Here is a 115343-nt window from a genome sequence, read left to right as displayed (position 1 = left end):
GGAATTAATTAACAGGTGGCTTATCCAATAGCGATCCAGGCAGCTTAATATAAAATTCGCTTCCGCCACCTGCGGCATCCCGGTAGTGTACTTCTCCACCCAGCTGCTGAGTAATTTCTCTGGTAATGGCCAGTCCAAGCCCTGTCCCGGGGAGCTGACGAGTATCACTGCTGTCGGCTTGAGAAAAACGCTGAAACAGTTGGCTTTGAAAAGCAGGGGCTACACCGGGGCCTCGGTCTCGCACGGTGATTGTAGCTTCACCGCTTTTGTAACCGATAGATACCACAACGGTGTCGCCTTTGGGACTGAACTTAATGGCGTTTGACATTAAGTTGGTGAGTGCCTGTATCAGTCGAGGGCCATCGACTTCGACTTGAATCTCTGGCCAGTCGCCAGAAGGGGAAATGGCTACTTGGTGCTGCTCACCGTAACCTGCTAGTGAATCAATGGCCTCATTTACGAGTGGCGTTAGTGGTTGTGCTGTTAGATTCATCAGCATTTTACCAGCAACGAGTTTTTCCATATCTAGCAGGTCGTTAATCAGTGTGGCTAAGCGTTGTACATTACGCTGAGCAGTATCGAGTAATGTGCTCACCGCTGGCGGAAGCGTGCCTACGGCTCCCCCCGCTATTAAGCCAAGCGAGCCATTAATAGATGTGAGCGGTGTACGCAGTTCGTGGCTGACGGTGGAAATGAACTGGTTTTTCATTTTATCCAACCGGCGGCGCTCAGTAATGTCTTCCACCAGTGACCATATTACTAAGCGGCCGTCGGGGTCTTGGCTTAACATTCCCTGTAAGCGCACGGGGTAGCGACTTCCATCTTTGCGAATATACTCCTTCTCAAAAGGGCCGTATTGCCCGTTTGATTGGAGGCTTGCTAGTGCCTCCTCTTCTTTTGCCTGGTACTCTGCCGGGGTTAAATCCCAATAACTGAGCTTCACAAACTCTTCCCGGCTATAGCCAGAGGGGCGTACAAGGGCGTCGTTTAAATCAATAAACTGCCCAGTCTTTAAGTCATTTAGCGCAATGCCAATGGGCGCAAATTCAAATAAACCTCGTAGGCGGCTTTCGTTACGCTCTAAAGCTTTGCGAGACAGCTCTTGCTCGTGTATATCATGTAGGTAGCCGTGCCAGAGCGTGCTTCCATCGGTTAGCCGCTCAGGCCTTGCCTGTCCGGCAACCCAGCGGTAGGAGCCATCTTGAGTTCTCGCTCGGTAAGCAGCATGCCAATCTTCTAGCGTGTTGGCTGAATGGGTAATAGTGGCGACAACGTAGTCCAAGTCATCTGGGTGAATGAGTTTAAAAACAGGGCTTGCATCTTGGGCAGCCTGATTAGGGAGTAGGCCATACAGTTCTAGAAGTTGAGGTGAACTGAAAGGGAATGTTGAGCGCCCATCTGGAAACTGACGGTATTGATAAATGACGCCTGGTAGCTGCGCCATAAGTTTCGTGATGCGCTCATTACTTAGGCTGTTCGCGAGTGTATCGGATAACCAGCGGGCTAGTAGCCGTAAGAAGAGTGTCTCGCTTTCATCGAAGTCAGCAGGCCGTGCTTGTGTTGAGGAAAAATTGAGTGTGCCAAACACTTGGCCCTCTGCTTCAATAACAATGCCGGCATAAGCCCCTAGCGGAATTGTCTGGTAGCAGGGGTGAGCATGAAATTGACTGCTTGGTACGTCGGCAATAAATAGCTCTGTATTTTGGCCAGTAAACAGCAGCTGACACCAAGTGTGGTCAACGGCAAAGTGCTGTCCGGCATATATACCAGCGTCTGCTTCAGCATCAACCCAGCGTACAGTATAAACACCGCCTTCAATTTGGCTAAGAATGGCAAGGTCTAACCCTAAATATTGCTTCGCTTTAACAAGCGCATATTGAATCTTAGCGTCTAGCGTTTCTAGGGGGTTGAAGGCGATATCGTTAAGTAGTAAGAGCGCATCGTGGTGTTTGCGGAGCTGGGTTCGGGCTTCATACTCGCGTGTGATATCGACGATAAACCCTTCCATGATTTTTGGGTACTGAACATTACCGGCTACCCAGTTACCCCGCTCTTCTACCCAGCGCCAAGAGCCATTTTGATGGCGAATGCGATACTCTAAATGCCAGCCTTCTTTTAAGCGTTGCGCCTTGGCTATGGCGTTATCGATGTAAGGAACATCATGAGAGTGAATCAGCTCAGCGTAGCTAATGTGCTGATTGTCAAGCAAGTCTTCAGCAGGGTAACCACTGATGCGTTCAATTTGGCCACTGATGTAGAGCATTGTCCAACTGTCATTGGGTAGCCGGCGATAGGTCACACCAGGCATATTGCTTAATAGCGAAGCAAGCTCATCCCGGCTAGCTTTAATGGCCTGTTGGGCGGCTACTTCTTCGGTAATGTCGGCATGGGTGCCGTACATTAATAGCGGCTCGCCTGCTGGTGTTCTATCGAATACTTGCCCTCTATCATGCACCCATACCCAGTGCCCTAGCTTGTGGCGCATTCTGGCTTTACAGTCGTAGCTTTCAGTTTCGCCGGCAAAGTGGGCTTTCAGCAATGCCTCTGAGGTGGCTAGGTCATCTGGGTGGGCAAGGCTTAACCAGGTGTCAATCGAGGTGGGTAATAACTCTTCTAAGGTGTAACCTACGATGCTTGCCCAGCGCTCGTTGAATATGGTTTCGCCCGTCTGTATGTTCCACTGCCATGTCCCAACGCCGGTGCCCTCAATAACCAACCGAGCACGGCGTTCACTCTCCTTAAGGGCCGTCGCCAGTTCCGTCTGCGACTCACGGTTGCCAATATCACTTTGAATGAGTTCTTCCACCACTCCTGCCATGTCACAGAGCATGGCAATTTGCGCGTCTGTAAAGCTCCTTGGTTGGGTATCCATCAAGCATAGTACGCCCACCCGATCGCCCGTAGCAGTGTGAAGAGGAACCCCTGCATAAAAGCGTATATAGGGGGCTTCTTGAACCATGGGGAGCGTGGAAAAGCGCTCGTCGTTTAGAGCATCCTCCACAATTAAAGGGGCGCTATCGAGAATGACGCTCCCACAGAATGAGTGCTCTCGCGCCATTTCCTGAATGTCCAAACCTTGGCGAGACTTGAACAGCAGCCTTTCCTGGTCGATAAGCGACACCAGTGCAATAGGAGTATTCAAGGCTTGCTGGGCCAGCCGTGTCATACGGTCAAAGCGTGCATCAAGACTGCCATTGAATAGCGCAGTGCCTGCAAACACGTTTTGTCGCGTGGCATCACTCTCTGTCATCTGGGGCGTTTTCATCGCTGTCGTACTAGCGCTCATTAGTGTGACGAAAGTATGAACAATACAGTGTTTCTAACGCGTCGGATATCAGATTCTTCATCGGATGGCAATACGTATTGGTGATCACTGTATGAACTTAGCACTATTTTTAGCGTGGTTGGCTACAGGTGTCGCTAAGTTGACTATGATAATGACTGCTTTACAGAAGGCTTGCTTGGGGAGCTAATGCAGTGCGGTGATAGCTGGTTAATCTAAGGAGAGCTTGATGAAGTATGGGGTGTGTATGGTGCTGCTAATGTTAGCTGGCTGTGCAAGTAGCCCTGGTGATCACAATGCAGCGCCGAGTATGCAGTCTGCTGCAGCCAATTATTGTGAGAGTGTGGGTGGGGAGAGAATCACTCGAAAAAGTAGCCTGGGAACAGGGCGCTATTGCCGACTCCCCGATGGGAGGGTGGAAAGCGAGTGGCATCTCTACCGCTCTGAACGATTGGATAATCATTAGCGCTTTGCGAGACCGTACCGCTAATGTGCTATTCAAGGGTGTCGGCTAATTTTTATTAAAAATAGACGCGGTAGGACTTTTCGGCCTGTTGACAGCCCACCCTAGGCTCAGGGGTAGCGGTGCCGAGCGTCCAGCCTACCACTTAAGGGCAATCTAGCCGCAAACAGGCTGAGAAAATCACTATGGGGATTCTCAACATCGTTTCGCGTTACCGGCTTGGCTGGGTGGCTGCCTGTATGTTGTGGCTGGCCGCCCCTGGGGATGGGCAGGCAGATGATATACCGCAGCCATTATTTGGCTGGGAGTATCGCTGGGGGGACTCTCCCTTAGATGAAAAGGGAGCACCGATATGGTTGCAGGAGGAGAGCGGGTGGCACTCGGTTACATCGCCTTCTAACCCGCCGGGGAGGGCGGGGCAGCAAACAGTGTGGTTGCGAACTGTACTCCCGGAAGGTAATTGGCACGACCCCGTACTGCATATAACAAGCATCAATTTAGTCGGGCAGATTTATCTAGGCGATACGCTGATTTATGAGCATGGCAGTGTAGATCACCCTCGGTTTATTGGGTGGCCTTGGCACTTGGTAACGCTACCGGCGGGGTTTGCCGGTAAGCAGCTGTCGCTACGTATTTTTTCGGATTACACCAGTATTGGATTATGGGGGAATGTCCAGGTCATTGAGCGTGTTGAGGCGCTGAAACAGATACTTCAGGAGTCGGTACAGGATTTAGCGGTGAGTGCGTTTAGCCTGCTACTGGCAACGCTGGCAGCTATTTTTGCCATAATTGGCCCTGATCGTCGTGGGTTTGGGTCCATCGCCCTGTTTGCCTTTGCAACTGGCACGATGCTGTTAGCAGAAACCCCGGTGCGCCAACTGCTTACCGATGTACCGCTCGCCTGGGATATGCTGCGAGCAGCAAGTTACTTTACGCTGCCCGTTGCGATGGCGCTGTTGCTTAGCCATTGGTTAGAAGGTTCACCGAAAAAGTGGATGGCGCGCCTTTGGCAGATTCACTTGGTCTATATGGTGACCGCGATGGGCTTGGTCTATTTGGAGTTGATGAGCCTTGTGCTGGCCTTCCCCATTTTTGATGCGCTTTTATTGATAACGCTGCCCTGTATGTTGCTGTTGGCGCTAAGCCAGTTACGCCGTTTACAGTTAGAGCAGCGGCTGTTTGTATTTGGCTTTTTACTCTTTGCACCGCTAATTATCGCTGACATGCTGGTAGCCCATGGGTTGATTCCCCAGCGAGATAGAGATATTCCGTTGAGCTATGCCACATTGGGGTTTTTGCTGGTTATTGTTGCTATCTCATTATGGCATTACCGCCATACACAGCAGCAGCTGGCTTCGGTTAACCACACCCTGGAAGCGCAGGTGGCCGCCCGCACTGCTCAGTTAGATTGTTTGGTAGAGCAGCTCAAGGGGTTGGCTATTCAGGACGCACTTACCGGGCTGCATAATCGCCGCCACTTTGACACGTTGCTTAACCAAGAGGTGAGCCGTGCGCAGCGCACAGGGCACCCGCTTTCTCTATTGATGATTGATATTGATCATTTCAAGAAGGTCAATGACTGCTACGGGCATGACGTAGGTGATGCGGTATTAGTTGAGGTGGCAGCTCTATTAAGGCAGCACTTTCGGGGCAGCGATACTGTTTGCCGCCTAGGCGGTGAAGAGTTTGTGGCGCTGTTGCCTGAAACGGAAACGGTAAATGCTGAAGCGAGAGCCCAATCCCTAATGGCGGAATTGCGTGTCAAGCCCCTCTCTTATCATCAAAAACCGTTAGGATTTATTACCCTCTCCTGCGGTGTGGCAACTTATCCCAACCACACTAAGGACCCTAACAAGCTACTGAAGTTGGCAGATGAAGCCCTCTATAAAGCCAAAAATAGCGGGCGTGATCGTTGTATGGTGTGTGAGTGCCACTCTGCCATTCATAGCAGCTAACCAAGAGGCTACGTATCCGTCTGCCAAATGGAATGCCATTGCCAACCATCTTTATGGACATAAGCCGCCAGCACGCGCTGCTGGTCCACCGTGAGTGCCTGCCGAAGATCATGCGGGCTAGCCGTCATGCCTGGAAGCCTGCTATACGCTTCTAGTGAGGGAATATCGGGCATCGTAGTGAAGGGAGTAATAAACGCGTTACCTAGCGTGGCGATAAAATTCTCCAAGGTAGTGATACCTGTGGTGAGCTGCTGTTTGGTGACGTTATCCATATCTGGACAGGCGGTGCGGGCAATCACCAAGGCTTGATAAAGGCGGGCCAGCGCTAGAGGCAGCGATTTTTGGCTATGGGGGTCGTGATAGTAGTGCAGAATGGGGTAAGCAAGGTGCTGTTGGCCTAACTTGCTGATTGACTGCTGGAGAGGTTGCAGTTGCTGGCCTAACCCAGCATATCTTCCATTGCCGTGGGTTGCCTGAAGAATATAGTAGGGGCTCTCTCCGAGTGCATGGATGGAGAGGGCCACATGGCGCTTTTCAGTAACATTGGAAACAATGCTCAGCATATACGTAATAGTGAGCGTGAACAGAAAAAAACCATTCGCGGCCGCCAGGGTAGGTGCCATACGCCAAGCGTCACTGCCTGGTACATAGTCGCCGTAACCCAGTGTGGTTAGTGTGTAGCCGGTATAATATAGGCGCTCGATAAGGTTGGCAGGTACCTTGGTGGTAGTGTTCACCACGGCGTCCGTAGCGCTGCAAAACAGCAGCCACCAGCCGGTTAGGGCGAGTGCTAGCCAGACAATGATCAGCACGACGGTTAACCAAGGTCCCGCGCCGGACAGTAGCCCATGGCACTGTTTGCGTTTATGTATCGCGAGCAGTAATGCCCATATTTGGCTAATTAACCGGTTGGTAATGGGGCCTGAGTGGGAGGCCGATAGCGTGGTTTTTACCGCGTCGTAGTTTGCTAGCGCGATGAGCAGTATGCCGAGCACGCCTATCCATGGGTGACCTATCATTGTGCATTCCTATGCGGGGTGGGCTGCGGGGGCATCGGCTACGCTAACCACCACTTCGTAAATTCTCCAGTCGTAACGGTTCAACATAGCATGGGCGGTGGCTAAATTCTCGGCGAGGTGGTGCGTGTCGCGGGGGGTGATAAAGGCTTCGCCGCTAAAGACATGTCCCTCTTCGCGCAGGCGCACCTCTGCATCCGCTACCCATCCGTACTGTTTGAGCTCTTCTTCTAAGGTTTCCGCTAGGTGCTCGGGTTTGACTTGTGACGTAAAGCGGGGGCGACGGTCCAGTAAGTCGCCAACCGCTTCTTTTAAATTCACCACACCATCTTTTGTGACATCAATAGCGATCAGCGCCGCTGCCAGCGCATCCGCCCACCAAAAACCAGCGCCTATTCCCACAATGCCAATGATCGCGGCTAAGCCGGTCATCCAGTCGGCTTTGCTCATTTTGCCGTCTACATAAACGGTTTTTTCATGTACCCGGATAGCCGCTTTGGTTTGTAAATGGCCAATCACCATCGGCGGTATAACGCTGTAAATCAGCGCTGCAATCATCAGCCAGCCCATCCAAAAGGTATGGTCAAAGAGCGTGATTGCCCCAACGGTCGGGTGCTCTTGGCTGATGAGCTTCATGATGGAGTCGAGCAGCAACAGGCTGCCCATTAGGCTAAGGGCGGTGGCCGCACATAGAAACGCAATCACCGTAGCGCGTTGGTAACCGTAGGGGAATGTTGTGTTTGGTGGGCGGTTGCGAAAGTGCATTGCCACTAAAAAGGCAATGGGCGGGATCAAAGAGAGAATGTCTTCAATCCAAGCGGCCTTCATCGCTTGGCTGCTGCCCAATACCAAGCCCAACACTATAATAATGGATGCTCGGAAACCCAGGTTCCACCACTCTAGCTTCACCAAGTAATCAAGCTGGCGCTTTTTCTCTGCGGGCATACGGTAGGGGTGACGTACCTTCATAGGCCTTCTTCCAAGCGCTGTAGCTGCGTTTCAAGGTTATCGTACCGATGTAAATGGCGCTGCAAAGCGAGCATCAGCGCATTTTCCCCTTTGGGAAGAGCCATTACATGCTCATCCGCCGATAAAACGTGGCTGGTAACCGTAAAACCATGGGCGTCAAGCCACCAGGTAGGGCCTGCTACCCAGCCTTGGGTATGCTCTGGATGGGCACTAATCACGGGATTGGCACCTAGCTCTTCAACTGCTTGATAAATCCTATTGACCCGCGGCAGCGCTACGTCGCTTTGCTGAAGGGGAGGTGGAGAAGTGCGCTGCGTTTGCGCGTTGTCCGCTTTAAAACCAAGTGCGTGCTGGGTGGTGAAAAAGGGGCGGGTAGTGGCAGCTAGCTGGCTGATACGGGTATTGCTGGTTAGCCCGCCGGCCACAATATCTAGCTGATGATGTTTTAATGCCTGTAAAAGCTCGTTCTCGCTGCCCCAGTACCACTCAATGGAGGCATTAAGCGTTTCTGCAAAGGCATGGAGTAGGTCGGCTTCCAAACCCTGAGGCTGTTGGCCTTGCTGGATGATCCAGGGTGGATTCTCAGTAACACCAATATAGAGTGTGCCTCCTTCAATCGTCTCCATATCCCGCTCAACATTGTTCGGGTAGCGACACCCCGCCAACCAAGCTATCGTCAAGCACAGTAATACGGTAAATACGATTGCCCGCTTTAGCTTGGGCTTAAAAACACGTTTTTGCACATGTTGACCTTAGTAGTTTCCACCAATTAAAACAAATAAGGCCATGCACAGAGTGGATAGCATGGCCTCAGTTTATGTTGATTGGATTGGTTAGTACTTGGGTGCTAGTACTTGATTAACTGGTACTTGGTTAAGCGGCGATGGAGGCGCAGGCATTGGCGCACTGCTGGCACGCATTAGCGCACTCTTGGCAATGATCCATATCGTGCTTGGCACACTCGTCGGCGCACTTCTGGCAAATGTCGGCGCAAAGCTGGCAAATATCGTTGGCAAACTCACTGTTTTGGGCCATATATGATGCCGCCAAACGGCAAATTTGGGCGCACTGTATATCTAGGCGTATGCACTCAGCCATTTTCTGTACGTTCTCTTCTTGTAAACAAAGCGTAGCGCATTTGTCACAGTAGGCAGCACAGATATGACAGGCTTCAATTTTCTCTTTAAAGTTTCCAAAATCCATCTTGATACTCCTTTTAAGCAGCCATCTAAATTAATAATAAAATGCACAATGCTTCTTTATTTTTAATCGTAGCCCATGCTGTTGGCGATTGCTTAAAGAGAGCATGGTTTTTAACGTTGTTTAATTTTTTTGGCTGCTATGTTGTATTGCTGTTGTTGCTATTGTAATGGCTGTACAAGATTTTTTTGGTCAGAGGAAGGGGGTAATTGTTAAAAAATGTCACAAGGGCTGCAGGCATAATTACTTTTATACCGCTGTCAACCATAGTAAGCCCTAAAGGCCCAGGGGTGGGCTGCCACGGGCTTGATAAGCAGGTTTACTATGCGCAACAACGGCTATGTATCACAAACCAACTATCCTATTGATCCCGACGATTTTTTGATTTCTCGCACGGATGTCAATGGGTATATCACCTATGCGAACCCTCGGTTTATTGAGGTGAGTGGTTTTCCCATCGAAGAGCTAATGAGCGAGCCCCATAACGTGGTGCGCCACCCTGATATGCCACCTGAGGTCTACCGGGATATGTGGGCGACACTGCGCGAAGGGCGCTCATGGCAAGGGTATGTGAAAAACCGGCGTAAAAATGGCGACCATTACTGGGTGCACGCCAATGTTGTCCCTGTGGTGGATAATGGGGAGCTGCAAGGGTATGCCTCGTTACGTTCTTACGCAAATGGGAAGAAAGTCCAGTACTTTGAGCAAATTTATCGCCAAATGCGCGAAAAAAACTGCCCCTACTATCTGAAACGTGGCCAGTTAAAGCGCCGGGGTGTTTGGGGCAAGCTGCCAACTTTTAATTGGACTGGCGTTAATGCACGCGTTCTATTGGCTACGTTGGCGAGTGTGGTGCTGCTAGGGGTAGGTTTATTGATTAACCAGCGTTTTGCTCTGTCGAATTGGCAGCTAGGAGGGCTGGCTGCAGGGCTGGGCACTTTAATTTGGACAGTGAATATCTTGCTACTGGGCGGACTGGATCGCTCTTTAGCATCGATTAAAGATATTGCGCTGCAGCTCGCCGCTGGCAACCTCAATACAGTTATCCCTTCGTCACGTCGTAAGTCAATGCGTCAGACGTTGGGCGCACTGCAGCTAATGCGCCGATCTTTGCTTTCCACGGCTAGTGATATCCAGCGCAATATGGAAGCCATTGGCCCAGTGGTAAATCAAATTCTTAACAACAAGACCAATATGGCAGAGCGGCTTGAGCAGCAGGCCTCTGCCGTGCAGCAAACAGCTGCCAGTATGGAGGAGATTTCAAGTACGGTGCGACACAGCGCCTCGAACGCGCAGCTGGCAAGCAAAGCGGCGGATACCAACCTAGATGAGGTAAGCACCGCATCGCGTTTAACCGATGAGCTGGTTCAGGCGATGGAGACGCTCACCAAACAGTCGGAGCGTATGCAGCAGATGGTTCAGACGATCGATGCGATTGCGTTCCAAACCAATATCTTAGCGCTGAATGCTTCTGTAGAGGCAGCCCGTGCGGGGGAACATGGGCGGGGCTTTGCCGTTGTCGCTCAAGAAGTGCGTAAACTCTCTAACCAAACGGCAGAGGCTGCGAAAGAAGTGCAGCGCATGATCGTGGATACCAACCAAAGTGTTCTAGCCAGTGTGACGCATACCCGGGAAACGCAGGTGGCTACCCAGCGCATCCGCAGTGCCAGCCAACGCGTGAACGATTTAATGGAAGAGATAAGTCGAGCGGCGAGAGAGCAGAGCGATGGTATTGAGCAAATTGGACTGGCCATTGCCGAAATTGATAACACCACACAGGCCAGTGCTTCCGATATGGAGAGCTACCGACGCGTTGCCGATACGTTAAGCGGTGAAGCCGCCTCGTTAAGCAATAGCGTGAACGCCTTTAGAACATCGCAAAGTGGGCTTCAGCCGCTTCCTATCCCGCGTCGCCCTCAAATGTTGGAGGTTGAAAAGCGAAACGAGAAAGTGCTGTCCAAGCATAAATCATCGAACGAAGAGTGGGAGCAGTTCTGAACCCGCACCAATCGCCACCCACGGCGGTATGAAGGCTGAGTCTTTAGATGCGGTGGGTGCGATTTTTATGCTGATAATGGGTAAACTAGCGCCCCCTCTTTATCGTAATTGCTAGTGGTATGCACCCAACCTACGAATTAACCGACGCGGGCGACCGCTACTTTGATGGCTTGGCAGATAAGTTCTCCCGCTCGCTCTACCAAGCACCCCGGGGCGAGCTGCGCCTCGCGATGCTGGATTATCTTCTGCCGCAAATGCTGCACTTAAAGGCCCAGCCGGTGCTGGATGTCGGCGGTGGGTTGGGGCAGCTCTCCGGTTGGTTCGCGGCACGCGGGCACACTGTCAGCATGGCAGAGCCTTCCCACGATATGCTGGCCCACGCTAAGGCGTGGCACGCTGAGCAGGAAGTCGCTGCGGTGTGGCCACCGGGGCAGCTTCGCTATGTAGAAGCTCCTCTACAGGCACTGACGAGTCAAGCGCCCGGCCCCTGGCCGCTAATCACCTGCCACGCGGTATTGGAGTGGCTGGGCAATCCCGAGCAAGCGCTGCACACTTTGGCAACGCTGCTTGCGCCTGGTGGTCAACTCAGCCTGATGGTGTTTAACCGCGACGCGCTGCGCTTTTCCAACGTGGTGAAGGGCAACTATCAAAAAGCCTTGAGCGACCAGTTAGAAGGCAAGGGCAAGCGTCAGCGCTTAACGCCGATCTCCCCAGTCACCCATGATGAGATTTCCCGGTGGGTGGGTCAGAGCGGCTTATCTATTGAGAGCGTTGCGGGCATCCGTATTTTTCAGGATTACGTGCGCCAGGCCCCAGAGAAGGCAAGCGATCAAGCAACGCTGCTGGCGCTAGAGAAGCAGTACTGCCAGCAAGACCCCCATTGGCGCTTAGGCCGCTATTTACTTTATACCGTTACCAAACCTGAGGCTGATGTATGAGTGCTCAACTGCCCGCCTGCCAACTGCTTGAACGTTACTATGGGGCGGTCGCCCGGCTATGGCCTGTTGCGCCCCCAGAAGATGCATGGCTGTTAACCCACTCCGACGCGATGGTGAGTGACAACGTCGCTCTGCGGCAGCAGTGGAAGGCCAGCGGGCGCCTAGCCGTTAGCCCTTTCGAGCCCTTCGACTACCTACCTGACGGGCAGGTGGTGTTGTTCTGGCCCAAAGCCCATCAGCTAGGTAAGTGGTGGCTTGAGTGGCTCTGCCACGCGCTGCCTGACAATACGCCACTCGATATCGTCGGTGAACACCAAGGGGGCATCAAACGTGTGCCCAAGATACTTGGCGAGCTGGGCATGAGCTGCGACAAGCTCGATAACGCTCGCCGCTGCTCGCTGTTTGCCACCCGCACGGTGAAAATGGAAGCGCCTGATAGCGCTTGGCAAACCTTTGATGCCCTGGATATGCGCTTAGTGAGTCACCCTGGCGTGTTTGGCCACGGCAAAGTCGATGAGGGAACGCAGCTACTGCTGCAAGTTCTGGAGGAAACGCTGCCGAAAAAACCGCTGACAGTGCTGGATATGGGCTGTGGCGACGGCATTATCAGCGCCTGGCTGGCCAAGCGTGGCCATATGGTCACAGCTGTCGATGTCAGCGCCTTCGCCGCCGAAGCCTGCCGCCGTACCCTTTACGACAATGCGCTGGATGGCACGGTGCTGGAGAGCGATGTTTACTCAGCGCTGGAGGGCGAGCGGTTTGATGTCATCGTTAGTAACCCGCCGTTTCACCAGGAGCGTGATATTAGCTATGGCCCTAGCACGCGGTTAATCGACGAGGCGCCGGAGCATCTCAATGCAAAAGGGCAGCTCATTCTGGTGGCCAATGCGTTCCTGCCTTACCCTGAGCGGCTGCAGCGCGCCTTGGGTGGCTTTGAGACGCTATCCGATAACCGCCGTTTTCGGGTGTATCGCGCTACTAAATAGCCGTTACGGATGGCCATAGCGAATCGCCGTCACGGTGTAAAACGTTTCGCCGTTGGGCGTTAGCACCGTGACATCGTCGTCGACCTCTTTGCCCAGCAGCGCCTTCGCCAGGGGGGCGTCGATACTGATCCAGCGCTTTTGGGTATCGAGCTCGTCGTGGCCGACGATACGAATATCCAGCGTTTCTCCCTCTTCATCCTCCAGGCTGACATAGGCGCCAAAAAAGATCTTGTCGGTATTAGCGGGCAGGCGGTCCACCACCTGCAGCTCATCAAGCCGTTTGGTTAAATAGCGGATGCGGGCAATGACCCGGTTTAGCTCCTTTTTGTTATAGGTGTAATCCGCGTTTTCACTGCGGTCCCCAAGCGCGGCGGCTTCGCCTACTTTTGCCGAGAGCTCGGGGCGTTTGACCCGGGAAAGGTGGTCCAGAATGCCGCGCAGCCGAGCGGCGCCTTCGGCAGTAATTAAGTTGCTTTTGGGGGCTTGGCGGGGGTCTTTCGCCGGGTCCCGCCAGCGGGTCATGTTGCGGCCTTTCATGGGCGAATACTCTCCTAAAGGGCTCTTTTGCAAGGGCGTAAAGCTTACGCTAATGAAGCTCTATATAACAAAGTCGCGATTTTCTGGCGAATCATTCAAACGTTCGTTACATTGTTTGGGTGAGTCGATGCCTAGCGTCATCGGCCTTGCGAATACAACCGTTACAATAACAAACCTGGAGTTTTCCATGCGCGCTATTCCTTTTTCCCGTTTGCTGATCGCCGCCGCCCTGGGCAGCACGCTGGTGTTGGCCCCCTTGAGTGCGTCGGCGTTTGAAGGGGAGATTTTCTCACTCAAAAACCGGTGGGAGCATACGGTGACGCAAATGCCCGCGAATCAGCGGGAAGAGACGCTGAAGGCGCTCGCCAGCGAAGCCGAACAGCTTGCGAGCCAGCACCCCAATGAAGCCGACGTGCTGATTTGGCAGGGCATTGTTCTGGCCTCTTACGCCCGCGAGCGTGGTGGCTTGGGTGCCTTAGGTACTGCTGGTGATGCCCGTGATGTGCTGGAGCGCGCCATTGAGATCGACCCCACCGGTGGAAACGGCTCGGCCTATGTCACGCTGGGCGCGCTGTACGACCGTGCGCCAGGCCGACCGCTGGGATTCGGAAACAGCGATACCGCTGAGCGTATGTTCCAACGGGCGCTGGAGCTTCGCCCCGATGGGGTTGATGTGAACTACTACTACGCGGCTTTCTTAAAAGAGGAGGGGGATACCCAGGCTGCCCGAGAGCACGCCCAGCGGGCGGTGAACGGTACCGCACGGGAAAGCCGCCAAGTGTCAGATGAAGCGCTGCGTCGCGATGCGGAGGTGCTGCTGAACCAACTGTAATACGGTTGCGGGTCGGACATATTCGTTAGGCCCGCTATCAAGCTCCGCATTGGCATTCCCGGTGTCCAGCATTGATAATAGGGCGATTGTTATTATCGGGAGTGCCGTATGGGCCCTATGCTTGGCCGAGATGATGTTGATCTCATCAAACGCGATACCCTCTACAAAGGCTTCTTTCGACTAGAAGCACTGGAGTTGCGCCACCGGCTGTTTGAAGGCGGCTGGAGCGCTATTATGCGTCGGGAAGTGCATAACCGCCATGATGCGGTGGGTGTGCTGCTCTACGACCCGCAGCGTGATGCGCTGGTCCTGGTTGAGCAGTTCCGTGCGGGGGCGATTGACGACCCCAAGTCCCCTTGGAAGTTAGAACTCGTGGCGGGCCTAGCCGATAAGGGCGAGCCATTAGAGGAAGTGGCACGCCGGGAAGCGCTGGAGGAGGCTGGCTGCCACGTAGGGGAATTAACGAAACTGCATACTTACTACCCAAGCCCTGGTGCCTGCAACGAGCGCGTAACGCTGTTTTGCGGGCTGGTGGATACCAACGGGTTAGGCGGTGTTTATGGAGTAGAGGATGAGCACGAAGATATTCGTGTGCATATCGTTACGTTTACCACCGCTTGGGAACTCCTTGAGCAGGGCAGACTCGACAACGCCATGTGTTTGATTGGGCTGCACTGGCTGGCCGGGCAGCGGGCATCGCTGCGTGCCGCCGCTAAGCCGGTCGTGCTATCCAATATGGACGCCAAGCGAACCTAGTAAGGAGTCATCATGGCAAGAGCCGCCTACGTCACCGATTTAAAAACCCTGCAAGGCGAATGCAGCGCCAACTACCTGCGCCTGCTGCGCCTGGTAGGGGATATGGAGAGCGGTCAGCGCCGTGATATCGCACTTCGCAGCGATCACCACCACTTTGGAGACCTGCATTTAGCGATTCTGCAGGAAGCGCCCTATACCACCCTGGTAGAAGTAACCCAGAGCGGGCCGCTGGATGCGGTGATTGAAGGCCCCCGTATGCGTGTCCATCTCTATCATGATGTACGGATGGCGGAAGTGATCGACTTCCAACGCGAGCGCCATTTTAGTGGCCGTTACCGCTACCCCAATGCCCGAATGCACCAGCCGGATGAAAAGCTGCAGCTCAACTGCTTTCTGGGTGAGTGGCTAGCCCACGGGCTGGCCCACGGCCATGCCGTTGATACGCCTGAATTGCGCTGATGGAATGCCGCTAATGGAGTTATGCTAATGAGGCTGATACAAATCACCGATTCCCATCTACATGCCGATAAACAGGCGCGCTCCCGGGCGGGTATCCCCTGGCGGCAGTTCCAGCTTGTGTTGGAAGCTGTGATTGCCGAACGGCCTGATATCGTCGTGTTCACCGGTGATATTAGCCAGGATGAAACCGCCGCTTCCTACGCCCAGGCCTGCGAAGCCCTCTCTGCATTGCCGTGCCCGTGGTTTTGGATTGCTGGAAACCACGACCAGCCAGAGCTGATGGCCGCCGAACACCCACTGCTAGATGAAGTCGACCTGGAGCAGTGGCGTTTACTGCTGCTGAATACCCAGGTGAGCGGTAAACCCCACGGGGAGCTTGGCAGCGAAGCCTTACAAGCTTTGGCGGAAAGGCTCGAACAAGACGACCGCCCTACGCTGATTGCCATGCACCACCCGCCGGTGGAGGTAGGTGCCGCCTGGATGGATGCCATTGGCCTGCAAGACCGCGATGCCTTTTGGCAGCTACTAAGCGGCTATCCCCAGGTTAAAGTGATTCTGTTTGGTCATGCCCACCAAGCCTATGCCCAGCAGCACCATGTTGGCGGTGCGGATATCGGTGTCTATGGCTGTCCTGCCACTGCCGACCAATTTTTACCGGGCGCAGCGCATTTTACGGTAGATGAGGCGTCCCGCCCTGGCTACCGGGTGGTCGATTTACACGGCCATGAGTGGCAGACCTGGGTTGAGCGCATTGCCATTTAGGCGATAAGGATCTAAAAAGATAGTTATTAATTCTTTTGGGTTATTATTGGCATAGCGTTACCCTACCCACAAAAGCAAGCATCGTTTTGTGAGGGAGTAGGTAATGAACCAGTTTTCTGCGCCGTCGGCGGCGACGCAAGAGGCGCTCGGAGTGCCTGACGCCGCGCGCCTGACCCACCTTAAGCAGCTTGAGGCTGAATCTATCCATATTATTCGGGAAGTGGCGGCAGAGTTCCGCAACCCGGTGATGATGTACTCCATCGGTAAAGACTCCTCGGTGATGCTGCACCTGGCGCGTAAAGCCTTCTACCCTGGCACGCCGCCATTCCCGTTGATGCACGTGGATACCACCTGGAAGTTCCGCGAAATGATCGCGTTCCGCAACCGCATGGCGGAAGAGGCGGGCATGGAGCTGATCGTACACACCAACGAAGAGGGGCGTGCTGCTAACATCAACCCCTTCGACCACGGCAGCGCCAAGTACACCGACATCATGAAAACCCAGGCCCTCAAGCAAGCCCTGGATAAGTATGGTTTTGATGCCGCTTTCGGTGGTGCGCGCCGCGACGAGGAAGCCTCCCGTGCCAAAGAGCGTGTCTACTCCTTCCGTGATAAGTACCACCGCTGGGACCCCAAAAACCAGCGCCCCGAGCTGTGGAACGTGTATAACGCCAAGGTTAACAAAGGCGAATCTATTCGCGTATTCCCGCTCTCCAACTGGACCGAGCTGGATATCTGGCAGTACATCTACCTTGAGTCGATTCCGATTGTGCCGCTTTACTACTCCGCCAAACGCCCAGTGGTTGAGCGCGACGGCATGCAGATCATGGTGGACGATGACCGCCTGCCGCTGGCGCCTGGCGAGGTGCCGGAGGAGAAGTGGGTGCGCTTCAGAACCCTGGGTTGCTACCCGCTGACCGGTGCGGTGGAGTCCAAAGCCGCCACGCTGCCAGAAATTATCCAAGAGATGCTGCTGACTAAAACCAGCGAGCGCAGCGGCCGCGCCATCGACCACGATCAGGCCGGTTCCATGGAGAAGAAAAAGCGTGAGGGGTACTTCTAATGGCGCACCAATCAACGTTAATTGCCGATAACATTGAGCAATACCTGCACGAGCACGAAAATAAAGACCTGCTGCGTTTCATTACCTGCGGCAGCGTCGATGACGGCAAATCCACGCTCATTGGGCGGATGCTTCACGACTCCAAGATGATCTTTGAAGATCAGCTGGCGGCGATCACCAAGGCCTCTAAAACCAGCGGCACCACGGGTGATACGGTGGATCTCGCCCTGCTGGTGGATGGCCTGCAGTCGGAGCGGGAGCAGGGCATTACCATTGATGTGGCCTACCGTTTCTTCTCTACTGATAAGCGTAAATTTATTATTGCCGATACGCCGGGGCACGAGCAGTACACCCGCAATATGGCCACCGGTGCCTCCACGGCAAGCCTAGCGATTATTCTGATCGACGCGCGCTACGGCGTGCAGACCCAGACGCGCCGCCACAGCTTCATTGCCGACTTGCTCGGTATTCAGCACTTGGTGATTGCCGTCAATAAGATGGACTTGGTGGGCTTCTCGGAAGCGCGCTTTAACGAGATCGTCGACGAGTACCGCGCGTTCGCCACCAACCTGCAGGCGCCGGATATCCGCTTCGTGCCGATGTCGGCGCTCAACGGTGATAACGTGGTCAACCGCAGCGAGCAAACACCTTGGTACTTCGAGGGCGGCCAGCGCTACGAAGGTAAAACGCTCATTGAACTGCTTGAGAGCGTTGAGGTTAGCCGCGACCAGAACCTGACCGACCTGCGTTTGCCGGTACAGTACGTTAACCGCCCGAACCTGGATTTCCGCGGCTACTGCGGTACGCTCTCGGCAGGCGTGTTGCGCACTGGCCAGGCGGTCAAAGCGCTGCCATCGGGTAAAACATCCCGCGTGGCCCGCATCGTCACGTTTGATGGCGATTTAGACGCGGCGTACCCAGGCCAAGCGATTACCGTCACTCTGGAAGATGAGATTGATATCTCCCGTGGCGACTGGATCGTCAGCGCCGATGCTGAAATTCCGCTGTCGAACGTGTTTAACGCCGATATCGTGTGGATGCACGAAGACGCCCTCACGCCCGGCAAGCTCTACGACATCAAGCTGGCCACCCGCGACTTAGCGGGGCAGGTGAGTGCCATCGAGTATCAGATCGACGTTAACACCCTGGAAAAGCACGCTACCGATTCACTGGGCCTGAACGCCATCGCCCGCTGCGAGGTGGAGTTAACGGCGTCTATTCCTGTAGACGACTACCGTACCAGCCCGGGCACCGGCAGCTTTATCGTGATCGACCGTTTGACCAACGTGACGGTAGGTGCCGGTATGATTCGCGGCGTGGCTAACGCCCGTGAACAGGCCGCTACTACCGACTGGGCCGCCTTCGAGCGCGATTTAAATGCGCTGGTACGCAAGCACTTCCCTCATTGGGAAGCGAAGGATGTGCGCGAACTGCTCAATCGCTGAGAATATTCGCGTTCTCTAAATCGTAGTCCCAAAATAAAAGCCTGCTGCTCGTAATGCAGCAGGCTTCAGACTGCTGACAAAGCCCTGGCCCTTCGGCCAGGGTTTTGCTTTTATAAGCGTATCGTTTTTAGTGGTGGCCGATATGCTCAAAGACCCTTCCCCCCAACAGCACGAACTGGAGATGGTCACGCTCGAAGAACTCGTACCCTCCAACCATTTGTTGCGTCAGATTGAGGCCGCCCTCGACTTCAGCTTTATCCGCGAGCGCGTCCGTCATCTTTACTGCGCTGATAATGGTCGACCTGCGCTGGATCCCGTGCTGCTCTTCAAGGCCTTGTTTATCGGCTATCTGTTTGGCATTCGTAGCGAGCGCCAGTTGATGCGCGAGATCCAGGTGAACGTCGCCTACCGCTGGTTCCTCGGCTTGCGCTTGACCGACAAGGTGCCCGATGCCTCAACCATCAGCCAGAACCGACGCCGCCGCTTCTCCGATAGTACGATCCACCAAGAGATCTTCGATACCATTGTCGAGCAAGCCATTGCACAAGGCTTGGTGGGCGGCGAAGTGCTCTACACCGACAGCACGCATCTCAAGGCCAATGCCAACAAGCATCGTTTTGAGCGCCAAGAGGTCGAGACGACGGCACGGGACTATCTGGACGCCCTGGACGTGGCGGTTGAGGAGGACCGCGCTCAACACGGAAAAAAGCCCTGACGCCGCGTGCTGAGGCACCGGCCACTGTCGAAAAGAAAATCAGTCTCACCGACCCGGATAGCGGCTATATGGTGCGCGATGGCAAACCGACCGGCTTCTTCTATCTGGATCACCGCACGGTGGACGGCAAGCACGCCATTATTACCGATACCCATGTTACCCCGGCCAGTGTGCACGATAGCGTGCCTTACTTGGCGCGACTGGACCATCAGTGCCAGCGCTTCGGGCTGGCCCCGGTCGGTGTCGGCCTCGACGCGGGTTACTTTACGGCGGCTATCTGTCATGGACTGGAGGAGCGCGGGCTTTATGGTGTCATCGGCTACCGCCGTCCCAGTAAGCCAAAAGGGTATCTCCCCAAACGTGCCTTTACCTATGACGCGGCGACCAACACCTATCAGTGCCCAGAGGGCCAATCGCTGATCTATGCCACCACGGATCGACATGGCTACCGCCACTATCGCAGTGATCCTAAGATCTGCCGCGGCTGTCCTCGGCTGGCGACCTGTACCCGCAACGCCAAGCAGATAAAAACGGTCACGCGGCACGTCTGGCAGGACGACAAGGATCGGGTGGATGCCCGACGACTGACGGAGCCGGGCAAGAAGCTCTATCAACGACGTAAGGAGACGGTGGAGCGCAGCTTCGCCGACGCCAAGCAGTTGCACGGGCACCGCTATGCGCGAATGCGAGGCCTAGCACGCGTCAAAGAGCAGTGTCTGCTGGCCGCGGCCTGTCAGAACCTCAAGAAAATTGCGCAGGCGCGTTGGCGCCGGCTTTTTGGCACGTTTTTACGTCACCTGAGGGCTGATAGGGCTCTTCAGAGGGCGTTATACCCGACGATGGGCAGAAGCCGTGCGATGAGGGTGGTGAGTCAGGCCGCGAGTGTACGCCTGCTCTAAAAGCAACGAACCCACCAAAATAGGTGGGTTCGTCAGCAGTCTGAAGCCTGCTGCTCGTAATGCAGCAGGCTTTTTGCGTTGGCATAAGCCGCCACAAGACATACTACTTGGCGTTGGGGAAAAACAGCTGCTGGCCGCCTACCTCGAAACCAGTAATTGCCTGCTGGCCCGCCTCGGACACTAGCCACTGGTGCCACTGGGCGGCTAAATCGTGTTTCAAGTGTGAGTGCCGCTCTTCGGAGAGCAGCAGGCTGCCGTACTGATTAAACAGCGCCTCATCGCCTTCAAACAGCAGGGTGAGATCTTGCGGGTTCTCGAAGGCAACCCAAGTAGCGCGGTCGGTGAACGCATAGGCGTTCATACCCGCTGCGGTGTTCAGCGTCGGGCCCATGCCGCTGCCTAGCTCGCGGTACCACTCGCCCTGGGGCGTCACGCCCGCATCTTCCCAGAGCCGCAGCTCGGCGCGGTTCGTGCCGCTGTCGTCGCCCCGTGAGGCAAATGGCGATTCGCTAGCCGCGATTCGTGCCAACGCATCCGTAACGCTGTCGCTTTCACTAATGCCTGCTGGGTCGTCGCTAGGGCCAACGATCACGAAGTCGTTATACATGACGTCTAAACGCTCGGTGGCGTAGCCATCCGCCACGAACTGCTCCTCGCCCGCTTTATCGTGTACCAGCAGGCTATCGGCATCGCCACGGCGGGCAATTTCAAACGCTTGCCCTGTGCCCACCGCGACTACCCGCACCTCAATACCGGTTGCTTCGGTAAACGTAGGGATGATGGCGTCGAACAGGCCGGAGTTTTCGGTGGAGGTGGTCGAAGCCAGCGTGATGAAGTCGTCATCCGCAAAGAGGGAAGCGCTCCAGGCGAGAGTGGCCACGGCAGTGGTGCATACGCTGGCGGTGATAAGTGTGGCTGCTTTCTTCACGGTCTACTCCTTTAGGGGTGGTATCGTGGGGAGTGCTTACCACACAAGCTCGCCGCGGATAAATGCGCTTGCCTGTGGGGAAGCTGGGGTGTCGAAAAAACGCTCGGCGGGGGTGTGCTCCAGCACCTGCCCGCTATATATAAACAGCACCTCATCCGCCAGACGCTTAGCCTGGTGTAGGTCGTGGCTGGTCATCACGATGCGGGTGCCGCTCTGGTGGAACTCATTTACCGCATCCTCGACGGCTTTAATGGCGGCCGGGTCGAGGGCTGAGGTAGGCTCATCCAAAAACAGCACGGCGGGATTTAACAGCCAGGCGCGAGCCAGCGCTAGGCGCTGCTGTTCGCCGCCGGAAAGCACTCTGGCAGGGCGTTTGGCCAGGGGGGCTAGGCCAAACTTCTCCAGCGCCTGCAGGGCTAGCGGCTTGCGCTTCCGGCGGGGAACCCGCTGCACGGCTAGGGCATAGGTGAGATTGTCGATGGCCGAGCGGCGTAGCAGCACCGGCCGCTGAAACACCATCGCTTGTACGGGGACGGCGCCTTCCCAGCTAACCTGGCCGCTGCTGGGGCGCAATAGCCCGTGGGCCAGACGCATCAACAGGCTTTTACCCGCGCCGTTGGGGCCCATCACCAGCGTTCGCTGGCAGCCCGATAGGGTAAGCGTCGTAGGAGCCAGCAGGCGGTGGCCGTGGTGTTCAAAGCTCGCCTGCTGAAAGTGCAGGGCGGGCACGCTGGGTTTGGCAGTGTATGTCGACACTATTGAGGAGGTTAGCGGCGCATTCATCCCAATCGCCTCTTGGCCGCTTCGCTGACCGCATGGGCCAGTGCATTGATCAGCGTGACCAGGGTGAGCAGTATGATGCCCAGCCCCAGTGCTAACGGTAGGTTACCCTTGCTGGTTTCCAGCACGATGCTGGTGGTCATCACGCGGGTCACGCCGTCGATATTGCCGCCGACAATCATCACCGCGCCCACCTCGGCGCTGGCGCGGCCAAAGCCCGCCAGAATCACCGTCAACAGGCCAAAGCGGGCATCCCACAATAGCGTCGGCATCATACGCAGCTGGCTAAGCCCCAGCGAACGCAACTGCTCGGCATACTCATGGTGCAGCGCTTCCACCTGCTGGCGGGTCAGCGCGGCGATGATCGGAAATACCAGAATCACCTGGGCAATCACCATCGCCGTAGGGGTAAAGAGCAGGCCCAACTGGCCCAGCGGCCCCGCTCTGGAGAGCAGCAGATAGACACACAGCCCGGCAACCACCGGCGGTAGTCCCATCAGCGCATTGAGCGCCACGATCAGCGCATTGCGCCCTGGGAAGCGCCACAGCGCCAGTGCCGCCCCCACCGGTAGGGCTAGCGCACTGGCAATCAATACGGCAATGAGCGATACCTGTAGCGAGAGCGCCACGATGGCAACTAGCCCTGGGTCCATGCCCAGTATCAGCGCGAGCGCCGTGTGAAAGGGGTTATCACCTGCTGACATAAATTTCTAAATTGCCCTAGTGCCTAAAGACAGTTGCTCAAACAGCGGTTAACGGCAATACAACATCGCGCTGGAGGGTTGGCAACGGTTTTAACAACATGCATACGTTGGACTGCATAGTGTAGGTAAACTTGAGTTTATGCATTAGCTGCTGAAATATATGCAGTCATACGCAGCTAAATGCAGGGTGCCATGTTGAACGATTACCTGACTACGGCGGAAGTAGCCGAGTATCTGCGCTTAAAAGAGCGCAAAGTGTATGACTTGGTGCGCCAAGGCCATATTCCCTGCAGCCGCGCCACGGGGAAGCTGCTGTTTCCTCGGCAGCATATCGATATGTGGGTACTCAGCCACCTAGAGGGAGACCAGGCGCAGCGGCAGCCGCCACCGCCAGTATTAGCGGGCAGCCAAGACCCACTGTTGGAGTGGGCGGTGCGCGAGAGCGGGAGTGACTTGGCCTCGTTATGTCATGGCAGTGGCGACGGAGTGCGTCGCTTGCTAGAGGGCAAGGCGATGCTGGCGGGTATTCATCTGCTCAATGCCACCTCAGGACGCTACAACGAACCGGCGGCGCTGGGGCTTGGGGGCGTGCGTGATCTTATTGTGTTGCACTGGGCAACGCGCCGTCAGGGGCTGCTGGTAGCGTCCGGTAATCCACTGGGTATTCGCACGCTAGGGGATGTCGCTCGCCAGGGGGCAATACTTGCCCACCGCCAGCCAGGGGCAGGAGCGGCGCAGTTGCTCCACTGCCTGCTCCAGCAGGCCGACTTAGTTCCGAATACCCTCCAGTGGGCCGCCCACCCTTCATTAAGCGAGGATGACTTAGCGCTGGCAATCGCCCAGGGTGAAGCTGACGCAGGGCTTGGCATGGAAGCCGCAGCGCAGCGCCAGCAGTTGGAGTTTATCTCGCTGGTAGAAGAGTCGTTCGATGTGGTGATGCACCGGCGTAGCTACTTCGAACCCTCGGTACAGGCGCTGTTCGAATTTGCCCGCACGTCCCGCTTTGCCCAACGGGCCAATACGCTGAAGGGGTACGATGTCAGCCGGCTAGGCCGCGTGTTGTACAACGCTTAAGCGCGTGGTGACCAGGGCGGTTAGGTATCTACGCTTGACGAGTGTATAAGATGCGCCACACTGGAGAGGCGTTGTAGACGTAACCTCATCCCGAAAAGATCATCACGAAAAGGAGAGCACGATGAATCAAGCACTGAATGGTAAACGTGTGGCTATTTTAGCCACCGACGGTTTTGAAGAGTCCGAGCTGAGCGTACCCCGCGCGGCGCTGCAAAAAGAGGGTGTCGAAGTGCATATCGTCTCGCCGAAAGGCAAGGGCATTCGCGCTTGGGCAGAAACCGACTGGGGCGATACCTACGAGGCCGACAAGGCACTGGCAGACGTTAACGAGTCCGACTACCACGCCTTGGTGCTTCCCGGCGGCCTGTTCAACCCTGACGAGCTGCGTCTGAACGAAGACGCCCTGAGCTTCGTCAGAGCGTTCTTCCAGGCGGGCAAGCCCGTCGCCGCCATTTGCCACGCGCCGTGGATTTTGATTAACGCTGGCGTGGTCGAAGGGCGCAAGATGACCTCCGTGCCGAGTGTCGCCCAAGACCTGCGCAATGCCGGTGTGAACTGGGTTGATGAGCCGGTAGTGGTCGATAGCGGCCTGGTGACCAGCCGCACACCCAAAGACCTGGACGCCTTCAACGCCAAACTGCTGGAAGAGCTGCAGGAAGGGCGCCACTCAGGCCAGCACGCTTAATGGCGTGGTACCACCAGTGGGCAAGCTTTGCCAAAAGGCTTGCCCACGTTGTTGCAAAACCGATGAAGCGGGACAGTGGCCGCAGCGGGATGATGGTGCATCCCTACCGCGGTTACGGTTCCCAGCGAGAAATCTTTGTGATGGGCCGGGTGTTCCTCCAAGCGGCACTCGGCCGCGCCATTCCTAGACGCGGTATGCTGCGCGATACCGCCGACGTCGCGCGGCGGGTGTTCCGACGTGGCCTCGCCAATGCCAAAGTCGATATTCGGGTAGGGGGCAACGAGCTTTGTTTGACCACCGACCGGGACGGCTACTTCGATGCCCACCTGCCGATGAGTACGCCTTTGCCGATGGATGTCTCCTGGCATCGCGCCGATATTTTGGTCCATGCCGATGGGCACCCACCGATTCGCACTAGCGTCGAGGTCTACGTACCGCCTCCGGAGGCGGACCTGCTGGTGATCAGCGATATCGACGATACGGTGATGTTCACCGGCGTGGCGGAAAAGCTCAAAATGCTCTACCGGCTGTTTGTGCGTAAGCCACACCGGCGAACGGCGTTCCCTGGTGTAGCGTCGCTCTATCAGGCACTTTACCGTGGGCAGACCGAAAAGGCCGAGCGGCCGATTCTTTATGTCTCCCGTGGCCCGTGGGCAATTTATGAAATGTTGGAAGCCTTCTTCCAGATGAACCGGATTCCGATAGGCCCGATCCTGTTTTTGCGGGAGTGGGGCATCTCCTGGCGCAAGCCGTGGCCCCGTCGAGCGGAAGACCATAAGCGTGACCTGATTGATCGCATGCTCGCGCTTTATGATGACATGCCCTGCATCTTAATTGGCGACAGCGGCCAGCACGACCCCGAGGTCTACACCGACGTGGTCAAAGCCTATCCGGATCGGATTAAAGCGATTTACATCCGTCGCGTCGATAACAACCCGCAACGTGAAGCGGCCATCCAGCGCCTGCGGGATGAGCTGGCCCATACCGAGTGTGAGCTGGTGTTGGCGGCGGATAGCATCTTGATTGCCGAACATGCCCACGCCCAGGGCGATATTTCCGCCCGCGGGCTGCAAGCGGTGCAGCGCGATGTAGAAGCGCATCGCAACGACCCCGCCTAAGCTGTGTTCCCCTGCCATTCGTGGTAAAACTGAGCGCTGATTTCTCTCTTACTTGGCGTGATCCCGGTGTTGCGATGCTGATTCTCTTAATTGTGCTGGCGCTGGCCATCTTCGTGCTGCCCAACTTATGGGCAAAATGGGTGTTAAAGCGCCATACCCGAGGGCGTGATGATTACCCAGGCACCGGTGCGGAATTGGCTGAACATTTGCTGCGCCGTATGGGCGTGGAGGGGGTGCGGGTGGAGCGTACTGAACACGGCGACCACTACGATCCCGAAGCCCGTTGCGTGCGCTTAACGCCCGATCACTACGATGGCCGTTCGCTCACGGCAGTCACCGTTGCTGCCCATGAGGTGGGCCATGCCATTCAGCACCATGAGGGTTATGCGCCGCTGCTGGCCCGCAGCCGTTTGGTGCAGGTGGCGCAAAAAGCGGAAAAGCTAGGGGCTATTTTGATGATGGCCGCGCCGTTTTTGTTCGTACTCACGCGGCTACCCGGTGGCTTGGCGGTGGTTATTGCCATGGCGGTGATTAGCTTCGGCACGGCGGCGCTGGTGCATCTGGTCACGCTGCCGGTGGAGTTCGATGCCAGCTTTAACCGCGCGCTGCCGCTGTTAAAGGATTACGTGCCACCTTACGATATGGCCGGTGCCCGCCATGTGCTCACCGCCTGCGCCTTTACCTATGTGGCCGCGTCGCTAGCCAGCGTGATGAACCTGGGCCGCTGGCTGGTGATTTTAAGGCGCTGATTTAAAGGTGCTGATTTAAAAGTACTGATTTAAAAGTGCTGGGTGGCCATCACTCACTATTCCGGCTTGTTCGCCAGAATCACCGCGCGGCGTGGGGCGGGGTAGCCTTCAATGGTGCGGGTGCGGTCATTGGGGTCGAGGAAGTCCGCCAGCGACTGATAGGTCATCCATTCGGTGGAGCGCTGCTCATCGAGCGTCGTTACCGCTTCATCCACCACCCGCACATTGGTAAAGCCGCAGCGCTCCAGCCAGTGGCACAGCGCTTTGGAGGAGGGCAGAAAGTAGACGTTGGGCATCGCCGCGTAACGCTCGCCGGGCACGAACACGGTCTGCTCGTCGCCTTCCACCACCAGGGTTTCCAGCACCAGTTCGCCGCCGGGGGCCAGCGCGCCTTTTAACTGCTGCAGGTGCTCAAGGGGCGAGGGGCGGTGGTACAGCACGCCCATGGAGAACACCGTATCGAAGAAGCCCAGGTTCTCCGGTACGTCCTCGATACCCACCGGCAGAAACTGCGTGCGGCCGTCATCGGCGTTGCCGACGAAGTGGCGCACCGCCTGGAACTGCCAGTAAAAGCGTGGCGAAGGGTCAATCACTAACACGAAAGCCGCGCCTGCGCCTGCCATCCGCCAGGCGTGGTAGCCGCTGCCACCGCCTACATCCAGCACCTTGCGGTACTTCAATGGCGCGAGATGCGGAGCGACTCGTTGCCATTTCCAGTCGGAGCGCCACTCGGTATCGATCTCGATACCACCCAGGTTGAATGGCCCTTTGCGCCACGGGGCCAGCTTACGTAGCAGGTTAAAGCACTGGCGCTGCTGGCTGTCGGTGAGCTCTATTTCCACCGTCAGCGTGTCGCTGTTCAAATCCACACGGCGCTCTTCCGGCAGCGGCGGCAGTTTGGCAACGGCTTTTTCCCAGGCGGAGAGGTCGCCGTGGCGCTGGCGGTCCAGCCCGTTGGCGAGCTGCTCGGGCAGTTTGGCAAGCCACGGCGTCAGCGACGCATCCTGGGTGGCTTGATCCAGAAACGCTTGATACAGCACGCGATGATCGTCGGGAAGTAGCGCCACCTTAACCCTCCTTAAAGGCGATCAGCGAGGTGAAGTTCAGGTACTGGAACCAGGTCATGGAGCGGGGAAAGCCCGCCAGCGACAAGCGCTCGTGCAGTGCATCGAGCGTATCGGGAATCAGCACGTTCTCAAGCGCGGTGCGCTTTTGGCTGATCTCCATATCGCTGTAGCCATTGGCACGCTTGAAGTCGTGGTAGCGCTCGACCCGCCAAGCGTTGTCGCGCTCGTCGGCATCGACGGTTTTTTCCGAAAGAATCAGCACGCCGCCGGGCTCAAGCGTGTCGTAAAGCCGTTTGAGCAGCGCATCACGATCTGCCGGGGGCAAAAACTGCAGCGTAAAGTTGAGAATGATCATCCCCGAAGGCGCATACTCGTAGGTACGAATATCGGCTTCCTCCACTTGCATGGCGTGGTCGGGGCACTCATCGAGAAAGGTCTGCTTCGCCCGGGCCGCCATGGCCGGTGAAAGATCAATACCGGTATAGCGGAACGCATCGGCGGGCAGTGCGCCTGCCAGGGCGAGGCCTGATGCGCCCAGCGAGCAGCCCAGGTCGTAAACATGGGCGCCGTGGCGCAGATGGCGTTTGGCAATCAGGCTCAACATACCCAGGATTTGGCCGTAGCCGGGCACCGAGCGGCGGATCATATCGGGGAAGCACGCGACCACCTGCTCATCGAAGGAGAACCTTGCCACCTTGTCGAGGGGTGTTGAAAAGATAGCGTCGCGGTAAGATGCATCACTCATGGGCAAGCCAGGATGGTTAATGAGGCTGCGTAGTTTACGCGCCCTTGTTAATACAGAACAGACCTGATGAACACAGATTCCTGCCTCACGGAACGACGCCACAGGAGAGGGCATATGGCTTCAGCAACAGCAACTCCCGATACGCTACCCGCTTGGCAAACGTTACAGCAGCACGCTCAAGCACTTAAACATGTCCACTTGAAAAACCTGTTTGGGGATGACCCTGGCCGCTGGCAGCACTTTACCCGCCAGGTGGCGGGGCTCACCCTTGACCTTTCCAAGCAGCGCTGGGACGACGATACGCTGGAGCACCTGCTGGCGCTGGCACAAGAGGCGGGAGTGCCTGGGGCCATCGAAGCGCTATTAAGCGGCAAGCGGGTGAACGTGAGCGAAAATCGCCCAGCGTTGCATACTGCTTTGCGCCTACCTGCGGATGCGAGCCTGGAAGTGGAAGGCGAAGATATCGTCGGGGCCGTGCATGACAGCCTGGCGCAAATGGAGCGGCTGGTGCAGCGGCTACACGCCGGCCAGTGGCGCGGAGCCACCGGCAAGCCCATTCGCCATGTGGTGAATTTGGGGGTGGGCGGTTCGGATTTAGGGCCGCTGATGGTTACCCATGCCCTAGCGGACTACCGCCCCAGCGATATTCACCCGGTGGAGGTGCATTTTGCCTCTACGATGGATGGCTCCCAACTGGCGGATTATCTCAGCCGGTTTAACCCCGAAACCACGCTGTTTGTGCTGTCGTCGAAGTCGTTCACCACCATTGATACGCTCTCCAACGCGAACACGGCCCGCGACTGGCTCATCGGGCGGCTCACTAAGCACGCCGACCTGCCGGACGCCAGCCCCCATGCCAAACCGATCAGCGCTGAGCTGATTGTGCGCCAGCACTTTATTGGCGTCTCGGCAAGCCCTGAAAAGATGAGCGAGTGGGGGATTACTCCAGACCACCAGCTGATGTTCTGGGAGTGGGTCGGCGGGCGCTACTCGTTGTGGGGCACCATTGGCCTGCCGATTGCGCTGGTGATTGGCATGAAGAACTTCCGCGAGCTGCTGGCGGGCGCCCATGCCATGGACAGCCACTTCCGCGATGCGCCGCTGGAGGACAACCTGCCGGTGTTATTAGGTTTGGCGGGCATCTGGAACGTCAACTTTCTGGATATTCGTGCCCACTCGATTCTGCCCTATGACGGGCGGCTTGAGTACTTTGCTGCTTATCTTGAACAGCTTGAGATGGAGTCCAACGGTAAATCGGTGACCCGCCAGGGCCAGGTGGTGAACTACTCCACCTGCCCAGTGCTGTGGGGGCAGTTAGGCCCTAATGCCCAGCATGCGTTTTACCAACTGCTGCACCAGGGCACGCAGCCGGTGGTATGCGACTTTATCGCGCCCTTGAAGCGCTACGATGAGGTGGAAGACCCGGATACCCGTCGCCACTTGAAGGCCCAGCATCGTCTGGCGCTGGCTAACTGTTTTGCCCAGTCTCGCGTGCTGATGCTGGGGGATGATGCCCTGGATGACGATGGCCCGCGCCCCGAACACAAGCGCTATCGGGGCAACCAGCCCTCGACCACGGTGCTGCTGGATAAGCTGACGCCCACCACCCTAGGCGCGCTGATTGCGCTATATGAACACAAGGTGTTCGTGCAGGCCGTGATTTGGGACATCAACCCCTTTGACCAGTGGGGCGTCGAGCTGGGCAAGCAAATTGCCACCGATACCCAGGCCATTATCGACGGGGAAGGTGATATTGGCCGCATGGACGCCTCTAGTCGCGGGCTGATTGAGGCGTTTTGGACCGCAGAGCAGGAGTAGGACACCCAACTCATATGGCTGGATATACAGCTTTTTGCTTTTCCGCTATCCTGTGTGCCTTTCTTCGCGGCCTCACTCGGTGAGAGCCCTGGGGGTGCGGGTTTTTTTACGGCACCCCTTGAGGCCGCCAGTACGCTTTTGCTCAGTACGTTTTTTTCAGGAACCGACGTTACATGACCCAGTTTGATGCCTCCCAGTACGGTGCGAGCTCTATCGAGGTCCTATCAGGGCTAGAGCCGGTACGTAAGCGTCCCGGTATGTATACCGATACCTCGCGGCCTAACCACCTCGCCCAAGAGGTCATCGACAACAGTGTCGATGAGGCGCTCGCCGGGCACGCTTCAAACATCAGCGTGGTACTCCATAGCGACGGTGCCATTGAAGTGCAGGATAACGGCCGCGGTATGCCCATCGACCTGCACCCGGAGCACGGCGTGTCAGGGGTTGAACTCATTCTCACCAAGCTCCATGCGGGCGGTAAATTCTCCTCCTCCAGCTACCGTTTCTCGGGCGGTTTGCACGGGGTGGGCGTCTCGGTGGTCAATGCGCTATCACGGCGTTTAGAAGTCGAAGTGACCCGTAACGGTGCCCGCCATGCCATCGCCTTTGAACATGGCGAGAAAGTCGAAGAGCTTCACGAAATCGGTAAAGCCGCCAAGCGCGCCACCGGCACCCTGGTACGCTTCTGGCCGGACGAGAGCTACTTTGACAGCCCGAAACTGGCGCTTTCCAAACTCAAGCACCTGCTGCGTGCCAAAGCGGTACTTTGCCCAGGGCTTGCGGTCACGCTGGTAGAGCCGGATGGCACCAAAACCGAGTGGGCCTACGCCGATGGTCTGCGCGACTACTTGGCCGAAGCCACCGATGGCTACGAAGTGCTGCCCAAAGAGCCGTTTGTAGGCCACTTCAGCGACGACGAACACGGCGTGGACTGGGCCATTCAGTGGCTGCCAGAAGGCGGCGAGGCGCTGCTGGAGAGTTACGTTAACCTTATTCCCACGCCCCAGGGTGGCACCCACGTCAACGGTTTTCGGTCCGGCCTGTTAGACGCCCTGCGGGAATTCTGTGAATACCGCAGCCTGCTGCCCCGCGGCATCAAGCTGACCGCCGACGACCTGTGGGAGCGCGCTTCCTTCGTGCTCTCGGTGAAAATGCTCGACCCTCAGTTTGCTGGCCAAACGAAAGAGCGGCTTTCCTCGCGCACCATTGCTGGATTTGTCTCAGGCGTGGTCAAAGACGCCTTCTCGCTGTGGCTGAACCATCACGTCGAGCAGGCCGAACAGCTTGCCGAACTGGTGATCAGCGCGGCCCAGCAGCGCCAGAAGAAGTCGAAGAAGGTCGCGCGTAAGAAAGTGACCTCCGGTCCGGCGCTGCCGGGCAAGCTGGCGGATTGTTCGGGGCAAGACCCGGCGCTGAGCGAGCTGTTTCTGGTGGAGGGCGACTCGGCAGGCGGCAGCGCCAAGCAGGCGCGTAACCGTGACACCCAGGCCATCCTGCCGCTGCGCGGTAAGATCCTCAATACCTGGGAAGTGGACTCTCACGATATCTACGGCTCTCAGGAAGTCCACGATATTGCCGTGGCGATTGGTGCCGACCCCGGCAGCGCCAACCTTGAGAAGCTGCGTTATCACAAAATCTGCATTCTGGCGGATGCCGACTCCGATGGTCTGCACATCGCCACGCTGCTGTGCGCGCTGTTTGTAAAACACTTCCCCGCCCTGGTTGATGCAGGGCATGTGTTTGTCGCTATGCCGCCGCTCTACCGGATCGATCTTGGCAAAGAGGTGCATTACGCCCTGGATGAGAGCGAGAAAGCCGCGATTTTGAAACAGCTGGCGAAAAAGCGGGGTACTCCCAACGTCCAGCGCTTTAAAGGCCTGGGGGAGATGAGCCCGCTGCAGCTACGCGAAACCACCATGGCCGTGGAAACCCGCCGCCTGGTGCAGCTCACCCTGGAAGAGGGAGATGGCACCTTGGAAATGATGGATATGCTGCTGGCTAAAAAGCGTGCCAGCGACCGCAAAAAGTGGCTGGAAGATTACGGCAACCTCGCAGACATTGAGGTATAACCCCGATGACCATGGATATTCAGGTAGCGGAGGGCGACGTCGAGCGTCTGTCCCTGCGCGACTACACCGAAAAAGCGTATCTCGACTACTCGATGTACGTCATTTTAGACCGCGCGCTGCCCAACATTGGCGATGGCATGAAACCCGTGCAGCGGCGGATCATTTACGCCATGCGCGAGCTGGCGCTGCATGCCAATGCCAAGTACAAAAAGTCGGCGCGTACCGTCGGTGATGTGTTGGGTAAGTTCCACCCCCACGGGGATAGCGCCTGTTACGAAGCCATGGTGCTGATGGCGCAGTCATTCAGCTACCGCTACCCGTTGGTGGATGGCCAGGGTAACTGGGGTAGCCCCGACGACCCGAAATCCTTCGCGGCGATGCGCTACACCGAGGCCAAGCTTTCCAAATTTGCCGAGGTGCTGCTCAGCGAGCTGGGCCAGGGCACCGTGGAGTGGGCGCCCAACTTCGATGGCACCATGCAGGAGCCAGTGGTGCTGCCAGCGCGGTTACCCCACGTGCTGCTTAATGGCGGCACGGGCATTGCCGTGGGCATGGCGACCGATATTCCGCCCCATAATGTCTCGGAAGTGGTGGAAGCCACTTGTCACCTGCTGCGTCACCCTAAGGCCACCACGGCGGATTTGATGGCGTTCGTGCCCGCCCCGGATTTTCCGACGGATGCAGAAATCATCACGCCAAAAGAGGACCTGCGTAAGCTCTACGAGACCGGCCGTGGCTCGGTCAAGTTGCGCGCCCGCTATGTGCGTGAAGACGCCAATATTGTCATTACCGCCGTGCCCTATCAGGTAAGCGGTGCCAAGGTGTTAGAGCAGATCGCCGCGCAAATGCAGGCGAAAAAGCTGCCTATGGTGGCCGACCTGCGCGATGAGTCGACCCATGAAGAGCCGACCCGTTTGGTTATCGAGCCGCGCTCAAGCCGTGTGGATGTCGAGTCGCTGATGGCGCACCTGTTCGCCACCACGGATCTGGAAAAGAACGTGCGAGTGAACATGAACGTGATCGGCCTGGATGGCCGCCCACGGGTGATGCCGCTGACCGATATGCTGGGTGAGTGGCTGCGTTTTCGCCGTGCAACGGTGCGCCGCCGCCTAGAGCACCGTTTAGGTAAAGTGGAGGACCGCCTGCATATTCTGGAAGGCCTGTTAACGGCCTACCTGAATATCGATGAAGTGATTCGTATCATCCGTGAGGAGGATGAGCCCAAGCCTGCCCTGATGGGCGCTTTTGGCCTGACCGAGCGCCAGGCCGAAGCGATCCTTGAGCTGCGTCTGCGCCATCTTGCCAAGCTGGAAGAGATGAAGATTCGCGGCGAGCAGGATGAGCTGGAAAAAGAGCGTAAAACCCTGCAGGGGCTGCTGGGTAGCGAAGCCAAGCTCACCACGCTGATCGAGAAAGAGATCCGCGCAGCGGGTAAAGAGCACGGCGACGAACGCCGTTCGCCGCTGGTGGAGCGCAGCGAGGCGAAAGCGCTTTCCGAGGTGGAACTGCTGGGGGCCGACCCGATTACCGTAGTGCTGTCAGATAAAGGCTGGATTCGTGCTGCCAAAGGCCACGATATTGACCCCGAAGGGCTCTCCTACAAAGCGGGGGATAGTTTCCGCCTTGCAGCCCGGGGGAAAACTAACCAGCCGCTGGTGCTGCTGGATGATACTGGCCGCGCCTATACCCTGGCGGCACACAATTTACCCAGCGCCCGTGGCCAGGGCGAGCCGGTGACCGGTCGGGTGAACGTGGCAGCGGGGGCGCAGATGGCGGGTCTGATGCTAGCACCGCCTAGCAAGCGCTATGTGCTGGCCAGCGACGGCGGTTATGGCTTTGTTGTCCGGCTTGAGGCACTTACCGGTAAGAATAAAGCCGGTAAAGCCGTACTCAGCGTGCCGAAGGGCTGCAGCGTCATGCCCCCTGTTGAGGTGCCGGAGGGTGAAGAACTCTGGGTGGCCTCGGTATCCAACGAGGGTAGGCTGCTGCTATTTCCTCTTGATCAACTGCCGGAAATGGCCAAAGGCAAGGGCAATAAAATGCTCGATATTCCCGGCCCACGGGCCGCACGGCGGGAAGAGTTTGTGCGAGATATTGCCGTGGTGGCCGAAGGTAGCGAGCTGATCATTCATGCAGGCAAGCGCAAACTAACCCTCAAGGCCGATGATCTCGCGTATTATCGCGGGGAGCGTGGCAGAAGGGGCAGCAAGCTGCCGCGTGGTTTCCAAAAAGTTGATCGATTAGAAGCAGGGGAGTAACGGATGGCACGCGGGGATGTTCTGTTAACCGTATTGGCACCGCGCTTAACGGCGGATATTGAGTCGCACATGGCCGCGCTGATGGCGCAGTTTGGCCTGCAGGAAGAGCACCGCCAGCGGCTTGCCGATACGGAAAAAGGCGAGCCTATCGACTGTGTGGAGCTGCATTTGAGCGGCGTATCCAGTGAATTAACCTCCCTTCGCCATGCGGCGCTGGAGCTGAGTGAAACTCTCGGCGTGGATATGGTGGTCCAACGGAACCAGCGGGGCGATGCCGCGCCCCGTTTGGTCTGTTTTGATATGGACTCCACGTTGATTAAAGCGGAAGTGATTGATGAACTGGCGCGCCGTCACGGGGTAGGCGACGAGGTGGCGGAAGTCACCGAGCGCGCCATGCGCGGCGAGCTGGATTTTAAGGCCAGCTTCCGCGAGCGCATGAGCAAGCTGGAAGGCCTGGATGAGTCGGTATTGGCGAATATTGCTACTGAATTGCCGCTGATGGATGGCGTTGAGCGTCTGATGGCGAACCTGAAACGCTTGGGCTTCCGTACGGTTATTTTATCCGGCGGTTTTACCTACTTTGCCCGTTACCTGCAGGAGCGGCTTGGGTTTGATGAAATCCACGCCAACGAGCTGGTGATTGAAAATGGCAAAGTCACCGGTGCGGTCCATGAACCGATTGTCGATGCCGAGCGTAAGGCCGCGCTGCTGGAACAAATTGCCGAGCGGGAAGGGGTGGCCTTAGCGCAAACCGTCGCCGTAGGCGATGGGGCGAACGACCTGAAGATGTTGGCGAAAGCTGGCCTGGGCGTGGCGTTTCGTGCTAAACCCCTCGTGCGTGCCGAAGCGCGTCAGGCGATCTCCGTGGCAGGGCTGGATGGTGTGCTGTATCTGCTGGGCTACGGTGAAGCCGACTTGATTTAACCGCTGGGTACTCACCTAGTACGCAAACGGCGGTGCTTGGCACCGCCGTTTGCTTAATTCGCCGCTGTTTGCGGGTTTACTCCGCCATATTCAGCGCGCAATTCCTCAAGCCGCTTTGCCTCGTTATCGGTTAGCGCGGGGGCATCCCATAGCGGTTTTCCTTCGGTATCATTAACCCCGAGCAGTGTTAGGGTCAGTGCGGCATCACGCGGTATTTGATCATTGCCCCAGGGGCCGAAACGGTTAGGAGCGAGGCTCCAGGTGGCACTTTCACCTGGTGCTAAGCCGCCGGAAATAACGTAGTAGAACGTTTCATCCACCCAGGCCACCTCGCGGTCAGGGCTTTTTAGTACGCCGTGCAGCATTAGCTCTGTCAGCGCTTGGTCTGTGTCATTAGTGACCGTTAGCTCAATCACCGGCTCTAACGCACCATAGGGGCTGGTACTCATATAGTAACGGGCGCTATCAATGTTGACTTTAGCCAGCTGCTCCTGGGCCTGCTGGGCGTCAGCGTATTTTGCCTCTAGCCGGCTGAGGGTGCTTAGCGCCTGCTCCCGCTCACGGGCACGGCGCTGACGCAGCATCTCATCGGCGCGCTCGATAATTTCGTCACCCGTTAGCCCGTGCATATAGGCATTGGCGGATTCGGCAATTTCAGCGGCGTTCATACGCTGTGGGTTAAATAGGTCAATATCGCTAAACGGTGACATGGCGATGATTTTCAGCGCTGTATCGAACTCTTCACGCTTATAGGTGGGCAGCGATTCGCGCACTTTTTCAATCGAGACCACCGCTGCGGGCATCGAACTCGTATCCACTTTCGGGTCCGAGCAACCGGCAAGTAACAGTGCAGATAACGATAGTGCAGATAGCCTGATCAGGCTCCACATAGTAAATGTACCTCAACACAAATATTCAATCGGCAAGAGCTTACCGGAAAGCGCCATTCGCCACTACTTTCTCTTGGGGCGGCTAATAGATACCTACTAGCTCTTGCCTTGTGGGGGGTGCATTGCCGGTGCAATGAAAAAAGCGCTGGCGGCTGCCAGCGCTTCAGACTGCTGACAAAGCCCTGGCCCTTCGGCCAGGGTTTTGCTTTTATAAGCGTATCGTTTTTAGTGGTGGCCGATATGCTCAAAGACCCTTCCCCCCAACAGCACGAACTGGAGATGGTCACGCTCGAAGAACTCGTACCCTCCAACCATTTGTTGCGTCAGATTGAGGCCGCCCTCGACTTCAGCTTTATCCGCGAGCGCGTCCGTCATCTTTACTGCGCTGATAATGGTCGACCTGCGCTGGATCCCGTGCTGCTCTTCAAGGCCTTGTTTATCGGCTATCTGTTTGGCATTCGTAGCGAGCGCCAGTTGATGCGCGAGATCCAGGTGAACGTCGCCTACCGCTGGTTCCTCGGCTTGCGCTTGACCGACAAGGTGCCCGATGCCTCAACCATCAGCCAGAACCGACGCCGCCGCTTCTCCGATAGTACGATCCACCAAGAGATCTTCGATACCATTGTCGAGCAAGCCATTGCACAAGGCTTGGTGGGCGGCGAAGTGCTCTACACCGACAGCACGCATCTCAAGGCCAATGCCAACAAGCATCGTTTTGAGCGCCAAGAGGTCGAGACGACGGCACGGGACTATCTGGACGCCCTGGACGTGGCGGTTGAGGAGGACCGCGCTCAACACGGAAAAAAGCCCTGACGCCGCGTGCTGAGGCACCGGCCACTGTCGAAAAGAAAATCAGTCTCACCGACCCGGATAGCGGCTATATGGTGCGCGATGGCAAACCGACCGGCTTCTTCTATCTGGATCACCGCACGGTGGACGGCAAGCACGCCATTATTACCGATACCCATGTTACCCCGGCCAGTGTGCACGATAGCGTGCCTTACTTGGCGCGACTGGACCATCAGTGCCAGCGCTTCGGGCTGGCCCCGGTCGGTGTCGGCCTCGACGCGGGTTACTTTACGGCGGCTATCTGTCATGGACTGGAGGAGCGCGGGCTTTATGGTGTCATCGGCTACCGCCGTCCCAGTAAGCCAAAAGGGTATCTCCCCAAACGTGCCTTTACCTATGACGCGGCGACCAACACCTATCAGTGCCCAGAGGGCCAATCGCTGATCTATGCCACCACGGATCGACATGGCTACCGCCACTATCGCAGTGATCCTAAGATCTGCCGCGGCTGTCCTCGGCTGGCGACCTGTACCCGCAACGCCAAGCAGATAAAAACGGTCACGCGGCACGTCTGGCAGGACGACAAGGATCGGGTGGATGCCCGACGACTGACGGAGCCGGGCAAGAAGCTCTATCAACGACGTAAGGAGACGGTGGAGCGCAGCTTCGCCGACGCCAAGCAGTTGCACGGGCACCGCTATGCGCGAATGCGAGGCCTAGCACGCGTCAAAGAGCAGTGTCTGCTGGCCGCGGCCTGTCAGAACCTCAAGAAAATTGCGCAGGCGCGTTGGCGCCGGCTTTTTGGCACGTTTTTACGTCACCTGAGGGCTGATAGGGCTCTTCAGAGGGCGTTATACCCGACGATGGGCAGAAGCCGTGCGATGAGGGTGGTGAGTCAGGCCGCGAGTGTACGCCTGCTCTAAAAGCAACGAACCCACCAAAATAGGTGGGTTCGTCAGCAGTCTGAAGCGCTGGCGGCTGCCAGCGCTTTTAGGGGCTTGAACAGTAAAGAGACGATGCTACTTAACCGTGCCCTTTATCTGGATGGGGCACCGGCTTTTCGCCAACCTCTTCGGAGCGCAGCTCGACAGGTTTACCCTGGGTCTTTTCAATATGCTTGAGTTGCATGTGTAACCCTGTTTTCGCCAGCAGGTGGGCGCTGACCGGAGCGGTAATAAACAGGAACAGCGTAATTAGCAGCTCCTGGATATCGGGCTTACCATCCATGCTCCAAAAGTAGCCCATCGAGGCAATCAGCATACAGCCGATACCTAGCGTTGTTGCTTTGGTAGGGCCGTGGAGTCGCATATAGAAATCGCGCAGGTGCGCCATGCCCAACGAGCCGATAAACACAAAGACGCCGCCCGCCAGCAGCAGCAGGGAGATTAGCGCTTCAACTAATAGTGGCATAAACGCACCTCATTACTTACTGGGCTCATTCGATAATATCCCCGCGTAAAATGTACTTGCACACCGCCACCGTACTAATGAAGCCAAGCATGGCAATCAGCAGGGCAGACTCAAAATACGTCTTACTGTTGAGCCATAGCCCGAGCAGCACAATTAAAGCGATGGAGTTCACATACATGGTGTCCAGCGCTAATACCCGGTCAGGCAGGTCGGGGCCAACCGTTAGGCGGTAAAGGTTCATCAGCAGTGCCATCACCACCAATGCTAAGGTGATATAGAGCGCAATACTTAGCATTCGTAAATCTCCTTGAGCGGCCGTTCGTAGCGTTCGCGTATCTGCTCAATCAACGCCTCTTCGTCATCCACGTTCAGCGCATGGATCAGTAGTGATTTGCCATCCATTCGCAGGTTGGCCGAGACGGTGCCTGGGGTCAGGCTGATCGTGCTTGCCAGCAGGGTGATGGTAAAGCGCTCCTCCAGCATTAACGGGTACTCGATGAAGTGGGGTTGCAGTTTGCGCCATGGATTAGCGATAAGGTAGGCCACCTCAAAGTTGGCGGTCACGATATCGCCCAGAACCCGCAGCACAAAACGCAATAGCTTCATCGGCTTGTTAATGCGCGGCCGGGCATCCCAGAAGCGGTGGGTTAATAAAGGAATTAGAATAGCCAGCGCACCACCCAATACAAACTGGCCAAAGGCGTAGCTGCGGACCAGCAGTAGCCACACCAATAGCAGCAGTAGTGAGAGAACCGGGGTGGGCAGCCATTTGCGAGGGGCAATCATGGAGTTTCTCCAGCATCAGGCAGTAGCGTTTCAATCAGCAGCTGGGGGTTGGCAAGCTGCTCACCGGTGGCTTGGGTATAGCTGCTCACCGGCCCGGCAAATGCCACGAGTAAAGGCGCAGCGCTGAGTAGCCAGAGCACACCGAACCACTGATACCGCGATAGGACGCTACCGCTGGGGCTACCCCGGTGGCTGCGCCAGAATAGCGTGGAACCAGCACGGGAGAGCGCGATCAAGGAAGCAAGGCTGGCGAGCAGCAGCAGTGGCCATAGCCACAGCCGTTGGGTGCCTTCCGCCGCTACCAGCACCATGGCTTTGCCCAATGCTCCCGAAAGCGGCGGCATACCGACCACCGCAATGGCACCCACGAAGAAAGTAATCGCCAGGGCGTTGCCCTGTACCAGCGGGCGCCCTTTAACAATGCGTGTGCCTGGTTTGCCACGCTGCAGGCCAATCATCTCGGCCAGCAAGAACAGGCCGCCAGTGATCAGCGTGGTATGAATCAGGTAGTAGAGCAGGCCCGAGGTGGCCTCCACCGAACGCATACCCACGCCTGCCAGCAGCGTGCCGACCGAAATCAGCACCAAATAGGCCACCAGCAAGCGCAGATCCCGGGCTGCTACCACCCCCACGCCAGCCGCCGCCAGAGTAGCGAGGGCCAGCCACCACACCCAGGGCTGCTCCAGCGCCACAAGACCTCCAGCTTGATCACCGAAGATGAGTGAATAAACTCGCAAAATCGCGTAAATACCCACTTTGGTCATGATCGCAAACAGAGCGGCCACCGGCGCGGGGGCTGCAGCGTAGGCGCGGGGCAGCCAAAAGTAGAGCGGCAAAATCGCGGCTTTCAGGCCAAACACCACCAGCAGCATCAGCGCGCCAGCGGTCACTAAACCTTCACGCTCGGCGGGCAGGCTGGCCAGCTTATGGCCCATATCCGCCATATTGAGCGTGCCGGTGGCGCCATACAGAATGCCTACGGCAATCAGGAACAGCGACGAGCCCGCCAGGTTAAGTACCACATAGTGGACGCCTGCCTGGATACGCGCTTTGCCGCCACCGTGCAGCAGCAGCGCATAGGAGGCCAGCAGCAGCACTTCAAAGAAGACGAACAGGTTAAACAGGTCGCCGGTTAAAAACGCGCCGTTAATCCCCAATAGCTGCCACTGGAAAAGCCCGTGAAAGTTACTGCCCTTCTCGTCATCTCCGCCGCAGGCAAACACCACAGCGCCAATGGCGAGAATAGAGGTGAGCAGCACCATCAGCGCAGAGAGGCGGTCCAGCACTAGCACCACACCAAACGGTGGCTGCCAATCGCCCAGCGCGTAGTAGGTGATTTCACCGCTGGCCGCTTGGCGTACCAGCGCAATGGAGACCAGCAGCAGTAGCAGGGTGGCAATAACGCTGACGGCGCGCTTGTAGTGCACCAGTCCTTGGCGTTGGTAAAGCAATAGAATACCCGCGACCAGCGGTAGTACCACGGGTAAAACAATCAGATGCTGAATCATTCGCGGTCTTCCTTTTTACCATCCACGTGGTCGTTACCCACTTCGCTGCGCGCCCGCATGGCAAGAATGACCACGAACGCCGTCATGGCAAAGCCGATGACAATGGCGGTGAGCACCAGCGCCTGAGGGAGTGGGTCGGCGTAGTTGGCGCCTTCATTCACCAGCGCGGCTCCATCGGTGGTTAGCCCGCCCATCGAGAACAGGAACAGGTTGACCGCATAGGAGAGCAGTGTCAGGCCGACAACCACTGGGAATGTTCTTCCGCGCAGCGTCAGGTAGAGCCCGCATGAGGTTAAGACACCCGTAGTAATGGCATAGAGCATTTCCATTAGAGGGACTCCTTTTCATTCGGCGTGTCGTTGGTGTCCGGCGTTTTCGGGTCGGTCACCGGCCGGTGTGGTGTCGTCACCTTACCCAGGTTAGCCAGAATCATCAGCGTGGCACCTACCACGGCTAGGTACACACCCAGGTCAAACAGCAGGGCGGTGGCAAGCTCGAAGGTACCGATCAGCGGTAGGCTGAAATAGCCAAACGACGACGTGAGGAAGGGATAGCCAAAGAGCCAGCTGCCCAGGCCAGTGAGGGTAGCAATGGCGACACCAACAACCGCCACGGGCTGGAAGGGGAAGTTCAGCCGCTCTTGGGCCCATTCAACACCCCGCGCCATGTATAGCAGAATCAGCGCAACGGCGGTGATGAGGCCGGCAATAAAGCCGCCGCCAGGCTGGTTGTGGCCGCGTAGGAAGATAAACGCCGAGACCAGCAGGGCCAAAGGCAAAAGCGCCATAGAGATAGAGGTCAAGATGGCCGGGTAGCGGTCGGGCGACCAGACGCGGCCTTCACCGTCACTATGGGGCATAAACAGGCGCAAGCGGTTAAGCAGCTTGAAGATGGCAAGGCCTGCAATCGCCAGGACGGTAATTTCGCCGAGGGTATCGAAGCCCCGGAAGTCAACCAGAATGACGTTGACCACGTTGTAACCGCCGCCGCCCGGCTTGCTGTTTTCCACAAAGAAGTTGGAGATCGACAGCGTCTCGCGGGTCATGACAGCATAGTTCAAGCTGGCGACTACCAGCCCCAAGGCACTCGCTAGCAGAATGTCGCGCATGTTACGCATGGGGCTAGAGTCTGTGGGGGTCTTTTGGGGCAGGAAGAACAGCGCCAGCATGAGTAGAATCATGGTGACGACTTCCACTGATAGCTGGGTAAGCGCAAGGTCCGGCGCTGAGAAACGGGCAAAGGTAAGCGCCACGAACAGCCCCACCACTGACAGCATGAGCAGCGAAATCAGGCGGAAGCGGTGGGTCGCGGCGGTAGCGATGCCGCCAAAAATCAGCATGCCTGCGCCTAGTAGCACCACTCCATCGATAGGCTGGTTGCCTTTGCTGCCGGTCAGCTCGTGGATACTTGCAAGACCAATTAGCCCCATTACCAGTGCTGCCCCCAAAAGCCAGCCCATATAGCGCTGTAGGGAGTTGCCCTCTAGTTGGGTGATGAGCTGCTCGGCGCGATATCCCAGCGTGATGATCAGCCGCTCAAAGACGCGGCGCGCATCGATGCTGGCAAAAGAGTATACAAAGCGGCGAAGGTCCGCATGACGCCAGTACATGGCAATGCCCACAGCAAAGGCCAGTAGGCTCATGATCAGCGGCAAGTTAACGCCGTGCCAAATGGCTAAATGGAACGACAGCGGCTCATTCAGCACAGCCTGAGTCGCCAAGTCTAAAATGCCGGTCGCGAAAAAGGCGGGGAATAGGCCCACCAGCACGCACAGGGCTACTAGCAGTTCAACAGGCAAGCGCATGAGGTGCGGCGGCTCATGGGGAGATTTCGGTGTTGCTTCCCGGGCAGGCTTGTAAAACACCGCATGAACCAGCCGCAGCGAGTAGGCCACCGAGAGGATGCCACCCAGCGCTGCAAGAGTAGGTAAGAGCCAGCTTAGGCCACCTAGCACCGGCGTGGCTAATGTTTCGGTAAAGAACATCTCTTTCGAGAGAAAGCCGTTGAACAGCGGTACCCCTGCCATAGCAGCGGCGGCCAAGGTAGTGAGCAGCGCCGTGGTAGGCATTGCTTTTCTAAGCCCACCCAGCATTTTAAGCTCCCGGGTGCCGGTTTCATGGTCAATAATGCCCGCGCTCATAAACAGCGCCGCCTTGAAGGTGGCATGGTTCAAGATATGAAACAGCGCGGCTAATACCGCCATGGGGCTGCCAATACCCAGCAGCACGGTGATTAACCCCAGGTGGCTGACGGTTGAAAACGCAAGAATGCCTTTCAGATCCGTTTTAAACAGTGCAAACCAGGCACCGTATAGCAGCGTAATGGTGCCCACAAGCGGTACGACCACGCTCCAGAGCGCGCTATCGGCAATCGCTGGATGTAGCCGAGCCATCAAGAAAATGCCCGCCTTAACCATGGTCGCTGAATGCAGGTAAGCGGAGACTGGGGTGGGGGCTGCCATGGCGTGGGGCAGCCAGAACTGGAACGGGAACTGGGCTGATTTGGTAAATGCACCAAGCAGCACCAACCCCAGCATCAGCGGGTAGCGTGGGTCGGCAACAATGGTTGCGCCGCTTGCCAGCACGTCATCCATGCGGTAGCTGCCTGCCATGTCGCCCAGCAACAGTAGGCCCGCCAGCAGCGCAAGCCCGCCTGCGCCGGTGACGGTTAGCGCCATACGTGCACCTTTACGGGCATCGCTGCGATAGGACCAAAATCCAATGAGTAAAAACGATGAGAGGCTGGTTAATTCCCAAAACAGCCACAGCAAAATGAGATTGTCGGACATCGAAATACCCACCATGGATGCCATAAACAGCATCAGGAAGGCGTAAAAACGTCCAAAAGGCTCATCGCTAGCCAGATAGAAATGGGCATACAATAGAATCAGCAGCCCGATACCCAGAATGAGTAGGTTAAATAGCAGCGACAGGCCATCAAGGCGAAACGCTAACTCTAGGCCAAGCGCCGGCATCCAAGTAGCAGAAAAACGCAGCGCCTCACCCTCCAATAGGGCAGGAACTTGCAGCAGCGTGAGTAGAAGTGCAGTTGCTGGCAGTATGCCCGTCGCACGCGAACACCAAGTTCGGCCGCGTTGGGCAGTCAGTGCCGGCACCAGTACGCCCAATAAAGGCAGTAAGGCTATCAACAGCAGTGTCATGAGGTCACATCCAGCGCAAAAAAATCAAAAAAGTCGCCAGAGCAACGGGGTTACCCTGGAGGCGTAGATACATCAAGTGAAACAACAGGATATCACTTGTATGGAAGGTGTGTGATTTTAGTATAAAGTGTTGGCGTTAACCGTTTAGAGACTCCTTGTTCCATGAGTGAACCCTTCAATACCTGGCAGGCCCGCTTTGAAAAGCTGCGTAGCAACAAGCTTTTCGAGGGGCTGGTGATCTCCATTATCGTACTCTCCGCGCTGGTCATCGGCGCGAAAACCTATGAAGAAACCTCCCGGATAGAGCAGTGGTTGCTCTATCTCGATATTGCAGTGACGGTATTCTTCCTGGTCGAGATTTTGATCAGAATGGCAGCCGAGCGCAACTTAGTCAGCTTTTTTAAGAGAGGCTGGAACGTTTTCGACTTCTTCATCGTCACCGCCAGCTTGATCCCCATGGATGATTCAGAGATGGTGCTGCTGGCGCGGCTGCTGCGGATTTTCCGCGTGCTACGCCTGGTGTCGATGATTCCCGAGCTGCAGATGCTGTTAGTCGCACTGGTTAAATCGATTCCCCGCATGGGCTATGTGGTGCTGCTCATGTTTATTATTTTTTATATCTACGCGGCGCTAGGCAGCTTCCTCTTTAATGATGTTGATGAGTTTCTGTGGGGCAATATTTCCGTTGCCATGCTGACGCTGTTTCGCATCGCTACCTTTGAGGATTGGACGGATGTGATGTACGCCACTCAGGAAATGTATGCCTGGAGCTGGGTTTATTACCTCACATTCATTTTTCTTACGGCGTTTATTTTTCTTAATATGATGATTGGCATCGTGCTGGACGTTATGCAGAAAGAGAGCGCCCAGCTTGATTTTGATAGTGGTGAAGGGGAACCTGCCCAGCTGCAGGCACTGCGTAGCGACGTTCACTCGCTCAAAGCGCAGCTTGATCGCATGGAGGCCGCGTTGGCAGAGCGCAATGCAGCGCCACCTCCCCCCACTAGCCCTACTGACTCACCTAAAACAGATTAACGACAGGAGCGCCGCTATGATGCTGTCCGACCCCTCTAAAAAATATCGCCCCTTCGTGGCTGTTGACTTGCCCGACCGCCAGTGGCCTAGCCAGCGTATCGAAACGCCGCCGATCTGGTGCAGCGTTGACCTGCGGGACGGTAACCAGTCGCTGATTGACCCGATGGATCAAGAGCGCAAGCAGCGCCTGTTCGACATGCTGTTGAAGATTGGTTTTAAAGAGATCGAGGTGGGTTTCCCCTCCGCATCGCAAACCGACTTCGATTTTGTTCGCTCGCTGATCGAGCAGGATAAGATTCCCGAGGACGTGACCATTCAAGTGCTGACCCAAGCGCGTCCGCACCTGATTGAGCGCACCTTTGAAGCATTGAAGGGCGTCAAAAACGCCATCGTTCACGTCTATAACGCCACCGATCCGATGTTCCGTCGGGTGGTGTTTAACGTGGATAAAAATGAATGCATCCAAATTGCTGTGGATGCCACCGCGCAAATTCGCGATTTGATGGCGGCCAACCCGGAAACGAACTGGACCTTCCAGTACTCCCCTGAGCTATTTACCACCACGGAGATGGACTTCGCGGTGGAAATCGTGGAAGCGGTGATGGACACCTTCGGCCCCAGCGTTGACAACAAAATGATCGTCAACCTGCCCGCTACAGTGGAGGTCGCTACCCCCAACAACTATGCCGATCAGATCGAGTGGTTCTGCCGCCATGTGAAAAAGCGCGATACCCTGATTGTGAGCGTTCACCCCCATAATGACCGCGGCACTGGCGTGGCGGCGGCTGAACTCACGCTGATGGCGGGGGCGGACCGTGTTGAGGGTACGCTGTTTGGTAACGGCGAGCGGACCGGTAACGTGGATATCGTCACGCTGGCGATGAATATGTATACCCAAGGCGTTCATCCTCAGCTCGACTTCTCCAATATCACCCCGATCATGCGCGAGGTGGAATACTGCAACCAGTTGCCCGTTCACCCGCGCCACCCCTATGTGGGCGATTTGGTCTTTACCGCCTTTTCAGGCTCCCACCAGGATGCCATCAAAAAAGGCATGGCCGACCGCCGCGCGCACCCAGAAGCGCCGTGGGACGTTCCCTACCTGCCCATCGACCCGCTGGACGTTGGTCGCAGCTATGAAGCGGTCATCCGTGTGAACAGCCAGTCAGGCAAGGGCGGTATTTCCTACCTGCTAGAGCAGGAGCACGGTATTGAACTGCCGCGCAGGCTCTCCATCGAGTTCAGCCAAGTGGTACAGGAAGTGGCGGACCGCACCGGTAAAGAGATCACCTCACAAATGATCTACCAGGCCTTTGCCGACGAGTACTTAGAGCAGCGCTCACCGCTGGCCCTGGTCAACCATCGGCTCTCTTCTGAGCCGGATAGCCCCAAAGTGTCGCTGGAAGCGATTGTCGAAAATAGCGGCCAGCGGCAAACCCTCACCGGCGAGGGCAATGGCCCGCTGGCAGCGTTTATTAAAGCGCTGATGTCCAGCGGCCAGGATGTCGAAATTATCGACTACCACGAACACTCCCGCGGCCAAGGGGCGGATGCCGAAGCTATCGCTTATGTGGAAGTACGTATTGATGGCAAAGCCGTGTTCGGCGTAGGCACTGATGAAAGCATCACCAGCGCCTCCATGAAAGGCGTGCTGAGTGCGATTAACCGCTACTACTCAACGCAGCCTGCGGCGGCCAATGTGACGGCGGAAACCCTAGGCTAAGCAAGCGGTATTCGATTAACAAGGCAGAGAGCGATGCGGCCCTGGCTGCGGCGACCTCACGAGAAATAGGCGCAGCTCTAAGCCCCAGCAGGGGCTTAGAGGCCACTATGCGTGGATCACAAAGGCGTTTTGCTCATCTTACCCGGTACTTCACGCACCAGCCTGGGCATGAGAAAGCCGGGCAGGTGTTCCAGCAGTGCTTGAACGAGCGCTTGCGCCTCCTCGTCGGGCACGTCAAAGTGCGCGGCGCCCTGAACCGGGTCTAGCACGTGCAAGTAGTAGGGCAGTACGCCTGCCTCAAACAGCCGCTCCGAGAGGGTCGCGAGGGCGGGTACGCTGTCATTAATGCCCCTTAACAACACGCTCTGGTTCAGCAGCGTCACGCCTGCCTGTTTTAAGCGCGTGCAGGCATCCACCACGGCTTGGTCAATCTCATTGGCGTGGTTGATATGCAGCACGACGACTTTTTGTAAGCGGGTGCTGCCCAGCCAGCCAAGCAGGCCTTCATCTACACGGTCGGGAATGACCACCGGCAAGCGGGTATGGATACGCAGCCGTTTCAGATGGGGGATGCTTTCCAACTGCTCAACCAGCCAGGCTAGCTGCCGATCGCTGGCTGCCAGAGGGTCGCCGCCGGAAAGGATTGCCTCGTGAATGGAGGCATCGGCATGCAGGTAATTCAACGCTTCCTGCCACTGGGCGCGGGAAGGCGAGTTCTCGCTATAGGGGAAGTGGCGGCGAAAACAGTAGCGGCAGTTGATCGCGCAGGCAGGGCTGGCAATCAGCAACACGCGGTTAGCGTACTTATGGATCAGCCCTTTTACGGGGCGGTGGTCGGCCTCTTCCAGCGGGTCGCTCACATACCCAGGCGGTGTGTCTGTTTCATCTCCAGTAGGCAGTACTTGAAGAAGCAGAGGATCATGTGGGTCATTTGGTACCATTCGTGCCAGGTAAGCGTCGGGGACGCAGATCTCGAATAGCCGATGCCCGGCGTGGGCGCCGGTAAGCCACCGCTGGCTTAAACCAAGGCGTTTGCATAGGGTGGCGGGGTCGCGAATCGCTTGGGAAAGCTGCTGCTGCCAGGTGTTGGATGTCTGGGCAGCGGCCTGCTTAGCAGCGATAATGATGTTCTCCTGCAAAAAGCCCTCCTTCGGGTTATCATGCGCGCACTTGGCAACGACGCTATCGACGGCGAAGCATGGCTTCGCGTGTCACAGACTTAAACAGACCATTGAACCATTGAGAGGCAGTATGGCGAACTATTCTACCAACGAATTTAAAGGCGGTTTGAAAGTAATGCTCGACGGCGACCCCTGTTCGATCGTTGAGAACGAATACGTGAAGCCGGGTAAAGGGCAGGCGTTCAACCGAGTGAAGCTGCGTAACCTAATGACCGGCCGCGTATGGGAGCGCACCTTTAAATCGGGTGAATCGCTGGAAGGTGCCGACATCATGGAACTTGAGATGGAGTACCTCTATACCGACGGCGAAATGTGGCACTTCATGAAGACCGACGGCTCTTTCGAGCAGTACGCGGTTGAGAAGAAAGCCCTGGGCGAGACGGAAAAGTGGTTGAAAGAGCAGGCTGCTTACACCGTCACGCTGTGGAACGATAACGCCATTGCTGTCTCGGCGCCTAACTTTATCGAGCTGGAAGTAGTGGAAACCGACCCGGGCCTCAAAGGCGATACAGCGCAGGGCGGCTCCAAGCCGGCAACGCTGTCGTCTGGTGCCGTGGTGCGCGTACCGCTATTTATCAACCAGGGCGAAGTACTGAAAATCGACACCCGTTCTGGTGAGTACGTATCACGCGCCTAAACGCACGGTGATACCGGCGGTGAGTCAGCCGCTTAAGTATTTTGTTCACAAAGCCACGCACTACTGCTGCGTGGCTTTGTGCTGTTAGGGAGAAGGGAATGACGGTTAACTGGCGGCCAACGGCATCGATTGGCACCCTGCGCGAGCGCGCTCGTTTACTAGCGGAAGTGCGTGCCTTTTTTGCGGCGCGGGACGTACTGGAAGTGGAAACGCCAGTGCTGGGGCAGGGAGGCAGTACCGATGTACAGCTTGTGTCGCTCTCGACCCTGGCCCGCACCGATAAAGGCCAGCGCAAACTGTGGCTGCAAACGTCGCCGGAGTTTCATATGAAGCGGCTACTGGCGGCGGGTAGCGGGCCGATTTTCCAACTGGCGAAAAGCTTTCGTGATGGAGAGGTAGGCGCTCGCCACAACGTAGAGTTCACCATGTTGGAGTGGTATCGCCCCGGTTTTACGTTGGCACGGCTGATCGATGAAACGACGGAGCTGGTTGCACATGTACTGCCGCAACCGCCTGGCCCTGTGGTTCACTACCGTTACCGTGAGCTGTTCCATAGGTATCTGGAGGTGGACCCGTTCACTACATCGCTGGAAACCCTGCGTACACTTGCGGCGCAGCGAGGCAACATGCCTGCCCAGGCGCTGGCTGGCGAGGGCCGCGATACCTGCCTGGATTTGCTGATGGGAATGGTCATTGAGCCTAATCTGGGTCAGCAAGAGATCAGCGTGGTGGTCGATTACCCCGCTAGCCAAGCGGCGTTAGCGCGGCGCCATCAGGATGCCGATGGCGAGTGGGTAGCCTCGCGCTTCGAGCTATACCTTAACGGCATTGAGCTGGCCAACGGCTACGATGAGTTAACTGATGCCGAGGAGCAGCGGCAGCGTTTTGACGATGATAATGCCGAACGCCGCCGCTTGGGGCTGCCTGAAGTGGAGGTTGACGTGCATTTGCTGGCAGCCCTGGAGCAGGGTTTGCCAGCCTCTTCCGGCGTGGCGCTGGGGGTGGACCGCCTTATCCAGCTGGCGCTGGGAAAATCGCGTCTGGAAGAGGTGCTGGCGTTTTCAACACCCAACTGCTAACCGGGTTGCTTCGTTAGCGGAAGGCTGTATCAGGGCGTTTGTGCGCCCAGGGTTTGGCCCATTTGTACTTTCGCCCCCAGCGGGTGGTTGTCAAAATGGACCGGTTTAGCGAAGCACATCACGACGGTGGAGCCGAGTTTAAAGCGGCCCATCTCGGCGCCTTTCTCCAGCACGATCGGCTGCCCGAAGCGCATACGCTGGGGGTGGCCCGAGAGCGGTGTTACCTGGCCGGACCAGACGGTTTCAATGGCAGCCACGATCATTGCGCCTACCAGTACCATCGCCATAGGGCCGTGTTCGGTGTCGAAGATACAGACCAAGCGCTCGTTGCGCGCGAACAAACCGGGCACATAGTTGGCGGTGGCCTGATTAACTGAGAAGAGCCGCCCTGGTACGTAGATCATTTCCCGCAGGGTGCCAGTCACCGGCATGTGCACGCGGTGGTAGTCGCTTGGCGAAAGATAGACCGTCGCAAAACTGCCGTTCAAAAACTCGTCGGCTAACGCTTTATCGCCGCCCAGCAGTGTCTCTGCCGAGTAGGTGTGCCCTTTGGCCTGCACCAGCGTGCCCGCTGTGGTGAGGCGGCCGTACTGGGAGAGGGTGCCATCGGCAGGACTAAGCAGCCCTTCACCCAGCGGGCGTGCGTCGGCTTTGAGCGCGCGGGTAAAAAAGTCGTTAAACGTGGAGTAGGCCGAGGGGTTTGGCTCCAGAGCTTGGCTCATATCCACATTAAAGCGTTTGATGAACGCTTTAATCAGCGTGTTCTTTACCCAGGGGTTATCACATTGGGCAAACTTGCCCGTTAGCCGCGACAGGGCGTGCTGGGGCAGCGGGTATTGAAGTAGCGAAAAGGCTTTTTGGGAAAGAGTCACAGTCGTATCTTCATTTCTCGATAGGTGTATCGTCACGGTTGCCCCACTCACCCCAGGAACCCGCATAGCCGCGCATATTGAAACCTAACGCTTTGCCCACCAGCCAAGTGAAGCTGCTGCGGTGATGGCTTTGGCAGTGGGTGGCGATTTCCATGTCGGGGGTTAGCCCCAGGGCGCCGAGTTCGGTCATAAGTTCGGCATAGTCGCGTATTCTTAGCGCGCGGCTGCGGTCCATGGCGTCTAGCCAATCCATGTTCACTGCACCAGGAATGTGTCCCAGGTGCCTGTTATTGCCGCGCTCGCCATCGTACTCCGCCTTGGAGCGGGCGTCCCAAATGGCAAACTGTTTGTTGCTGAGCTTCTCTTTTATCTCATCACAGGTAATGGCGGCGCTGGGGTTGAGAATCTCGGCATGGTACTCGCTTGGTGTCGGCGCGGTCGGCTCGGTGCTCTCTTCCAGGCCTGAATCACGCCAGGCGTGAATGCCGCCGTTCAGGTAGGAGTAGCGGGTGTGGCCGATCAACTCCAGCGTCCAGAGTAGGCGGGCTGCCCAGCCGCCGCCTTCGTCATCGTAGGCCACTACGTGCGTATCGCGGGTTAACCCCAGGGCGCTGAACAGTTTGGAGAGAAACTCCACCGGCGGCACGTCATTTGGGACAGGGCCTTCGCCGCGCATCAGGTAGCGAAAATCCAGATAGATTGCGCCGGGGACATGGCCTTGGCGGTAACTGTCACCATTGGCCGGTACGTCGATAATCAGTAGTTGGGGGTCGCCCAGGTGCGCATGAAGCTGCTCTGGCTCCACAATTAACGGCAATAGATTGGTTTCTGATGAGTGGCTGGCAGTGCTCATATTCGGCTCCCTGTCTTTAACATTAAGACAACAGCAAATAAGGTAACGGCATTTCAACCGCGGTCATTGCGGATTCAAGCTATCGAGAATCCGTCGATAGCTGGCAAAACGCTCTGGGTGAATCTTGCCTGCCTCGACGGCATCCAGTAAAGCGCAGCCCGGCTCGTTGCGGTGGCGGCAGTCACGGAAGCGGCAGCGGCCCAGGTAGGGGTGGAACTCGATAAAGCCATCGGTCACCTCCTGTTCATCTAAGTGGACCAGGCCAAACTCACGAATCCCTGGGGAGTCGATGAGTTCGCCGTTGCTGACCTCGCCGCTGCACATGGCGTAGAGCCGCGCCGTGGTGGTCGTATGGGTGCCTTTACGCGAATCTTCTGACAGCGCACCGATGCGTAGGGTTTCGTCGGGTAGCAGCAGGTCAATCAGCGATGATTTGCCCACGCCGCTCTGGCCGACAAATACCGAAGTGCGGCCCGCGAGCTGCTGGCGCAACGCATCCAGCCCTTCGGGGTTGGCCGTGGTGGTGCGTACCACCGGATAGCCTAGCTGGCGATAGCGCTCCAGCAATTGACCGAGTTCGCCGCCGTCTTCTGGTAGCAGGTCGGTTTTGTTAAGCACCAGCACGGGCGCGATGCCCGTGGCTTCAGCGGCTACCAGATAGCGGTCAATCAGGTTGGGATGGGGCGCAGGCTCGACGGCGAATACAATCAGCAGCTGGTCGATATTGGCGGCTACTGGCTTAAGCTGGCCGCGTGGGTCGGGGCGCTTCAGAATACTGTCGCGCTCTTCACGGGCAACGACCACGCCAGAGCCATCCTGGCCTGCCCGCCAGATCACTCGGTCGCCGGTCACTAGGCCATCTAGGTTGGCGCGCAGGTGGCAGCGTACGGGCGTGCCGTCGGCGTCACGCACTTCCAGCGTGCGGCCAAAGTGGGCCATCACACGCCCCGGCTGCTCAGGACCGTACTCGCCCGCGGAAAGCTTTTCGGCATCCTTGGCATCGCGCTTTTCAGCGCGCTGGGCGCGTTCGGCTTGGATCTTCTCGACTCGCCACTGCTGCTGGCGGCTTAATTTACGTTTGCTCATGACCACCTGATGATCGTTACAATAGAGGGCATTGTACCCATCTGGGCGGCCCACTGTCCTGTATGGGGTGCGGGTTAGGGCAATATAAGCGACACTTTTACTCAATTCGCCGTTTTAGGGGCGAAACTGGCCAAGGAATATGCAATGAGCGAGCAAAGCGGCACACCGCGCAGCGATCTGTTGGTGTGGATTGATTTAGAGATGACCGGCCTGGAGCCGGATAAAGAGCGCATTATCGAGGTGGCTACCCTGATTACCGATGCCCAGCTGAACGTGGTGGCGGAGGGGCCAGTGATCGCCGTCAAGCAGCCCGATAGCCTGCTGGCCGGGATGGATGAGTGGAACCAGAAAACCCACGGTGAGTCCGGGCTGGTGGCACGGGTAAAGGCAAGCACCATCGAGACTCAAGAAGCCGAGCGTCAAACCCTCGACTTCTTACGTCAATACGTGGTGCCAGGCTCTTCACCGATGTGCGGCAACAGCATTCACCAGGATCGGCGCTTCCTTGAGCGGGAAATGCCCGAACTGTGGGCGTTCTTCCACTATCGCAATTTAGATGTGTCCACGGTTAAAGAGCTGGCGAAGCGCTGGAACCCCGGTGCGCTGGTGGGCTTCAAAAAGCAGAATGCCCACTTGGCGATGGATGATATCAAGGAGTCGATTGCGGAGCTTGCCCATTACCGCAGCACGTTTTTGCGTATTGAAGGGGGCAGTGACGAAGAGGAGTAGCTATCATGGGCGCGTCGCGATACGCGCATTCCTTTTGTGGCGCTGTTCATCGAGTGCCCAGGCAACGTGCTCCCGCACCAGAGCGCTAGGGTAGGCTCGGCGTGCCCATAGCGTGGCCTCGACCGCTTCGCTCCATGTGGCGTTCCCCAGGCCAACGGCGAGGTTACGCAGCCAGCGCTCATAGCCAATGCGGCGGATGGGGCTACCGGCGGTTTTGTCCAAAAACTCCTCCTCGCCCCAGCTAAACAGCGCGATAAGCGAGGCGCGGTCAAGGTCGTGGCGCGGGGCGAAGTCCTCTTCTTGGGTGGTTTTTGTGAAGCGGGTAAACGGGCAAACGAGCTGGCAGTCGTCGCAGCCATACACGCGATTGCCCATGGCACGGCGGTACTCCACGGGAATGGCGTCGTGCAGCTCAATGGTGAGATAGGAGATGCACTTGCGTGAATCGACCACCTTGTCGTCAACAATAGCCCCTGTGGGGCAAGCGGTACGGCAGGCGCTACAGCTGCCGCAATGCTCCTGTTCAAAAGGGGCGTCTACGGGTAGCGGCAGGTCGGTATACAGCTCCCCAAGAAAGAACAGCGAGCCCGCTTTGGGGTTCAGCAGCATGGCATTCTTACCGAACCAGCCTAAGCCCGCCTTCTGGGCGAGCGCACGCTCCATCACCGGGGCGGAGTCCACAAAGGCGCGAAAGCCGAATTTCCCTACTTCCCGCTCGATACGCTTTGCCAATTGCGCCAAGCGTTTACGCATTAATTTATGATAATCGCGGCCCAGAGCATAGCGCGATATATAGGCGCGGTGGGGCTGGCCAAGCACTTTGGCGCTCTCCACCTCGGCCGGTAGATAGTCCATACGCACGCTGATCACCCGCTGGGTGCCAGGCTCCAGCTCTTCGGGGCGGGTGCGCTTAGTGCCATGTTTTGCCATAAAGCCCATATCGCCGTGGTAGCCTTTATCCAGCCAACGGTTTAGGAAGGTCTCATGGTTCGTTAGGTCGATATCGGTAATACCGACCTGCTGAAAGCCCAACTCGCGGCCCCACTGCTTAATCAGCTCGGCAAGGTGGTCAAGGTGTTCGCTGGTAAGGCATTCACGCGAAGGTGAAAAAGTCGTGGAACTTGGCATTGTCAATCAACGGTGATGCGTTAAGCGCGCTATGCTAACGCATTACTCGCTGCCACAACATGCCGCCTAGCATTATGCTGACGCTGGCTGAGTCTAGGCGTTGATTTAGTACCCTATTAAGGAGTGATCGTGTCTACGTTGAGTACCTCTTCGCTACGCCCCCTCTATAAAGCGGCCCAAGTGCGCGAGCTTGACCGGCGCACCATCGCAGGCGGCATAGAAAGCTTCGCGCTGATGCAGCGAGCAGCCTCTAGTGCCTGGCACAGCTTTCGTTCCCGTTGGCCCCAGGCGCGCAGTGTCACGGTGCTGTGCGGCGGTGGTAACAATGGTGGTGATGGGCATGTGTTGGCGGCGCTGGCCATGCAGTCCGGGCTCAAGGTGCAGCGCCTTTCGCTAAAACCGTTGGAGGCACTTACGGGGGATGTAGCCCGCGCCGCTGAGCTGGCAACGGCGGCGGGGGTTGGGTTTGAGGAGTGGCAGTCCGATACCACCCTGGTAGGCGAAGTGGTCGTCGATGCATTGCTAGGAACAGGGCTGTCAGGCGAGGTGGCGGGCAGTATCCAGCAGGCTATCAAGGCAATTAACGCATCGGCCCGTCCTGTACTGGCGCTGGATATACCCTCGGGTATCTCGGCGGATACCGGAGCGGTGCTAGGCATGGCGGTGGCGGCGACCTGCACCGTTACTTTTATTGGCGATAAGATGGGGCTGCACACTGGCGATGCTCCGGCCTATACCGGCGAGATTGATTTCCGGCCGCTGGGTGTCAAAGCCCAGGCGTTCTTTGATATTCCCCCCACCGCGTGGCGGCTGGATGACTCGCTACTTGGCGAAACGTTTACGCCTCGCTCACGCACCAGCCATAAGGGTAGCCTCGGGCATGTGCTGGTGATGGGCGGCGCGCCGGGCTTCGGTGGCGCGGCACTGCTGGCTTCCCAGGCGGCTGCGCGCCTAGGAGCGGGTAAGGTAACCCTAGCCACTGCTTGCGAGCATGTTACGGCAAGCCTAGTGCGCTGCCCTGAAGTAATGGTTCGCGGGGTGCGTGGCGGGGCCGATAGGGCAGCGCTTCCTGCCCAGGCAGATGCGGTTGTGGTGGGGCCTGGGCTGGGGCAGGATGCGTGGGGGCAAGCGATCTTGCAAAGCGCGCTGCACTCCTCATCGCCCTTGGTGGTGGACGCCGACGCGCTTAACCTGCTGGCCAGCCGCTGGCCGGAGCTGCGCCGGGATGACTGGATCCTAACACCCCACCCTGGTGAAGCCGCGAGGCTACTTGGGTGCTCGGTGGCGGATGTCCAAGCCGACCGCCCCGAGGCCGTCCGTGCCTTGCAGCGTGCCCGTGGCGGTATTGTGGTTTTAAAAGGTGCGGGTAGCCTGGTGGCTGGCCCCAGTGGCTTGGTGGTATGCCCTTACGGTAACCCGGGCATGGCAAGCGGCGGTATGGGCGATGTGTTGAGCGGAATGTTGGGGGCATTGGTGGGCCAGTTCGGCAGCTTGGAGCAGAGCGCCTGGCTAGGCGTCATGGTGCACGCCCTGGCAGGGGATGAGGCCGCTAAAACCGAGGGAGAGCGTGGCCTGTTAGCAAGTGATCTGGCATCCTATGCACGAGTGTTAATTAACCCGTGAAGGCAGCCGACATGCAGGTGCAACTCAACAATGAAATGACCCACGTAGCCTTTGGCGAGGCGCTGGGCCAAGCGCTAAAAGGTCACGGGCGCGTCTATTTGGAAGGCGATTTAGGGGCGGGCAAAACGACCCTAACGCGCGGCATTTTGCGGGCCTACGGCTACCAGGGGGCGGTGAAAAGCCCTACCTATACGCTGGTAGAGCCTTATGAACTGGGCGGGCAGCGTATTTACCATCTGGACCTGTACCGTTTGGCGGACCCCGAGGAGCTAGAATTCATGGGCGGGCGCGATGTGCTGGCCGATGATGCGCTATGTCTTATCGAGTGGCCGAGCCGGGGCGAGGGCTGGTTGCCCGCTCCGGATCTGCGTATCCAACTGCGTGTGGCTGAAACCGGACGCATCGCGCAACTGAGCGCCGGCAGTGTACTTGGTGAAGGCGTCATAGAGCAGCTGGCAAGCCTGGGGGCTGGGAAGCAACAGGAGTGTGGTGTGATTCAATGGATATGAAAAGCCCGCTGATCCGTTTCATCGGCCGGTTGGTGACGGGGTGTACGGTTTTATTGGCAGGTACCGCGACCTTGCAGGCGGCCACCGTTGAGAGCATGAGGCTCTGGGCGGCTCCCGATCACGCCCGTTTGGTGTTTGACCTTACGGAGGCAGCCGAGGCCAATGTATTTTCACTGGACAATCCGGCGCGCCTTGTCATTGACCTGGATGATAGCCGGCTGGATACCGATGCTTCGACGTTGCCCTTGGATGGCAGTGCCATTGCCAAGGTAAGAACCGGCATACGGGATGGCGGCGGCCTGCGGGTCGTACTGGAGCTCAATCGCGCTATTGAGCCGCGCCACTTTACGCTGCCGCCCAATGACCAGTACGGCCATCGCTTAGTGGTGGATTTGGAGTACCCAGGCGAAAGTGCGGTGGAGAACCCCATCGACCCTATTGAGGCGATGATTCGTGACCAGGAGATCATGGCCCAGCGTGCGGCCCAGGCGCAGGCGCCAGGCGTGGATGTAGCCGTGCCTACGCCGAGTCCGCAGCAGCCCCCAGCCGAAGTCCAGCCTGCCCAGCCCCACCCGCAGCGGGACATTATTATTGCGGTCGATGCGGGGCACGGCGGCGAGGATCCCGGCGCGATTGGCCCATCGGGCACCCGTGAAAAGGATGTGGTGCTGGAGATCGCCCGACGGCTGGCTGCGGAGGTGAATCGAACCCAAGGCTTCAAAGCCGTGCTGATTCGTGACGGCGACTATTATTTGGGGCTGCGCCAGCGTACTCAGCTTGCCCGCGAACAGAAGGCCGACTTTTTCGTATCGATTCATGCCGATGCGTTTACCAGCCCAAGGCCCCAGGGCAGCTCCGTCTATGCGCTTTCCCAGCGTGGCGCTACCTCGGAAACCGCCCAGTGGCTCGCTGATAGCGAAAACCGCTCCGACCTGATTGGCGGTGTCGATGGCAGCCTGTCGCTGCGTGATAAAGACCAGGTGCTGCGCGGCGTGCTGCTGGATCTCACCATGACGGCTACGCTCAATGACTCGCTTTCCATTGGCGGGCAGGTGCTTGAACAACTTGGGCGGGTGAATCGGTTGCATAAGTCGCGGGTAGAGCAAGCGGGCTTTATGGTGCTGAAATCACCGGATATCCCCTCGCTGCTTATAGAGGTGGGCTTTATCTCTAACCCCGATGAAGAGCGCCGCCTGCGCGACCCCGTGCATCAACAGGGGCTCTCGACGGCGATTTTCAGCGGGCTGCGCGAGCATTTCCAGCGTAATCCGCCTCCGGCGAGCCTGCTGGCGTGGCAGCGTGATAACCAGCGCCGCCCCACCGGCAACGAGTACCGCATCCAGTCGGGCGATACGCTGTCGGCGATTGCGATTCGCCACGGTGTACCGGTGAACCAGCTTAAGCAGGCGAACGACCTGAATGGCGATGTCATTCGGGTAGGTCAAGTGCTGCGTATCCCCAGCTCTTGATAACAGAGCGCTCAAAAAGATCGTTTTTCATGCTTAGCATTCGAGGTGTTGGTTGACTGAAGCGAACTCGCTGCCTGGCCGTATCCATGTGCTCGACCCTCGCCTGGCGAACCAGATTGCTGCCGGTGAGGTGGTCGAGCGCCCTTCGTCAGTGACGAAAGAGCTGATTGAGAATGCCATTGATGCGGGCAGCCAGCGTATTGAAGTGGAGATTGAGCAGGGCGGTGCCCGGTTGATCAAAGTGCGCGATGATGGCATCGGCATTGGTGAACAGGATTTGCCCCTGGCGTTGGCGCGCCATGCCACCAGTAAAATCAGTACTTTGGAGGATCTGGAGGGCGTGAGCTCCTTGGGGTTTCGGGGTGAAGCGCTGGCCTCGATTAGCTCGGTGTCGCGGTTAGAGCTGGTCTCCAATGCGGAAGAGGATCCCCGTCAGGGCTGGCGCGTGGTGGCGGAAGGCCGTGGCATGGAGGCCCGGGTAACGCCGGCTCCGCATCCTCGGGGCACTAGCGTGGCCGTGCGCGACCTGTTTTTCAACACGCCCGCACGGCGCAAGTTCTTACGCACTGAAAAGACCGAATTTGCCCACGTGGAAGAGGCCTTTCGCCGTCAAGCACTGTCGCGTTACGACATTGCCTGGGTGCTGCGCCACAATCAAAAAGTAGTCCATCAGCTGCCCTCGGGTAACACAGCTGCCGCCCGCGAGCGACGTATCGCGTCGCTGCTGGGCAAAAACTTTATCGAACACGCCCGCTATATTGAGCGCGAGGCAGGCGGGCTGCGTCTAAGCGGTTGGGTAGGGCTGCCGACGCACTCTCGCTCGCAGGCGGACCAGCAGTACTTCTTCGTTAATGGACGGGTCGTGCGTGACCGCCTCGTCGCCCATGCAGTGCGCCAGGCCTACCGTGACGTGCTGTATAACGGCCGCCATCCGGTGTTCGTGCTTTATCTCGAGCTTGATCCTGATGTGGTGGATGTCAACGTGCATCCCACCAAGCATGAAGTACGTTTCCGCGATGGACGCATGGTGCACGACTTCCTCTACTCCAGCCTGCACCACTGCCTGGCAGCCTCCAAACCCGCCGAAGAGGAGCGGGATGAGCCGGAGCCTCAGGTGACGAAGGATGCCGAGCCTGCATCGCAAAACGCTGCCGCACCGCCTGCGCCACGTTGGCAGCAGCAGGGCATGGCGCTTTCGGAAGGGCCGGAGCGGCACCCTGGCGCTGAGCGGGTGCGCCGCTTTATGCAAGGGTATCAGGCGCTTCACCCCGACCACGAAGAGACGCTCTTAACCCCGCAGCCGAGTCCACCCAGCCCGTGGCCGGCTGCCTCGGAAGTGCGCGAAGCACCAATGGCAATGCCTGCCCATGATGCAACCGCCGCGCCGCCACTAGGTTTTGCGCTGGGCCAACTGCATGGCGTTTATATCCTAGCGCAGAACGCCCAGGGCTTAGTGCTGGTGGATATGCACGCCGCCCATGAACGGATTGTCTATGAGCGCATGAAAAACCAACTGGCAGCCGCTGAGGGGCTAGATACCCAGCCGCTGCTAGTGCCTGTCTCGCTGGCCGCGAGCCGCACCGAAGTAGCTACCGCGGAAAGCGAGCGAGACGCTATTGCACAGCTAGGCGTTGAGCTGGATATTGCCGGCCCAGAAACCCTGCTGGTACGTCAGTTACCCGCCCTATTAGCCCAGGCGGACCCCGAGGCGCTGGTGCGTAAAATGCTGGAAGAGCTAGCCCGCTTTGGCCGGACGCACCAGGTGGAAGCGCGTATTCATGAGCTACTCTCCACCATGGCGTGCCACGGCAGCGTGCGGGCCAACCGGCGCTTAACGCTCGATGAAATGAACGCGCTACTGCGGGATATGGAGCGCACCGAGCGCAGCGACCAGTGTAACCACGGCCGCCCAACCTGGACGCAAATGAGCATGAAAGCACTCGACCGCCTGTTTTTACGCGGCCAGTAACGATGAAGATAACCAATGGAGTGCGGCAAGCAGATGGCTGACACACGCCCCTGGGCGATATTTTTAATGGGGCCCACCGCTGCAGGTAAAACCGATGCGGCGATAGCGCTTCATGAGCAGCTAGGGCATCAGCTGATTAGCGTTGATTCCGCCATGGTATATCGCGGGATGGATATTGGCAGCGCCAAGCCGAGCGCAGGAGAGCTTGCGCGTGCGCCGCATCGCCTGATTGATATCCGCGACCCTGCCGACCCATACTCGGCGGCGGATTTCCGTGAGGATGCCCTGCAAGAGATGCGGCAAATTAGCGCGGCAGGGCAAGTGCCGCTGCTGGTAGGCGGCACGATGCTCTACTTCAAACGCTTAGTAGAAGGCGTGGCGAACCTACCTGCCGCTGATGCCGCCATTCGTGAACGGCTAGAGGCCAAGCGCCAGGCTGAAGGGTTGACGGGGCTGCACCGCATCCTCGCCGAGGTGGATCCGGCCTCGGCGGCACGTATCCATCCTAACGACCCCCAGCGGCTCATGCGGGCGTTGGAAGTGTTTTACGCCAGCGGCCGTCCCATGAGCGAATTATGGGCGGAACAGCAGCCTGAAACCTTTCCGTGGCGGGTGCTGTCGATAGCGTTGGCCCCTAATGATCGGCAGGTGCTGCATCAACGTATCGCACAACGTTTTGAAACAATGTTGGGCGAGGGCTTGATAGATGAGGTGGCCGCCCTCAGAAAGCGTAATGATATCCATCTTGGCTTGCCATCTATGAAGAGCGTTGGCTACCGTCAAGTATGGGAGTATTTGGACGGCGCTTACGACCAGGGGGAGTTACTCTCCAGGGGAGTCATTGCCACCCGCCAGCTAGCCAAGCGACAGCTCACTTGGCTGCGCAGCTGGCCATCGCTTAACTGGATAGACTCGCAGCAACCGGACGCATTGGATAAGCTTCTGAAATTCGTGCGTGAAAGCGGTGCTTAGCGTAAGATAGTGATTTCGTAAGCAAGTGTTTTCGAGTGGCCGGCTAGCTCTTTTGACACACCAGGCCTTTCGGGCAACAAGATTGCGGCGTAGCACCAGTAGGGCACGCCATTTGATAACCAACCCCAACGACAGTTTTAGGGAGAGCAACATGTCCAAAGGGCAGTCCCTTCAAGACCCGTACCTGAACATTTTGCGCAAGGAGCGCATTCCGGTCTCTATTTTCCTGGTAAACGGCATTAAGCTGCAGGGCCAGATCGAATCGTTTGACCAGTTTGTCATCCTGTTGCGTAATACCGTCAGTCAGATGGTTTATAAACACGCTATTTCCACGGTGGTGCCCTCACGCAATGTGCGTCTGCCGGCACAGGACCCTTCAGCCCCCGACGCTGAACTCTAACACCGCTGGATAGCAAAAGAGTCCACGAGGTATTGATTGTTTTTTGAACGCCCAGACGCCGGTGAAACGGCAGTACTTGTTCACGTAGATTTCTATGATGAACAAGCACGTGAAGACCCGGGTGAGTTCTTGGAGCTCGTGCGCTCTGCTGGCGCAGAGCCCGCGACATTGCTCACAGCAAGCCGACAGCGGCCTGACTCCCGTACGTTTGTCGGGTCAGGAAAGCTGGAGGAGCTGCGGGCAATGCTCGCAGCTCATCACGCTGAACTGGTCATCTTCAACCACAGTTTAAGCCCCTCCCAGCAGCGCAACCTTGAGCAGGAGCTCAAGTGCCGCGTATTAGATCGTACCGGTCTAATACTCGATATTTTCGCGCAACGGGCACGAACCCATGAGGGCAAGCTGCAGGTAGAGCTTGCCCAGCTTGAGTATATGTCTACCCGGCTAGTCCGCGGCTGGACGCACCTTGAGCGCCAAAAAGGCGGCATCGGCCTACGTGGTCCTGGCGAAACGCAGCTGGAAACCGACCGGCGGCTGCTGCGCGGCCGAATTAAGTCGATTCATAAGCGGTTGGATAAAGTTCGCAGCCAGCGTGAACAGAACCGCCGTGCCCGAGCACGGGCGGAAATCCACAGCGTTTCGCTGGTGGGGTACACCAACGCGGGTAAGTCGACGCTGTTCAATGCGCTGACCAGTGCCGAGGTTTATGCGGCCGACCAGCTGTTTGCTACCCTTGACCCAACGCTTCGACGGTTTGAGATCGAAGACGTTGGCCCGGTGGTAATGGCCGATACGGTCGGTTTTATCCGCCACTTGCCCCACAAGCTTGTCGAGGCGTTTCAAGCAACGCTGCAAGAAGCGGCGGAAGCGACGCTATTGGTGCATGTGATTGATGCCGCCGACCCTGATCGTGAGCTAAACGTTGAGCAAGTCGATCATGTACTCAAAGAGATCGGTGCCGACAGCGTGCCGGTGCTCAAGGTCATGAATAAAATAGACAAGCTGGATAGCGCGCCGCGCATTGAGCGTGACGCTCACGGCGTTCCAGAGGTGGTCTGGCTATCTGCCCAGAAGGGGCAAGGGTTGGAACTGCTGCATGAAGCGCTGACCGAACGTCTGGCCGGTGATGTCATTGGCTTCTCGCTTACGCTGTCGCCAGAGCAGGGTAGGCTGCGCGCAGGCTTGCATGAGCTTAACGCCGTGCGCGAAGAGAGTTTTGATGAGCAAGGGCGCTCCGTTTTGGATGTGCGTTTGCCACGGCGCGACTTTAACCAGCTGATGGCCCAGTTAGGTGAGCGTGCCAATACCTATTTACCAGAAGCATTACGCGAATCTGACGAATGGTAGCCCATCAAGTACCTAAGCCGTGTACTTAAGCCGTAGTGCGTGGCTGTAAAAGCATGGTACAACATTGATATAGTAACAATATCAAAAGCACCTGGCCCTGTATAAGCACAAGGCAAAGTGCAGGTGAACACCTTAGTGGAGACGAAGTATGGCCTGGAATGAGCCCGGTGGTGGCAACCAGCACGACCCCTGGAGCGGTGGCGGCCGACGCGGCGGCGACCGTGGTGGGAATGGTGGTGGAAACAACGGCGGTAATAATGGCGGCAATAACCAAGGGCCGCCTGACCTTGATGAAGCGCTGAAAAAGTTCCAAGACAAGCTGAACAACATGCTTGGCGGCAGCGGTAAAAAGAGCGGCGGTGGCAGCGGTAAAAGCGGAGGAGGCAAGCCCCGTAACTCCTTTGCGTTGCCTGGCCTTCTGGTTATCGTTGCCTTGGCTATTTGGGCGGCCTCAGGCTTCTATCTGGTTGACCAGTCCGAGCGCGGCGTTGTGCTACGTTTCGGTGAGTACCAGGGCATCGTTGATCCAGGCTTGCAGTGGAATCCTCCGCTGATTGACGATGTGCGGATGGTCAACGTGACCCGCGTTCGCTCGGTTTCCCAAACGCAGTCCATGCTGACCCGCGACGAAAACATCGTTGAGGTAGAGATCTCGGCCCAGTACCAGGTCGCTAACCCACGCGACTTCGTGCTGAACGTACGCGACCCGGCCCTCTCTATCGAGAACGCACTGGACTCCGCGCTGCGCCATGTGGTCGGCGGTACGGACATGATTGATATCCTGACCTCCGGGCGTGAGATTTTAGGCAGCTCGGTAGCGAGCCGTCTGCAAAGTTATCTGGATGCTTATGGTGCAGGTATCCGCCTTCAAACCATTAACATCGAATCCACCTCGGCGCCTGCGCCGGTTATCGATGCCTTCGACGATGTTATCCGTGCCCGCGAAGATCGCCAGCGGACCATTAACGAAGGTATGGCCTACGCTAACGCGATTATTCCTGCCGCGCAGGGTCAGGCGCAGCGTGTGGTTGAGCAGGGCCAGGGTTACCGTGAATCGGTAGTGGCGGAAGCGCAAGGTCAGGTAAACCGCTTTAACGCTCTGCTAGCTGAATACCGTAACGCACCGGAGATCATGCGCGAGCGGATGTACCTGGATGCCATTGAGGAAGTCTTCGGTAACACGCCCAAAGTGCTGCTGGATGTAAGCGAAAATGCACCGTTGATGTATCTGCCGCTGGATCAGCTGCGCGGTGGTAATAACAGCAATAGCAGTGATGAGTCCTCAAATAACAGCGGGGATAGCAGCGAGGCGATTGATCCGCGCTTGTTGGAGTCACTGCGGAGTGGCAGCCAAAGCAGTTCCTCATCGTCAACCAGTAATAACCCCATTCGCAGGGAGGGCCGCTAAATGATTAATAATCGATCCCTGCTTATCGTAGGTGGCATTGCTGCCGTGGCGTGGCTGGCAAGCAACAGCCTGTATGTAGTGGATGAAACCGAGCGCGCGGTAAAACTGCGCTTTGGTGAGGTCATTGAAGAGAATATCCAGCCGGGACTGCACGTAAAAATCCCGATTGCCCAGACCATTCGCAAGTTTGACGTGCGTCTGCTTACGCTGGATACGGACACCAGCCGCTATCTCACCCTTGAGCAGAAAGCGGTGATCGTCGACTCCTACGTGAAGTGGCAGGTGGTAAACCCCACGCGCTACTACGAGGCCACCGCAGGCGATGAGATGATGGCTATTCGCCTGATTCAGCCGCGGGTCGATGAGAGCCTGCGTAACGAGTTTGGTCGTCTGAATCTGCAGGAAATTATCGCCGAGCGTCGCGATGACCTGATGACGGGTCCCACCGAGGAGCTTGACGCGCTGATGCGCGAAGAGCTAGGGGTGGCGATTCGTGACATCCGGATTAAGCGTATCGACCTGCCAGAAGATGTTTCCGCTGCCGTCTTCGAGCGTATGCGTTCGGAGCGTGAGCGTGAAGCCCGTGAGTGGCGCGCCCAGGGGCAGGAAGAAGCAGAGCGGATTCGCGCCAACGCCGACCGCCGCCGCCAGGTGCTGCTGGCCCAGGCTAACGAGCGTGCCGAAACGCTACGCGGTGAAGGTGATGCGGAAGCGGCTGCTATCTTCTCTCAGGCCTACAGCCAGGACCAAGAGTTCTTCGCTTTCTGGCGTAGCCTGAACGCCTACCGTGAGAGCTTCTCCGGCGACGGCAATTTGCTGGTACTCGAGCCAGATAGTGACTTCTTCCGCTATCTGCGTAGCGCAGTACCTAGTAGCGCTGAGTAGTAGTAATGAACCCCGTCAAGCGGTGCGCCTGGCGGGGTTCATCTAGCGCATAAACGTGATAGACTTTACCTACCGGGCGTCGCCCGGTTTTTTTGTGGCCCTCGTTTCGTGAACGTTTCCACACAGTGCCCGGAGGGGCTGTTGGTGGTGTCGTCAGGAAGGGCCTTCATCGTCTCGCAGGATTGTTCACATGACCATCGCTGACCGCTGGCTATTGCCCGACGGCATGGATGAGGTGCTGCCGCCTCAGGCAAGCCGCATGGAAGAGCTGCGCCGTGCGCTGCTTGATCTTTACCATTGCTGGGGCTACGACCAAGTAATGCCGCCGCCGGTGGAGTTTTTGGACTCCTTGCTGACAGGTACCGGCACGGATCTCGATCTTCAAACTTTCAAACTGACCGACCAGCTGACTGGCCGCATGATGGGCGCATCCGCCGATGTCACGCCGCAGGTAGCTCGAATGGATGCCCATTCGCTCAAGCGCCAAGGTCCGGTACGGCTCTGTTACTGCACCAATGTGCTGCGCGCAAAAGCCGACCAGCACCAGGGCGGCCGCAGCCCGGTACAGGTAGGTGTTGAGCTGTTTGGTCATGCGGGTTTGGAAGCCGATAGCGAAATTATTCATTTGGCGCTTGCCAGCCTCCATGCGGCAGGCGCTGACGAGATTCACTTGGCGCTGGGCCATATCGGCATTTATCGTAGCTTGGTGGAAGCCGCTGCGCTGAGCGGTGAGCAGGAGCGTGCGCTGTTTGAAGCGCTGGCGCTAAAATCGCCGGGACAGTTGGCAGAGCAGGTGAACGCCAGCGTCAGTGACCCCGTGTTAGCGGAGATGCTGACGGCGCTGGGCGAACTGCACGGCGATGCCAGCGTATTGGTTGAGGCAAGGGAGCGCTTTGCAGGTGCGCCTGCGCCGGTAACGGCAGCCCTTGACCAGCTAGAGGCGCTTTATAAGGGCGTTCTGGCACGTTTTGATGTCTCGCTCTATTTTGATTTAGCTGAGCTACGTGGCTATCAGTACCATACTGGTATGATGTTTGCCGCCTATGTACCTGGCTATGGCCAGGCCTTGGCAAAGGGCGGTCGCTACGATGATACCGGACGTGCGTTTGGTCGCGCACGGCCCGCCACCGGCTTCTCGATGGACCTGAAACAACTGGCATCGCTGGCGCTGGCATCGCCCAGCCGGGGTGCGGTTTGGGCGCCTGCCCAAGCGGACGAGTCGCTTAACGCTGCCATTGCGGCGCTGCGTGAGCAGGGTGAACGCGTAATTCAAGCGCTGCCTGGGCAGCGTACTGGGCCGGCGGAGCACAACTGTGACCGCCGTCTTGAGTTTATCGATGGTCGTTGGCAGACAACGGCCCTGACACAAGAGACGAGTGCATAATGGGTAAGAATGTCGTAGTCCTGGGCACCCAGTGGGGTGATGAAGGCAAAGGTAAAATCGTTGACTTGCTCACCGAATCAGCCTCTGCCGTGGTGCGCTTCCAAGGCGGTCATAATGCGGGCCACACGCTGGTGATCGACGGTGAGAAAACCGTTCTTCACCTGATTCCTTCCGGCGTGCTGCGCCCTGGCAAGACCTGCGTGATTGGTAATGGGGTAGTGCTGTCGCCGGAAGCGCTGATCAAGGAGATCCGTGAACTGGAAGCCAAAGGGGTTCCCGTTCGTGAGCGTCTGCGCCTCTCTCCGGCGTGCCCGCTGATCCTGCCGTATCACGTGCGCTTAGACCAAGCGCGTGAGAAAGCCCGTGGTGTTGCTAAAATCGGTACTACCGGCCGCGGCATTGGGCCGGCGTATGAAGACAAGGTCGCCCGCCGCGGCCTGCGCCTGGGCGATATGCTGCACCGCGAGCGGTTCGCCTCCAAACTGGGTGAAGTGCTCGACTACCACAACTTTGTGTTGGTGAACTACCACGGCGAGCAGGCGGTAGACTTCCAGGAAGTGCTGGATAGCGCCATGCAAATGGCGGAAGAGCTGCGCCCCATGGTCAGCGATACGGTTAGCATGGTGCATGACCTGCGTAAAGCCGGTGAGAATATCCTGTTTGAGGGGGCCCAAGGCTCACTACTGGATATCGACCACGGTACCTACCCCTATGTCACCAGCTCTAATACCACGGCAGGCGGTACAGCGACTGGCTCTGGCGTTGGCCCGCTGTATCTGGACTACGTGCTGGGTATCACTAAAGCCTATACCACCCGTGTAGGTTCTGGTCCGTTCCCCACCGAACTGTTTGATGACCACGGCCGCCACTTGGCCGAGCGTGGCCATGAGTTTGGTGCTACCACCGGACGCCCGCGCCGCTGTGGCTGGTTTGATGCCGTTGCGCTTCGCCATGCGGTGCAGATCAACTCGGTGTCGGGTATCTGCCTGACCAAGCTGGACGTACTGGACGGTTTGGAAAATATCCGTGTATGCGTCGGCTACCGCAGTAAGGATGGCGAGGTGCTAGATAACCCAGTAGACTCAGAGGGTTACGAAGCTGTTGAGCCGCTTTACCATGACCTGCCAGGCTGGAAAGAGTCCACCCTCGGAGCGAAGAAGGTAGAAGATCTGCCTGCCAACGCTCGTTCTTACATCAGCTTCCTGGAAGAGCAGGTGGGTACCAGCATTGATATCATCTCAACCGGCCCCGACCGTGTAGAAACCATCGTGCTGCGCAATCCGTTCGACAGTAAATAATACGGTGGAAATGTAGCCGCCATTGCGCACGCAGTTGTGGCTGGCATGAAAGGGGCGTTCCGGCGCCCCTTTTGCATGGTCGCATCGAATGGATAGCTAAGCGTTAAAAGTCGATGCCGCGACGAGCCTGTAGACCGTTATTAAACGCGTGTCGTACTTCTTGCATCTCAGTAACTGTATCCGCCATGGCGATCAGCTCACGATGGGCATTGCGTCCAGTGATAATGACTGTTTGCTCTCTGGGGCGGTCGAGCAGCGCCTGTTTGACGGTCGCAATGTCTAAATAGCCAAACTTCAGCATATAAGTGATTTCATCCAGCACGACCAGGTAGGTCTCAGGGTCGGCCAGCATTTTTTCGGCCTCTTTCCATACTTCTTGGCAGGCGGCGGTGTCTGCCTCGCGGTTCTGGGTATCCCAGGTAAAGCCGGTCGCCATAATGGCAACACTCAGGTTGGGGTCCTCTGCTAGCCGGTTGCGCTCGCCGCACTCCCATAAGCCCTTAATAAACTGCACCACACCCACCTTATAGCCATAGCCCAGTGCCCGAGTAACGGTTCCCCAGGCAGCGGTGGTTTTACCTTTGCCGTTACCGGTGTTGACGAGCAGCAGGCCACGTTGTTCGGTGGCGTTGGCCACTTTTTCGTCTACCCGTGCCTTTAGCTTCTCCATTGACGCTTTATGGCGGGCATCACGATCGCTCATTGTCTCTCCTCGTTTTAGGCCTTCGGGTAATGTAGCAGCAGACTACGTTAACCCGGCACACTTTAACATCGCTAAAAAGCGTGTTTGTACAATTTTCTCTCCTGTTTGTAATTGAATTGCAGAGCTTTTGTTTAGCTTTTATCAAGAGAAATTGGCCGGTTGGGTGCTTGCTGCTCTAGAATGGTGGGTCATGTCTTGTCAGGAACGTTGCCATGCCCTCATTTGATATTGTGTCGGAATTTGATCAGCACGAAGCCGCCAACGCGGTGGACCAGGCAAACCGTGAAGTGCAGTCACGGTTTGACTTCAAAGGCGTTGATGCCAGCTTCGCCCTGGAGGGCGATAAAGTACAGCTCGAAGCCGAAGTAGATTTCCAGCTCAAGCAGATGCTGGATGTGTTGCGTAATCGCCTTATTGCCCGGGGCATCGATGCCCGCTGCATGGATATTAAGGATGCGGTGCTATCAGGCGTTAAGGCGCGCCAAGAAGTGCTGCTCAAGCAAGGGCTTGACCAGGCGGAAGCTAAAAATGTGGTAAAGCGTATCAAAGACAGTAAATTAAAAGTGCAGGCCCAGATCCAGGGCGAAAAGGTACGCGTGACAGGCAAAAAGCGTGATGATTTGCAGAGTGTCATGGCCCTGCTGCGCGGCGAGGAGGGGCCTGATTTACCGCTACAGTTCAATAATTTCCGCGATTAATTAGTACAAGAAATGCTCATCGGGTAGCGCACTGCCCGCGCTGCCCGGCTACTTTAAAGCTTACAGGAGTTTCGCACTATGTCTGATCCGCAGCCGGTTTATTTAAGCGACTATCAGCCGCCCGCCTATCAAGTGACCCATACCGAGCTGACGTTTGATCTTGACCCCACCGCGACCCGCGTTAAAGCACGACTTACCATAACGCGTCATGCCAATGCTGACCAAGATGCGCCGCTGGTGCTTAACGGCGAGCACCTGATGCTGCACTCCCTCGCCATCGACGGCCAGCCGCTCGCTAGCGCTGATTACCGGCTTACCGATGAAACGCTCACGATTGAGCGTGTTCCGGCAGCGTTTACGCTGGAGAGTGACGTAGAAATTTCCCCCAGCAGTAATACCGCGCTGGAAGGGCTTTACCAATCCAACGGTATGTACTGCACCCAATGCGAAGCGGAAGGGTTTCGCCGCATTACCTATTACCCGGATCGCCCCGATGTCATGGCCACCTTTAAGGTCACCGTGATAGGTGATCAGAAGCACGAGCCGGTACTGCTGGCGAACGGTAACCCTGTTGAACAGGGCAACTTGGAGGGCGGTCGGCACTTTGTGACCTGGGAAGACCCCCATCCCAAGCCCTGCTACCTCTTTGCGTTGGTGGCAGGCGATTTAACTAAGGTTGAAGATCACTTCACCACCATGAGCGGCCGTAACGTCACGCTGCAGCTCTGGGTGGAGCAAGAGAATCTCGATAAAACTGAACACGCCGTGGCTTCGCTAAAGCGGGCGATGCGGTGGGACGAAGAGACCTACGGCCGCGAGTACGACCTGGACCTGTTCATGATTGTCGCGGTCAATGACTTTAATATGGGGGCTATGGAGAATAAGGGGTTGAATATCTTTAACTCCGCCGCCGTGCTTACCCACCCCAACACGGCCACCGATGCCGCTTTCCAGAATGTTGAAGGCATCGTTGCCCACGAGTATTTCCATAACTGGTCGGGTAACCGCGTGACTTGCCGCGACTGGTTCCAGCTCTCTCTAAAAGAGGGCTTCACGGTATTCCGTGATCAGTGCTTCTCTGCCGACACTAACTCCGCGCCGGTAAAGCGTATCCAGGACGTATCGTTTTTCCGTACCGCCCAGTTTGCGGAAGATGCGGGCCCCACCGCGCACCCCATCCGCCCGGATCACTACATCGAAATTACCAACTTCTATACGCTGACGATTTATGAAAAAGGCGCGGAAGTGGTGCGCATGCTGCGCAATTTGCTGGGTTGGGAAGCGTTTCGTCGTGGCTCGGACCTCTACTTCGAGCGCTTTGACGGCCAAGCCGTAACCATTGAAGATTTTGTGGGCTGCATGGCAGAGGTCTCCGGCATCGATTTAGGCCAGTTTATGCGCTGGTACTCCCAGGCCGGTACACCGGAGATTGATGCCCACGGCGAGTACGACTACGCCAATGCCGAGTACCATTTGACGCTGCGCCAGCGTACTCCCGCCACCCCCGGCCAGCCCGACAAGCAGCCGCTGCATATTCCCGTCCGCATGGGCTTGGTAGGCACCAAATCCGGCCAGGACCTTACCCTCACCCTGGAGGGGGAAAAGCTGGGCAAGGATGCAGTGATTCACCTCATCGACGATGAGCAAACCTTTGTCTTCACCGAGGTGGCAGAGGCACCGGTGCCGTCGCTACTGCGCGATTTCTCGGCGCCAGTAAAGCTACACTTCCCATACTCTCGTGAGGATTTAGCTTTCCTGCTAACCCACGACAGCGATGGCTTCAACCGCTGGGATGCAGGACAGCGGCTGGCTATGCTCGCCCTTGATGATCTGATCGCCGCCCACCGCAATGGCGTTGAGAAGGTGATGGATAGCCGTGTAGTAGAGGCATTCAGAGCGCTGATGACCTCGCCTATGGATGATAAGGCGGTGCTGGCTGAGATGTTAACGTTGCCTTCGGAAGCCTATATTGCCGAGCAACAGCCGATTGTCGATGTCGATGCCATTCATGCCGCACGTGAGTTTGTGCGCCAGTCGCTGGCTCAGGAGCTACGCGATGAGTTTATCGCCGTGTATAAAGACAATGCCAGCGATGCACCTTATGCGCCGACGCCTGAACAAATCGCCCAGCGCAGTCTCAAAAACGTAGCGCTGGCCTATCTGATGGCGATTGAGGATGACGAGGGCATTTCGCTTTGCGAAGCGCAGTTTGCTGCGGATCACAATATGACGGACGTGCGTCAAGCGCTGACGCTGTTAGTGCATAGTGACCGCGATGATTTAGCGGCACCGGCGCTTAAAGCGTTCGGTGAAAAGTGGGCGCATGACCCGCTGGTGATGGACCAGTGGTTTACGATCCAGGTATCGCGTCCCCAGCCGGACGTGCTGGAGCGCGTGCACTACTTAATGCGGCATCCGGCTTTCTCTATCAAGAACCCCAACAAGGTACGCGCGCTGATAGGTGCTTTTGCACAAAACCGGATCAACTTCCACCGCTTGGATGGTAGAGGTTACGCGCTGTTGGCTGATGTGGTGATCGAGCTAAACCGTCTGAATCCGGAGATTGCAGCACGGCTGATTACCCCCTTAACCCGCTGGCAGCGTTTTGATGAAACCCGCCAGCAGCTCATGCGTGGGGAACTGGAACGGATCAAACAAGAGCCGTTGTCATCAAACGTGTTCGAGGTCGTCGAGAAAGCGCTGGCATAAGGTGAAGCCAGCGAATTAACCATGGAGAGGGAAAGCGTCGGTGACAGATTCACAGCAGCGTTATTTACTGATTATCAACGGTAAGTCTGCCGGAAACCCGGCATTACGTGAGGCCGTTGAGGCGCAACGCAAGGCAGGGACGCCGATTATCGTGCGCTCAACCTGGGAGGGTGGCGATGCCGCCGAGTTTGCTGCCCAGGCGGTGGAACTAGGCGCCACTAGCGTGGTCGCTTGCGGTGGTGACGGAACGGTGAATGAAGTCGTTAACGGGCTAATGCGTATTCCCCACGACCATCGCCCCTCGCTAGGCGTGGTGCCACTGGGTAGTGCCAATGACTTTGCTACCTCGGTGGGGCTCCCCCTTGAGCCAGGGCCTGCCCTTGCCGCTGCGGTCAGCCTCACTGCGGCACCTATTGATGTGATTAGGATGACCGCTGATGAGGAGGGGCAGCAGGCGGTTAGCTACTATATCAATATGACGACCGGCGGCTTTGGGGCGGAAATTACCTCCTCCACCCCTAAAACGCTAAAGCGTATGTTGGGTGGTGGAGCCTATTCGCTCATGGGGGCATTAAAAGCCTGGCGGCACCGCAGCTATCGCGGCACGCTGCATTGGGGCGACCACGAGCAGGCGGCCTCACTGCTGCTGCTTGCTTTGGGGAACGGGCGACAGTCCGGTGGCGGGCAGGTACTGGCACCACGGGCCAAGCTGGATGATGGCCGGCTGGATGTGCTACTGGTGAAGGATTTTCACTCTGTCATGGAGCTACCCACCTTACTGGGTGAGTTGCAGCAGTTCCCTGCGGAGGGTCGCTATGTTCGCTACTTCACCGCGAGCCAGCTAACCGTTACTACCCGAAAAGATGATGAGCCTTGGCCGCTCACTCTGGACGGGGAAGCAAAACGCTACGAGCGCTTTAGCGTTGAAGTGGTGCCTCTTGCCCTTAAAGTGCTGCTACCCGCCGACTGCACGCTGCTGTCTGCCAACGACCGCCATTGATTACTTATTTATCCGCCAAGGAGCATCACCCAATGACGAACCGTTTCTGGATACCCGCACTGGCCGGCATGGCGCTATTGCTCAGTGCGTGTGGCGATAGCCAGGAAGAGGCTGGCGTCGCTCCTGAAGAGCGCTCGGCATCAGCGGGCCAGGCTAGCGATACTCCGGCAGCCAGCGAGCCGCCGGCCGACGCGCCCGCAGAGAACGACATCAACGGGAGCGACGGTGCAGAGACAGAGGTTCCTTCGCCTGAACAGGTAGAGGATGAGATTGAGGCGCGTCAGGCGTCCGAGGAGTTAGAGCAAGCCGAAGCGATCCGCGAAACCGGCTCGGATGCCAGTGCTTCAACATCAAACGAGTCACTGCAAGCCGATGAAGAGACCCTGGCCGCCGACCCGGATGAAGCGTTGGATGAAGCCAGCGCGATGCCTGGTGAAACCACCCGCTCGGATGTAGACGACGTAATTGCGGAAACCGAACGGCGCTTTGAAGAGGCGCAGCGCCGGTTGGAGGAGCAGTTCCAGGAGATTGAGCAGCAGTCTCCCGGGCTAGCCCCGATGGAGAGCGACCCCATTGAACCGAGCTGGGAACAGGAAAGCCGTCTGCCGGACAGCCCCCCGCTCGATGAAGCGCTGGAATCGACAGACGTCGAGGCCGTAATTGAAGACACCGAGCGCCAGTTTGAAGAGGCGCAACAGCGTCTTGAAGAGCAGTATAAGGCGCTTGAGAGCGAGCGCCCGGACAGCGGTGCCGCGTTGCAGAGTGATGGCGGCCCTGACGTGGATGAAAACGCTGAGCAGTCGCCATAAAAAAGGCCCGCGATGGCGGGCCTTTATGCATTCAGCGCTGTTTAGGCAACGCGAATGTTGGAAGCCTGAAGGCCTTTTTTACCCTGGGTCACCTCGAAGCTGACTTTCTGACCATCTTGCAGGGTCTTAAAACCTTCAGCTTGAATTTCGGAGAAGTGGGCAAAGAGATCGTCACCGCCGTCATCGGGAGAGATGAAGCCGTAACCTTTGGTGTCGTTAAACCACTTGACAGTGCCAGTTGCCATCGTTCATATCCTTAACATGCTTAGTGATTGAGCGGGTGGCTTACTGCCTGCCCGCCAAATTCACTTTAGAAGCAAATAATCCGCACGTCCAGTGACGTTGTGAGGATTCTTTACCACTCAGCGAGCCTTACCTATGACGGAACTCAATTTTATTGACGCGCAGTTTATCCCTTTTGTTGTGGCGATTACGCTGCTGTCGATAAGCCCAGGAGTGGACACGCTTTTGGTGATTCGCAACACGGCGAGGGGCGGAGTACGTGACGGCATTGCGACCAGTGTGGCTATTTGCTGTGGGCTATTTGTACACGCGACCGTTTCAGCGTTGGGGATTTCGCTGATCCTACTGCAATCGGCCTGGGCGTTTAATATGCTGAAACTGGCCGGAGCGGCGTACTTAATTTGGCTGGGGGTTACTAGCCTCTTGGCGGCTCGTCGGGGAACGCCGCTGCCGGTGAAGGGCGTAATGAAAGAGGCCGCCCCCGTACCGCTTTGGCAGCCCATTAAAGAGGGGCTACTTTCCAACGTGCTGAACCCTAAAACCGTGGTGTTCTATATGGCGTTTCTGCCGCAGTTTATCGCCCCTACCGACCCGGCACTGCTGAAATCGCTATGGCTGGCGGGGGTGCATTTTGTGATTGCCAATCTCTGGCAGATTAGCGTGGTGCTAATGGTGGGGGGCGCCAGCAAATGGCTAGCCAGCGCCCGCTTTGCACAGACCTTGAACGCCGCCACCGGCGCGGTGCTCGTTATGTTTGGCGTGCGTCTCGCGCTAGAGCAACGCCCAGTGTAGTTTGCACTATCGTAACCGGGCGCACTATCAGCGTTGTACCAGTGCCCGGTCGTAGCGTACCGCCTGCTCGTTTTCATTGAGCAGCGAGACACCCTCACTGCTGCCGCCGTTGGCTAGGCTCTTGAAGATAACGCGGTAGCTTAGCACGGCCTGAACGTAGTCACGGGTCTCGCGAAACGGAATGCTCTCCACAAAGAGGTCGAACGACTCCATGCTATGGGTGCCCAGCCACTGGTCCACACGGCCAGGGCCGGCATTATAGGCAGCGGTGGCCGCTAAGCGGTTGCCTTGGTAACGCTCCAGTTTGTCGCCTAGGTAGGTGCTACCCAGGCGGATATTCAGCTCGGGTTCCAGTACGCCGTATGGGCCTGGGTCGTTCAGCCCTAATTGGCGGCTCACTTGCGTGGCGGTGCCCGGCATTAACTGCATCAATCCGCGGGCGCCCGCAGGGGAGAGCGCGACCGGGTTGTAGGCACTCTCACGGCGGGTGATAGCCATCAATAGGTAGGGGTCAACGCCAGTTTGGCGGCCCCAGTGCAAAAAGCTATCGCGGTAGGCGGGCGGAAAGCGCCACTCCAGGGCGTCCCACATTCCGCCGGCAATGGTGGTCTGTACCAAGCGTGCGTGCCACTGCTGGTGGGCGGCGTAATCGGCCAATGCCCGTGCCTGTTGGGGTGTGGCGTTCTGTACGGCATGGAGCCATTCACTGTTCGCCAGGCCGTCTTCGCCAATACGTAGCAGTGCCTCGGTACGCTGCACCACCGGTAGCTGGGCGGTCTGCTCGCGGGTGGCATCATCGAAGTGGTGACGCTCCTGGTTCAGCCGGTAGGGCTGATCGATTTTGTCGGCAGCGGCAAAGCCGTAAAAGCTGCGGTCGGCGGCTGCCTGCTGGTAACGCGCAAGCGCTGCTTCGCGGTTGCCAAGCTGCTCGTTGGCACGCCCTAGCCAGTACTGCCAGCGGCTGCTCTCTTGCTGGCTGGCAGGCATTTCAGCTATCCAGTGGATAACATCAGCCCATTGGCGTTCCGCCAGCGCACGACGCACCCGTAGCTCTAAAACCCGCTCACTGTGTAGTGAAGGTAGTACCGCATCGACCCAACCCAAGGTGCCGGGTACCTCGCGTACCAGCGCGTAAAAGGCCAGCTCCTCTTCGATAGCCTGGCGGTCTTGCGGCGTGAGGTTTAAGCGCGGTGCGATTTGCTGCCAGGCGGCAAACGCGGCGGGGGTGTCCTCCCTGGTGAAGCGCTGCATCGCCGCCTGGTAAAAAGCAGCGGTAGCCGCGCACTCAGGCCCTAGGCACACGGGTGCCGAGGTGATGACCCCCGGGTTAGCGTTGACCCTCTCTACCGTATCCAAAGCGGTTTTCCATTGGCCGCTTAGTAGGCCACCTAAATAGCTGCTTAGGCGTGCTTCCCCAGCCTGCCAGGCCAGCATTTTGCGCTCCCAAATAGCGCTGGCGTTGATGGTGCCATCGGCACGTAGGCGATTAAACAGCGTATCGCAGGCATCGGGTTGGGAGCTGCCTACTCGCCACAGCGCCAAGCCTGCACGACGCGCTTGCTCCGGCGCGCGGTCCAACAGGGCCGTGTAGTAATAGCACTGGCGCGCCGTACCGGAAGGTTCGCCATCGGCAACCGAGAGCAGCTCACCATAACGTCCGGCATGGCCATACTTGGCAATCGCCTGACCGCGCATCCAGTCCGATAAGGGGGAGTCGGCATACCGGTTAATAAACTGGAGTACCTGGCTGGCGGCAACGTTGGGTAGTTGGTTGCGTAAGCGGTGATACTCAACGTAGCCGCTAAGTACATGTCCTTCAATGGCGCGCTCGTCGATGCGTTCCCACTGCTGCTGGCGCGCGGCGTCAAGCGCATCGCGCATGGCGTCATCGGACGCCGCCCACGAGCCAGTGGGTAGGCCGATAATTACCGCTGTGCACAGGGTGCGAAGGGCGGAACGGAATGGCGTAGCCTGCATGGCACTCCCCTTACTCGCTAGTCGGGTGAAAGGCACTATGGTGAACTATATGCACAGTAGTTGAACTATATACACAGGAGATGTTCTGACAATCGTGACACTTGGAGGATTCAATTACGATGGCACGATTATCCACTTGGGGATTATTTCGTCGACTGAAAACGCGTGCATGGGCGGTGAAACGTATTGCCCGCGCGCTGAAACTCTTTCTACCCATGACTCGGGATGTGCTGCGGGGAGATTTCAGGCCCATTCCTTGGTCCGCATTTGGCACCATGGCGCTTGCCCTGGCGTACTTGGTGATGCCGTTTGATTTAATTCCAGACTTTCTAGTGCTGCTTGGCGTTGTAGATGACGTATTGATTGTCGGTTGGTTACTCAATCGCGTCGACGCACATTTGGCAGGCTATCGCGCATGGAAGTTCGCTAACGAAGCCGCCACCGCTTCTTCGCACACACCTTCTTGAAATCCCTTCGCTTATCCCCATATTGAGTTCACTATCTTTTCTGCTCCTGCCCACAGGCAGGGGCGCTAAGCAACACGTGATCAATGAGGGCTAAGCGCATGACCACTGCGACCCACGAAGAAACCCTTGGCTTTCAGACGGAAGTTAAGCAGCTCCTGAACCTAATGATCCACTCCCTGTACTCCAACCGGGAGATTTTCCTACGCGAGCTGATTTCCAACGCTGCCGATGCCTGCGATAAGCTGCGCTACGCAGCACTCGACAACGACGCCTTGTATGAAGGCGACAGCGAGCTGAGGATTGAAATCGAGCATGACCGCGACGCCAATACCATTACCCTACGTGATAACGGCATTGGCATGAACCGCGAAGACGTGATCGCCAACCTGGGCACTATTGCCCGTTCAGGCACGGCTGAATTCTTGAAGCAGCTCTCCGGTGAGCAGCAAAAGGATGCCAAGCTGATTGGCCAGTTTGGTGTCGGCTTCTATTCCGGCTTTATCGTGGCCGATGAAGTCGCGGTACGTACCCGTAAAGCGGGCACGGCGGCTTCGGAAGGCGTGGAGTGGCGCTCCAAAGGTGAAGGCGAGTTCACCGTCGCTGATATCGAGCGCGACGTCCACGGCACCGAAATCATCCTGCATCTGAAAGACGATGCGAAGGAGTTTGCCGACGATTACCGCCTGCAGAGCTTGGTACGCAAGTACTCCGACCATATCGAAGTGCCGGTGCGTATGCCGAAAGTCGAAACGGCTAAGGATGACGACGGTAACGGGATCGAAGGTAGCGAAGTGACTACCTGGGAAACCGTTAACGAAGCCACCGCGCTGTGGGCACGCCCGAAGAGCGAGGTGTCCGACGATGAGTACAAAGCGTTCTACAAGCATGTTGCCCACGACTTCAGCGACCCGCTCACCTGGAGCCACAACAAAGTTGAAGGCAAGCTAGAGTACACCAGCCTGCTGTATGTGCCCGGCCGTGCGCCGTTCGATATGTTCGACCGTGACGGTGCCCGTGGTGTGAAGCTCTACGTGCAGCGTGTCTTTATCATGGATGACGCCGAACAGTTCCTGCCGCTCTACCTGCGCTTTATCAAAGGCGTGCTGGATACCCGTGACCTGTCGCTGAACGTCTCCCGCGAGCTGCTGCAGCAGGATCCCAAGGTCGATAAGATCAAAGGGGCGCTGACCAAGCGTGCCCTGGATATGCTCAAGAAGCTCTCTAAAGACAGCGAGCAGTACCAAACCTTCTGGAACACCTTCGGCAGCGTGCTGAAAGAGGGACCGGGTGAAGACTTCGCTAATCGCGAAAAGGTCGCTGGACTCTTGCGCTTTGCCTCCACGCATACCGATACCGCTGCCCAGGAGCACTCCCTGGCGGATTATGTCGAGCGCATGAAAGAGGGCCAGAAGAAGATCTACTACGTGGTGGCGGATAGCTTCAACGCAGCGAAAAATAGCCCGCACCTGGAGATTTTCCGTAAGAAAGGCATTGAAGTGCTGCTGCTCTCCGACCGTATCGATGAGTGGCTGATGAGCCACCTGACGGAGTTTGACGGCAAGTCGTTTGCCGACGTGGCGAAAGGCGAGCTGGACCTGGGCGATGTCGAGGACGAAGCCGAGAAAAAAGCCCAGGAAGAGACCGCCAAGGCGAAAGAGGATCTCGTGAAGCGCGTTAAAGAAGCGCTGAGCGACGGCGTTCAAGAGGTGAAAATCACCCACCGCCTGACCGATTCACCCGCCTGTGTGGTACTGCCCGAGCACGAGATGGGCTACCAAATGCGCCGCATTATGGAAGCCGCAGGCCAGAAGCTGCCGGAGGTGAAGCCCATTCTGGAGCTTAACCCCAACCATGCGCTGGTAGCGCGTTTGGAAAATGCAGAGGGTGACCTGTTTAGCCAGCTAGCCCATATTTTGCTGGATCAAGCGATTATCGCGGAAGGCGGCCACTTGGACGACCCTGCAGCCTACGTGAAACGCCTCAATAGCGTATTAACGGCGTAATGGTGTTCATCCGTTAATGGCGGCCCGCTTGGTTTACCAAGCGGGCCGCTTGTTTTGTTAAGGTAGTACTTATCAAAATGGGTGGTGTGCAGGTCCACCGTTACGCAGAAGAATTTCAGGACATGGCTATGGCAGAGCAGCAAAGTAATGTCGCGGTGCTGGGGGGCGGGAGTTTTGGCACCGCACTGGCCAGTATCGCTGCCGACAACGGCGCTAACGTGCGTCAATGGATGCGCGATGAAGCGCTGGTCGCGCAGATCAATCAGGAGCATCGCAACGGGCGCTACCTTCCCGACTATGCGATCAATCCAGCTGTTACGGCATCGACCGATTTGAAAACGGTGCTGACGGGCGCTGAATTAGTGCTGATTGCCATCCCGTCGAAAGCGTTTCGCAGCGTGGTGCAAGCGGCCAAACCCTGGCTGACGCCCGAGCAAATTCTGGTCAGCACCACCAAAGGCATCGAGCAAGATAGCTTTATGCTCATGAGCCAGGTGCTGGAGCAAGAGACCGGCTTTCCGCATATTGGGGTGATTGCTGGGCCTAATTTGGCCTCGGAAATTGCTGACAAGCAGCTGACCGCCACGGTGATCGCCAGTGCCGATGCCCTCACGCGCACGCGTGTCCAGCAGGCGCTGGGCTGCCGCTATTTCCGTGTTTACGCCAGTAATGACCGCCACGGTGTCGAGCTGGGCGGGGCGCTGAAAAATATCTACGCTATCGCCGCTGGCATGGCCGCGGCGCTGGGGATGGGCGAGAACACCCGCAGTATGCTGATGACCCGCGCCCTGGCTGAGATGAGCCGCTTTGCGGTTGCCCAAGGGGCCAACCCAATGACGTTTCTTGGCTTGGCTGGCGTGGGCGATCTCATCGTCACTTGCTCGTCTAACCTGTCGCGTAACTATCGGGTGGGTTACGCGCTGGGTGAGGGGCGCAACCTGGAGGAAGCGGTAGCTGCGCTCGGGCAGGTGGCGGAAGGGGTCAATACCGTGAAGCTGGTATGTGCCAAGGCCCGCGAGATGGGCGTTTATATGCCGTTAGCTGAAGGTTTGAACCGCGTGCTCTTCGATGGCGTACCCGCCCAGGAGATGGCGGGCACGCTGATGATGGGGGAGCAGAGCAGCGACGTAGAGTTTATCCTGCCCCGTGAGGCGGTTCAGCAGGCGCATCGCGAGCAGGCTCACCAGGATCAACACAACAGCGGAGGTTGCGATGAATAGCGGTATGAATAGCGTACTGATTATGCGCCATGGCGAAGCTGCCCCCGGCTTTCCTGACCAAGCTCGGCGGCTAACATCGCGCGGCGAGCAAGAGGCGGATACCATGGCCCGCTGGCTGGCATCGCGTATCGAGCAGGGCGAGCTGGCGCGGCCAACACTCTACGCCAGCCCCTATGTGCGCGCTCAGCAAACCGCCCAGCGGATTAGTGATGCCCTTGGTGCGCCGCTCACTACGCTGGCATTTATTACCCCGGATGACTCACCTAGCGGGGTTAGCGAGTGGCTACTCACCCAACGCGACGACACGCCGATCATGCTGGTCAGCCATATGCCGTTAGTAGGCGACTTGGCCGGCCTATTGGTCGAAGGTGCGCCGAGCCAAGGGGTCGGTTTTCCCACCGCTGCCATCGCCGAGCTAGAGGCGGAGGTATGGGCGGCAGGCTGCGCCCAGCTCAAGCGTTTTACGCAGCCCAGTCAGCTCACGTAGTGTTAGCCAAAAAAAGCGGCTGCCGAAGCAGCCGCTGTTGGACGATGGCCGTGTCATTTAGAGCAGCGCATCCAGCTTCTCTTTCAGCAAGCCGTTGACCTGCTGGGGGTTGGCGGTGCCGCGTGATGCCTTCATCACTTGGCCCACAAAGTAGCCAATCATCTTACCGCGCTTCTCAGGTTCGGAGTCACGGTACTGGGCCACCTGGGCTGGGCTTTCCGCGATGACTTGATCGATCATCGCTTCAATGGCGCCGGTGTCGGTCACCTGTTTCAAGCCTTTGGCTTCGATGACTGCATCCGCGCTTTCACCCTGGCCATTCCACAGCGCCTGGAAGACCTGCTTCGCGGCTTTGCCGTTGATGGTGTCGTCCAGTACGCGGCTGACCAGTTCGCCAAGCTGCTGCGCCGACACTGGGCTGTTTTGAATGCTCAGGTTTTCGCGGTTGAGCGCGCCGGAAAGCTCGCCCTGTACCCAGTTGGCCGCCTGCTTGGCGTCACCACAGACCCGGTGCACTTCCTCGAAGAATTCCGCCATTTCGCGACTGGCCGACAGCACATTGGCATCGTACGCCGACAGGCCCAGCTCGTTTTGGTAGCGGGCGCGCTTATCAGCGGGCAGCTCCGGTAGCTGGCTACGCAGGTGATCCAGGTAGGCTTGATCCAGCACCACCGGCAGCAGGTCGGGGCAGGGGAAGTAGCGGTAGTCGTTGGCCTCTTCCTTGGTACGCATACTGCGGGTTTCGTCGCGCTCTGGATCGTACAGGCGAGTCTCTTGGACCACCTTGCCGCCATCTTCGATGAGCTCGATCTGACGCTCGACCTCAAACGCGATAGCGCGCTCCACAAAGCGGAACGAGTTAACGTTTTTAATCTCCGCCCGGGTGCCGAACGCCTCTTGCCCTTTGGGGCGAACCGACACGTTGACGTCGCAACGCATCGAGCCTTCGGCCATGTTGCCGTCGGAAATGCCCAGATAGGTCACGATGGAGTGGATCGCCTTTAGGTAGGCGGCCGCTTCTTTAGCACTCCGCATATCCGGCTCGGAGACAATCTCCAGCAGCGGCGTGCCCGCCCGGTTCAGGTCGATGCCGGTCATACCGTGGAAGTCTTCGTGCAGTGACTTACCGGCGTCCTCTTCCAGGTGGGCATGGTGGATGCGAATTCGCTTGGTGGTATCGTCATCCAGGGTGATTTCCACTTCCCCAGCGCCCACGATGGGGTGGTACATCTGGCTGGTTTGGTAACCCTTGGGAAGGTCTGGATAGAAGTAGTTTTTACGGTCAAATACCGAGACTTCGGGGATGTCTGCTTGGACGGCGAGGCCAAATTGCACCGCCATCGCTACGGCCTGCTCATTGAGTACCGGCAAAACGCCCGGCAGGCCCAGGTCAACGGCACAGGCCTGGGTGTTCGGCTCGGCGCCAAACGCGGTGGAGGCGCCGGAAAAAATCTTAGAGCGCGTTGCGAGCTGAACGTGGACTTCCAGCCCGATCACGGTTTCCCATTGCATTAGGCGTTCTCCTCGGCAAAGGCGGGCAGTTGAAGGTGCCAGTCGGTGGCTTGCTGAAACTGGTGCGCGACGTTAAGCAGCTGCGCTTCGGCAAAGTGGGTACCCAGAATCTGCAGGCCCACTGGGCGGCCACCGGCAAAGCCTGCGGGTACGCTAATGCCGGGAATTCCCGCCAGGTTGACGGCGATGGTGTAGATGTCTTGCAGGTACATGGAGACTGGGTCTTTCTTCGCGCCGAGGTCGAAGGCGGGCGTGGGGGAGGCGGGGCCCATCAGCACATCGACATCTTCAAAGGCGTCGAGGAAGTCCTGGCGAATCAGGCGGCGAACCTTTTGCGCCTTGGTGTAGTAGGCGTCGAAGAAGCCTTCCGATAGCGTGTGCGTACCGATCAGAATACGGCGCTTCACCTCTTCACCGAAGCCTTCCGCCCGCGAGCGGGTATAGAGATCGATCAGGTCTGCAGGGGCGTCGCAGCGATGGCCAAAACGCACGCCGTCAAAGCGCGACAGGTTGGAGGAGGCCTCGGCGGGGGCGATGACGTAGTAAGCCGGGATGGCGTAGTGGGTATGCGGCAGGCTCACCTCGCGCACCGTGGCACCTAGCGACTCATACACTTTCACCGCTTCACGAACGGCTTTCTCTACCTCGGGGTCCAAACCGTCGCCAAAGTACTCTTTAGGCAGGCCGATTTTGAGGCCAGAGAGCGGGGCGTTCAGGGTCTCGGTATAGTCAGGCACGCCGCGTGCCACGCTGGTGGAGTCGCGCACATCGTGTCCGGCAATCACGTTCAGCAGGTGTGCGCAGTCTTCAGCGGTGCGCGCCATGGGGCCTGCTTGGTCGAGGCTGGAGGCGTAGGCGATCATGCCGTAACGGGAGACGCGCCCGTAGGTGGGCTTCAGGCCGGTAATACCGCAAAACGCCGCTGGCTGGCGAATAGAGCCGCCGGTATCAGTACCCATGGCCGCAGGCACAAGCCCCGCTGCCACCGCTGCCGCGCTGCCGCCGGAGCTGCCGCCGGGAACGGCAGCGAGATCCCACGGGTTTTTGACCGCGCCGTAGTGGCTGCTTTCATTGGAGGAGCCCATGGCGAACTCATCCATATTGGTTTTACCCAGACTGATGGTGCCCGCAGCGCTTAGCTTCTCCACCACGGTGGCATCATAAGGCGCGACAAAGTTATCGAGCATCTTGGAGCCGCAGCTGGTTTTCACGCCTTGGGTGCAGAAAATATCTTTCAGCGCCAGGGGGATGCCGGTGAGTTTACCGGCGTTGCCATCGGCGCGGGCTTTGTCGGCGGCCTCTGCTTGGCTAAGTGCCTGCTCGGCGGTCACGGTGATAAAGCTATTGAGTTCACCGTCGGTTTTCTCAATGCGCTGCAAAAAGTGGGAGGTCAGCTCTCGGCTGGAGAGCTCGCCGCTGGCTAGGGCGGCGGCGAGCTGCGTTACGGTTTTATCATGCATGACCCGGAAGCTCCGTTCAGGGGCGAATAAAATAAGCAGAAACGAGCGGTAGGCGCGGGTTACTCAACCACACGCGGGACGAGGTAAAGGCCATTTTCCACTGCTGGGGCACAGCGCTGAAACAGGTCGCGCTGGTTCGTTTCCGTGACTTCATCGGCACGTAGGCGCTGGGTGGCGTCCAGCGGGTGGGCAAGCGGCGCGACGCCTTCGGTGTCCAAGCTCTGGAGCTGGTCGACCATGTCCAGAATGCGGCTTAGATCGTCGACAAAGCCACGGGCTTGGTCGTCGCTAACGGCGAGTCGGGCCAGGTGTGCGGCCCGGCGCACATGGGATTCTTCAAGCGCCATGATCGAGGTTTCCTCGCAATCGTGATGGAACATATTCCGCTTTGAGCGGTATACATACGGTCATCTTAAATTCGTCTGACGGAGCAGACGTGGAAAATAGCCGCAAAAGGTACCACATTTTGCTCCTAACGGGCAGTGCTGGGCACGACTCGTGCTTGCTGCCAAGGGGTTGCGGTGATACCGTTTGCATCCGCACAGGGTTCCCGGTCTGCACTAGGTAACAACATCCATGTTCAAACGTTTGAGGGGGCTGTTTTCCAGCGATCTATCGATCGACTTGGGTACGGCCAACACACTGATTTATGTACGCGGACGCGGCATTGTCCTTGATGAACCGTCCGTAGTCGCCATCCGCCAGTCTGGCAATATGCGTAGCGTGGCATCGGTGGGTGCCGATGCAAAACGTATGCTCGGCCGCACGCCTGGCAATATTACCGCTATCCGCCCGATGAAAGACGGTGTCATCGCTGACTTCACCGTTACCGAGCAGATGCTCCAGCACTTTATCCGTAAAGTGCATCAAAGCACCTTCCTGACCCCGAGCCCTCGCGTTCTGGTTTGCGTTCCCTGCATGTCGACCCAGGTCGAGCGTCGGGCGATTCGTGAATCGGCGGAAGGCGCAGGCGCCCGTGAAGTCTTCCTGATCGAAGAGCCAATGGCCGCTGCGATTGGCGCCGGCCTGCCGGTGGAGGAAGCTCAGGGTTCGATGGTCGTGGATATTGGTGGCGGTACCACGGAGATTGCGATTATTTCGCTAAACGGCGTGGTCTATTCAGAATCGATCCGCGTAGGCGGTGACCGTTTTGATGAGGCGATCACCGCGTACGTGCGTCGCCACTACGGCAGCCTGATTGGTGAAGCCACCGCCGAGCGCATCAAGGAAGAGATTGGCTGCGCCTACCCGGGGGGCGAGCTGCGCGAGATTGACGTGCGTGGCCGTAACCTCGCAGAAGGCATTCCGCGCAGCTTCACACTGAACTCCCACGAGATTCTAGAAGCACTGCAGGAAACGCTGGGCTCTATCGTGGCCGCTGTGAAAAGCGCCCTTGAGCAGTCACCTCCCGAGCTTGCATCCGATATCGCCGAGCGCGGTTTAGTGCTGACGGGTGGTGGCGCGCTGCTGCGTGACCTGGATAAGCTGATTGCCGAAGAGACCGGCCTGCCGGTAATTGTGGCGGAAGATCCGCTTACCTGTGTAGCCCGTGGCGGCGGCAAGGCGCTGGAGATGATTGACCAGCACACCTTTGAGTTGCTGTCGAGCGACTAGGCGCAGCGGTTTATCGCGGGGGATTGCCTATTAAACCGCTGTTCTCACACGGGCCGCTACCCGGTTACCGGCTACTCTTCTGTGTGCTGTTGGCAAGCGCGTTAATGTTTGCCGACCATCGCTTTACCCGTATGGAAGAGGTGCGCGCCCAAATGACTATGGTTGTCGCACCCATCCAATGGGTGGTCAGTGTGCCTAGTGATGTGCTGAATTGGGGGGCGCTGGCGCTCTCCGATCAGCAGGCGCTGGTGGACGAAAACCGCCGGCTGCGCGAGCAAATCTTAACGCTTTCCCATCGTGGCCAACGCTTGGCTAACTTAACGGCTGAGAATGCTGAGTTGCGCAATCTACTTGGCGCAGCCGAGCGCCGTGAGATTCCCTATATCACAGCGGAGCTACTCTCGCTGGATAATGATCCTTTTAGCCACCAAATGGTGGTGGATCGTGGGCACCGCAACGGTGCTTATGTGGGTCAGCCGGTTATCGATGCCTCCGGTTTGGTGGGGCAGGTAACCGCCGTGTCTGCCTACTCCAGCCGTGTGCTGCTACTAGCCGATGCCAGCCACGCGCTGCCTGTGCAGGTTAACCGCAATGGGCTGCGTTTTATTGTCCAGGGCACCGGCCGTTACGGCAGCGTGCATGTGCTGCATGTGCCCGATACGGCGGATATACGCGAAGGTGACCTGCTGACCACGTCCGGCTTGGCAGGCCGTTTTCCGCCCGGCTATCCGGTGGCCCGCGTGACCGAGGTGTATCACGACCCTGGCCAGCCATTTGCCCGAGTAGTCGCTGAACCCTCTGCCCAGCTGCAGCGTTCGCGCCACTTTCTGCTGCTCTTTCCGCCCCCCCGTGAAGAGTTGGATGCTTCTATTTGGGATGAGTCCATGGATATCTCAGCCGACGCGCTCCATGCCGCCCAGCGACTTGGGCAACCAGCGTCCCCCATTGTGCAGGAGGACCGCTAATGGCGCGTGCGCCGGTAGTGCCCCTGGTGGTGGTCTGGCTGAGCTTGGTGTTTGCGCTCTGCCTGCAAGTGATGCCGCTGGCCGACGGGTGGCAGGTTTTTCGCCCGGAGTGGATCGGGTTAATGCTGATTTACTGGTGCATGCAGGCACCGGATAGGGTCGGGGTTTTCCACGGGTTTGTATTCGGCCTCTTGATGGATCTTATCGAGGGCACGGCGCTTGGCCAACATGCGCTGATTTTCTCGCTTCTGACCTTCCTGGCCGCGCTGGTATATCCGCGTTTTCGGGCCTACTCCCTTGTCCAGCAATCGGTGCTGGTGCTGGTGCTGCTGGGGTTGGTGCAATTGGTGGAGCAGTGGCTGCGAACGCTGACCGGTGTTTTTTCTATCCATCTCTCTTTCTTGATCCCGTCACTGATGAGCGCACTCCTGTGGCCGTGGCTCGCTACAATGTTTAAGGCCATTGAGCGTCGGTTGGCCAGTGCGTGAAGCATAATCGAGGATGACGATGACACACGATGCCCCCGTACTCTGTTTGGCCTCGGCGTCTCCACGCCGCCAAGCGCTGCTTGCCTCGATCGGTGTGCCGGTCTGCGTCATGCCAAGCGATATCGATGAAACACCGCATGAGGCTGAAGCACCGGCGGCCTATGTTGAGCGGTTGGCGGTGGCAAAAGCCCAAGCGGCAGTGGGTAAGACTCCGCTGCCTGTGCTGGGGTCAGACACTGCGGTGGTGATCGATGGTACGATCTTAGGGAAGCCTAACAATCAGCAGCACGCGGCCGCTATGCTGGAAATGCTCTCTGGCCGCACGCATCAGGTGTTAACGGCGGTAGCGGTGAGCGGGCCCCAGGGTATACTCTCCTGCAGTGTGACTACGGACGTCACCATGCGCGAGTTAACGCCGGAAGAGATCGCTTGCTATTGGCTGACGGGTGAACCTGCCGATAAAGCCGGTGGGTATGCTATTCAAGGCTTAGCAGCCATCTTTATTGAACAAATTCAGGGTAGCCACTCTGCTGTGGTGGGGTTGCCACTATTTGAAACAACGCGCTTGCTACGCCAGCAAGGGGTTCCCGTTTGGGCGGGCCGTTATCCTGCGTAACCACCGACTCATCGCCCGCTGCGCTGGCAAGGAATAGGACATCCAATAAGGAATTTTGCATGAGCGGTGAAGTCCTCATCAATTTAACGCCAATGGAGACCCGCGTCGCGCTGGTGGAAAACGGCGTATTGCAAGAGGCGCTCATTGAGCGCTCTCGCCGGCGCGGTATCGTAGGCAATATCTACAAAGGCAAAGTGGTGCGTGTTCTGCCTGGTATGCAGGCTGCCTTTGTTGATATTGGCTTAGAGCGCGCAGCGTTTATTCATGCCCACGAGGTCACGCCCCCCGGTACGCCCAACGATGAGCAGCAGACCATTGGGCAGCTGTTGCACGAAGGGCAGGCGCTAGTGGTCCAGGTCACCAAAGACCCGATTGGTAGCAAAGGGGCGCGGTTGACGACCCACCTTTCAATTCCCTCCCGTTATCTGGTGTATATGCCGGATTCACCCCACCATGGGGTGTCGCAGCGTATCGAAGACGAGCAGGAGCGTGAGCGCTTAAAGGCGCTGCTGGATAAAAGTATCGAAGAGCAAACCATTGAGGTGACAGGGGGCTTTATCGTCCGCACCGCGGCGGAGGGCGTTGGCGAAGAGGAGCTGGCCAGCGATATGTACTTCCTGCTGCGTATCTGGCGCAAGGTGAGCGAGCGTAAAATCACCGCCGCGCCCCCCAGCGTGATTTATGACGACTTGCCGCTGTTTATGCGTACGCTGCGGGATGTCATGCGGGACGATATCGAGAAAGTACGCATCGACTCCCGGGAAAACTTCGTCAAGCTGGTCGAGTTTGCCGAAGAGTTTATGCCGGATGCCGTTGACCGTATCGAATACTATCCCGGCGAACGGCCCATTTTTGACCTTTATAGCGTCGAAGATGAGATTCAAAAGGCCTTGGGGCGCAAGGTCCAGCTAAAGTCTGGCGGCTATTTGGTCATCGACCCCACCGAGGCCATGACCACCATCGATGTGAATACCGGTGGGTATGTGGGGCATCGCAATCTTGAAGAGACCATCTTCAAAACGAATTTGGAAGCCGCCACCGCCATTGCCCGCCAGCTTAGGCTGCGTAATTTAGGCGGCATTATCATTATCGACTTTATCGATATGGTAGACGTGGAGCACCAGCGGCAAGTGCTGCGCGTGCTGGAAAAAGCGCTAGAGCGGGACCATGCTAAAACTAAATGCACCGGGGTCACTGAGCTGGGCTTGGTGCAGCTTACCCGTAAACGCACGCGGGAAAGCCTTGAACAAACGCTATGCGAAGCGTGCCCGACCTGTAGTGGGCGCGGCACGTTGAAAACGCCTGAAACAGTCTGCTACGAAATCTTCCGTGAAATCCTGCGTGAAGAGCGTGCTTATAGTGCGGAAACGTATATGGTGCTGGCATCTCAACCGGTGGTAGACAGGCTGCTTGATGAGGAGTCTGCCGCGGTTGCTGACTTGGAAATGTTTATCAATAAAACGATCCGTTTCCAGGTAGAGCAGCACTATTCTCAAGAGCAGTACGACATTGTACTGATGTAATGATGGCGCCACGCTCTCTCTTTCGCGGCTGTCTCGTCGGGGTAGCCGTACTACTTGGCACGCTGGCGATGCTGCTGCTAGCGTTGCGCCTTTTTGCTAGCCAAGTGGATGTGTTAACCCCGCGGCTGGAAGCACTGTTGGAAGCGCGTATCGGCGTGCCGGTAACAATCGAGCACCTAGCGCTCTCTCTAGAGCGCAATAATCTGCATCTAGAGTTAGAAAACCTTCACGCACAACTGCCTGATGGTCAAGCCCTACTGACGCTTGACCGGCTGTCGTTGCGCCTGGATAGCTGGGCAACGCTGCGGCAACTGGCACCTATTTTTAGCGATGCCCGGATGGTGGGGCTTGAGTTTCACCTCTATCAGCAGCCTGATACTGCCTGGGGGTGGCCAGCACCGGCGTCCCTGCCGCTAGGGGTGGCACCCCAGCCGGAAGTAGACCTAAACACCTTGGATGCTTGGGCAGGGCTGCTGCTGCGGCAGCGGCTGTGGGCGGATAACAGCCGGATCATGCTGCATGGCCAACAGCAAACCGTCATGCTCCATGCGCCTTCGCTGCTGTTAAACGGCGACAACCGTCGCACACGATTAGAGGGCGCTCTAAATATTGTCGAAACCCCCGAGGTGCTGGGTTCAGAGCTGCCTGCTATTACAATGCACGCCGAAATGCAGCCCGGCCAGCGGGGTTTTAGCGACTTCTCTGCTGCCCTCCAGCTGGATATGCAGTTGGATCACCTAGTCGTGCTGGCAGCGCTGTTTCGCCCCGAGCAGATGCCTTTTCTGGAGCAGATGGGCGGTCAGGTGCAGCTATGGGGCCGCTGGCGGGCGGGGGCGCTAGAAGATGCACGGCTAGCACTGGATGTTCCCGAGCTAACGCTACGTAAGGATGTCGAGTACGCCGTATTGCGTAATATTCAGGCCAGCGGACAGTGGCGGCGCAACGGTGACGGCGGTGAGGCATGGCTCAGCGGCAATGCCGAAACCGTGGAGTGGGCGCAACCCGAAGGGGTCAGCGACGGCCCGGCACTGCCGCGCCACTGGTACCTAGCGCATCAGCCGGGGCGGTGGGAGCTGCGAACCAGTGCCTTTGAACTCTCGTCATTGGCGGCTTGGCGTGAGTACGCGTTGCTGCCGGAGTCACTCACCCGCGTACTGCAAACGCTCTCGCCGCGAGGCCAGGTGCAAGGCCTGCGCCTGGGGCAGCGAGAGGGGCGCTGGGGCGTCGATGCTGCGCTAACGAACGTTGCCGTGCTGCCCTGGCAGCAGGCCCCCGGGGGAGGGCCGCTGGATGCCTGGGTGCAGGCCCGCGACCTGCGTGGCCGGGTGACCTTTAACAGCGCCGGCGACAGTACGCTCTACTTTCCCAAGCTGTTTGAAGTGCCCATGCAGCTAAGCCATGCCGAAGGGGTGGTGGAGTGGGTGTACGATGGCCCCAACACTATGATTAGCGGCCGCGATCTAAATGTTGATTGGGACGGTGCCCGAATCAGTGGTGGTTTTGGCCTGATCACGGGGCAGCAGAATGGGCAGTTCGGTTTGGATATTGCGTTTGCTGATGTGGATGCGCTTAGTAAACCGCTCTCCCAGTGGCTGCCCATGAAGGCATTTGAGCCAGAACTTAGAGAATGGCTCAAGAACGATATCGGGGGCGTGGTGCCGCAAGGCTCGCTGAAGTTGAGTCAGCCACTGGGGCCAGCGGCCTCGACGGAGCAGCTATCAGCAACCCTTGCGCTGGCGATCACCCAGGGGCATCTGCCGATTGCACCGGAGTGGCCGCAGCTAGAAGACATTGAGGGGCGCTTGCTGTGGCAGGGTGGCGTACTGCAAGCGCAGGTAGAGCGCGCCCAAAGCCACGGCGTTGAGGTATCCCAGGCTGCAATACGCATGGAGGAAGAGGAGCCGCTGCAGCTATCCGGCAGCCTGCAGAGTGATGGTGCGTCCCTGCTAAGCTTTGTTCAAGCCATTCCAGAGACTAACACGCTACCGCTGAGCGAGCTGACGGTCGAAGGTAATATCGTGGGGGAGCTGGCCCTGGAGCTGCCGCTGGATAACTTTGAGGCGCTCCAGTTGGAGATTAATGCACGGCCAGCCTTGTCGGCTGTGCGCTACGCGTCACAACCGGTAACTCTGCGTGATCTGGGTGGTGAACTCAGCTGGCAGCAGGTGGGCGAGAGGCATGCGCTGCTAGGGGAGCTAAGCGGCCGTTGGCAGGGCGGTGATATTCGCGCAGAGTTGATGGCTGATGAGCGTGTTGCCTTGCAGGGCAGCGTGGAGACGACTGCGCTTTGGGCGCTGGTAGGGTTGCCTGCTGAGCAGGCTCGCCAAGTGATCAGTGGCCGCACCCAGTGGCAGGGCGAGGTCTCTCTTACTGCTAGCCCAGTGTTAACCTTAGAGAGCCGCCTGCTTGGCATCACCAGCGCGCTACCAGAGCCGTTTGCCAAGGCCAGTGACCAGCCGTGGCCTTGGCAGCTACGCGCGGAGCTTGAAAGTGGGCGAGTATCGATGCAGCTAGCCGATAAGGCAGCTGCGAGATTCCAAACGCTGGATAGTGGTGCGCTAGCAGCGGAAGCGGTGCTAGGTAGCGCAGCGCAGCGTCCGAACTGGCCTCAACAACCAGGGTGGCGGCTCGAGGCTGGGCTTGAGACGCTCGACCCCCTGGCCTGGCACGCTGCCTTGTCGCCGCTATTGTCGGGGGGCGTTGCGCCTGCACCTGACAGCGGTAGGAGTGCACCGCTGGAAGTGCTGTTGCGCGCCGACTGCTTGCGTTTTCGGAATGAGTGCTTTGGTGATATTAACGCCTCGGGGACGCTCGCCGGCCAGCGCGCTTCCCTACGGCTTAGCGGTGATATGTTTTCGGGTCGTATCGATTATCAGCCTATCAGCGAGCGTCCGCTTGATATTGCGATCACCTCGCTGGCGCTGGATAGGCTAGTTAATCTTCCCGCTAAGGCCCACGACACTACGGAAGCTGCCCCGGGTTCCTGGGTCAATGCGGTCGAAACAGAGCATGAGGCTTCGGTTGCCATTCCCGATTGGCTCGCTGAGCTACCCAACGGCAGGCTACGACTGGCGGATATTAGCGTTGGTGAAAGCCGCTTCGGTCCACTAACCGCCTATTGGCAGACCGATGAGCGCCGCTTTACGCTCTCGCCAGTTGGCTTAACCCTCGGGCAGCTTTCCGCCCGTGGTGAGCTAGTCTGGGAAGGTAATGCAGTGAATAGCCGTACACGGGCGGATATTTCCATACAGGGTGGCGATGTGGGGACAGCGCTGGAGCGGCTTAACCAACCGGTAGCCATGCGCAGCCGCACCACCGACCTGGCTGCTGAGCTTACTTGGCCGGGAGCCCCCTGGCAGCTTGATTTAAGCCGGGCCGGTGGTGAAATGAGTGCCGATATACGCGATGGCCGTTTTGTAACCCTTGAATCGACTCCCGCCCGTTTAGTGGGGCTGCTCAATTTTGATAACATTCTGCGCCGTCTACGGTTCGACTTCTCCGATCTAACCGGCCAGGGAACCGCCTTTGATCGGGTGCATGGCACCGCCGATGTGGCACAGGGCCAGCTGTTGCTGCGTGGCCCCTTACAAATTGATGCTCCTGCCACCACGCTGACGCTGACTGGAAGTGTTAACCTCTTACAGCGTGAACTTGATCAGCGCCTGGGCGTCACACTGCCTGTTAGCCAAAGTTTACCCATCGCCGCCATTGCTGTCGGCGCGCCCATTGTAGGTGGCGCACTGTTTATCGCCGACAAGATTTTTGGTGAGGTGCTGGATCAAGCAACCACTATTTATTATCGCGTGCGAGGCCCTTGGACCTCGCCGCAGGTGACTTTAGAAGGCCCCCAATGACCGCACATAAAAGCGATATAGAGTCTGCTGTTTCCATTTTGCTAACGCCAGGTGGCCTCGACTTGAATGCTCTGGATGCTGGCCTTGGCTACGCCATGGGAGCGGGCATTGATTATGCTGACCTCTATTTTCAACGTACCTGGCAAGAGGGCTGGGTGCTGGAAGATGGCGAAGTCAAAGAGGCTAGCTATAACATCGATGGCGGCGTCGGTGTACGCTCGCTGGCCGGTGAAAAGACCGGATTTGCCTACTCCAATCAGATCACCGCAGACGCGCTGATGGATACCGGCCGCACCGCCTCCGGCATCGTACGCAGCGGTAAACAGTTGCCGGGGCAGAAAGTGACCCCTGTCAGCGCGGCATCATACTACGCCGGTATCGACCCTCTTGCGGGCCTCTCGGCGGAAGAGAAAGTCGCCATGCTTAAGGAGGCGGACCGCGTGGCCAGGGCGGCCGACCCAAGCATTAGCCAGGTAAGCGCTTCGTTATCGGGTACTTACGAGGTAGTGCTGGTGTGTGCCAGCGATGGCACCCTAGCCGCCGATATTCGTCCCCTGGTGCGTTTTAACGTCAGCGTTATTGCCGCTAAGAATGGTCGCCGTGAGCGTGGTAGCGCGGGCGGCGGCGGCCGTTACTCCATGTCGCGCCTGCGCGATGAAGGCGTTGCCGAACGCTACGCCAAAGAGGCTGTGCGCCAAGCGCTGGTTAACCTTGAAGCCATTGACGCCCCCGCAGGGCAGATGCCGGTAGTGTTGGGCGCGGGTTGGCCGGGAATTTTGCTGCACGAGGCCGTGGGGCATGGTTTGGAAGGCGATTTTAACCGTAAAGGCAGCTCAGCGTTTGCCGGTAGGATGGGCCAGCAAGTGGCCGCCAAGGGTGTCACGGTAGTCGATGATGCCACCGTGACTGACAGCCGCGGTGCGCTGAGTGTGGACGACGAAGGCACGCCAGGCCAGTACACGCCACTAATCGAAGACGGTATTTTGACGGGCTATATGCAGGATAAGCTAAACGCGCGCTTGATGAAGATGGCGCCTACCGGCAATGCCCGCCGTGAGTCGTTTGCCCATTTGCCCATGCCGCGTATGACCAACACGGTGATGCTGGCAGGGCAGGATGACCCTGTCGATATTATCAAAAGCGTTAAGCAGGGAATCTACGCGGTCAGTTTTGGTGGCGGTCAGGTGGATATCACTTCGGGTAAATTCGTCTTTTCGGCCAGCGAAGCCTACATGATCGAAGACGGAAAGATCACCGCGCCGGTAAAAGGTGCCACGCTGATTGGTAACGGGCCTGAGGCCATGGGCAGGGTATCAATGATTGGCCACGACATGGCGATGGATACCGGGATTGGCGTGTGCGGTAAAGAGGGGCAAGGCGTGCCGGTGGGGGTAGGCCAGCCCACCCTGAAACTGGATGAGCTGACCGTAGGCGGCACGCAATCCTCTTAAGTGGCTGTGGTTTACAGCGCTAGCGTATCGCGCAGGTGCTTAAACAGTTTGCGCGAGCTGGTGGGGGGCTTGCCCTGTTCGCGCTCTTTGCGGGCGTTGCGTACTAGCTGGCGCAACGCCTGGCGATCCGCGTTGGGGTAGTCGGCCATAAATAGGTCAACGGCGTCGTCGCCCTCATCCACCATGCGGTCACGCCACTTTTCCAGTCGGTGAAAAGCATGGTCGCGCTGCGTTTTTTCCTGCTCGATGGCGTCGAAAACACCCTGGATGGCCGTCAGATCCTCTTTACGGATCAGTTTGCCAACGTACTGCATATGGCGACGGCGGCCTTCATGGGAGCGAATGCGGGAGGTTTCTTCGATCGCCCGCAGCATATCGTCCGACAGGGGGAAGCGAGCCCGTTCGGCCGGCTTCATGGCAATCAACGTTTCGCCAAGTGCCTGTAGGGCATGCATTTCACGTTTTAGCTGGGACTTACTTGGGCGCTCTTCCTGCTCGTCGATATCGAAAGGCTCTGGGCGTTGCTTAGGCATATAAGAACTCACTGATTAGATTCGTTTGCAGCATTATATCAGGCTGCGACCACAACATTGATTCGCCAATGCGATTCAGGCGAAAAGGAGGCCATATGGCACAGGCATTTGATGCATCGGCGCAGCAGGCGCTGTTGGCGGAGCGCGCCGAAGAGGCGCTGGCTTTGGCAAAGCAGCTGGGAGCGGATGCCGCCGAGGTTGGGGCAAGCGTTGACCAGGGGTTGAGCGTTAGCGTACGCCTCGGTGAAGTGGAGACCGTTGAGCTGTCCCGTGACCAGGGCATTGCGGTAACGCTCTATGTAGGTAAACGTAAAGGTAGCGCCTCCTCAACCGATGCCAGCAGTGCTTCTATCCGCGCCACGGTAGAAAAAGCGCTGGCCATTGCGCGCTATACCGGCGAAGACCCCGCCGCCGGTTTGGCGGATGCCGCGCTGATGGCTACCGATTTACCCGACTTAAACGTCCATCATCCGTGGGCACTCTCTACCGACGAAGCGATTGATCTAGCCCTGCGCTGTGAAGAGACGGGCCGTGGGGTCGCTGGCATCCATCAATCGGAAGGTGCATCGCTCTCCAGCGGAGAAGGCGTGCGCGTATACGCCAATAGCCACGGCTTCCTTGGCACTCAGAAAGGTAGCAATCACTCACTCTCCTGCATGTTGATTGCCCAGGATGAGCAGGGCATGCAGCGGGATTATGACTACACTGCTGCTCGCAACCCACAACATTTGCGTGATCCTGAAGAAGTCGGGCGTGAGGCTGCGGCCCGCACCTTGCGGCGGCTGGGTGCGCGTCGCCCCCCGACCGGTACGTTTCCTGTGCTGTTTGACCCGACGCTGGCTAGTGGCCTAATCGGACATCTTATGGGGGCCTTGGCAGGTGGGGCGCTTTATCGGGAGGCGTCGTTTTTATGCGATCGCTTAGGCAGCCCGCTATTTCCCGATTGGTTCGGGCTGGAAGAGCGCCCAATGGAAGTAGGGGCAACGGCTAGCTCGCCGTTTGATGCCGAAGGTGTGCAAACCCGTAATAACCGGTTTATTGAGCAGGGGCAGGTGGCGAGCTATATGCTCTCTGCCTATAGCGCACGTCGGTTGGGAATGCAGTCAACCGGCAATGCGGGCGGTGCGCGCAACCTGCGTTTAACGGCACCGTTAACCCCCCGTGCCGAGCTGCTGAAACAGATGGGGCGCGGTATTTGGGTGACCGAGCTGATGGGGCAAGGTGTGAACGGCGTGACCGGTGACTACTCCCGTGGCGCGGCGGGTTTTTGGGTGGAAAATGGTGAGGTGCAGTACCCAATTGAAGAGTTCACTATTGCCAGCAACTTGAACAAGATGTTCGCTGGATTGATGGGAGTGGGAAGTGATACGGATACCCGTGGCAGTATTCACACGGGCAGCTGGCTAATTGATGCGATGACCGTAGCGGGAAGCTAGCCGGCTTTCGTCGTTGTAGCTATTTGCTGTAGAACGGCGCCTACTGCTCTTCATCGAAACGGGCGTCGAACAGTGCCTCAATGGCGTCTAGCGCTTGTTCGGCGTCGTCCCCTTCGGTGACCACGGTAAGCTCGGTGCCGCAGGGAGCGGCCAGCATTAACAGCGACATAATGTTGGCAGCATCGGCTTTCTGCTGCTGTTTATAGACATAAATATTAGCGGAAAACTGCTGGCCGCATTTCACCAGTTTAGTAGCCGCGCGGGCATGAAGGCCGCGCTGGTTGGTAAGCGTTAACGTTCTTTCGGGCACTCTGGTTCCTTTTTGCCGAGTGGGTCTTGAAACTGAGGGCTTAAAACTCAGGTCTTAAACTTGATCCTTGAAACAGCTTAGGTTTTGCAACTTAGGTCTTTTAACTGAGGCCTTGAGACTCAAGGCGTACTGGCTGCAGGGGAGGTGCCGCATGGTGCGGCAACGTCTTCGCTCAGTGTGTACTGCAGCCCTAACTCGCGATGCCTTATCTGGACTTCGCCTGTCTGTTTGACCAGCTGCTGGGCGAGCTGCTCAACCATATAGACAGAGCGGTGTTGCCCTCCCGTGCAGCCAATGGCTACGGTCATATAGCTGCGCTGACTATTTTGGTATGCAGGCAGCCACTTTTCCAGCCATGCTTGGATGTCATCTGCCATTGCTTCGACCACGGGGTAGCTGTTTAAAAAAGTAATGATACTATCATCGCGCCCGGTATATTGGCGTAGCGTTGGGTCCCAGTAGGGGTTGGGTAGGCAGCGCACGTCGAAGACTAGGTCGGCATCCATGGGAACGCCGCGCTTATAGCCAAACGACTCAAAGGTTAGTGTTAGCTGGTCTTTCCGCTGGTGGGCAACTTGATCGGTAATGCGGCGGCGCAGGTCATGCACAGATAAGCGTGAGGTATCGATCAACAAGTCGGCAAGATCGCGGATCTCAAACAGCGTCTCTTCCTCTTTGTTGATTGCCTCTTCTAGTGTCATGTCGCTATCCCGGGTGAGCGGATGGCGACGACGGGTAGCCGAGTAGCGCTCTAGGAGAATGCGTGCATCCGTGGTCAGGTAGATCACCTGAAAGCGGATCTCCCGTTGGCGCAGTTCCTCCAGAAGCGCTGGTAAACGCTCAAGCGCCGTTGGCAGGTTGCGTGCGTCAATACTGACAGCAAGGTGAGTGCGCTCACCTTGCTCGCGCAGTTCATCAACCAGTGAGCCAAGCAGCATGGCGGGTAGGTTGTCGATAGCGTAGTAGCCAAGATCCTCTAGCGCTTGTAAGGCGATAGATTTGCCGGACCCTGAGCGGCCGCTAATGATCACCAATTGCATAGTGTCTCTCTTGGATGACTGGCATAAGGGAAGTGAGCGCTGCACGTAATGGGTGCCACCATCGGTTAGGCGGCTTGTTCGCGAATCTTGGCCGTAATAAGGGCTAGTAGCTCACGTTGACTGTCGGCTTTGCGCAGCTGTTGGCGCGTATTGGCGTCGTTCATAATGGTGGCCACTTGGCCGAGCAGCGCAAGGTGCGTGTCATCTGCCTCTTCTGGCACTAGTAGGACGAATACAAGATCTACTGGATCGCCATCAATGGCATCGAAATCGACCGGCTCGGCCAGTTTCAAGAAGCCAGCAATGGGCGCGCTACAGTGAGGGCTGCGGGCATGGGGGATGGCAACCCCGTTGCCAATCCCCGTGCTGCCTAGTCGCTCGCGGCCAATGAGGCGGCTAAACACCTCTTGGCTATCTAGGCTGGGTGTGTTTTGGGCGATAAAGGTGCTGAAGAACTCCAGCACCCGTTTTTTACTGCCCCCGGGAACGTCATAAAGCACGCGTTCCGGGGGGAGGATGGTTTCCAACGTCATTGATTTAACGCACGCCAGCGCCTTGGGCGCGAGCTTGTGCTTTTTCCTTATGTTTAACAAGTTGGCGGTCGATTTTGTCCGCTAAAGCATCAATGGCGGCATACATATCGTTATCCAACGCTTCGGCGTGAAGGTCGGCTCCTGACGCATGTAACGTACAGGCGGCTTGTTGGCGCTCCTTCTCAACAGATAAGGTGACTTGGACGGTAGTAATATTGTCGTAGTGGCGTTCGACGCGTTCCAATTTTTCATTGACGTAGTCACGCAAGGCGTCAGTCAGTTCAACGTGATGACCAGTGATGTTTACTTGCATTGACGTGCTCCTTATCCATCGGGCTGTACTTCGATTGTAACCCTTTTTGCGCTATTGCAAAGCCCCTGCGTTGAGTTTGTTCCTATCTACCGTTTAACTAGCGTAAACGACGGCGTTCACTCGACGAGGGAATGCCCATTGACTCTCGGTATTTAGCAATAGTCCGTCTTGCGACACTAATACCTCCCTCTTCTAAAAGGGTGACTAGGCGACTGTCAGACAGCGGCTTGCCGGGTGGTTCATCTTGTATGAGCTTTTTAATGCGGGCACGAATAGCGGTGCTAGAGTGGCTGTCGCCGCCATCCTGGCCGCTCACCTGGCTTGAGAAGAAGTATTTAAGCTCGAAGACTCCCCGTGGCGTGTGAATATATTTTTGTGTCGTAACGCGCGATATTGTCGATTCGTGCATCTCAACGGCTTCGGCAATATCCGCTAGGATCAGTGGCTTCATCGCCTCTTCGCCGTGCTCCAGAAAGCCAATTTGGCGAGCAATAATTTCACGGCCAACCCTCAGCAGTGTGTCATTGCGGCTTGAGAGGCTTTTGATCAGCCAGCGCGCTTCTTGCAAATGCTCTTTGAGGAACTGGTTATCCTGGCTCTTATCGGCGCGCTTGATCAGGCTAGCGTAGTCGGGTTGAATGCGTAGACGCGGTAGCGCTTCGGGGTTTAGCTCCAGGTGCCAGCCTTCATTATCGTGACGAACCACCAAATCTGGGGTGATGTAGCCATCGTCGGTAACGCCGTAGACACTGCCGGGGCGAGGGTCAAGGCTGCGAATTAAACGAATGACATCGTCGAGCTGCTCGTCCGTGAGGCTTAAGCGACGCTTTAGTAATCGCATATCATCCTTGCCCAATGCTTCTAAAAACTGACGCACCAGCCGTTTTGCGGGCATCAATAGCGGCGTATCTTCGGGTAGTGTCGCAAGCTGAAGCATTAGGCACTCGCGCAGATCGCGGGCAAAAACACCGGTAGGTTCAAACTGCTGCAAGCGCAGCAGCGTATTTTCCACTTCCCGCTGGCTGAGGCTTTCATGACCTTGAGCTTTTAAGCCCTCACGGATGTCATTGAGCGGCTGGGTGAGATAACCGTTGGCATCCAACGCGTCAATCAGGCTTTCCGCAATCGCGTAATCTCGCGGGCTAAAGTCTGTCATAGCCAGCTGCCACAGCAGGTGACCTTGAAGGGACTGCCCGGCGGCTTGGCGCTCGAAATCGGGTCCTTCACTGCTGCCACCCAGGCTTCCTATGTCTTGGTAGGTATCTGACCAGTCGCTGTCGACAGAGAGTTCGGTAGGGATGCTCTCAGACCACTCTGCTTCTTGAGCCTCGCTGACGGCTTGCTCGCCGAACTCATCCTCCTGCTCAAGCATGGGGTTGGCATCGAGCGCTTGCTGAATTTCTTGACGAAGGTCCAGCGTCGATAGCTGAAGCAGGGCAATGGCCTGCTGCAGCTGAGGTGTCATGGTTAGCTGTGTGCCGATACGCAGTTGAAGAGAAGCTTTCATGACCATCTGAGAACCACTCGCTAATCAGAAAGCTCCACCCTAGAGCGAGTTATCGCTTGGTGCAAGTGCAATAAACATGCCACTAAGATAAGTGTTGGCACAGGGCGTTGTTTAGAGGCGGAAATCTTCGCCTAAGTAAACTTCTCTGACTTTCTGGTTATTGAGGATTTCCTGGGCATTTCCACTGGCAATAATGTGACCATCGCCAACAATGTAGGCAATATCACAAATGTCCAGAGTTTCACGCACGTTATGGTCGGTGATTAAAACGCCAATATGGCGTTTTTTCAGCGCTCGAATGATCGTTTTAATTTCTCCCACGGAAATAGGGTCTACCCCCGCGAAAGGCTCATCGAGCAAGATAAAGGCCGGTTCAGTGGCCAGCGAGCGGGCAATCTCCACTCGGCGCCTTTCACCCCCGGAGAGGCTCATACCTAGGTTGTCGCGTATGTGGGTGATGTGAAAATCTTCGAGTAGCGCCTCAAGATGTGCTTCCCGGGCGTTGCGGTCAAGTTCCTTGCGGGTCTCTAAAATAGCCATAATGTTATCGGCCACCGAGAGCTTGCGGAAAATGGAGGCCTCCTGGGGGAGGTAGCCAATCCCTGCAAGTGCACGTTCATGCATAGGGGCATGAGTAAGGTCTAAGTCATCAATACGTACGTTGCCTGCATCGGATTTGACCAGGCCTACGATCATATAAAACGAGGTGGTTTTGCCTGCCCCGTTAGGTCCTAGTAGTCCGACTACACTACCTTGAGTGATTTCTAGATTGATATCTTTGACGACGCGGCGGCGTTTATAGCTCTTTGCCAAGTGATGGGCATAGAGGGTTTTGACCGGCGTGGATTCCAGCGCTATGCCGGAGGTTGATACTGCCACGTGGTTTCTCCCTATTGCTCGGGCTGAAGAGTCATGCGAATACGCTGCGGCTCGCTGCCGCTAACGTCAGAGCGCGCTTGCACTATTTCTTGGTCGATAAAGTACTCTAAGCGCCCGCCTTCGAAGTGGTCCCCCTGTTGGGTAAGCTCCGCTTGGTCGATGAGTTCAACGCGACGTTCGGAAACGTGATAAATAATTCGGCGTGCCCAGCCTTCTATGGGAGTTTCTTGATCTTCAAGCTGGTTCCGTAAGTAGGCGCGTTCCCCCGTGGCGATAGCGCGAGACAGTTCTCCAGCGTCGTTACGCTGAATCTCTACCCGCTCGCCGCGTAGTTGCATATTGCCTTGGCGAATATCAACGTTACCGGTATACACGGCTGTTCCCGCCCGTTGATCAAGGTCTAATCGGTCGGCCTCCACGTGAATGGGCGCTTGACTTTGTGCTGAAACGGGCATCGCAACTGTGGCAATTGGAATGGCAAGGGCAAAGAGTGCAGTGCGGATTAAAGCATTCATCACGACTCCTATGGGGACTGGGTGGCAGGCGGATGGACGCCGCGCACATTGTTGGTTAAGCGGACTTGGCTGTCATCCAGCCATACATCCATCCGTGATGCTTCCATATGCTGGGGAGGCTGCTGTAACACCACATGAGTATCACTCCAGGCGTGGCGGGTAATCCCGTCGTAGTTTAATAGTTCAGTATCAAGCTGCCATCCTTCTTCTGGGGCTAGCAGTCGTGCAGAACCTGCTAAGGTTAACGCCTGAGTCTCAGTATTTAGGGTGCCGGTATTGGCCGTAGCGAGCCACTCGCGCTGCTCACTATCAAACAGTGTGACATGGGGAGACAACACCTCCGTCATCGCTGTTTGGGGAGTATGCACCAGCTGAGGCGTCGCTAGTGACTGCTGGATGGCGCCTGATTCACCGAAGAGGGTAATTTCGGCATTTTCTAAGACGTGTCCAGGCTCCTGGGCACGGGCCTCTGGATCTAAAACACGATCTTGAGGCCCGCGTGGATCTAACCAAACTAGCAGGCCTCCAAGAGCAATCACCATGCCCGTTAACCAAACGCGCTTTTTCACCCTAACTTGCATTATGAGTGCCCGTGTAAATACGTATCGAGCACGGCGTCCCAATGCCCTTGTGACATCAGCAGGGTATCGCAAATTTCGCGCACAGCGCCGTGGCCTCCAAGGCGTTCGGTGATCCAGTCAGCGTGGGTGTGCATATAGTCTGGCGCATTAGGTACTGTAATGCCGACGCCAGCGCGCTTGATGGGGGCAAGGTCGGGGAGATCGTCCCCACAGTAGGCGACTTGTTCTAGGGTGATGCCAAGGCGCTGACAGAGCTCTCGCAGAGTGGTTAGCTTATCTTCACAGCCCTGATGCACATGGCTGATACCCAAGGCAGCAGCACGTTGGCTCACCATGGGAGAATCACGGCCAGTAATCAGTGCCACATGGATGCCGACGCGCTTAAGTAGCTTCAGGCCATGGCCGTCCTGGGTGTGAAACGCTTTGATTTCGATTCCATCGGCCTGAAAATAGAGGCGGCCATCGGTGAGCACGCCGTCCACATCAATCGCCAGCAGTTTTACGCGGCGCAGCCGGTCAAGTAGAGCATCGGGTAGGGCCATAAAGCCTCCATTATCCATTTACCATAAAGGCAGTATAAAAAGTTATTAAATGACGCCGCTAGCAAGCAGGTCGTGCATGTGCAGTGCGCCGATGGGGCGCTGCTGCTCATCAACTACCGCTAGGGCCGTGATGCGGTTATCTTCCATAATGCGTACCGCTTCGGCGGCCAAGATATCCGGGCCAATGCGTTTGCCGGGGCGTGTCATCACGTCATCGACCAGCACATCGCGCAGGTCGTGGTATTGGTCTAGCGTGCGGCGCAGGTCGCCATCGGTATAGACACCGGCAAGCCGACCCTCGCTATCCACCACGCAGGTGAACCCTAGCCCTTGGCGGGTAATTTCCAAAAGCGCATCGCGCAGCTGGCTGCCCAATGCCACTTGGGGGAGGCGCGAGCCGTCGTGCATTAAGTCGCTAACACGCAGCAGGAGGCGCTTGCCCAAACTGCCGCCCGGGTGGGAGAGGGCAAAGTCTTCGGCGGTAAAGCCGCGTGCTTCCAAAAGCGCAACGGCAAGGGCATCGCCCAGGGCTAGTGCAGCGGTAGTAGAGCTGGTGGGAGCAAGATCAAGCGGGCAGGCTTCTCGCTCCACGCCGCTATCCAAGTGGGCGTCTGCGTGGCGGGCCAGAGTGGAGCCGGGGCGCCCTGTCATGCTGACTAAAGGAGTGCCTAGCCGCTTGAGCAGTGGAAGCAGCGCGGTGACTTCAGCGGTTTCACCGGAGTTGGAAAGCGCTAGCACGACATCGGCGCGGGTAATCATGCCCAAGTCGCCGTGGCTGGCTTCGCCTGGATGAACAAAAAACGCTGGAGTGCCGGTGCTGGCCAGGGTAGCGGCGATTTTGCCGGCGATATGGCCTGATTTTCCCATGCCAGTGACCACCACGCGCCCCTGGCAGGCAAGCATAAGCTGGCAGGCATGGTCGAAACCTTCATCCAACTTGGCCTGCAACCCGCCAATGGCTGCTTGCTCAATTTGCAGGGTACGCAGCGCACTTTCACGTAGTTGGCTGGGTGTATGAGAAGGCTGACGCATGGTGTGTCTCATGTACATAGTCATTATGAGTGGTCGGTAAGAATAACATCTTGGAGCGGTTTATAGCTAAAGCGCATCGAGGAATAGACGGAATGGCACCGCTGTGGGCGATGATTGTTTTAAGCGCTGATGCTTTACGCGACTGTTACTGTGAATAGCGTTAGGATACGATGTTCGATAATATTTCGAAAACACTGTTTTTTAAATTTCCAGATGCACTGCCCGTTATATACTCGCGTGTGCTGGCAAGAGGATGAAGGCCAATCAGCCCATGACAGATGTTCCCTTCATAAAGATTGAAGATGTGTATTTTTCGCGGGGCGACCACGATATTTTTCGCGGGATCAACATGACCATCTCTCGCGGTCAGGTAACAGCTATCATGGGGCCGAGCGGAACGGGGAAAACGACATTACTGAAGCTAATAGGTGGTCAGTTAACACCAGACCGTGGGCGGGTTTTAATCGATGGCCAGGATGTGCACCGCCTATCCCGCAAGGCGCTGTTTGCGCTGCGTAAGCGGATGGGGATGCTATTCCAAAGTGGTGCGCTGTTTTCGGATTTGGATGTGTTTGAAAACGTTGCCTTCCCGCTGCGGGTGCATACCGACTTGCCTGATACAATGATTCGTGACCTGGTGCTATTAAAGCTGCAGGCGGTGGGGCTACGCGGGGCAAGACATCTCACTCCTGCCGAGCTGTCGGGAGGGATGGCAAGACGGGTCGCGCTGGCTCGCGCGGTGGCGCTCGACCCCGAGCTGATTCTCTATGACGAACCCTTCGTAGGCCAGGACCCTATTTCTATGGGCGTGTTGGTGCAGTTGATTAAGCGGCTTAACCAAGCATTGTCATTAACCTCGGTTGTGGTCTCCCATGATATTAAAGAGACGCTGAGCATTGCTGATTACCTTTATCTCATCGCGGATGGCCAAGTCGTGGCCCACGGCACACCGAGTACGCTCGATGCGAACCAGGACCCGCGTGTCAGCCAGTTTATGCACGGCGAGCCGGATGGGCCGGTGCCGTTCCACTATCCCGCAGAAATGCTTTACCGGGATATCCTCGGTCACGATTTAGCTATTAAGGCAGGGTAGATGCAGTCAAAATTTTCACACTATGCGGCGCGGGTGACCCGGCTAGGCCGTAAAGGGTGCGATGTAGTCGAGGCCCTGGGGCGCGCCACAGTGTTTCTCGCTCAGTCGGCAGTTGGTGTGCCGTCTAGGGAGGGGTGGTCGCTTTGGCTGCGCCAGATGCACTTTGTCGGTGTGCTCTCACTGGCCATTGTACTGGTGTCGGGGCTTTTTATTGGCATGGTGCTGGCGCTGCAGGGATATACCATTTTGGTGGATTTCGGCGCTGAACAGGCGTTAGGCCAAATGGTGGCGCTTTCGTTGCTGCGTGAGCTGGCGCCGGTGGTGGCTGCACTGCTATTTGCCGGGCGGGCTGGGTCTGCATTAACGGCTGAAATTGGCTTAATGAAAGCTACCGAGCAGCTGACCAGTATGGAAATGATCGGCGTGGACCCGCTGCGCCGTGTGGTGGCGCCAAGACTCTGGGCAGGGTTTGTGGCGTTACCTATTCTCACCGTTGGTTTCAGCGTTGTCGGGATCTGGGGCGGCTATTTGGTAGGTGTCGAGTGGCTAGGAGTGTTTGAAGGCTCTTACTGGAGCAATATGCAGGCCAGCGTTTCATTTATTGATGATATCGGCAATGGCATGATTAAAAGTGTGGTGTTTGCGCTTGTGGTCACTTGGATTGCGGTATTTCAAGGGTATGACTTAGTGCCCACATCGGAAGGGATCTCCCGCGCCACCACACGTACGGTGGTGTACTCCTCGTTGGCGGTGCTAGGGCTAGATTTTGTTTTAACTGCCGTCATGTTCGGCGGCCTTTAAGGGTGGGGTAGTGCCATGAAGCGCAGTAAAACCATGGAGTTTGGTGTTGGCTTGTTTATGCTGGCGGGGATTGTAGGACTGGTATTTCTTGGCCTGCGTGTCAGCGGCTTAACGCTCTCAGCGCCCTCAGATACGTTCCGCCTTGAGGCAAACTTTGCCAACATCGGAGGGTTAAAGCCGCGCGCACGCGTCACCATGGCAGGTGTCACAGTAGGGCGCGTCGAAGCCATTGAGCTAGATACAGAGTGGTATGATGCTCGCGTGATTTTAAGCCTTGATAGCGAGCTTGAAGGGCAGCTCTCTCAGGATACGACCGCTGCGATTTTAACGGCCGGGTTGCTAGGCGAGCAGTATATCGGCCTCAGCGTTGGCGGTTCACCCGACGTGCTGGAAGAGGGTGATGTCATTCGCGACACTCAGTCCGCCTTGGTGCTAGAAGAGCTTATTCAGCAATTCGTATCCAACATGGTTAGTAACTAAATGCGTTCAATTATCCATAGTAAAGAGGTCGATGTGATGCAATACGTTCTTTCTACTTTTGTTCATCGGATAGCTTTTGTCCAACGGGTAGTGCTGGCGCTTATGCTGCTATTAACCCCGCTACTAGCCCAAGCGCAAACGCAGTCGCCTGAAGCAATGATTCGTGACAATATCGAATCATTTATGAACCAGATCAATGGTAAAGAGGATTACTACGCCAACAATTTGGATGAGCTGAAAGCCCTAGTGAACGATAGTCTCAATGACGTCGCCGATTTCCGCTATATCGGTGCCAGCGTGATGGGCAGTTATTTCCGTAACGCAACCCCTGAGCAGCGTAGCCAGTTTGCCGACGTGTTTCGCCAAACGCTGATTGATACTTATACCCGCGGTTTGGTGACGTTTGATTATGATGAGTTGCGTGTGCTGAATAATCAGCGCAGTCAGCGCTATGAAGACCAAGCGAGCGTCGATATGGAAATTGTCGCTACCAACGGCCAGGTCTACCCCGTGAGTTACAGCCTCCGCCTCTCTGACGGTCAATGGCGTGTTGTCAACGTGATTGTCAATGGTATTAATCTTGGCCTGACGTTCCGCAACCAGTTTGACCAGGCCATGCGTGACAATAACCGTGATTACGATGCGGTTATTCGTGGCTGGGCGCCGGAGATCGGTGTCGACGAGTTGGAGCAGGGAGGCGACGCGTGACGTCGCTGCTTGCTCGACCGGAAGTATCACTCAACGCTCGGTCTGACAGCCTTGAGGTAGCGGGTGATGTGACCATGAATGCAGCGGCGGAGGTGGCTGCTGCGGGGGTGAAATGGCTGCGCAGTGCGGGCTGCCAGGAAGTTGGCTTCGACTTTCGCCAAGTCAGTAAGGCCAGCAGCGTTGCTATCAGCGTGTTATTCGAGTGGCTTCGTGCATGCCAAGCGCTGGATATTTCCGTGCGAGCGGTCACTTTATCGCCGCCCCTTCAGCGGCTTGCCTCTCTGGCAGAGCTGGGGGCGCTGACGGACATGTCGGGCGGCACTGCCTAATATGACGCTTTGTTTAGGGCAGCCTTCTGGCTGCCCTATTAATTGATAGGGCGGCTCAGCATCGCCAAGCGTGCTGCTTTTCTTTATCATGTTCACCTATTTCTTACTATTTCAATGACCCCAAAGGAGTTTCCTGTCTCATGCAACCCAACGAGGTAAAAGCACTGCTTGAATCCCGCATCGATGGGTGTGAGTTTCACATCCAGGGTGAAGGCTGCAATTTTCAGGTAATTGCGGTTGGCGAAGCCTTTGAAGGTCTTTCTCCGGTGAAGCGTCAGCAGCTTGTATACGCAGCGTTAAGTGATGAAATCGCCTCAGGCGCGCTACACGCTATCAGCATCAAAACGTTTACACCGACGCAGTGGCAAACCGCGTCGGAAAACGCTGAGTAACGGCTGCTTCATGGATAAACTAATTATCACCGGCAACGGCTCGGTGGATGGCGAAGTCTGGGCGAGTGGTGCTAAGAATGCGGCTCTGCCCATTCTATGCGCGAGCCTATTGGCAGATGGCCCAGTGGTGATCGGTAACTTGCCTCATTTGCAGGATATTACCACCACGTTGGAGCTGCTGGGGCGTATGGGCGTTGAGCCCGTGATGGGTGAAAAGTTGAGCATCCAGCTGGATGGCTCTCAGGTGACCCAGTGCCACGCGCCCTATGAGCTGGTTAAAAAAATGCGCGCCTCTATTCTGGTGCTGGGGCCGCTGCTGGCGCATTTTGGCAAAGCGGATGTGTCGTTGCCGGGTGGCTGCGCTATCGGCTCGCGTCCGGTGGATTTGCACCTGCGTGGCCTAGAGGCCATGGGGGCTGAGATTCACGTTGAAGCAGGCTATATTCGCGCCCGTGTTGATGGCCGCTTGAAAGGTGCGACGATCTTTTTTGACACAGTGACTGTCACCGGCACGGAAAACCTGCTGATGGCAGCGACCTTGGCAGAAGGCCGGACCATTCTCGAAAACGCCGCCCGCGAACCTGAGGTGGTTGATCTGGCCGAGTGCTTGATCAAAATGGGCGCACAGATTCGTGGCCACGGTACCGATACCATCACCATTGACGGTGTTGCCTCACTACATGGCTGTGAGCATGACGTCATGCCTGACCGTATTGAGACCGGTACCTTCCTGGTTGCAGCGGCGATGACTGGCGGGCGTGTAAAAGTGAAGCGCACCCGTGCCGATATCTTAGAGGCGGTACTCGCCAAGCTGGAAGAGGCGGGCGCCGAGATTACCAGCGGTGAGGATTGGATTGCGCTGGATATGCACGGCAAGCGCCCGAAAGCGGTCAATATTCGCACTGCTCCTTATCCAGCATTTCCTACCGATATGCAGGCGCAGTTCGTAGCAATGAATGCAGTGGCAGAAGGGCATTCACGAGTGGTTGAAACGATTTTCGAAAACCGCTTTATGCACGTTCAAGAGCTGAACCGTATGGGCGCGAACATCGTACTAGAGGGTAACGCCGCGTTAATTAAGGGCGTTGATAAACTCTCTGGTGCCCCCGTGATGGCAACCGACCTACGCGCATCAGCGTCGCTAGTGATTGCTGCCATGATGGCCGAGGGGGAGACCTTGGTCGATCGTATCTACCATATTGATCGTGGCTACGAGTGTATCGAGGAAAAATTACAGCTGCTGGGGGCGAAAATTCGCCGTATCCCCGGCTAAGCCACGCGGACAACCACTGGCCTTACACCATGAGTAAGCAATTAATTCTAGCCCTTTCAAAAGGGCGTATTCTTGAAGAAACTCTGCCGTTGCTGGCGGACGCAGGCATTACGCCTGCCGAGGATTTAAGTAAAAGTCGTAAGCTGCTGTTTGACACCAACCTGCCTGACGTCAAGCTGGTGATTATCCGGGCAACGGACGTGCCGACCTACGTACAACTGGGCGCGGCAGATGTGGGTATCGCTGGAAAAGACGTGTTGCTTGAGCACGGTGCTGAAGGGCTTTACGAGCCTCTGGACTTGGATATTGCCCGCTGCAAGCTGATGACGGCCGGTGTGACCGGACAGCCCCCTGCTAAAGCGCGTCGTCGTGTTGCTACCAAGTTTGTGAATGTGGCGCGTCGTTACTACGCCGAGCAGGGTATTCAAGCGGAAGTGATCAAGCTCTATGGCGCTATGGAACTTGCTCCATTGATGAACTTGGCCGATGAGATCGTGGATATTGTCGATACCGGTAATACATTGCGTGCCAACGGTATGGAGCCTCGTGAACTTATTGCCCATATCAGCACTCGTTTGGTGGTGAACAAGGCGGCCATGACCATGAAGCATGACCGTATCAAGCCGCTGCTAGCCCGTTTGGAAAATGCCGTTAAAAAGCGCCAGGCGCAGCCTACTGAATGACGCGAGGTTCATCATGAGCGATACAACCACAGCCACCATTGCCCGTCTCTCTACACGAGAGCCTGCATTCCATCAGCAACTCGATGCGTTGCTGGATTGGGAGGGCGTGTCTGATAAAGCGGTCCAGGCTCGTGTTGAGGAAATCTTGGCCGATGTTAAGCAGCGTGGCGACCAGGCGGTGATTGAGGCAACGAACCGCTTTGATCGTCTATCGGTTGAGTCGATGGAGCAACTGCGCTTAACGCCGGAGCAGCTAAAAAAGTCGTTTGACGGCTTGCCAGCGGAACAGCGTGATGCACTGGCCACCGCCGCTGAGCGTATTAAGCGCTACCACGAGCGGCAAAAGCCGACTTCTTGGCAGTATGAAGAAGCTGACGGTACGGTGTTGGGGCAAAAAGTCACGCCACTTGATCGGGCTGGTATTTATGTGCCGGGTGGGAAGGCGGCTTATCCCTCCTCGGTGTTAATGAATGCGATCCCTGCTCATGTGGCTGGCGTGCGTGAAATCGTCATGGTGGTGCCAACTCCTGATGGTGTGCTGAACGACCTGGTGCTGGCTGCGGCCCATCTGGCGGGCGTCGATTATGTGTTTACCATTGGCGGTGCCCAGGCTGTTGCTGCGCTGGCCTATGGTACGCAAAGCGTTCCTCGGGTCGACAAAATTGTTGGGCCGGGCAATATCTATGTGGCCACTGCGAAACGGGCCGTATTTGGGCAAGTGGGGATCGATATGATCGCCGGGCCTTCCGAGATCATGGTGGTCTCCGATGGTCAAACCGACCCGGACTGGTTAGCGATGGACCTCTTCTCCCAAGCAGAGCATGACGAGGATGCCCAGGCAATCTTGGTGAGCTGGGATGCGGCGCATCTGGATGCGGTGGCGGCTTCTATTGAGCGGCTACTGCCAACGCTTGAGCGCGAAGAGATTGCACGTGCGTCGTTGAACCGTCGCGGTGCGTTGATCCTGTGTAAAGATCAGGCAGAAGCGGTTGAGATGATTAATCGTATCGCGCCCGAGCACCTTGAGTTGTCGGTCGCAGAGCCTGAGACATGGCTAGACGATATCCGCCATGCGGGCGCTATCTTTATGGGGCGCCACACCTCGGAAGCATTGGGGGATTACTGTGCGGGGCCAAACCATGTGCTGCCAACGTCCGGCACGGCGCGGTTCTCCTCACCGCTCGGGGTGTACGACTTCCAGAAGCGCTCTTCTATCATCTACTGCTCCCCAGAAGGGGCGTCAGAGCTTGGTAAAGTTGCCTCTGTCCTTGCTCGCGGTGAGTATCTCACTGCCCATGCTCGCTCCGCCGAATATCGCATCCGCGATTGACAGGCAGTGAGTTCGGTTCGGCAGGGTGGAGCTAAGAGCCGCTCTGCCGGTCGGCTGACGTCGCGTTGGTCGGCACCGGTCGTTCCCCCACCTCAAGCGTCATCTCCATGCGCTCGCCACCCCGTACAATAGTAAGCGGTAGCGATGTGCCAGGAGGAATAGAGGCAATGTCGCTCATGGTAGCGCGAGCATCTAGAATGACCTGGCCATCAATAGAGAGCAGTACATCTCCTGGTTGTAAGCCTGCCTGGGCAGCCGGACCGCCGCTTACTACACCTGCCACAATAACTCCCTGGGGTGTGCGTAGCCCAAACGAGGCGGCAAGCTCCCGTGAAAGGGCCTGGGCTTCAATACCCAGCCAACCGCGAATTACACGACCACGAGTTACCAGCTCATCAAGGATGCTGTGAGCGAGGTTGGCAGGAATCGCAAAGCCGATGCCTTGAGAGCCGCCAGAACGTGAGAAAATCGCCGTGTTAATACCTACTAGAGCGCCTTCTGGATTGACCAACGCGCCGCCGGAGTTGCCGGGGTTAATGGCTGCGTCGGTCTGAATGAAATCCTCATACGCATTAAGCCCTAAGTGGCTGCGCCCTGTGGCGCTAATAATTCCCATGGTCACGGTTTGTCCCACGCCAAAGGGGTTACCAATCGCCAGGGCTACATCGCCGACGGCAACCTCCTCTGAGTCAGCTAGCTCAATCACGGGCAAATTATCGAGCGTAATGCGCAGCACAGCCAGGTCGCTCTCTGGGTCAGTACCAACCACTTCAGCCAGGGTTTCCCGCCCATCTCGCAGAGCAACCTGGATCTGATCTGCGCCATTAATCACATGATGATTAGTTAGTACATAGCCGTCATCACTGACAATAACGCCTGAGCCTAAGCTGGAGAGCATTCGTTGATGAGTGGTGGCGTCGTCTCCACTAAAAAATTGTTGAAAAAAAGGGTCGGACATCAGCGGGTGCTGGTCTCGTGCAACGATACGTGACGAATAAATATTGACAACGGCTGGAGCAGCTTTGTTAACCGCTTCTGAGTAACTGGCAGGACCTTGATTGCGTGTAAGAGAGGGCGCTTGGCGCACATCTGGTGCAGGCCGGTTGGCTGACTGTTCACTGCTAGTGGGCACTAGGGCGGGGGGCGCCTCAACAGAGGTAGGCGGGCTTTGACGAAATGGGTTGGGCAACTGCTCGGGAAAGACGAGCAAGAGTACAGTGGCAAGTAGAAGCCCTGTGGTAATTGGCCATAAGTAGGGCAGCACAAAGCGGTGCATGCGAGGATTCCTCAGCGGGTGGCAGTCTAAATAGTCGCGAGGTTCGCGATAATGCGGAGCGAGTCTTACAATACCGTTATGGTAACACTGAATGCCGCTGTGCCTCACGGTGGCGGTTTAAACTGTTAAGGAGTGAGTGTGAATCATCGGGATCAACTTGTCGCCGCTTGTGACCACCAGCTACGCGCCAGTCAATTTAAGGACTTCACGGTTAATGGATTGCAGGTTGAAGGGCGTGACACTGTCAATCGAGTGATGACAGGGGTGACGGCTTGCCAGGCGCTACTGGATGAGGCAGTGGCATGGCAGGCGGATATGGTGCTTGTCCATCACGGCTATTTTTGGAAAAACGAGCCGGTACCGGTGACTGGGATGAAGCAGCGTCGCATTAAAACACTGCTTGCTAATGATATTAGCTTGCTTGCTTACCACTTGCCGTTGGATGCCCATGCGGAGATGGGGAACAATGCCCAGTTAGCTAAACGGCTTGGTTGGAAAGTGGAGGGTTGCCTAGATGGAGAGTTGGGCGAAGGGCTGCTCTGGTCGGGGCGTTTGGTTGCGCCGCACAGTATAGGCGAGCTTGCTGGGCAAATCAGTGCCGCGCTACAGCGTCCGCCCCTTGTTGTGGAAGCGCCGCTTACCGAGCCCATAGAGCGCATCGCGTGGTGCACGGGCGGGGCCCAAGACATGATTACCGCAGCCTACGAGGTAGGAGCACAAGTTTTTGTTTCTGGTGAGATTTCTGAGCGCACCACACATTTGGCGCGTGAGATGGGTATTCACTATATTGCGGCAGGGCATCACGCCACTGAGCGTTATGGTGTTCAAGCCCTAGGTGAATGGTTGGGTAGTGAGTTCGATGTAGAGCATCGCTTTGTAGATATTGATAACCCTGCCTAACTTAGTGGGCTGAGGCACCTGTCGATTGCTGGCAGGTGCCCTTTGTTCAGTGGTTGCGATACCAGCAGTAAAGGCGTATTCCTTAGTGCTGGAAGATCTTGGTGCTGTAAAGCCGGCGCTGGAAAGTGAGTGCTGAGGAGAAAGCTAGTACCGAGGAGGTTGTGCTGCTGCACTATCGGTGGGCTGGTGACTCTCCTTTAAGCCAAAATCCTCTGAAAGCGTGCCGTTTTTACCCGCTGCGTAGTCTCTGGGCATGGCGACGCCGCTGTCATTTTCATCGTTGCCAGTAATAGGGCTAGATGAGGGTTTTATGCTGGGTAGTTTCCATTGCGCTGCTTCGCTTTCTACCAGCTGTTCAAGCTGGCTGGTTTCAAAGCGGATATTGTCCAAGCGTTGTTGGAAACTTGTTAAGTGGCTGCCCATACTTTTCTTTAGTTCCGCGATCTGGTGTTCCCTTTCAAGCAATGCTTGCTTGAGGGTAGCGATATCCCGAGCGCTCTTGCTGAAAAGCCGGTAGCACCCCAAGCCGATGGCAAAACCAATGGCCAGGCCAATTAACGTAAAAGTGAATGGCGAGCTTGCTTCCACAGTGTTCTCCCTAATAGTGATGCGCGCCATCTCGTGGCGGTGCTCTTAAAACAGGCCCCATTATAGGCGCGTCTCAGTCGGTTGGGTCAATCCACTCATGCGCTTAGCGTTTAGGCGGCGTATAATTAGCCCCATTTATTTGAGCAAGCTTTGTCTGGCGTGCTGCAGCGCGTCGACGATATGGCTTGGACTATGCGTTGCGGGAGCACATTAATGCCATCAGTATCTGCACGTCAGGCGTCCGATCAAGCGCGTCGGCCAACGCCGCTTGAGCGCTATCAAGAAGATCTCAAACGTAGCGATTTTCAATACGACCCTGCCCAGGAGCAGGCGGTGAAGCATCTTCAGCGCCTCTACGATGATCTTCTGTCAGCGCCTACTACCGTGCCCAAAACGGTGGTGGCCAATAAAGGTCTTAAGGCCAAAATGGCGGGGCTGTTGGGTAAGAAAAGCGATCCGGCCAAGCCACCCGTTCCTCAAGTAAAAGGTCTCTACTTTTGGGGCGGCGTAGGCCGAGGAAAAACGTACCTAGTGGATACCTTTTATGAGGCACTGCCGTTTCCGGAGAAGATGCGTACGCATTTCCACCGCTTTATGCAGCGGGTGCATAATGAGCTAACGCACTATAAGGGCGAGAAAAACCCGCTGACGCTCATCGCCGGTAAATTTGCGGCAGAGGCACGCGTGATCTGTTTTGATGAATTTTTTGTCAAAGACATTACCGACGCCATGATTCTGGCCAACTTGCTGGAAGCGCTATTCGAACGCGGCGTGATATTGGTGGCAACCTCTAATATCGTGCCCGACGATCTTTATAAAGATGGCCTGCAGCGTGCGCGGTTTATGCCTGCGATTGAGCTGGTGAACCGCCATTGCGAGGTGGTTAACGTCGACTCGGGCATTGACTACCGTCTGCGGGCGTTGGAGCGTGCGGAGATATTTCATGCGCCTTTAGATGCTGCTGCCGAGCAGGAATTGGCGCGCAGCTTTAGAGAAATTGCCGGGCAGCCGGGTGAGGAGGGGGCGCCGCTGGAGGTGAATCACCGAGTGCTGAAAACCCGCCGCTTGCATGAAGATGTGGTCTGGTTTGAGTTTGCCGAGCTATGCGATGGCCCTCGTAGCCAAAATGATTACATTGAAATTGCCCGGGAATTCCATACGGTGTTGGTTGCCAATGTGCCCCGTATGGATGCCAAAAAAGATGACCAGGCGCGCCGCTTTATTAATATGGTTGACGAGTTTTACGATCGCGGCGTGAAGCTATTGATGTCTGCCGAAGTGCCGGTTGAGTCGCTGTATAGCGACGGCAAACTAACCTTTGAGTTCCAGCGCACCCTGTCGCGGCTGCAAGAGATGCAGTCCCGGGAGTATTTGGCGCTCCCTCATAAACCCTAGTTTTTAGGCGTCCATGCAAAAAAATACAGACGGCACTTAACTTGCCGAAGGGCTTGCTGTAGAATGCCGCCTCGCTACATGTTGCTGGCTCATGCTTGCAACCAAAAAAAATAGGGATGGTGCTTCGCCGCCTAGCGGTGTGAGTCACCCAACACACTTAATCTGGTGATTTCATCCATGAAGACGTTCAGTGCTAAGCCGCAGTCCGTCCAGCGCGACTGGTATATTGTCGACGCTACGGACAAAACGCTCGGTCGTCTGGCAACCGAGATTGCTCGCCGCCTGCGTGGCAAGCATAAGCCCGAATTTACCCCTCACGTTGACACTGGCGACTACATCGTCGTGATCAATGCCGAGAAAGTCCAAGTAACCGGCAACAAGGCGAAGGCTAAGACCTACTACCGCCACACAGGTTACCCGGGCGGTCTGCGCTCCATGACATTCGACAAAATGCTCGACCACGCTCCCGAGCGTATCATCGAGTCTGCCGTTAAAGGCATGCTGCCGAAAGGTCCGTTGGGTCGCGCCATGTACTCCAAGTTGAAAGTGTACGCTGGTGCCGAGCATCCGCATGCTGCCCAGCAGCCGCTTGAACTGAACATCTGAGGAAATCTTCGCCATGACACAGCAGTATTACGGTACCGGGCGCCGCAAGACTTCCACCGCTCGCGTGTTCCTGAAGCCGGGCTCCGGCAAAATTACCGTCAACAACCGCGAACTTGACCAGTACTTCGGTCGTGTTACTGGTCGCATGGTTGTTCGTCAGCCGCTAGAGCTGACTGAGACCCTAAACCAGTTCGACGTTTACGTTACCGTTGAAGGCGGCGGCGGCTCTTCACAGGCTGGCGCTATTCGTCACGGCATCACTCGTGCCTTGATGAACTACAACGAAGACCTGCGTCCTGCGCTGCGTGCTGCGGGCTATGTTACCCGTGATGCCCGTCAGGTCGAACGTAAG

At 57.2% G+C, this 115343-nt stretch carries 109 protein-coding genes (1 of these 109 only partly in view); 67 read left to right on the top strand and 42 right to left on the bottom strand.

What is annotated here, in order from left to right; translation table 11 throughout:
• Positions 1-4: 4 nt before the first annotated feature.
• The gene (locus LG300_RS10000; RefSeq protein ID WP_404375048.1) at positions 5-3265 is read right to left on the bottom strand and encodes a PAS domain-containing protein; all 3261 of its coding nucleotides are present in this window, start codon (positions 3263-3265) and stop codon (positions 5-7) included.
• A gap of 247 nt (positions 3266-3512) precedes the next feature.
• Between LG300_RS10000 and LG300_RS09995 the strand changes: the two genes are divergently transcribed.
• On the top strand, positions 3513-3749 hold the full coding sequence (locus tag LG300_RS09995; protein ID WP_404375046.1) for a DUF333 domain-containing protein: 237 nt from the start codon (positions 3513-3515) through the stop codon (positions 3747-3749).
• Positions 3750-3931: 182 nt separating this feature from the next.
• The gene (locus LG300_RS09990; protein ID WP_404375044.1) at positions 3932-5701 is read left to right on the top strand and encodes a diguanylate cyclase; all 1770 of its coding nucleotides are present in this window, start codon (positions 3932-3934) and stop codon (positions 5699-5701) included.
• A gap of 8 nt (positions 5702-5709) precedes the next feature.
• Here LG300_RS09990 and LG300_RS09985 read toward each other — a convergent pair whose 3' ends face one another.
• The 4 genes from LG300_RS09985 to LG300_RS09970 form a co-directional block, all read right to left on the bottom strand.
• Complete coding sequence (locus tag LG300_RS09985; RefSeq protein WP_404375042.1) at positions 5710-6720, bottom strand: potassium channel family protein; 1011 nt, start codon at positions 6718-6720, stop codon at positions 5710-5712.
• Positions 6721-6729: 9 nt separating this feature from the next.
• Complete coding sequence (locus LG300_RS09980; protein ID WP_404375040.1) at positions 6730-7686, bottom strand: cation transporter; 957 nt, start codon at positions 7684-7686, stop codon at positions 6730-6732.
• Positions 7683-8429, bottom strand: coding sequence for a transporter substrate-binding domain-containing protein (locus tag LG300_RS09975; RefSeq protein WP_404375038.1), 747 nt, complete (start codon positions 8427-8429; stop codon positions 7683-7685). The genes LG300_RS09980 and LG300_RS09975 overlap by 4 nt, the downstream gene beginning before the upstream one ends.
• 130 nt (positions 8430-8559) lie before the next feature.
• Complete coding sequence (locus LG300_RS09970) at positions 8560-8889, bottom strand: four-helix bundle copper-binding protein (RefSeq protein WP_404375036.1); 330 nt, start codon at positions 8887-8889, stop codon at positions 8560-8562.
• A 321-nt stretch (positions 8890-9210) separates the two neighbouring features.
• On the opposite strand from LG300_RS09970, the gene LG300_RS09965 reads away from it, so the two are divergent.
• From LG300_RS09965 to LG300_RS09955, 3 genes are all read left to right on the top strand, one after another.
• Positions 9211-10884 carry a methyl-accepting chemotaxis protein gene (locus tag LG300_RS09965; protein ID WP_404375034.1) on the top strand — a complete coding sequence of 558 codons (1674 nt, stop codon included), beginning with the start codon at positions 9211-9213 and terminating at the stop codon, positions 10882-10884.
• A 119-nt stretch (positions 10885-11003) separates the two neighbouring features.
• Positions 11004-11822: a methyltransferase domain-containing protein gene (locus LG300_RS09960; protein ID WP_404375032.1), complete on the top strand. Its 819-nt coding sequence runs from the start codon at positions 11004-11006 to the stop codon at positions 11820-11822.
• Positions 11819-12808 (top strand): methyltransferase, encoded by a 990-nt coding sequence (locus LG300_RS09955; protein ID WP_404375030.1) that lies wholly within the window; start codon positions 11819-11821, stop codon positions 12806-12808. The genes LG300_RS09960 and LG300_RS09955 overlap by 4 nt, the downstream gene beginning before the upstream one ends.
• A gap of 3 nt (positions 12809-12811) precedes the next feature.
• On the opposite strand, the gene greB is transcribed toward LG300_RS09955, so the two are convergent.
• Complete coding sequence (greB, locus tag LG300_RS09950) at positions 12812-13345, bottom strand: transcription elongation factor GreB (protein WP_284453701.1); 534 nt, start codon at positions 13343-13345, stop codon at positions 12812-12814.
• 187 nt (positions 13346-13532) lie between these two features.
• On the opposite strand from greB, the gene LG300_RS09945 reads away from it, so the two are divergent.
• The 7 genes from LG300_RS09945 to LG300_RS09915 all read left to right on the top strand — a co-directional run bounded on the left by LG300_RS09945 (position 13533) and on the right by LG300_RS09915 (position 20276).
• On the top strand, positions 13533-14177 hold the full coding sequence (locus tag LG300_RS09945) for a TRAP transporter TatT component family protein (protein WP_404375028.1): 645 nt from the start codon (positions 13533-13535) through the stop codon (positions 14175-14177).
• 108 nt (positions 14178-14285) lie between these two features.
• Positions 14286-14933 (top strand): NUDIX domain-containing protein, encoded by a 648-nt coding sequence (locus LG300_RS09940; protein WP_404375026.1) that lies wholly within the window; start codon positions 14286-14288, stop codon positions 14931-14933.
• 12 nt (positions 14934-14945) lie between these two features.
• Positions 14946-15392, top strand: a complete 447-nt coding sequence (locus LG300_RS09935) for a DUF1249 domain-containing protein (RefSeq protein ID WP_404375024.1) — start codon at positions 14946-14948, stop codon at positions 15390-15392.
• Positions 15393-15419: 27 nt separating this feature from the next.
• A complete protein-coding gene (locus tag LG300_RS09930; RefSeq protein WP_404375022.1) occupies positions 15420-16154 on the top strand; it encodes a phosphodiesterase in 735 nt (244 codons plus the stop codon).
• Positions 16155-16257: 103 nt separating this feature from the next.
• Positions 16258-17217 (top strand): sulfate adenylyltransferase subunit CysD, encoded by a 960-nt coding sequence (gene cysD, locus LG300_RS09925; RefSeq protein WP_404375020.1) that lies wholly within the window; start codon positions 16258-16260, stop codon positions 17215-17217.
• Complete coding sequence (cysN, locus tag LG300_RS09920) at positions 17217-18662, top strand: sulfate adenylyltransferase subunit CysN (protein WP_404375018.1); 1446 nt, start codon at positions 17217-17219, stop codon at positions 18660-18662. Before cysD ends, cysN begins: the two co-directional genes overlap by 1 nt.
• Before the next feature lie 142 nt (positions 18663-18804).
• Positions 18805-20276 (top strand): IS1182 family transposase gene (locus LG300_RS09915; RefSeq protein WP_404375016.1). Its coding sequence is split into 2 segments (ribosomal slippage): positions 18805-19375 and positions 19375-20276, totalling 1473 coding nucleotides; the frame shifts between segments, so codons are not numbered across the junction.
• Between the two features lie 103 nt (positions 20277-20379).
• On the opposite strand, the gene LG300_RS09910 is transcribed toward LG300_RS09915, so the two are convergent.
• From LG300_RS09910 to LG300_RS09900, 3 genes are read right to left on the bottom strand one after another with little or no spacing between them, the layout of a single operon-like run.
• Positions 20380-21204, bottom strand: coding sequence for a substrate-binding domain-containing protein (locus LG300_RS09910; protein ID WP_404375014.1), 825 nt, complete (start codon positions 21202-21204; stop codon positions 20380-20382).
• A gap of 36 nt (positions 21205-21240) precedes the next feature.
• Entirely contained in the window at positions 21241-21987 is a 747-nt protein-coding gene (locus LG300_RS09905) for an ATP-binding cassette domain-containing protein (protein ID WP_404375012.1), read from the bottom strand.
• Positions 21984-22688 carry an ABC transporter permease gene (locus LG300_RS09900; RefSeq protein WP_404375009.1) on the bottom strand — a complete coding sequence of 235 codons (705 nt, stop codon included), beginning with the start codon at positions 22686-22688 and terminating at the stop codon, positions 21984-21986. Before LG300_RS09900 ends, LG300_RS09905 begins: the two co-directional genes overlap by 4 nt.
• 192 nt (positions 22689-22880) lie before the next feature.
• On the opposite strand from LG300_RS09900, the gene LG300_RS09895 reads away from it, so the two are divergent.
• The 4 genes from LG300_RS09895 (at position 22881) to LG300_RS09880 (ending at position 26314) form a co-directional block, all read left to right on the top strand.
• The gene (locus LG300_RS09895) at positions 22881-23762 is read left to right on the top strand and encodes a substrate-binding domain-containing protein (RefSeq protein ID WP_404375007.1); all 882 of its coding nucleotides are present in this window, start codon (positions 22881-22883) and stop codon (positions 23760-23762) included.
• A 121-nt stretch (positions 23763-23883) separates the two neighbouring features.
• Positions 23884-24447: a type 1 glutamine amidotransferase domain-containing protein gene (locus tag LG300_RS09890; protein WP_404375005.1), complete on the top strand. Its 564-nt coding sequence runs from the start codon at positions 23884-23886 to the stop codon at positions 24445-24447.
• On the top strand, positions 24447-25565 hold the full coding sequence (locus tag LG300_RS09885; protein ID WP_404375003.1) for an App1 family protein: 1119 nt from the start codon (positions 24447-24449) through the stop codon (positions 25563-25565). Before LG300_RS09890 ends, LG300_RS09885 begins: the two co-directional genes overlap by 1 nt.
• A gap of 74 nt (positions 25566-25639) precedes the next feature.
• Positions 25640-26314, top strand: coding sequence for a zinc metallopeptidase (locus LG300_RS09880; protein WP_404375001.1), 675 nt, complete (start codon positions 25640-25642; stop codon positions 26312-26314).
• A gap of 56 nt (positions 26315-26370) precedes the next feature.
• Here LG300_RS09880 and cmoB read toward each other — a convergent pair whose 3' ends face one another.
• Together cmoB and cmoA are read right to left on the bottom strand one after the other, a co-directional pair.
• Complete coding sequence (gene cmoB / locus LG300_RS09875) at positions 26371-27381, bottom strand: tRNA 5-methoxyuridine(34)/uridine 5-oxyacetic acid(34) synthase CmoB (RefSeq protein ID WP_404374999.1); 1011 nt, start codon at positions 27379-27381, stop codon at positions 26371-26373.
• A gap of 1 nt (position 27382) precedes the next feature.
• Positions 27383-28126 (bottom strand): carboxy-S-adenosyl-L-methionine synthase CmoA, encoded by a 744-nt coding sequence (gene cmoA / locus LG300_RS09870; RefSeq protein WP_404374997.1) that lies wholly within the window; start codon positions 28124-28126, stop codon positions 27383-27385.
• Positions 28127-28240: 114 nt separating this feature from the next.
• On the opposite strand from cmoA, the gene pgi reads away from it, so the two are divergent.
• From pgi to serB, 4 genes are all read left to right on the top strand, one after another.
• On the top strand, positions 28241-29944 hold the full coding sequence (pgi, locus tag LG300_RS09865; protein WP_404374995.1) for a glucose-6-phosphate isomerase: 1704 nt from the start codon (positions 28241-28243) through the stop codon (positions 29942-29944).
• Positions 29945-30117: 173 nt separating this feature from the next.
• Positions 30118-32013 (top strand): DNA topoisomerase IV subunit B, encoded by a 1896-nt coding sequence (parE, locus tag LG300_RS09860; RefSeq protein ID WP_404374993.1) that lies wholly within the window; start codon positions 30118-30120, stop codon positions 32011-32013.
• Positions 32014-32018: 5 nt separating this feature from the next.
• Entirely contained in the window at positions 32019-34271 is a 2253-nt protein-coding gene (gene parC / locus LG300_RS09855; RefSeq protein ID WP_404374991.1) for a DNA topoisomerase IV subunit A, read from the top strand.
• Positions 34272-34274: 3 nt separating this feature from the next.
• The gene (serB, locus tag LG300_RS09850; protein WP_404374988.1) at positions 34275-35195 is read left to right on the top strand and encodes a phosphoserine phosphatase SerB; all 921 of its coding nucleotides are present in this window, start codon (positions 34275-34277) and stop codon (positions 35193-35195) included.
• Between the two features lie 53 nt (positions 35196-35248).
• Here the strand turns inward: serB and LG300_RS09845 are convergent, their stop codons facing one another.
• Positions 35249-36085 (bottom strand): DUF6694 family lipoprotein, encoded by an 837-nt coding sequence (locus LG300_RS09845; protein ID WP_404374986.1) that lies wholly within the window; start codon positions 36083-36085, stop codon positions 35249-35251.
• A gap of 240 nt (positions 36086-36325) precedes the next feature.
• Between LG300_RS09845 and LG300_RS09840 the strand changes: the two genes are divergently transcribed.
• Positions 36326-37797 (top strand): IS1182 family transposase gene (locus tag LG300_RS09840; protein ID WP_404375016.1). Its coding sequence is split into 2 segments (ribosomal slippage): positions 36326-36896 and positions 36896-37797, totalling 1473 coding nucleotides; the frame shifts between segments, so codons are not numbered across the junction.
• Between the two features lie 100 nt (positions 37798-37897).
• Here LG300_RS09840 and LG300_RS09835 read toward each other — a convergent pair.
• From LG300_RS09835 to LG300_RS09810, 6 genes are read right to left on the bottom strand one after another with little or no spacing between them, the layout of a single operon-like run.
• Positions 37898-38284: a Na+/H+ antiporter subunit G gene (locus LG300_RS09835; protein ID WP_404374984.1), complete on the bottom strand. Its 387-nt coding sequence runs from the start codon at positions 38282-38284 to the stop codon at positions 37898-37900.
• A 25-nt stretch (positions 38285-38309) separates the two neighbouring features.
• On the bottom strand, positions 38310-38579 hold the full coding sequence (locus LG300_RS09830) for a K+/H+ antiporter subunit F (protein ID WP_044629074.1): 270 nt from the start codon (positions 38577-38579) through the stop codon (positions 38310-38312).
• Complete coding sequence (locus tag LG300_RS09825) at positions 38573-39070, bottom strand: Na+/H+ antiporter subunit E (protein ID WP_404374981.1); 498 nt, start codon at positions 39068-39070, stop codon at positions 38573-38575. The genes LG300_RS09830 and LG300_RS09825 overlap by 7 nt, the downstream gene beginning before the upstream one ends.
• Positions 39067-40578, bottom strand: a complete 1512-nt coding sequence (locus tag LG300_RS09820; RefSeq protein WP_404374979.1) for a monovalent cation/H+ antiporter subunit D — start codon at positions 40576-40578, stop codon at positions 39067-39069. The genes LG300_RS09825 and LG300_RS09820 overlap by 4 nt, the downstream gene beginning before the upstream one ends.
• The gene (locus LG300_RS09815; protein ID WP_404374977.1) at positions 40575-40907 is read right to left on the bottom strand and encodes a Na+/H+ antiporter subunit C; all 333 of its coding nucleotides are present in this window, start codon (positions 40905-40907) and stop codon (positions 40575-40577) included. Before LG300_RS09815 ends, LG300_RS09820 begins: the two co-directional genes overlap by 4 nt.
• A complete protein-coding gene (locus tag LG300_RS09810) occupies positions 40907-43738 on the bottom strand; it encodes a monovalent cation/H+ antiporter subunit A (protein WP_404374975.1) in 2832 nt (943 codons plus the stop codon). Before LG300_RS09810 ends, LG300_RS09815 begins: the two co-directional genes overlap by 1 nt.
• A 162-nt stretch (positions 43739-43900) precedes the next feature.
• Here LG300_RS09810 and LG300_RS09805 point away from each other — a divergent pair, with 162 nt between their 5' ends.
• Together LG300_RS09805 and leuA are read left to right on the top strand one after the other, a co-directional pair.
• Positions 43901-44773 carry an ion transporter gene (locus LG300_RS09805; RefSeq protein WP_404374973.1) on the top strand — a complete coding sequence of 291 codons (873 nt, stop codon included), beginning with the start codon at positions 43901-43903 and terminating at the stop codon, positions 44771-44773.
• A 16-nt stretch (positions 44774-44789) separates the two neighbouring features.
• Positions 44790-46496, top strand: coding sequence for a 2-isopropylmalate synthase (gene leuA / locus LG300_RS09800; RefSeq protein WP_404374972.1), 1707 nt, complete (start codon positions 44790-44792; stop codon positions 46494-46496).
• Positions 46497-46612: 116 nt separating this feature from the next.
• On the opposite strand, the gene epmB is transcribed toward leuA, so the two are convergent.
• Positions 46613-47635 (bottom strand): EF-P beta-lysylation protein EpmB, encoded by a 1023-nt coding sequence (gene epmB / locus LG300_RS09795; protein WP_404374970.1) that lies wholly within the window; start codon positions 47633-47635, stop codon positions 46613-46615.
• Between the two features lie 112 nt (positions 47636-47747).
• On the opposite strand from epmB, the gene efp reads away from it, so the two are divergent.
• Both efp and epmA read left to right on the top strand, forming a co-directional pair.
• Positions 47748-48314, top strand: coding sequence for an elongation factor P (efp, locus tag LG300_RS09790; RefSeq protein WP_404374968.1), 567 nt, complete (start codon positions 47748-47750; stop codon positions 48312-48314).
• Between the two features lie 98 nt (positions 48315-48412).
• Positions 48413-49393, top strand: coding sequence for an EF-P lysine aminoacylase EpmA (gene epmA, locus LG300_RS09785; RefSeq protein ID WP_404374966.1), 981 nt, complete (start codon positions 48413-48415; stop codon positions 49391-49393).
• 29 nt (positions 49394-49422) lie between these two features.
• Here the strand turns inward: epmA and asd are convergent, their stop codons facing one another.
• The 3 genes from asd to rsgA all read right to left on the bottom strand — a co-directional run bounded on the left by asd (position 49423) and on the right by rsgA (position 52204).
• Positions 49423-50265, bottom strand: coding sequence for an archaetidylserine decarboxylase (gene asd, locus LG300_RS09780; protein ID WP_404374964.1), 843 nt, complete (start codon positions 50263-50265; stop codon positions 49423-49425).
• Positions 50266-50275: 10 nt separating this feature from the next.
• A complete protein-coding gene (locus LG300_RS09775) occupies positions 50276-51118 on the bottom strand; it encodes a sulfurtransferase (RefSeq protein WP_404374963.1) in 843 nt (280 codons plus the stop codon).
• A gap of 63 nt (positions 51119-51181) precedes the next feature.
• Positions 51182-52204, bottom strand: a complete 1023-nt coding sequence (gene rsgA / locus LG300_RS09770; RefSeq protein WP_404374961.1) for a small ribosomal subunit biogenesis GTPase RsgA — start codon at positions 52202-52204, stop codon at positions 51182-51184.
• Positions 52205-52348: 144 nt separating this feature from the next.
• Here rsgA and orn point away from each other — a divergent pair, with 144 nt between their 5' ends.
• On the top strand, positions 52349-52933 hold the full coding sequence (orn, locus tag LG300_RS09765; protein ID WP_404374959.1) for an oligoribonuclease: 585 nt from the start codon (positions 52349-52351) through the stop codon (positions 52931-52933).
• Between the two features lie 3 nt (positions 52934-52936).
• Here the strand turns inward: orn and queG are convergent, their stop codons facing one another.
• Complete coding sequence (gene queG / locus LG300_RS09760) at positions 52937-54061, bottom strand: tRNA epoxyqueuosine(34) reductase QueG (protein ID WP_404374958.1); 1125 nt, start codon at positions 54059-54061, stop codon at positions 52937-52939.
• Positions 54062-54190: 129 nt separating this feature from the next.
• On the opposite strand from queG, the gene LG300_RS09755 reads away from it, so the two are divergent.
• The 11 genes from LG300_RS09755 (at position 54191) to LG300_RS09705 (ending at position 67325) form a co-directional block, all read left to right on the top strand.
• On the top strand, positions 54191-55684 hold the full coding sequence (locus tag LG300_RS09755) for an NAD(P)H-hydrate dehydratase (protein ID WP_404374956.1): 1494 nt from the start codon (positions 54191-54193) through the stop codon (positions 55682-55684).
• Positions 55685-55695: 11 nt separating this feature from the next.
• On the top strand, positions 55696-56193 hold the full coding sequence (tsaE, locus tag LG300_RS09750; protein ID WP_404374954.1) for a tRNA (adenosine(37)-N6)-threonylcarbamoyltransferase complex ATPase subunit type 1 TsaE: 498 nt from the start codon (positions 55696-55698) through the stop codon (positions 56191-56193).
• Positions 56184-57662 (top strand): N-acetylmuramoyl-L-alanine amidase, encoded by a 1479-nt coding sequence (locus LG300_RS09745; protein ID WP_404374952.1) that lies wholly within the window; start codon positions 56184-56186, stop codon positions 57660-57662. The genes tsaE and LG300_RS09745 overlap by 10 nt, the downstream gene beginning before the upstream one ends.
• Before the next feature lie 52 nt (positions 57663-57714).
• On the top strand, positions 57715-59631 hold the full coding sequence (gene mutL, locus LG300_RS09740) for a DNA mismatch repair endonuclease MutL (protein WP_404374950.1): 1917 nt from the start codon (positions 57715-57717) through the stop codon (positions 59629-59631).
• A 33-nt stretch (positions 59632-59664) separates the two neighbouring features.
• Positions 59665-60603 (top strand): tRNA (adenosine(37)-N6)-dimethylallyltransferase MiaA, encoded by a 939-nt coding sequence (gene miaA / locus LG300_RS09735; protein ID WP_404374948.1) that lies wholly within the window; start codon positions 59665-59667, stop codon positions 60601-60603.
• A 151-nt stretch (positions 60604-60754) separates the two neighbouring features.
• Positions 60755-61003: an RNA chaperone Hfq gene (hfq, locus tag LG300_RS09730; RefSeq protein ID WP_253502675.1), complete on the top strand. Its 249-nt coding sequence runs from the start codon at positions 60755-60757 to the stop codon at positions 61001-61003.
• A 36-nt stretch (positions 61004-61039) separates the two neighbouring features.
• Positions 61040-62350, top strand: coding sequence for a ribosome rescue GTPase HflX (gene hflX, locus LG300_RS09725; protein WP_404374946.1), 1311 nt, complete (start codon positions 61040-61042; stop codon positions 62348-62350).
• A 148-nt stretch (positions 62351-62498) separates the two neighbouring features.
• A complete protein-coding gene (gene hflK, locus LG300_RS09720; RefSeq protein WP_404374944.1) occupies positions 62499-63758 on the top strand; it encodes an FtsH protease activity modulator HflK in 1260 nt (419 codons plus the stop codon).
• On the top strand, positions 63759-64643 hold the full coding sequence (hflC, locus tag LG300_RS09715; RefSeq protein ID WP_404374942.1) for a protease modulator HflC: 885 nt from the start codon (positions 63759-63761) through the stop codon (positions 64641-64643).
• Between the two features lie 190 nt (positions 64644-64833).
• On the top strand, positions 64834-66027 hold the full coding sequence (locus tag LG300_RS09710; RefSeq protein ID WP_404374940.1) for an ATP phosphoribosyltransferase regulatory subunit: 1194 nt from the start codon (positions 64834-64836) through the stop codon (positions 66025-66027).
• A complete protein-coding gene (locus tag LG300_RS09705; protein ID WP_404374938.1) occupies positions 66027-67325 on the top strand; it encodes an adenylosuccinate synthase in 1299 nt (432 codons plus the stop codon). The genes LG300_RS09710 and LG300_RS09705 overlap by 1 nt, the downstream gene beginning before the upstream one ends.
• A 103-nt stretch (positions 67326-67428) precedes the next feature.
• On the opposite strand, the gene cobO is transcribed toward LG300_RS09705, so the two are convergent.
• Positions 67429-68028 carry a cob(I)yrinic acid a,c-diamide adenosyltransferase gene (gene cobO, locus LG300_RS09700; protein WP_404374936.1) on the bottom strand — a complete coding sequence of 200 codons (600 nt, stop codon included), beginning with the start codon at positions 68026-68028 and terminating at the stop codon, positions 67429-67431.
• Positions 68029-68240: 212 nt separating this feature from the next.
• On the opposite strand from cobO, the gene LG300_RS09695 reads away from it, so the two are divergent.
• The 4 genes from LG300_RS09695 (at position 68241) to LG300_RS09680 (ending at position 73244) form a co-directional block, all read left to right on the top strand.
• Positions 68241-68726 carry a YajQ family cyclic di-GMP-binding protein gene (locus LG300_RS09695; RefSeq protein WP_404374934.1) on the top strand — a complete coding sequence of 162 codons (486 nt, stop codon included), beginning with the start codon at positions 68241-68243 and terminating at the stop codon, positions 68724-68726.
• A gap of 78 nt (positions 68727-68804) precedes the next feature.
• Complete coding sequence (gene pepN / locus LG300_RS09690) at positions 68805-71435, top strand: aminopeptidase N (RefSeq protein ID WP_404374932.1); 2631 nt, start codon at positions 68805-68807, stop codon at positions 71433-71435.
• 40 nt (positions 71436-71475) lie between these two features.
• Positions 71476-72435, top strand: a complete 960-nt coding sequence (yegS, locus tag LG300_RS09685) for a lipid kinase YegS (protein ID WP_404374930.1) — start codon at positions 71476-71478, stop codon at positions 72433-72435.
• A gap of 32 nt (positions 72436-72467) precedes the next feature.
• The gene (locus LG300_RS09680) at positions 72468-73244 is read left to right on the top strand and encodes a hypothetical protein (protein ID WP_404374928.1); all 777 of its coding nucleotides are present in this window, start codon (positions 72468-72470) and stop codon (positions 73242-73244) included.
• Between the two features lie 41 nt (positions 73245-73285).
• Here LG300_RS09680 and LG300_RS09675 read toward each other — a convergent pair whose 3' ends face one another.
• Entirely contained in the window at positions 73286-73489 is a 204-nt protein-coding gene (locus tag LG300_RS09675; protein WP_044630763.1) for a cold-shock protein, read from the bottom strand.
• Positions 73490-73622: 133 nt separating this feature from the next.
• On the opposite strand from LG300_RS09675, the gene LG300_RS09670 reads away from it, so the two are divergent.
• Complete coding sequence (locus LG300_RS09670) at positions 73623-74279, top strand: LysE family translocator (RefSeq protein ID WP_404374926.1); 657 nt, start codon at positions 73623-73625, stop codon at positions 74277-74279.
• A 27-nt stretch (positions 74280-74306) separates the two neighbouring features.
• On the opposite strand, the gene LG300_RS09665 is transcribed toward LG300_RS09670, so the two are convergent.
• Entirely contained in the window at positions 74307-76256 is a 1950-nt protein-coding gene (locus LG300_RS09665; protein WP_404374924.1) for a transglycosylase SLT domain-containing protein, read from the bottom strand.
• Positions 76257-76375: 119 nt separating this feature from the next.
• Between LG300_RS09665 and LG300_RS09660 the strand changes: the two genes are divergently transcribed.
• The 4 genes from LG300_RS09660 (at position 76376) to sixA (ending at position 80433) form a co-directional block, all read left to right on the top strand.
• Positions 76376-76723 carry a YkvA family protein gene (locus LG300_RS09660; RefSeq protein ID WP_404374922.1) on the top strand — a complete coding sequence of 116 codons (348 nt, stop codon included), beginning with the start codon at positions 76376-76378 and terminating at the stop codon, positions 76721-76723.
• 98 nt (positions 76724-76821) lie between these two features.
• Positions 76822-78726: a molecular chaperone HtpG gene (htpG, locus tag LG300_RS09655; RefSeq protein ID WP_404374920.1), complete on the top strand. Its 1905-nt coding sequence runs from the start codon at positions 76822-76824 to the stop codon at positions 78724-78726.
• Between the two features lie 128 nt (positions 78727-78854).
• A complete protein-coding gene (locus LG300_RS09650) occupies positions 78855-79946 on the top strand; it encodes an NAD(P)H-dependent glycerol-3-phosphate dehydrogenase (RefSeq protein WP_404374918.1) in 1092 nt (363 codons plus the stop codon).
• A complete protein-coding gene (gene sixA, locus LG300_RS09645) occupies positions 79939-80433 on the top strand; it encodes a phosphohistidine phosphatase SixA (protein WP_404374916.1) in 495 nt (164 codons plus the stop codon). Before LG300_RS09650 ends, sixA begins: the two co-directional genes overlap by 8 nt.
• A 57-nt stretch (positions 80434-80490) precedes the next feature.
• Here sixA and gatB read toward each other — a convergent pair whose 3' ends face one another.
• Genes gatB through gatC form a run of 3 tightly spaced genes read right to left on the bottom strand, consistent with a single transcriptional unit; the run spans position 80491 to position 83752 of the window.
• Positions 80491-81945: an Asp-tRNA(Asn)/Glu-tRNA(Gln) amidotransferase subunit GatB gene (gene gatB, locus LG300_RS09640; RefSeq protein ID WP_404374914.1), complete on the bottom strand. Its 1455-nt coding sequence runs from the start codon at positions 81943-81945 to the stop codon at positions 80491-80493.
• On the bottom strand, positions 81945-83405 hold the full coding sequence (gatA, locus tag LG300_RS09635; RefSeq protein ID WP_404374912.1) for an Asp-tRNA(Asn)/Glu-tRNA(Gln) amidotransferase subunit GatA: 1461 nt from the start codon (positions 83403-83405) through the stop codon (positions 81945-81947). The genes gatB and gatA overlap by 1 nt, the downstream gene beginning before the upstream one ends.
• Positions 83406-83464: 59 nt before the next feature.
• Positions 83465-83752 carry an Asp-tRNA(Asn)/Glu-tRNA(Gln) amidotransferase subunit GatC gene (gatC, locus tag LG300_RS09630; protein ID WP_404374910.1) on the bottom strand — a complete coding sequence of 96 codons (288 nt, stop codon included), beginning with the start codon at positions 83750-83752 and terminating at the stop codon, positions 83465-83467.
• 229 nt (positions 83753-83981) lie between these two features.
• On the opposite strand from gatC, the gene LG300_RS09625 reads away from it, so the two are divergent.
• The 7 genes from LG300_RS09625 to tldD are packed head-to-tail and all read left to right on the top strand — an operon-like array spanning position 83982 to position 93916.
• On the top strand, positions 83982-85019 hold the full coding sequence (locus LG300_RS09625; protein ID WP_018915723.1) for a rod shape-determining protein: 1038 nt from the start codon (positions 83982-83984) through the stop codon (positions 85017-85019).
• Between the two features lie 23 nt (positions 85020-85042).
• Entirely contained in the window at positions 85043-85984 is a 942-nt protein-coding gene (gene mreC / locus LG300_RS09620; RefSeq protein ID WP_404374907.1) for a rod shape-determining protein MreC, read from the top strand.
• The gene (gene mreD, locus LG300_RS09615; protein ID WP_404374904.1) at positions 85984-86472 is read left to right on the top strand and encodes a rod shape-determining protein MreD; all 489 of its coding nucleotides are present in this window, start codon (positions 85984-85986) and stop codon (positions 86470-86472) included. Before mreC ends, mreD begins: the two co-directional genes overlap by 1 nt.
• A 19-nt stretch (positions 86473-86491) precedes the next feature.
• Positions 86492-87088 (top strand): Maf family protein, encoded by a 597-nt coding sequence (locus LG300_RS09610; RefSeq protein WP_404374902.1) that lies wholly within the window; start codon positions 86492-86494, stop codon positions 87086-87088.
• Between the two features lie 59 nt (positions 87089-87147).
• Positions 87148-88611 carry a ribonuclease G gene (gene rng, locus LG300_RS09605; RefSeq protein WP_404374900.1) on the top strand — a complete coding sequence of 488 codons (1464 nt, stop codon included), beginning with the start codon at positions 87148-87150 and terminating at the stop codon, positions 88609-88611.
• 2 nt (positions 88612-88613) lie between these two features.
• Positions 88614-92465 (top strand): YhdP family protein, encoded by a 3852-nt coding sequence (locus LG300_RS09600; RefSeq protein WP_404374898.1) that lies wholly within the window; start codon positions 88614-88616, stop codon positions 92463-92465.
• Complete coding sequence (gene tldD / locus LG300_RS09595) at positions 92462-93916, top strand: metalloprotease TldD (protein ID WP_404374896.1); 1455 nt, start codon at positions 92462-92464, stop codon at positions 93914-93916. The genes LG300_RS09600 and tldD overlap by 4 nt, the downstream gene beginning before the upstream one ends.
• Positions 93917-93927: 11 nt before the next feature.
• Here tldD and yjgA read toward each other — a convergent pair whose 3' ends face one another.
• Entirely contained in the window at positions 93928-94449 is a 522-nt protein-coding gene (gene yjgA / locus LG300_RS09590) for a ribosome biogenesis factor YjgA (RefSeq protein ID WP_404374894.1), read from the bottom strand.
• A 95-nt stretch (positions 94450-94544) separates the two neighbouring features.
• Here yjgA and pmbA point away from each other — a divergent pair, with 95 nt between their 5' ends.
• On the top strand, positions 94545-95885 hold the full coding sequence (pmbA, locus tag LG300_RS09585; protein WP_404374892.1) for a metalloprotease PmbA: 1341 nt from the start codon (positions 94545-94547) through the stop codon (positions 95883-95885).
• 40 nt (positions 95886-95925) lie between these two features.
• Here pmbA and LG300_RS09580 read toward each other — a convergent pair whose 3' ends face one another.
• The 10 genes from LG300_RS09580 to LG300_RS09535 all read right to left on the bottom strand — a co-directional run bounded on the left by LG300_RS09580 (position 95926) and on the right by LG300_RS09535 (position 103137).
• Entirely contained in the window at positions 95926-96195 is a 270-nt protein-coding gene (locus tag LG300_RS09580) for an HPr family phosphocarrier protein (protein ID WP_404374890.1), read from the bottom strand.
• Between the two features lie 119 nt (positions 96196-96314).
• A complete protein-coding gene (gene rapZ / locus LG300_RS09575; protein ID WP_404374888.1) occupies positions 96315-97235 on the bottom strand; it encodes an RNase adapter RapZ in 921 nt (306 codons plus the stop codon).
• A gap of 65 nt (positions 97236-97300) precedes the next feature.
• Positions 97301-97768: a PTS IIA-like nitrogen regulatory protein PtsN gene (ptsN, locus tag LG300_RS09570; protein WP_404374885.1), complete on the bottom strand. Its 468-nt coding sequence runs from the start codon at positions 97766-97768 to the stop codon at positions 97301-97303.
• A 4-nt stretch (positions 97769-97772) separates the two neighbouring features.
• Entirely contained in the window at positions 97773-98081 is a 309-nt protein-coding gene (gene hpf, locus LG300_RS09565; protein WP_404374883.1) for a ribosome hibernation-promoting factor, HPF/YfiA family, read from the bottom strand.
• Positions 98082-98178: 97 nt separating this feature from the next.
• Positions 98179-99594 carry an RNA polymerase factor sigma-54 gene (locus tag LG300_RS09560; RefSeq protein ID WP_404374880.1) on the bottom strand — a complete coding sequence of 472 codons (1416 nt, stop codon included), beginning with the start codon at positions 99592-99594 and terminating at the stop codon, positions 98179-98181.
• Between the two features lie 105 nt (positions 99595-99699).
• A complete protein-coding gene (gene lptB, locus LG300_RS09555; RefSeq protein WP_404374878.1) occupies positions 99700-100467 on the bottom strand; it encodes an LPS export ABC transporter ATP-binding protein in 768 nt (255 codons plus the stop codon).
• A gap of 11 nt (positions 100468-100478) precedes the next feature.
• Positions 100479-100982 (bottom strand): lipopolysaccharide transport periplasmic protein LptA, encoded by a 504-nt coding sequence (gene lptA, locus LG300_RS09550; protein WP_404374876.1) that lies wholly within the window; start codon positions 100980-100982, stop codon positions 100479-100481.
• Between the two features lie 8 nt (positions 100983-100990).
• Positions 100991-101563, bottom strand: a complete 573-nt coding sequence (gene lptC / locus LG300_RS09545) for an LPS export ABC transporter periplasmic protein LptC (protein ID WP_404374874.1) — start codon at positions 101561-101563, stop codon at positions 100991-100993.
• Entirely contained in the window at positions 101563-102105 is a 543-nt protein-coding gene (locus tag LG300_RS09540) for a KdsC family phosphatase (RefSeq protein ID WP_404374871.1), read from the bottom strand. The genes lptC and LG300_RS09540 overlap by 1 nt, the downstream gene beginning before the upstream one ends.
• A 45-nt stretch (positions 102106-102150) precedes the next feature.
• Positions 102151-103137, bottom strand: a complete 987-nt coding sequence (locus LG300_RS09535) for a KpsF/GutQ family sugar-phosphate isomerase (RefSeq protein WP_404374869.1) — start codon at positions 103135-103137, stop codon at positions 102151-102153.
• A 271-nt stretch (positions 103138-103408) separates the two neighbouring features.
• Here LG300_RS09535 and LG300_RS09530 point away from each other — a divergent pair, with 271 nt between their 5' ends.
• The 9 genes from LG300_RS09530 to hisD all read left to right on the top strand — a co-directional run bounded on the left by LG300_RS09530 (position 103409) and on the right by hisD (position 110226).
• The gene (locus LG300_RS09530) at positions 103409-104230 is read left to right on the top strand and encodes an ABC transporter ATP-binding protein (protein ID WP_404374867.1); all 822 of its coding nucleotides are present in this window, start codon (positions 103409-103411) and stop codon (positions 104228-104230) included.
• Entirely contained in the window at positions 104231-105031 is an 801-nt protein-coding gene (gene mlaE, locus LG300_RS09525) for a lipid asymmetry maintenance ABC transporter permease subunit MlaE (RefSeq protein WP_404374865.1), read from the top strand. It begins immediately after the preceding gene.
• Between the two features lie 15 nt (positions 105032-105046).
• Positions 105047-105511: an outer membrane lipid asymmetry maintenance protein MlaD gene (gene mlaD, locus LG300_RS09520; protein ID WP_404374862.1), complete on the top strand. Its 465-nt coding sequence runs from the start codon at positions 105047-105049 to the stop codon at positions 105509-105511.
• 102 nt (positions 105512-105613) lie between these two features.
• Complete coding sequence (locus LG300_RS09515) at positions 105614-106219, top strand: phospholipid-binding protein MlaC (protein ID WP_404378019.1); 606 nt, start codon at positions 105614-105616, stop codon at positions 106217-106219.
• On the top strand, positions 106216-106548 hold the full coding sequence (locus LG300_RS09510; RefSeq protein WP_404374860.1) for an STAS domain-containing protein: 333 nt from the start codon (positions 106216-106218) through the stop codon (positions 106546-106548). Before LG300_RS09515 ends, LG300_RS09510 begins: the two co-directional genes overlap by 4 nt.
• 140 nt (positions 106549-106688) lie before the next feature.
• On the top strand, positions 106689-106940 hold the full coding sequence (locus LG300_RS09505; RefSeq protein WP_404374857.1) for a BolA family protein: 252 nt from the start codon (positions 106689-106691) through the stop codon (positions 106938-106940).
• Positions 106941-106950: 10 nt separating this feature from the next.
• On the top strand, positions 106951-108213 hold the full coding sequence (gene murA / locus LG300_RS09500; RefSeq protein WP_404374855.1) for a UDP-N-acetylglucosamine 1-carboxyvinyltransferase: 1263 nt from the start codon (positions 106951-106953) through the stop codon (positions 108211-108213).
• A 29-nt stretch (positions 108214-108242) separates the two neighbouring features.
• Positions 108243-108896, top strand: coding sequence for an ATP phosphoribosyltransferase (gene hisG, locus LG300_RS09495; protein ID WP_404374853.1), 654 nt, complete (start codon positions 108243-108245; stop codon positions 108894-108896).
• A gap of 13 nt (positions 108897-108909) precedes the next feature.
• The gene (hisD, locus tag LG300_RS09490; RefSeq protein WP_404374850.1) at positions 108910-110226 is read left to right on the top strand and encodes a histidinol dehydrogenase; all 1317 of its coding nucleotides are present in this window, start codon (positions 108910-108912) and stop codon (positions 110224-110226) included.
• 31 nt (positions 110227-110257) lie between these two features.
• On the opposite strand, the gene LG300_RS09485 is transcribed toward hisD, so the two are convergent.
• Complete coding sequence (locus LG300_RS09485; protein WP_404374848.1) at positions 110258-111502, bottom strand: Do family serine endopeptidase; 1245 nt, start codon at positions 111500-111502, stop codon at positions 110258-110260.
• A 138-nt stretch (positions 111503-111640) separates the two neighbouring features.
• Here LG300_RS09485 and LG300_RS09480 point away from each other — a divergent pair, with 138 nt between their 5' ends.
• A complete protein-coding gene (locus LG300_RS09480; protein WP_404374845.1) occupies positions 111641-112402 on the top strand; it encodes a Nif3-like dinuclear metal center hexameric protein in 762 nt (253 codons plus the stop codon).
• Between the two features lie 144 nt (positions 112403-112546).
• Here the strand turns inward: LG300_RS09480 and LG300_RS09475 are convergent, their stop codons facing one another.
• Positions 112547-112990, bottom strand: coding sequence for a ZapG family protein (locus LG300_RS09475; protein WP_404374841.1), 444 nt, complete (start codon positions 112988-112990; stop codon positions 112547-112549).
• A gap of 213 nt (positions 112991-113203) precedes the next feature.
• Here LG300_RS09475 and zapE point away from each other — a divergent pair, with 213 nt between their 5' ends.
• From zapE to rpsI, 3 genes are all read left to right on the top strand, one after another.
• Complete coding sequence (zapE, locus tag LG300_RS09470) at positions 113204-114385, top strand: cell division protein ZapE (RefSeq protein WP_404374838.1); 1182 nt, start codon at positions 113204-113206, stop codon at positions 114383-114385.
• A gap of 177 nt (positions 114386-114562) precedes the next feature.
• Complete coding sequence (gene rplM, locus LG300_RS09465) at positions 114563-114991, top strand: 50S ribosomal protein L13 (RefSeq protein ID WP_044629965.1); 429 nt, start codon at positions 114563-114565, stop codon at positions 114989-114991.
• Positions 114992-115004: 13 nt separating this feature from the next.
• Positions 115005-115343: the 5' portion of a 30S ribosomal protein S9 gene (gene rpsI, locus LG300_RS09460; RefSeq protein WP_404374835.1), read on the top strand. It continues 51 nt past the right edge of the window; the window shows 339 of its 390 coding nt (coding positions 1-339); the start codon lies at positions 115005-115007; the stop codon falls past the right edge of the window.

Source organism: Vreelandella aquamarina (assembly GCF_044805175.1).
Classification (GTDB): domain Bacteria; phylum Pseudomonadota; class Gammaproteobacteria; order Pseudomonadales; family Halomonadaceae; genus Vreelandella; species Vreelandella aquamarina_B.
The sequence above is the reverse complement of the archived record's forward strand: the minus strand, read 5'-3'. Positions and strand labels throughout refer to the sequence as shown.

Coding starts and splice junctions, on each gene's coding strand:
- zapE (WP_404374838.1), top strand. CDS start 113,204: ATGCCATCAGTATCTGCACGTCAGGCGTCCGATCAAGCGCGTCGGCCA.
- LG300_RS09810 (WP_404374975.1), bottom strand. CDS start 43,738: ATGACACTGCTGTTGATAGCCTTACTGCCTTTATTGGGCGTACTGGTG.
- leuA (WP_404374972.1), top strand. CDS start 44,790: ATGATGCTGTCCGACCCCTCTAAAAAATATCGCCCCTTCGTGGCTGTT.
- mlaD (WP_404374862.1), top strand. CDS start 105,047: ATGAAGCGCAGTAAAACCATGGAGTTTGGTGTTGGCTTGTTTATGCTG.
- cmoA (WP_404374997.1), bottom strand. CDS start 28,126: ATGAGTGATGCATCTTACCGCGACGCTATCTTTTCAACACCCCTCGAC.
- mreD (WP_404374904.1), top strand. CDS start 85,984: ATGGCGCGTGCGCCGGTAGTGCCCCTGGTGGTGGTCTGGCTGAGCTTG.
- miaA (WP_404374948.1), top strand. CDS start 59,665: ATGGCTGACACACGCCCCTGGGCGATATTTTTAATGGGGCCCACCGCT.
- LG300_RS09625 (WP_018915723.1), top strand. CDS start 83,982: ATGTTCAAACGTTTGAGGGGGCTGTTTTCCAGCGATCTATCGATCGAC.
- LG300_RS09980 (WP_404375040.1), bottom strand. CDS start 7,686: ATGAAGGTACGTCACCCCTACCGTATGCCCGCAGAGAAAAAGCGCCAG.
- LG300_RS09820 (WP_404374979.1), bottom strand. CDS start 40,578: ATGATTCAGCATCTGATTGTTTTACCCGTGGTACTACCGCTGGTCGCG.
- greB (WP_284453701.1), bottom strand. CDS start 13,345: ATGAAAGGCCGCAACATGACCCGCTGGCGGGACCCGGCGAAAGACCCC.
- tsaE (WP_404374954.1), top strand. CDS start 55,696: ATGCAGGTGCAACTCAACAATGAAATGACCCACGTAGCCTTTGGCGAG.
- rapZ (WP_404374888.1), bottom strand. CDS start 97,235: ATGCAATTGGTGATCATTAGCGGCCGCTCAGGGTCCGGCAAATCTATC.
- LG300_RS09960 (WP_404375032.1), top strand. CDS start 11,004: ATGCACCCAACCTACGAATTAACCGACGCGGGCGACCGCTACTTTGAT.
- cysN (WP_404375018.1), top strand. CDS start 17,217: ATGGCGCACCAATCAACGTTAATTGCCGATAACATTGAGCAATACCTG.
- LG300_RS09695 (WP_404374934.1), top strand. CDS start 68,241: ATGCCCTCATTTGATATTGTGTCGGAATTTGATCAGCACGAAGCCGCC.
- pmbA (WP_404374892.1), top strand. CDS start 94,545: ATGGCACAGGCATTTGATGCATCGGCGCAGCAGGCGCTGTTGGCGGAG.
- LG300_RS09880 (WP_404375001.1), top strand. CDS start 25,640: ATGCTGATTCTCTTAATTGTGCTGGCGCTGGCCATCTTCGTGCTGCCC.
- LG300_RS09930 (WP_404375022.1), top strand. CDS start 15,420: ATGAGGCTGATACAAATCACCGATTCCCATCTACATGCCGATAAACAG.
- pepN (WP_404374932.1), top strand. CDS start 68,805: ATGTCTGATCCGCAGCCGGTTTATTTAAGCGACTATCAGCCGCCCGCC.
- LG300_RS09825 (WP_404374981.1), bottom strand. CDS start 39,070: ATGATTGCCCCTCGCAAATGGCTGCCCACCCCGGTTCTCTCACTACTG.
- epmA (WP_404374966.1), top strand. CDS start 48,413: ATGACGGTTAACTGGCGGCCAACGGCATCGATTGGCACCCTGCGCGAG.
- LG300_RS09990 (WP_404375044.1), top strand. CDS start 3,932: ATGGGGATTCTCAACATCGTTTCGCGTTACCGGCTTGGCTGGGTGGCT.
- hpf (WP_404374883.1), bottom strand. CDS start 98,081: ATGCAAGTAAACATCACTGGTCATCACGTTGAACTGACTGACGCCTTG.
- LG300_RS09650 (WP_404374918.1), top strand. CDS start 78,855: ATGGCAGAGCAGCAAAGTAATGTCGCGGTGCTGGGGGGCGGGAGTTTT.
- orn (WP_404374959.1), top strand. CDS start 52,349: ATGAGCGAGCAAAGCGGCACACCGCGCAGCGATCTGTTGGTGTGGATT.
- sixA (WP_404374916.1), top strand. CDS start 79,939: ATGAATAGCGGTATGAATAGCGTACTGATTATGCGCCATGGCGAAGCT.
- rng (WP_404374900.1), top strand. CDS start 87,148: ATGAGCGGTGAAGTCCTCATCAATTTAACGCCAATGGAGACCCGCGTC.
- LG300_RS09885 (WP_404375003.1), top strand. CDS start 24,447: ATGGCGTGGTACCACCAGTGGGCAAGCTTTGCCAAAAGGCTTGCCCAC.
- htpG (WP_404374920.1), top strand. CDS start 76,822: ATGACCACTGCGACCCACGAAGAAACCCTTGGCTTTCAGACGGAAGTT.
- lptC (WP_404374874.1), bottom strand. CDS start 101,563: ATGCAAGTTAGGGTGAAAAAGCGCGTTTGGTTAACGGGCATGGTGATT.
- LG300_RS09775 (WP_404374963.1), bottom strand. CDS start 51,118: ATGAGCACTGCCAGCCACTCATCAGAAACCAATCTATTGCCGTTAATT.
- LG300_RS09515 (WP_404378019.1), top strand. CDS start 105,614: ATGCTGCTATTAACCCCGCTACTAGCCCAAGCGCAAACGCAGTCGCCT.
- queG (WP_404374958.1), bottom strand. CDS start 54,061: ATGCCAAGTTCCACGACTTTTTCACCTTCGCGTGAATGCCTTACCAGC.
- ptsN (WP_404374885.1), bottom strand. CDS start 97,768: ATGACGTTGGAAACCATCCTCCCCCCGGAACGCGTGCTTTATGACGTT.
- LG300_RS09485 (WP_404374848.1), bottom strand. CDS start 111,502: ATGCACCGCTTTGTGCTGCCCTACTTATGGCCAATTACCACAGGGCTT.
- gatC (WP_404374910.1), bottom strand. CDS start 83,752: ATGGCGCTTGAAGAATCCCATGTGCGCCGGGCCGCACACCTGGCCCGA.
- yjgA (WP_404374894.1), bottom strand. CDS start 94,449: ATGCCTAAGCAACGCCCAGAGCCTTTCGATATCGACGAGCAGGAAGAG.
- LG300_RS09540 (WP_404374871.1), bottom strand. CDS start 102,105: ATGGCCCTACCCGATGCTCTACTTGACCGGCTGCGCCGCGTAAAACTG.
- pgi (WP_404374995.1), top strand. CDS start 28,241: ATGGCTTCAGCAACAGCAACTCCCGATACGCTACCCGCTTGGCAAACG.
- LG300_RS09705 (WP_404374938.1), top strand. CDS start 66,027: ATGGGTAAGAATGTCGTAGTCCTGGGCACCCAGTGGGGTGATGAAGGC.
- murA (WP_404374855.1), top strand. CDS start 106,951: ATGGATAAACTAATTATCACCGGCAACGGCTCGGTGGATGGCGAAGTC.
- LG300_RS09940 (WP_404375026.1), top strand. CDS start 14,286: ATGGGCCCTATGCTTGGCCGAGATGATGTTGATCTCATCAAACGCGAT.
- LG300_RS09985 (WP_404375042.1), bottom strand. CDS start 6,720: ATGATAGGTCACCCATGGATAGGCGTGCTCGGCATACTGCTCATCGCG.
- cysD (WP_404375020.1), top strand. CDS start 16,258: ATGAACCAGTTTTCTGCGCCGTCGGCGGCGACGCAAGAGGCGCTCGGA.
- LG300_RS09560 (WP_404374880.1), bottom strand. CDS start 99,594: ATGGTCATGAAAGCTTCTCTTCAACTGCGTATCGGCACACAGCTAACC.
- LG300_RS09535 (WP_404374869.1), bottom strand. CDS start 103,137: ATGCGTCAGCCTTCTCATACACCCAGCCAACTACGTGAAAGTGCGCTG.
- rplM (WP_044629965.1), top strand. CDS start 114,563: ATGAAGACGTTCAGTGCTAAGCCGCAGTCCGTCCAGCGCGACTGGTAT.
- LG300_RS09670 (WP_404374926.1), top strand. CDS start 73,623: ATGACGGAACTCAATTTTATTGACGCGCAGTTTATCCCTTTTGTTGTG.
- hisD (WP_404374850.1), top strand. CDS start 108,910: ATGAGCGATACAACCACAGCCACCATTGCCCGTCTCTCTACACGAGAG.
- LG300_RS09895 (WP_404375007.1), top strand. CDS start 22,881: ATGTTGAACGATTACCTGACTACGGCGGAAGTAGCCGAGTATCTGCGC.
- LG300_RS09665 (WP_404374924.1), bottom strand. CDS start 76,256: ATGCAGGCTACGCCATTCCGTTCCGCCCTTCGCACCCTGTGCACAGCG.
- LG300_RS09955 (WP_404375030.1), top strand. CDS start 11,819: ATGAGTGCTCAACTGCCCGCCTGCCAACTGCTTGAACGTTACTATGGG.
- LG300_RS09945 (WP_404375028.1), top strand. CDS start 13,533: ATGCGCGCTATTCCTTTTTCCCGTTTGCTGATCGCCGCCGCCCTGGGC.
- rsgA (WP_404374961.1), bottom strand. CDS start 52,204: ATGAGCAAACGTAAATTAAGCCGCCAGCAGCAGTGGCGAGTCGAGAAG.
- hflK (WP_404374944.1), top strand. CDS start 62,499: ATGGCCTGGAATGAGCCCGGTGGTGGCAACCAGCACGACCCCTGGAGC.
- LG300_RS09965 (WP_404375034.1), top strand. CDS start 9,211: ATGCGCAACAACGGCTATGTATCACAAACCAACTATCCTATTGATCCC.
- LG300_RS09710 (WP_404374940.1), top strand. CDS start 64,834: ATGACCATCGCTGACCGCTGGCTATTGCCCGACGGCATGGATGAGGTG.
- mlaE (WP_404374865.1), top strand. CDS start 104,231: ATGCAGTCAAAATTTTCACACTATGCGGCGCGGGTGACCCGGCTAGGC.
- parC (WP_404374991.1), top strand. CDS start 32,019: ATGACCATGGATATTCAGGTAGCGGAGGGCGACGTCGAGCGTCTGTCC.
- LG300_RS09900 (WP_404375009.1), bottom strand. CDS start 22,688: ATGTCAGCAGGTGATAACCCCTTTCACACGGCGCTCGCGCTGATACTG.
- LG300_RS09610 (WP_404374902.1), top strand. CDS start 86,492: ATGACACACGATGCCCCCGTACTCTGTTTGGCCTCGGCGTCTCCACGC.
- parE (WP_404374993.1), top strand. CDS start 30,118: ATGACCCAGTTTGATGCCTCCCAGTACGGTGCGAGCTCTATCGAGGTC.
- LG300_RS09835 (WP_404374984.1), bottom strand. CDS start 38,284: ATGCCACTATTAGTTGAAGCGCTAATCTCCCTGCTGCTGCTGGCGGGC.
- serB (WP_404374988.1), top strand. CDS start 34,275: ATGGCACGCGGGGATGTTCTGTTAACCGTATTGGCACCGCGCTTAACG.
- LG300_RS09935 (WP_404375024.1), top strand. CDS start 14,946: ATGGCAAGAGCCGCCTACGTCACCGATTTAAAAACCCTGCAAGGCGAA.
- LG300_RS09970 (WP_404375036.1), bottom strand. CDS start 8,889: ATGGATTTTGGAAACTTTAAAGAGAAAATTGAAGCCTGTCATATCTGT.
- LG300_RS09675 (WP_044630763.1), bottom strand. CDS start 73,489: ATGGCAACTGGCACTGTCAAGTGGTTTAACGACACCAAAGGTTACGGC.
- gatB (WP_404374914.1), bottom strand. CDS start 81,945: ATGCAATGGGAAACCGTGATCGGGCTGGAAGTCCACGTTCAGCTCGCA.
- LG300_RS09530 (WP_404374867.1), top strand. CDS start 103,409: ATGACAGATGTTCCCTTCATAAAGATTGAAGATGTGTATTTTTCGCGG.
- LG300_RS09890 (WP_404375005.1), top strand. CDS start 23,884: ATGAATCAAGCACTGAATGGTAAACGTGTGGCTATTTTAGCCACCGAC.
- LG300_RS09745 (WP_404374952.1), top strand. CDS start 56,184: ATGGATATGAAAAGCCCGCTGATCCGTTTCATCGGCCGGTTGGTGACG.
- gatA (WP_404374912.1), bottom strand. CDS start 83,405: ATGCATGATAAAACCGTAACGCAGCTCGCCGCCGCCCTAGCCAGCGGC.
- LG300_RS09905 (WP_404375012.1), bottom strand. CDS start 21,987: ATGAATGCGCCGCTAACCTCCTCAATAGTGTCGACATACACTGCCAAA.
- LG300_RS10000 (WP_404375048.1), bottom strand. CDS start 3,265: ATGAAAACGCCCCAGATGACAGAGAGTGATGCCACGCGACAAAACGTG.
- LG300_RS09805 (WP_404374973.1), top strand. CDS start 43,901: ATGAGTGAACCCTTCAATACCTGGCAGGCCCGCTTTGAAAAGCTGCGT.
- LG300_RS09600 (WP_404374898.1), top strand. CDS start 88,614: ATGGCGCCACGCTCTCTCTTTCGCGGCTGTCTCGTCGGGGTAGCCGTA.
- efp (WP_404374968.1), top strand. CDS start 47,748: ATGGCGAACTATTCTACCAACGAATTTAAAGGCGGTTTGAAAGTAATG.
- LG300_RS09995 (WP_404375046.1), top strand. CDS start 3,513: ATGAAGTATGGGGTGTGTATGGTGCTGCTAATGTTAGCTGGCTGTGCA.
- LG300_RS09505 (WP_404374857.1), top strand. CDS start 106,689: ATGCAACCCAACGAGGTAAAAGCACTGCTTGAATCCCGCATCGATGGG.
- LG300_RS09845 (WP_404374986.1), bottom strand. CDS start 36,085: ATGTGGAGCCTGATCAGGCTATCTGCACTATCGTTATCTGCACTGTTA.
- hisG (WP_404374853.1), top strand. CDS start 108,243: ATGAGTAAGCAATTAATTCTAGCCCTTTCAAAAGGGCGTATTCTTGAA.
- tldD (WP_404374896.1), top strand. CDS start 92,462: ATGACCGCACATAAAAGCGATATAGAGTCTGCTGTTTCCATTTTGCTA.
- LG300_RS09660 (WP_404374922.1), top strand. CDS start 76,376: ATGGCACGATTATCCACTTGGGGATTATTTCGTCGACTGAAAACGCGT.
- lptA (WP_404374876.1), bottom strand. CDS start 100,982: ATGAATGCTTTAATCCGCACTGCACTCTTTGCCCTTGCCATTCCAATT.
- LG300_RS09815 (WP_404374977.1), bottom strand. CDS start 40,907: ATGGAAATGCTCTATGCCATTACTACGGGTGTCTTAACCTCATGCGGG.
- LG300_RS09830 (WP_044629074.1), bottom strand. CDS start 38,579: ATGCTAAGTATTGCGCTCTATATCACCTTAGCATTGGTGGTGATGGCA.
- LG300_RS09680 (WP_404374928.1), top strand. CDS start 72,468: ATGACGAACCGTTTCTGGATACCCGCACTGGCCGGCATGGCGCTATTG.
- hflC (WP_404374942.1), top strand. CDS start 63,759: ATGATTAATAATCGATCCCTGCTTATCGTAGGTGGCATTGCTGCCGTG.
- cobO (WP_404374936.1), bottom strand. CDS start 68,028: ATGAGCGATCGTGATGCCCGCCATAAAGCGTCAATGGAGAAGCTAAAG.
- hfq (WP_253502675.1), top strand. CDS start 60,755: ATGTCCAAAGGGCAGTCCCTTCAAGACCCGTACCTGAACATTTTGCGC.